This window comes from Terriglobales bacterium, assembly GCA_035561515.1.
Classification (GTDB): domain Bacteria; phylum Acidobacteriota; class Terriglobia; order Terriglobales; family Acidobacteriaceae; genus DATMXP01.
This window is the reverse complement of sequence record DATMXP010000043.1, coordinates 1-115343: the sequence shown is the minus strand read 5'-3', so window position 1 is coordinate 115343 and position 115343 is coordinate 1. Positions and strand designations below refer to the sequence as shown.

General features: G+C 57.0%; 108 protein-coding genes (1 of these 108 running past the window's edge). 60 read left to right on the top strand and 48 right to left on the bottom strand.

What is annotated here, in order from left to right:
* Both VN577_19415 and VN577_19410 read right to left on the bottom strand, forming a co-directional pair.
* A protein-coding gene (locus VN577_19415) for a DinB family protein (GenBank protein HWR17007.1) crosses the window boundary here: on the bottom strand, positions 1-352 show its 5' portion. The gene continues 155 nt to the left of window position 1, outside the view; 352 of the gene's 507 nt are visible here — the first part of the coding sequence; it begins with the start codon at positions 350-352; its stop codon lies off the left edge, out of view.
* Positions 333-878, bottom strand: coding sequence for a hypothetical protein (locus VN577_19410; GenBank protein HWR17006.1), 546 nt, complete (start codon positions 876-878; stop codon positions 333-335). The genes VN577_19415 and VN577_19410 overlap by 20 nt, the downstream gene beginning before the upstream one ends.
* A 77-nt stretch (positions 879-955) precedes the next feature.
* On the opposite strand from VN577_19410, the gene VN577_19405 reads away from it, so the two are divergent.
* On the top strand, positions 956-1849 hold the full coding sequence (locus VN577_19405; protein HWR17005.1) for an AraC family transcriptional regulator: 894 nt from the start codon (positions 956-958) through the stop codon (positions 1847-1849).
* 45 nt (positions 1850-1894) lie between these two features.
* On the opposite strand, the gene trxB is transcribed toward VN577_19405, so the two are convergent.
* Both trxB and VN577_19395 read right to left on the bottom strand, forming a co-directional pair.
* Complete coding sequence (gene trxB / locus VN577_19400) at positions 1895-2827, bottom strand: thioredoxin-disulfide reductase (protein ID HWR17004.1); 933 nt, start codon at positions 2825-2827, stop codon at positions 1895-1897.
* A 52-nt stretch (positions 2828-2879) separates the two neighbouring features.
* A complete protein-coding gene (locus VN577_19395) occupies positions 2880-3554 on the bottom strand; it encodes a hypothetical protein (GenBank protein ID HWR17003.1) in 675 nt (224 codons plus the stop codon).
* A gap of 39 nt (positions 3555-3593) precedes the next feature.
* Here VN577_19395 and VN577_19390 point away from each other — a divergent pair, with 39 nt between their 5' ends.
* From VN577_19390 to VN577_19365, 6 genes are all read left to right on the top strand, one after another.
* Positions 3594-3794, top strand: a complete 201-nt coding sequence (locus VN577_19390; protein HWR17002.1) for a hypothetical protein — start codon at positions 3594-3596, stop codon at positions 3792-3794.
* Between the two features lie 124 nt (positions 3795-3918).
* The gene (locus VN577_19385) at positions 3919-6075 is read left to right on the top strand and encodes a SpoIIE family protein phosphatase (GenBank protein ID HWR17001.1); all 2157 of its coding nucleotides are present in this window, start codon (positions 3919-3921) and stop codon (positions 6073-6075) included.
* 63 nt (positions 6076-6138) lie between these two features.
* Positions 6139-7113 carry an RluA family pseudouridine synthase gene (locus VN577_19380; GenBank protein ID HWR17000.1) on the top strand — a complete coding sequence of 325 codons (975 nt, stop codon included), beginning with the start codon at positions 6139-6141 and terminating at the stop codon, positions 7111-7113.
* Positions 7114-7192: 79 nt separating this feature from the next.
* The gene (locus VN577_19375; GenBank protein ID HWR16999.1) at positions 7193-8326 is read left to right on the top strand and encodes a VWA domain-containing protein; all 1134 of its coding nucleotides are present in this window, start codon (positions 7193-7195) and stop codon (positions 8324-8326) included.
* Positions 8327-8434: 108 nt separating this feature from the next.
* On the top strand, positions 8435-9571 hold the full coding sequence (locus tag VN577_19370; GenBank protein ID HWR16998.1) for a GNAT family N-acetyltransferase: 1137 nt from the start codon (positions 8435-8437) through the stop codon (positions 9569-9571).
* Between the two features lie 124 nt (positions 9572-9695).
* On the top strand, positions 9696-10754 hold the full coding sequence (locus VN577_19365; GenBank protein HWR16997.1) for a DegT/DnrJ/EryC1/StrS family aminotransferase: 1059 nt from the start codon (positions 9696-9698) through the stop codon (positions 10752-10754).
* Between the two features lie 94 nt (positions 10755-10848).
* Here VN577_19365 and VN577_19360 read toward each other — a convergent pair whose 3' ends face one another.
* The 7 genes from VN577_19360 to VN577_19330 all read right to left on the bottom strand — a co-directional run bounded on the left by VN577_19360 (position 10849) and on the right by VN577_19330 (position 20771).
* Entirely contained in the window at positions 10849-13653 is a 2805-nt protein-coding gene (locus tag VN577_19360) for a chitobiase/beta-hexosaminidase C-terminal domain-containing protein (GenBank protein HWR16996.1), read from the bottom strand.
* Complete coding sequence (locus tag VN577_19355) at positions 13601-15244, bottom strand: kelch repeat-containing protein (GenBank protein HWR16995.1); 1644 nt, start codon at positions 15242-15244, stop codon at positions 13601-13603. The genes VN577_19360 and VN577_19355 overlap by 53 nt, the downstream gene beginning before the upstream one ends.
* A gap of 393 nt (positions 15245-15637) precedes the next feature.
* Entirely contained in the window at positions 15638-17512 is a 1875-nt protein-coding gene (glmS, locus tag VN577_19350) for a glutamine--fructose-6-phosphate transaminase (isomerizing) (protein ID HWR16994.1), read from the bottom strand.
* Positions 17513-17572: 60 nt separating this feature from the next.
* Positions 17573-17815: a phosphoribosylformylglycinamidine synthase subunit PurS gene (gene purS, locus VN577_19345; protein ID HWR16993.1), complete on the bottom strand. Its 243-nt coding sequence runs from the start codon at positions 17813-17815 to the stop codon at positions 17573-17575.
* 67 nt (positions 17816-17882) lie between these two features.
* A complete protein-coding gene (locus VN577_19340; protein HWR16992.1) occupies positions 17883-18662 on the bottom strand; it encodes a LytTR family DNA-binding domain-containing protein in 780 nt (259 codons plus the stop codon).
* Positions 18663-18809: 147 nt separating this feature from the next.
* Entirely contained in the window at positions 18810-19226 is a 417-nt protein-coding gene (locus VN577_19335) for a hypothetical protein (GenBank protein ID HWR16991.1), read from the bottom strand.
* A gap of 405 nt (positions 19227-19631) precedes the next feature.
* Positions 19632-20771, bottom strand: a complete 1140-nt coding sequence (locus VN577_19330; protein HWR16990.1) for a TIGR04053 family radical SAM/SPASM domain-containing protein — start codon at positions 20769-20771, stop codon at positions 19632-19634.
* Between the two features lie 222 nt (positions 20772-20993).
* Here VN577_19330 and VN577_19325 point away from each other — a divergent pair, with 222 nt between their 5' ends.
* Positions 20994-21371 (top strand): hypothetical protein, encoded by a 378-nt coding sequence (locus VN577_19325; GenBank protein ID HWR16989.1) that lies wholly within the window; start codon positions 20994-20996, stop codon positions 21369-21371.
* A gap of 39 nt (positions 21372-21410) precedes the next feature.
* Positions 21411-21938, top strand: a complete 528-nt coding sequence (locus VN577_19320; protein ID HWR16988.1) for a ferritin family protein — start codon at positions 21411-21413, stop codon at positions 21936-21938.
* 61 nt (positions 21939-21999) lie between these two features.
* Here VN577_19320 and VN577_19315 read toward each other — a convergent pair whose 3' ends face one another.
* From VN577_19315 to VN577_19300, 4 genes are all read right to left on the bottom strand, one after another.
* The gene (locus tag VN577_19315) at positions 22000-22773 is read right to left on the bottom strand and encodes a response regulator transcription factor (GenBank protein ID HWR16987.1); all 774 of its coding nucleotides are present in this window, start codon (positions 22771-22773) and stop codon (positions 22000-22002) included.
* 13 nt (positions 22774-22786) lie between these two features.
* Positions 22787-23080, bottom strand: a complete 294-nt coding sequence (locus tag VN577_19310; protein HWR16986.1) for a PilZ domain-containing protein — start codon at positions 23078-23080, stop codon at positions 22787-22789.
* A 125-nt stretch (positions 23081-23205) separates the two neighbouring features.
* Positions 23206-24591, bottom strand: coding sequence for a TldD/PmbA family protein (locus tag VN577_19305; GenBank protein HWR16985.1), 1386 nt, complete (start codon positions 24589-24591; stop codon positions 23206-23208).
* Positions 24591-26075 (bottom strand): TldD/PmbA family protein, encoded by a 1485-nt coding sequence (locus VN577_19300; protein ID HWR16984.1) that lies wholly within the window; start codon positions 26073-26075, stop codon positions 24591-24593. Before VN577_19300 ends, VN577_19305 begins: the two co-directional genes overlap by 1 nt.
* Positions 26076-26159: 84 nt before the next feature.
* Here VN577_19300 and VN577_19295 point away from each other — a divergent pair, with 84 nt between their 5' ends.
* Together VN577_19295 and VN577_19290 are read left to right on the top strand one after the other, a co-directional pair.
* The gene (locus VN577_19295; protein HWR16983.1) at positions 26160-27377 is read left to right on the top strand and encodes an ABC transporter permease; all 1218 of its coding nucleotides are present in this window, start codon (positions 26160-26162) and stop codon (positions 27375-27377) included.
* Positions 27378-27398: 21 nt separating this feature from the next.
* Positions 27399-27758 carry a hypothetical protein gene (locus VN577_19290; GenBank protein HWR16982.1) on the top strand — a complete coding sequence of 120 codons (360 nt, stop codon included), beginning with the start codon at positions 27399-27401 and terminating at the stop codon, positions 27756-27758.
* A gap of 35 nt (positions 27759-27793) precedes the next feature.
* Here VN577_19290 and VN577_19285 read toward each other — a convergent pair whose 3' ends face one another.
* The 11 genes from VN577_19285 to VN577_19235 form a co-directional block, all read right to left on the bottom strand.
* Positions 27794-28651, bottom strand: coding sequence for a hypothetical protein (locus VN577_19285; protein HWR16981.1), 858 nt, complete (start codon positions 28649-28651; stop codon positions 27794-27796).
* Positions 28648-29199, bottom strand: coding sequence for a PadR family transcriptional regulator (locus tag VN577_19280; protein HWR16980.1), 552 nt, complete (start codon positions 29197-29199; stop codon positions 28648-28650). Before VN577_19280 ends, VN577_19285 begins: the two co-directional genes overlap by 4 nt.
* A 94-nt stretch (positions 29200-29293) precedes the next feature.
* The gene (locus VN577_19275; protein ID HWR16979.1) at positions 29294-29806 is read right to left on the bottom strand and encodes a hypothetical protein; all 513 of its coding nucleotides are present in this window, start codon (positions 29804-29806) and stop codon (positions 29294-29296) included.
* On the bottom strand, positions 29799-30122 hold the full coding sequence (locus VN577_19270) for a hypothetical protein (GenBank protein ID HWR16978.1): 324 nt from the start codon (positions 30120-30122) through the stop codon (positions 29799-29801). Before VN577_19270 ends, VN577_19275 begins: the two co-directional genes overlap by 8 nt.
* A gap of 226 nt (positions 30123-30348) precedes the next feature.
* On the bottom strand, positions 30349-31089 hold the full coding sequence (locus tag VN577_19265) for a Clp protease N-terminal domain-containing protein (protein HWR16977.1): 741 nt from the start codon (positions 31087-31089) through the stop codon (positions 30349-30351).
* 53 nt (positions 31090-31142) lie between these two features.
* Complete coding sequence (locus VN577_19260; protein HWR16976.1) at positions 31143-31511, bottom strand: hypothetical protein; 369 nt, start codon at positions 31509-31511, stop codon at positions 31143-31145.
* A 79-nt stretch (positions 31512-31590) separates the two neighbouring features.
* Positions 31591-32127, bottom strand: a complete 537-nt coding sequence (locus tag VN577_19255) for a metalloprotease family protein (protein HWR16975.1) — start codon at positions 32125-32127, stop codon at positions 31591-31593.
* Entirely contained in the window at positions 32127-33179 is a 1053-nt protein-coding gene (locus tag VN577_19250) for a hypothetical protein (protein ID HWR16974.1), read from the bottom strand. The genes VN577_19255 and VN577_19250 overlap by 1 nt, the downstream gene beginning before the upstream one ends.
* A gap of 131 nt (positions 33180-33310) precedes the next feature.
* Positions 33311-34621: an adenosylhomocysteinase gene (gene ahcY, locus VN577_19245; GenBank protein HWR16973.1), complete on the bottom strand. Its 1311-nt coding sequence runs from the start codon at positions 34619-34621 to the stop codon at positions 33311-33313.
* 71 nt (positions 34622-34692) lie between these two features.
* Positions 34693-35868 carry a methionine adenosyltransferase gene (metK, locus tag VN577_19240; GenBank protein ID HWR16972.1) on the bottom strand — a complete coding sequence of 392 codons (1176 nt, stop codon included), beginning with the start codon at positions 35866-35868 and terminating at the stop codon, positions 34693-34695.
* 196 nt (positions 35869-36064) lie between these two features.
* Positions 36065-36988, bottom strand: a complete 924-nt coding sequence (locus VN577_19235; protein ID HWR16971.1) for a RodZ domain-containing protein — start codon at positions 36986-36988, stop codon at positions 36065-36067.
* Positions 36989-37281: 293 nt separating this feature from the next.
* Here VN577_19235 and VN577_19230 point away from each other — a divergent pair, with 293 nt between their 5' ends.
* The 3 genes from VN577_19230 (at position 37282) to VN577_19220 (ending at position 40491) form a co-directional block, all read left to right on the top strand.
* On the top strand, positions 37282-38334 hold the full coding sequence (locus VN577_19230) for a sensor domain-containing diguanylate cyclase (protein HWR16970.1): 1053 nt from the start codon (positions 37282-37284) through the stop codon (positions 38332-38334).
* A 170-nt stretch (positions 38335-38504) separates the two neighbouring features.
* Positions 38505-39887 (top strand): radical SAM protein, encoded by a 1383-nt coding sequence (locus tag VN577_19225; GenBank protein HWR16969.1) that lies wholly within the window; start codon positions 38505-38507, stop codon positions 39885-39887.
* A 94-nt stretch (positions 39888-39981) separates the two neighbouring features.
* Complete coding sequence (locus tag VN577_19220) at positions 39982-40491, top strand: class IV adenylate cyclase (protein HWR16968.1); 510 nt, start codon at positions 39982-39984, stop codon at positions 40489-40491.
* On the opposite strand, the gene VN577_19215 is transcribed toward VN577_19220, so the two are convergent.
* The 4 genes from VN577_19215 to VN577_19200 all read right to left on the bottom strand — a co-directional run bounded on the left by VN577_19215 (position 40492) and on the right by VN577_19200 (position 44589).
* The gene (locus tag VN577_19215; GenBank protein ID HWR16967.1) at positions 40492-41475 is read right to left on the bottom strand and encodes a hypothetical protein; all 984 of its coding nucleotides are present in this window, start codon (positions 41473-41475) and stop codon (positions 40492-40494) included.
* Positions 41476-41609: 134 nt separating this feature from the next.
* Positions 41610-43688 (bottom strand): M13 family metallopeptidase, encoded by a 2079-nt coding sequence (locus VN577_19210; GenBank protein HWR16966.1) that lies wholly within the window; start codon positions 43686-43688, stop codon positions 41610-41612.
* A gap of 85 nt (positions 43689-43773) precedes the next feature.
* Entirely contained in the window at positions 43774-44163 is a 390-nt protein-coding gene (locus VN577_19205) for a hypothetical protein (GenBank protein HWR16965.1), read from the bottom strand.
* Positions 44164-44589, bottom strand: a complete 426-nt coding sequence (locus tag VN577_19200) for a hypothetical protein (GenBank protein ID HWR16964.1) — start codon at positions 44587-44589, stop codon at positions 44164-44166.
* A gap of 232 nt (positions 44590-44821) precedes the next feature.
* Here VN577_19200 and VN577_19195 point away from each other — a divergent pair, with 232 nt between their 5' ends.
* From VN577_19195 to kdsA, 5 genes are all read left to right on the top strand, one after another.
* A complete protein-coding gene (locus VN577_19195) occupies positions 44822-46501 on the top strand; it encodes a CTP synthase (protein HWR16963.1) in 1680 nt (559 codons plus the stop codon).
* Positions 46502-46773: 272 nt separating this feature from the next.
* Positions 46774-48522 carry a PQQ-binding-like beta-propeller repeat protein gene (locus tag VN577_19190; GenBank protein ID HWR16962.1) on the top strand — a complete coding sequence of 583 codons (1749 nt, stop codon included), beginning with the start codon at positions 46774-46776 and terminating at the stop codon, positions 48520-48522.
* A 155-nt stretch (positions 48523-48677) separates the two neighbouring features.
* Positions 48678-49103 (top strand): OsmC family protein, encoded by a 426-nt coding sequence (locus tag VN577_19185; GenBank protein ID HWR16961.1) that lies wholly within the window; start codon positions 48678-48680, stop codon positions 49101-49103.
* 22 nt (positions 49104-49125) lie between these two features.
* Positions 49126-49617 (top strand): DUF1493 family protein, encoded by a 492-nt coding sequence (locus VN577_19180; protein HWR16960.1) that lies wholly within the window; start codon positions 49126-49128, stop codon positions 49615-49617.
* Between the two features lie 126 nt (positions 49618-49743).
* Positions 49744-50577, top strand: a complete 834-nt coding sequence (kdsA, locus tag VN577_19175) for a 3-deoxy-8-phosphooctulonate synthase (protein ID HWR16959.1) — start codon at positions 49744-49746, stop codon at positions 50575-50577.
* 568 nt (positions 50578-51145) lie between these two features.
* Here the strand turns inward: kdsA and VN577_19170 are convergent.
* Complete coding sequence (locus VN577_19170; GenBank protein HWR16958.1) at positions 51146-51502, bottom strand: VOC family protein; 357 nt, start codon at positions 51500-51502, stop codon at positions 51146-51148.
* Positions 51503-51685: 183 nt separating this feature from the next.
* Here VN577_19170 and VN577_19165 point away from each other — a divergent pair, with 183 nt between their 5' ends.
* The 14 genes from VN577_19165 to VN577_19100 all read left to right on the top strand — a co-directional run bounded on the left by VN577_19165 (position 51686) and on the right by VN577_19100 (position 70257).
* On the top strand, positions 51686-52693 hold the full coding sequence (locus VN577_19165) for a VWA domain-containing protein (protein ID HWR16957.1): 1008 nt from the start codon (positions 51686-51688) through the stop codon (positions 52691-52693).
* A 70-nt stretch (positions 52694-52763) separates the two neighbouring features.
* The gene (locus tag VN577_19160) at positions 52764-53753 is read left to right on the top strand and encodes a KpsF/GutQ family sugar-phosphate isomerase (GenBank protein ID HWR16956.1); all 990 of its coding nucleotides are present in this window, start codon (positions 52764-52766) and stop codon (positions 53751-53753) included.
* Between the two features lie 59 nt (positions 53754-53812).
* Positions 53813-54040, top strand: coding sequence for a hypothetical protein (locus VN577_19155; protein ID HWR16955.1), 228 nt, complete (start codon positions 53813-53815; stop codon positions 54038-54040).
* Between the two features lie 54 nt (positions 54041-54094).
* Positions 54095-55852, top strand: coding sequence for a proline--tRNA ligase (locus VN577_19150; GenBank protein ID HWR16954.1), 1758 nt, complete (start codon positions 54095-54097; stop codon positions 55850-55852).
* A 38-nt stretch (positions 55853-55890) separates the two neighbouring features.
* Positions 55891-56235, top strand: a complete 345-nt coding sequence (locus VN577_19145; GenBank protein ID HWR16953.1) for a DUF4845 domain-containing protein — start codon at positions 55891-55893, stop codon at positions 56233-56235.
* Between the two features lie 461 nt (positions 56236-56696).
* Positions 56697-59300, top strand: a complete 2604-nt coding sequence (locus VN577_19140; GenBank protein ID HWR16952.1) for a PBP1A family penicillin-binding protein — start codon at positions 56697-56699, stop codon at positions 59298-59300.
* A gap of 181 nt (positions 59301-59481) precedes the next feature.
* Positions 59482-60306, top strand: a complete 825-nt coding sequence (locus VN577_19135) for a tetratricopeptide repeat protein (GenBank protein ID HWR16951.1) — start codon at positions 59482-59484, stop codon at positions 60304-60306.
* Between the two features lie 397 nt (positions 60307-60703).
* On the top strand, positions 60704-61357 hold the full coding sequence (locus VN577_19130) for a TetR/AcrR family transcriptional regulator (GenBank protein HWR16950.1): 654 nt from the start codon (positions 60704-60706) through the stop codon (positions 61355-61357).
* A complete protein-coding gene (locus tag VN577_19125; GenBank protein ID HWR16949.1) occupies positions 61354-64668 on the top strand; it encodes a TonB-dependent receptor in 3315 nt (1104 codons plus the stop codon). Before VN577_19130 ends, VN577_19125 begins: the two co-directional genes overlap by 4 nt.
* A gap of 67 nt (positions 64669-64735) precedes the next feature.
* Complete coding sequence (locus tag VN577_19120; protein ID HWR16948.1) at positions 64736-65518, top strand: beta-ketoacyl-ACP reductase; 783 nt, start codon at positions 64736-64738, stop codon at positions 65516-65518.
* Between the two features lie 41 nt (positions 65519-65559).
* Entirely contained in the window at positions 65560-66558 is a 999-nt protein-coding gene (locus VN577_19115; protein HWR16947.1) for a ketoacyl-ACP synthase III, read from the top strand.
* A 9-nt stretch (positions 66559-66567) separates the two neighbouring features.
* Positions 66568-67506, top strand: a complete 939-nt coding sequence (locus VN577_19110) for an alpha/beta hydrolase (protein HWR16946.1) — start codon at positions 66568-66570, stop codon at positions 67504-67506.
* Positions 67503-69041, top strand: a complete 1539-nt coding sequence (locus VN577_19105; protein ID HWR16945.1) for a long-chain fatty acid--CoA ligase — start codon at positions 67503-67505, stop codon at positions 69039-69041. Before VN577_19110 ends, VN577_19105 begins: the two co-directional genes overlap by 4 nt.
* Positions 69042-69054: 13 nt before the next feature.
* The gene (locus VN577_19100) at positions 69055-70257 is read left to right on the top strand and encodes a thiolase family protein (protein ID HWR16944.1); all 1203 of its coding nucleotides are present in this window, start codon (positions 69055-69057) and stop codon (positions 70255-70257) included.
* 58 nt (positions 70258-70315) lie between these two features.
* Here the strand turns inward: VN577_19100 and VN577_19095 are convergent, their stop codons facing one another.
* Positions 70316-70864 (bottom strand): cytochrome P460 family protein, encoded by a 549-nt coding sequence (locus VN577_19095; GenBank protein HWR16943.1) that lies wholly within the window; start codon positions 70862-70864, stop codon positions 70316-70318.
* Positions 70865-71131: 267 nt separating this feature from the next.
* Here VN577_19095 and VN577_19090 point away from each other — a divergent pair, with 267 nt between their 5' ends.
* The 3 genes from VN577_19090 (at position 71132) to VN577_19080 (ending at position 75217) form a co-directional block, all read left to right on the top strand.
* Positions 71132-72313 (top strand): histidine kinase, encoded by a 1182-nt coding sequence (locus VN577_19090; GenBank protein HWR16942.1) that lies wholly within the window; start codon positions 71132-71134, stop codon positions 72311-72313.
* Entirely contained in the window at positions 72313-73116 is an 804-nt protein-coding gene (locus VN577_19085; GenBank protein ID HWR16941.1) for a LytTR family DNA-binding domain-containing protein, read from the top strand. Before VN577_19090 ends, VN577_19085 begins: the two co-directional genes overlap by 1 nt.
* 850 nt (positions 73117-73966) lie before the next feature.
* Complete coding sequence (locus tag VN577_19080) at positions 73967-75217, top strand: PLP-dependent aminotransferase family protein (GenBank protein HWR16940.1); 1251 nt, start codon at positions 73967-73969, stop codon at positions 75215-75217.
* Between the two features lie 40 nt (positions 75218-75257).
* Here the strand turns inward: VN577_19080 and VN577_19075 are convergent, their stop codons facing one another.
* The gene (locus VN577_19075) at positions 75258-76097 is read right to left on the bottom strand and encodes a DUF1003 domain-containing protein (GenBank protein HWR16939.1); all 840 of its coding nucleotides are present in this window, start codon (positions 76095-76097) and stop codon (positions 75258-75260) included.
* 224 nt (positions 76098-76321) lie between these two features.
* On the opposite strand from VN577_19075, the gene dnaK reads away from it, so the two are divergent.
* The 5 genes from dnaK (at position 76322) to VN577_19050 (ending at position 81132) form a co-directional block, all read left to right on the top strand.
* Positions 76322-78256: a molecular chaperone DnaK gene (dnaK, locus tag VN577_19070; GenBank protein HWR16938.1), complete on the top strand. Its 1935-nt coding sequence runs from the start codon at positions 76322-76324 to the stop codon at positions 78254-78256.
* A gap of 202 nt (positions 78257-78458) precedes the next feature.
* Positions 78459-79685: a J domain-containing protein gene (locus tag VN577_19065; GenBank protein ID HWR16937.1), complete on the top strand. Its 1227-nt coding sequence runs from the start codon at positions 78459-78461 to the stop codon at positions 79683-79685.
* Positions 79686-79759: 74 nt separating this feature from the next.
* On the top strand, positions 79760-80266 hold the full coding sequence (locus VN577_19060; GenBank protein ID HWR16936.1) for a GNAT family N-acetyltransferase: 507 nt from the start codon (positions 79760-79762) through the stop codon (positions 80264-80266).
* A gap of 12 nt (positions 80267-80278) precedes the next feature.
* On the top strand, positions 80279-80719 hold the full coding sequence (locus tag VN577_19055) for a hypothetical protein (protein ID HWR16935.1): 441 nt from the start codon (positions 80279-80281) through the stop codon (positions 80717-80719).
* An 11-nt stretch (positions 80720-80730) separates the two neighbouring features.
* Entirely contained in the window at positions 80731-81132 is a 402-nt protein-coding gene (locus VN577_19050) for a helix-turn-helix transcriptional regulator (GenBank protein HWR16934.1), read from the top strand.
* Positions 81133-81135: 3 nt separating this feature from the next.
* Here VN577_19050 and VN577_19045 read toward each other — a convergent pair whose 3' ends face one another.
* Both VN577_19045 and VN577_19040 read right to left on the bottom strand, forming a co-directional pair.
* Positions 81136-81675, bottom strand: coding sequence for a hypothetical protein (locus VN577_19045; GenBank protein HWR16933.1), 540 nt, complete (start codon positions 81673-81675; stop codon positions 81136-81138).
* 13 nt (positions 81676-81688) lie between these two features.
* Positions 81689-82198, bottom strand: coding sequence for a hypothetical protein (locus tag VN577_19040; protein ID HWR16932.1), 510 nt, complete (start codon positions 82196-82198; stop codon positions 81689-81691).
* Between the two features lie 150 nt (positions 82199-82348).
* On the opposite strand from VN577_19040, the gene VN577_19035 reads away from it, so the two are divergent.
* The gene (locus VN577_19035; GenBank protein HWR16931.1) at positions 82349-83110 is read left to right on the top strand and encodes a VOC family protein; all 762 of its coding nucleotides are present in this window, start codon (positions 82349-82351) and stop codon (positions 83108-83110) included.
* Positions 83111-83165: 55 nt separating this feature from the next.
* On the opposite strand, the gene clpB is transcribed toward VN577_19035, so the two are convergent.
* The 3 genes from clpB to VN577_19020 form a co-directional block, all read right to left on the bottom strand.
* Positions 83166-85823: an ATP-dependent chaperone ClpB gene (gene clpB / locus VN577_19030; GenBank protein HWR16930.1), complete on the bottom strand. Its 2658-nt coding sequence runs from the start codon at positions 85821-85823 to the stop codon at positions 83166-83168.
* A 90-nt stretch (positions 85824-85913) separates the two neighbouring features.
* Positions 85914-86402: an Hsp20/alpha crystallin family protein gene (locus tag VN577_19025; protein HWR16929.1), complete on the bottom strand. Its 489-nt coding sequence runs from the start codon at positions 86400-86402 to the stop codon at positions 85914-85916.
* A gap of 217 nt (positions 86403-86619) precedes the next feature.
* On the bottom strand, positions 86620-87099 hold the full coding sequence (locus VN577_19020; GenBank protein HWR16928.1) for a PilZ domain-containing protein: 480 nt from the start codon (positions 87097-87099) through the stop codon (positions 86620-86622).
* 333 nt (positions 87100-87432) lie between these two features.
* On the opposite strand from VN577_19020, the gene VN577_19015 reads away from it, so the two are divergent.
* On the top strand, positions 87433-88623 hold the full coding sequence (locus tag VN577_19015; protein ID HWR16927.1) for a D-alanine--D-alanine ligase: 1191 nt from the start codon (positions 87433-87435) through the stop codon (positions 88621-88623).
* Positions 88624-88690: 67 nt separating this feature from the next.
* On the opposite strand, the gene rpmB is transcribed toward VN577_19015, so the two are convergent.
* Complete coding sequence (gene rpmB / locus VN577_19010; protein ID HWR16926.1) at positions 88691-88885, bottom strand: 50S ribosomal protein L28; 195 nt, start codon at positions 88883-88885, stop codon at positions 88691-88693.
* A 108-nt stretch (positions 88886-88993) separates the two neighbouring features.
* On the opposite strand from rpmB, the gene VN577_19005 reads away from it, so the two are divergent.
* The 3 genes from VN577_19005 (at position 88994) to VN577_18995 (ending at position 92737) form a co-directional block, all read left to right on the top strand.
* The gene (locus VN577_19005; GenBank protein ID HWR16925.1) at positions 88994-89422 is read left to right on the top strand and encodes a DUF971 domain-containing protein; all 429 of its coding nucleotides are present in this window, start codon (positions 88994-88996) and stop codon (positions 89420-89422) included.
* 95 nt (positions 89423-89517) lie between these two features.
* The gene (locus VN577_19000; protein HWR16924.1) at positions 89518-92067 is read left to right on the top strand and encodes a UvrD-helicase domain-containing protein; all 2550 of its coding nucleotides are present in this window, start codon (positions 89518-89520) and stop codon (positions 92065-92067) included.
* 40 nt (positions 92068-92107) lie between these two features.
* Positions 92108-92737 (top strand): VTT domain-containing protein, encoded by a 630-nt coding sequence (locus VN577_18995; protein ID HWR16923.1) that lies wholly within the window; start codon positions 92108-92110, stop codon positions 92735-92737.
* On the opposite strand, the gene VN577_18990 is transcribed toward VN577_18995, so the two are convergent.
* The 5 genes from VN577_18990 to VN577_18970 form a co-directional block, all read right to left on the bottom strand.
* On the bottom strand, positions 92734-94284 hold the full coding sequence (locus VN577_18990) for a GGDEF domain-containing protein (protein HWR16922.1): 1551 nt from the start codon (positions 94282-94284) through the stop codon (positions 92734-92736). The genes VN577_18995 and VN577_18990 overlap by 4 nt on opposite strands.
* A 191-nt stretch (positions 94285-94475) precedes the next feature.
* A complete protein-coding gene (fabD, locus tag VN577_18985) occupies positions 94476-95426 on the bottom strand; it encodes an ACP S-malonyltransferase (GenBank protein ID HWR16921.1) in 951 nt (316 codons plus the stop codon).
* Positions 95419-96492 (bottom strand): phosphate acyltransferase PlsX, encoded by a 1074-nt coding sequence (gene plsX, locus VN577_18980; protein ID HWR16920.1) that lies wholly within the window; start codon positions 96490-96492, stop codon positions 95419-95421. The genes fabD and plsX overlap by 8 nt, the downstream gene beginning before the upstream one ends.
* A 133-nt stretch (positions 96493-96625) precedes the next feature.
* Positions 96626-96811, bottom strand: a complete 186-nt coding sequence (gene rpmF / locus VN577_18975) for a 50S ribosomal protein L32 (GenBank protein HWR16919.1) — start codon at positions 96809-96811, stop codon at positions 96626-96628.
* A 38-nt stretch (positions 96812-96849) separates the two neighbouring features.
* The gene (locus VN577_18970) at positions 96850-97410 is read right to left on the bottom strand and encodes a DUF177 domain-containing protein (GenBank protein HWR16918.1); all 561 of its coding nucleotides are present in this window, start codon (positions 97408-97410) and stop codon (positions 96850-96852) included.
* Positions 97411-97591: 181 nt separating this feature from the next.
* Here VN577_18970 and VN577_18965 point away from each other — a divergent pair, with 181 nt between their 5' ends.
* Complete coding sequence (locus tag VN577_18965; protein HWR16917.1) at positions 97592-97960, top strand: hypothetical protein; 369 nt, start codon at positions 97592-97594, stop codon at positions 97958-97960.
* Between the two features lie 61 nt (positions 97961-98021).
* On the opposite strand, the gene VN577_18960 is transcribed toward VN577_18965, so the two are convergent.
* Positions 98022-98252, bottom strand: a complete 231-nt coding sequence (locus tag VN577_18960; protein ID HWR16916.1) for a hypothetical protein — start codon at positions 98250-98252, stop codon at positions 98022-98024.
* Positions 98253-98403: 151 nt separating this feature from the next.
* Between VN577_18960 and VN577_18955 the strand changes: the two genes are divergently transcribed.
* The 8 genes from VN577_18955 to VN577_18920 all read left to right on the top strand — a co-directional run bounded on the left by VN577_18955 (position 98404) and on the right by VN577_18920 (position 106885).
* A complete protein-coding gene (locus VN577_18955) occupies positions 98404-99321 on the top strand; it encodes a universal stress protein (protein ID HWR16915.1) in 918 nt (305 codons plus the stop codon).
* Positions 99322-99619: 298 nt separating this feature from the next.
* On the top strand, positions 99620-101284 hold the full coding sequence (gene sucB, locus VN577_18950) for a 2-oxoglutarate dehydrogenase, E2 component, dihydrolipoamide succinyltransferase (protein ID HWR16914.1): 1665 nt from the start codon (positions 99620-99622) through the stop codon (positions 101282-101284).
* Between the two features lie 49 nt (positions 101285-101333).
* Positions 101334-101825 (top strand): adenylyltransferase/cytidyltransferase family protein, encoded by a 492-nt coding sequence (locus VN577_18945; GenBank protein ID HWR16913.1) that lies wholly within the window; start codon positions 101334-101336, stop codon positions 101823-101825.
* Entirely contained in the window at positions 101822-102889 is a 1068-nt protein-coding gene (locus tag VN577_18940) for a glycosyltransferase family 9 protein (GenBank protein HWR16912.1), read from the top strand. Before VN577_18945 ends, VN577_18940 begins: the two co-directional genes overlap by 4 nt.
* Complete coding sequence (locus VN577_18935; protein ID HWR16911.1) at positions 102886-103428, top strand: isoprenylcysteine carboxylmethyltransferase family protein; 543 nt, start codon at positions 102886-102888, stop codon at positions 103426-103428. The genes VN577_18940 and VN577_18935 overlap by 4 nt, the downstream gene beginning before the upstream one ends.
* A 15-nt stretch (positions 103429-103443) precedes the next feature.
* A complete protein-coding gene (locus VN577_18930; GenBank protein HWR16910.1) occupies positions 103444-104244 on the top strand; it encodes a DUF3108 domain-containing protein in 801 nt (266 codons plus the stop codon).
* Positions 104245-104383: 139 nt separating this feature from the next.
* The gene (locus VN577_18925; GenBank protein ID HWR16909.1) at positions 104384-105628 is read left to right on the top strand and encodes an ABC transporter permease; all 1245 of its coding nucleotides are present in this window, start codon (positions 104384-104386) and stop codon (positions 105626-105628) included.
* Positions 105629-105631: 3 nt separating this feature from the next.
* Positions 105632-106885, top strand: coding sequence for an ABC transporter permease (locus VN577_18920; protein HWR16908.1), 1254 nt, complete (start codon positions 105632-105634; stop codon positions 106883-106885).
* 11 nt (positions 106886-106896) lie between these two features.
* Here the strand turns inward: VN577_18920 and VN577_18915 are convergent, their stop codons facing one another.
* Both VN577_18915 and VN577_18910 read right to left on the bottom strand, forming a co-directional pair.
* A complete protein-coding gene (locus tag VN577_18915; protein ID HWR16907.1) occupies positions 106897-107145 on the bottom strand; it encodes a hypothetical protein in 249 nt (82 codons plus the stop codon).
* Positions 107146-107675: 530 nt separating this feature from the next.
* Complete coding sequence (locus VN577_18910) at positions 107676-108188, bottom strand: response regulator (GenBank protein HWR16906.1); 513 nt, start codon at positions 108186-108188, stop codon at positions 107676-107678.
* Between the two features lie 167 nt (positions 108189-108355).
* Between VN577_18910 and VN577_18905 the strand changes: the two genes are divergently transcribed.
* Positions 108356-108640 carry a hypothetical protein gene (locus tag VN577_18905; protein HWR16905.1) on the top strand — a complete coding sequence of 95 codons (285 nt, stop codon included), beginning with the start codon at positions 108356-108358 and terminating at the stop codon, positions 108638-108640.
* 55 nt (positions 108641-108695) lie between these two features.
* On the opposite strand, the gene ygiD is transcribed toward VN577_18905, so the two are convergent.
* The gene (gene ygiD / locus VN577_18900; GenBank protein HWR16904.1) at positions 108696-109478 is read right to left on the bottom strand and encodes a 4,5-DOPA dioxygenase extradiol; all 783 of its coding nucleotides are present in this window, start codon (positions 109476-109478) and stop codon (positions 108696-108698) included.
* A gap of 175 nt (positions 109479-109653) precedes the next feature.
* On the opposite strand from ygiD, the gene VN577_18895 reads away from it, so the two are divergent.
* The 4 genes from VN577_18895 to VN577_18880 are packed head-to-tail and all read left to right on the top strand — an operon-like array spanning position 109654 to position 114820.
* Positions 109654-110883, top strand: coding sequence for a M20 family metallopeptidase (locus VN577_18895; GenBank protein ID HWR16903.1), 1230 nt, complete (start codon positions 109654-109656; stop codon positions 110881-110883).
* On the top strand, positions 110880-111539 hold the full coding sequence (locus VN577_18890; protein HWR16902.1) for a trimeric intracellular cation channel family protein: 660 nt from the start codon (positions 110880-110882) through the stop codon (positions 111537-111539). Before VN577_18895 ends, VN577_18890 begins: the two co-directional genes overlap by 4 nt.
* A gap of 60 nt (positions 111540-111599) precedes the next feature.
* The gene (locus tag VN577_18885) at positions 111600-113315 is read left to right on the top strand and encodes a cation:proton antiporter (protein HWR16901.1); all 1716 of its coding nucleotides are present in this window, start codon (positions 111600-111602) and stop codon (positions 113313-113315) included.
* Between the two features lie 2 nt (positions 113316-113317).
* Positions 113318-114820, top strand: coding sequence for a phospholipase D-like domain-containing protein (locus VN577_18880; GenBank protein HWR16900.1), 1503 nt, complete (start codon positions 113318-113320; stop codon positions 114818-114820).
* Positions 114821-115343 lie beyond the last annotated feature (523 nt).

Here is a 115343-nt window from a genome sequence, read left to right as displayed (position 1 = left end):
GGATCGCCTGGAAATCCTGCTTGAAGGAGATGACGCTGCGGTCCCAGTCCTTCGCGGATTTCGGCTGTTGGCTCGTGGGCCAGTAACCCGAGGGGAACTCGGGCTGGACATGATTTGGATTGTTAATCCCGTCGAGGACATCGCGCTGCGCAATTCGAAGATGTTCGAGCACCTCCCAGGGCGAATGTGAAGCGCCCTGCGGACGTGTGCCACGCTGTTCTTCCGGAAAGTCCTTTACGGCGGAGTTGAAGTCGGCGTGCGCTCCGTCGCCATTCAAGATGTACTGAAGGTGGGTACGAATCATCGAAGTGCTCGTTGCGGAGTTCTTTTCTTTAGCGGATGCGGTGGGCATGGAATTTTCCTTGTAGCAGCCAGGTGTGGCCGTCAGGTTGGAGGGTTTCGCCCGTCCAACGGAATGAGTTTTGTGTGATTTCGGTGAAGTTCCAGCGAATCGGCGTGCCGTCGGGAAGTGCACCGATCTGGACGATATCGTTGCCAATGCGACGCCCGGTGAGTTCGTTGCGCTGTCCAGTTACGGGATTGATCCACGTTACATGCCAGGCACGAAGCTTCGGGTCGTACACGCGCATGGTAGTGCCGTATGCGTAAATGTTTGGGTTCGGCATGGAACCGCGATGCTCCGGACGAGGAATGATCCAGACGTCCTGGATGGCACGTCCTTCGAGCACCCACCCGAAGTGCGCCTCAGCTTTCAGGTTTAGCTCGGAAATGTCCTGCCAGTACACACGAATGTCGAGTTCCCAACTGCCGACGAGGAAGCCGTAAATATCGTCGGATTCGGGTATTTCAGGCGAGCGTCCGGCGGACGCCAGCGCCGAAGGGAAGGCCGCCAGTTCGGCGGCGGCGATTGTGTTCATCGTTTGACCTCCGGGGTCATCCAAAAGAGAATGAGTGTCCTCGAGGTCGTTTATAGGCCGAGGCACGGGGGCGGTTCTTGGCAAAAATTGCGGTCGAATTGGAGCAGGCGGTCACGGCACGGATCAACGCCGGGGGGCCGGGTTCCACCCGTTCACGCCTGCTCGGCGGGGGTATCGGCTGGCAGGTAGGCGATGTGCTATGCACATCGGGGCCGCACGACCGTCGCTTCGAGGAACGTCACCAGCAGGTGTCGATTGCGATGGTAGTGGCAGGGACGTTCCAGTACCGCGCTGAAACCGGACTACGTGTCCGGCACGAGGTCATGACTCCCGGATCCCTGATGCTCGGTAGCTATGGCCGCCGCTTCGATTGCGGTCACGACCATGCCATAGGTGACCGCTGCATCGCGTTCTGGTACGAGCCGGAATACTTCGAGCGCATCGCCTCGGACGCGGGAGTGAAGCATGCCAAACCAATCTTCCCGGACGTCCGCATCCCCGTAGTTCGCGAACTCTCACCACTCGTGGCGCAGGCCTGCGGTGGCGTCGTGGGCGTTGAAACACCCTGGGACGAGATCAGTGTCAGATTGGCAGCGCTTGCCGTCCAGTTGGTTCATGGACTGCCATCACGACTGATCGACTCTACTCCTAGTTCCCAAAAATCGGTCACCAGCGTACTCAGGGCGATCGAGCGTGATCCACAGGCGGAATGGTCGCTTGAGGCGATGGCGGGCGCGGCGCGCTTAAGCCCATATCACTTTTTGAGGACCTTCGAGACTGTAGCGGGTGTGACGCCGCATCAATACGTATTGCGGACACGCTTACGCGAGGCCGCGACGAGGATCGTGACCGAGGATCGCAAAATTGTGGACGTGGCGTTGGAGTGCGGGTTCGGCGATGTGTCGAACTTTAATCGTGCATTTAGAACAGAGTTCGGCTGTAGCCCACGGCATTATCGAACTGCAAAGTAAATAAGCGCGGGCATATACCCGCGCTCTTCACTTCTAAGAAGCCGATTAGTGACCTCTGGCTTCCAAATACTTTTCCACTTCCAGAGCAGCCATACAGCCTGAACCGGCGGCCGTAATCGCTTGGCGATACCGGCGGTCCTGTACATCGCCGCAAGCGAACACGCCCGGAATGTTGGTGAAGACGTTGTCACGCGTCTTCAGGTATCCCTCGTCGTCCATGTCGAGTTGCCCGACGAACGGTTTGGTATTGGGAATGTGGCCAATGCCGAGGAACATGGCGCTAGTCGGATGATCGAAGACGGTGCCGGTCTTCAGATTACGAAGCTTCAGGCCGGTGACTTCCTTCTTTTCGACGTCGAAGACTTCCTCCACGATGGTATCGGTCATCATTTCGATGTTCGGATGTGCGCGAGCACGGTCGAGCATGATCTTGGAAGCACGGAACTGATCGCGACGGTGGATCAGGGTGACGCTTGAAGCAAAGCGAGTGAGGAACAGCGCTTCTTCCATGGCGGAGTCGCCACCGCCGATGACCGTGATCGGCTTCCCGGAGAAGAAAAAGCCGTCGCACGTAGCGCACGAAGACACTCCATGTCCGATGAGCGCCTGCTCGCTGGGTAGTCCCAGCCAGCGAGCTGAAGCACCAGAGGCGATGATCAGAGTTTCCGTGCGGACCATGTCCTTGCCGACCGTGAGTTCGATCGGCGATTTCTTAAGATCGGCGGCGGTCACAACACCATGCACCAGTTCGGCACCGAAGCGCTCCGCCTGGATGCGCATGTTGTCAGTGAGTTGAGGTCCCTGGATGCCTTCTGGGAATCCGGGGAAGTTCTCAACCAGGGTGGTGAGAGAGAGCTGCCCACCGGGTTCGTGCCCAGCGAGGACGAGCGGTTTCAGGTTTGCACGAGCCGTATAGATAGCGGCGGTCCATCCGGCGCAGCCGGATCCGATGATGACTGTCTTGCGAATATTTTCCATTGTTCTCTGTCAGTATTGATACAGCTTGTATATAAAGGATTCAGTCGCGAATCTACTTCTTCTTCGGTGCGGCTGTGGATTTCGCAGCCGGTGATGCCGGGCCCAGCATCGATAACTCACGTGGAACCAAGGTCTTAACCCCGAGCGCAGTGCGATAGCGGCCAAGCACTTCCGAGGCGCTGCGGAACAAAGGCTCGTAGGCCGTCTGGTCGGCGGCGGGGCAGCGGGCCAGAACCACGGAAGATTTGCCGAATCGCTCCAGTTTTATCCGTTGGACAGGCGTGTTGGTCGCAAGCACCGACTTCGCGTCTTGCGCACCGGATACCGTGGTCTCGAGTTGCACTTGGATAACGTCCTTCGCTTCGCGAGAGCGAAACACAAGCGTTTCGATCACGTTCTTTTCGTCCACGCTCATGGAGTACTGAGCTGCAACGACCGGCACCGATGCCGGGAATTCCTTACGAATCCGAACCCAGTTGGCTGCGGGAGCCTGTTCCATGGTGGAGTGCCCGCGCGAAATTTCGAAGTCAGGCGTGAACTTCGGGGCAGGAACTTTCGCCAGGGCACTGCGGATCTCGGCCTGATCTTCAGCGGAGGGCGTGCAGACGTTCAGGTAATTGACCCGAACCTCAGGCTGCTCCTTCTTGGTTTCCTGCGCCATGGCGCCAGACAGCATTCCGAGGGTGACGAACAGAATCCGGAGCGAAGGGTTAAGGCGTAGTAGCACCGGGAGATTTTACACGCATACACAGGTAAAATGCCCGCCATGGCAAATCTGGTCCTGGTATACGGAATGAGGCTTCTCCCCGCCGAGGAAATCGAAGAGGTGGGCGAAGCGATTGTCAAACTGAAGAATGGTCGCGAGGCCCGCGTTACGATGCACGTTTTGGAAGGAAGCAAGCGCTCGATAGAGTCTCAGTTGCAGACCAGTGTTGAGGCTTTCTTTGATTTGTATCCGGAGATATGAGGAACCGCAACAAAGTCCGGTTCGTAATAAACAGTAAGGAAGCCATGTGCACTCCGGTCGAGCGGGGTGCATCTTTGCGGCCAATCCGCTGTTTCTCACGTCTATAATCATCGGGACTTCCTGCATGCGATCACGCTGGCGACAACTACGCAGGTTTCTACACAAGCATGGGCTGGAGCCCACCAGCCTGCTGGCGCGGATCGCACTGTACCTGCTCGGTATTGTCCTGTTCCTGATCCTGTTCCAGTGGATCGCCGTGAAGTTGCGCGGCCCGGGATCCGGATCCGTAGATGGCTGGATTACCGTACTGGGGTATACGTCGTTCTTCCTATGGTTGTACGTAGGGATGCGATGGTTCCGCACTCGCCTGATGTGGGCCGTGAGAAACCGGCTGATTGTGACCTACGTCTTCATTGGGGTCATACCGGTCGCCCTGCTCATCGGCATGGGGTTGCTGATCACCTATCTGTTTGTGGGTCAGTTCGCCACATACGTGGCTACTTCGGACCTGCAAACGGAAATTCGCAGGATTGATGCGGTCAACCAGCGGCTAGCATCCGAGATCGCGACCTCGCTGCGTAAGGGAAAGCCGATTACGCCCGACATCCTGCAAAACGCCAGTGCGCGCGAAGAGGCCTTTCCCAATCGGATGGTCACTGCCTGGTACAAGGACAATGTCTACGTTCTGGCATCGGCACTCGAACGGCCGTCGCGACAAAAACCGGTGCCAGTACCGATTCCCAAGTCGATCGACAAAGGAATCTCTTCGCTCTCGTTGGACGAATCAGGGCTCTCACTGCGGTCGGCGCGCCAACTCGATGTCGGAGGCGAGAACTTGACCGTAATTTCGAGTGTTCCGCTCGATACCGAACTGATGGCGAAGGTGGCTGAGCGAATCGGCGTGATCTCGCTGGAGCCTTTCAGCCGAACCCAGGCGAATGGGCAGGGAACTCCTCGCCAGGGCCTGCGTATCTCCTCCGGCTCAAATGAGATTCTCGATTTGGATCAGCAGGCAGGTAACCGGTCGCGGGCGATTCAGAGCGCGGCTCCGCTCACACCGCCGAAAAACCGCTTCGATCGCGAAGTGACATTTCTTTCCACCGTGTCGGCCCTGGAGTGGGACAGCGCGAATCAAGCCACCGTTCTGATGGTCGTGCGGACACGGCCCTCTTTGATGTACGAACGCCTATTCCGTACCGTGGGACAGTTCGTGAATGCCGTGCTTTACGTGCTGGCGGCCGTGGCGATCTTCTTCGGGATTATCGAGTTGATTGCGCTGATTATCGGAGTAAGGCTGACGCGGACGATCACGGCATCGGTTTACAAACTCTACCGCGCCACCCAGCACGTGAACCGCGGTGACTTTTCACATCGCATCCACGTGACGACGAATGACCAGTTGGCCTCGCTGGAGACTTCGTTCAACAGCATGACTGAGAACATTCGGCGTCTGCTGATTGAGCAGAAAGAGAAGCAAAGGCTGGAGAACGAGTTATCCATCGCGCAGGAAGTCCAGGCGCAACTGTTCCCGAAGGGCGTCTTCGACGTCGAATCGCTGGAACTGTACGGGTTCTGTGAGCCTGCACGAAGCGTGAGTGGCGACTACTACGACTTCGTACCCCTTGGTCCGGATCACCTCGCACTGGCCGTAGGTGATATCAGCGGAAAGGGAATTTCGGCTGCACTGCTCATGGCGACAATCCATTCCGCGGTTCGAGCCTACAGTCTGGAACGGGTTCCGATGATGGCGACTGCTGGAGTGGGGCACGGCGGGTCGTATTCACTTTCGCGAATAGAGCAGGAAGGTGCAGCCGAAATTTCGCCTTCGCTGCTTTGCACCATGTTGAACCGGCAGGTCTACCGGAGTACTCCCTTGGAGAAGTACGCGACGATTTTCCTGGGGATTTATGACGGTAAATCGCAGAAGCTCACCTACTGCAATGCCGGACACCTTCCCCCATTGATTCTCTCGGAAGACGGTTCACTCCGCAGACTCGACCAAGGTGGCAGCGTGATTGGACTTCTCGAAGGACTTACATTCGAAGAAGCCGAAGTGACGCTACGTCCGGGAGAGATATTCATTGCATACAGTGACGGTCTCAGCGAGCCCGAGAACGAGTTCGGCGAATTTGGGGAAGAGAGACTGATTCAGCTGGTGCGGGAAAACCAGCACCTGCCCCTACAGCGTATATCCGACCTTGTGGTGGCCGCTGTGAAGGACTGGATAGGCGGTGTGGAGCAACCGGACGACATCACTCTGGTGCTGGCGCGCCTGCGCTAGTTCCGCTGGAATTGCCTTAACAACTACCTCCATGCTTGAGCTTCTGCTGTAATGGACTGTCCCATGTCCATCGAGCCACTGGAATTACACGCGACCTCGGAAGATGCCGGAAAGCGACTGGACCAGTTCCTGGTGGCCAAGATCCCCGACATCAGCCGGGCCCGGGCGCAGCAACTCATTGAGCAAAAGAAGGTGCTCGTAAACGACAAAGCGTCAAAGGCGGCTTCGAAACTTCATGGCGGGGAAATCATCTTGGTAACCGGGCCTGCGCAGGTGGAACCGCTGCGGGCTGTGGCGGAGAACATTCCGCTCGATATCGTGTTTGAAGATAAGGATGTGGCGGTCGTCAACAAGCCGGCAGGCATGATGGTCCATGCTGGAGCGGGGGCCACCGAAGACGATCGCAATCGAGGAACTCTCGTCAACGCGTTGCTCCACAGGTTCGGTGGGCTGTCTGAGGTCGGTGGAGAACTGCGACCAGGCATCGTGCACCGACTGGACCGCAACACGAGTGGACTTATTGTGATCGCGAAGAATGATGCTGCCCATCGCAAACTGGCAGCCCAGTTCTCCAGTCGTGAAGTGAGCAAGGTGTACGTCGCGTTGGCCCATGGGTTTTTTAAGCAGAAGAAGGGAACCGTGAACGCGCCAATTTCACGGGACTTTGTCCGGCGGACACGGATGACGGTGAAGGGATCGGGCGGACGAACCGCGGTTTCTCACTACACGGTCATGAGAGAGATCGACTCTCGTTTCGGCAAGTTTTCCCTGGTGGAGGTCAAGATCGAGACCGGCAGGACGCACCAGATCCGGGTCCATCTTTCATCGCTGGGCCATCCGATCGTAGGCGACACGCTCTATGGAGCGCCCGAGGAGATCAGGGGGCCAAAAGGGATTGAGCCACTATGCCTGAAGCGACAGTTTCTACACGCGGCGAAGCTGGAATTTCGGCAGCCGAGGACCGGCAAGGTCATGAGGTTTGAAGCTGAGTTGCCGGGCGAACTAACCGAATTTCTGACGAAAATCGAGGCAGAATGACGGTTTTGGCGCGAGGCATATTGGCCCGTGCAGCGTTCCTGAACGACTATAATGTTTAGGCGTAAGGTCGAGGGTTATTTTGAGAATCAGTTTTGCAATCATTTTCGTCTTCATGCTGACTTCGGTTTCGGCGGTCGCGCAGTCCTCGTCTGATTTGCCGTCCGCACCTTCTGCCGTTGTCCAGCAGCAACAACAGAAGCAGGCCCCACCTCCGCCACCAGTTGCTCCGAAGGAATCACCGCAACCTGCGGCAGCACAGCCAGCTCAGGCTCAGCCGGCACCCGCGCAGGCAGACCCGAAATCAGCGTCAGCCAGCTCCAGCGTACCGGGCGGTGCGACCGCCAACGACAACGATGCTCCCGACAATGAGCCACTTACCACGTTTGTGGTCGGAGTCAACGAAGTCAACGTTGTGTTTACGGTTACCGACAAGCGCGGCCGGTTTGTTAAGGACCTGAAGCAAAACGATTTCCGCGTCCTGGACGACAGCAGGCCTCCTGAGGCGATCCGCAGGTTCGGCAGCGAAACCAACCTGCCACTCCGGGTCGGACTGCTGGTGGACGCCAGTAACTCCATCCGCGACAGGTTCCGCTTCGAGCAGGATGCGGCCATCGAGTTTCTCAACCAGATTGTTCGCGCAAAGTCAGATAAGGCTTTTGTCATCGGTTTCGACACGACCGCGGAAGTCACGCAGGATTTCACGGACAGCACCGAAAAGCTATCGAGAGGGGTTCGCCTGCTGCGTCCGGGTGGTGGTACCGCCTTGTATGACGCTATTTACTTCGCCTGTCGCGACAAACTTATGAAGGAGAAGGACACGGTAGCCACACGCAAAGCGATCATCCTTCTCACCGACGGCGAGGACAATCAGAGTCGCGTCACCCGTGAAGAGGCCATCGAGATGGCCCAGCGTGCGGAAGTGGTGATTTACCCGATCAGCACCAATATCAGCGGCATGAAGCTGAAAGGCGACAAGGTGCTGGAGCGCATGGCAGATGCGACCGGCGGCCGCGCATTCTTCCCCTTCAAGATCGAAGATGTCGCCAACGCATTCTCCGAGATTCAGGACGAACTACGCAGCCAGTACCTGCTGTCCTATAAACCTGCTGATTTCAAGTCCGACGGACGCTATCGTTCCATTGATATCGTGGCTCAAAACCAAAAGAACCTTAAGGTCCGTGCGCGAAAAGGGTATTACGCACCGAGGCAGTAGTTCGAATGTAACTGGCATCGCCTGTATCATCCGCTTAAGATGAACTCCGGGGAGCGGCGGAAGCGCCGCTTCTGAGTTCCCCTGTCTATTCAGCCTTAAAAAGTATCGATGAGTTCTGTCATTCCATCATCTCCGGCAAAGACGTCGCTGCACACGCGTGCGGCGGCTGTTCGTGTATACGAAGATTTTCGTCAGATCCCGGGCCAAATCTTTGAAAGCTCAGATCCGGACAGCCTGTTTTGTACCCGGCCGTGGCTGGAGGTTCTGACCGCAAACGGACTGGACCCCAAGGAAAAGGTTCGTCTCTATGCCGTTCAGGACGACACCGGTGCGCCTCTCTGCCTCTTTCCATGCAGATTCGAAGACCGCGAACTGTCTCCGTTGGCGAACTACTATTCGTCGTTTTATTCGCCCGTTCTCGCTGATGGCGCAGACGCGGGAGATGTGTTGCCACGTTTTGTGCAGTTCATCCGGCAGGAGAGGCCGGCGTGGGACACGGTCAACCTGCGCCCGATGGACCCCGAGTCCGAGGAATACAACACACTGGACGCTGCTTTCCGAAGTGCAGGTTTTGTCACTCAGAGATACTTTCTTTACGGCAACCTATATCTGGAAGTCGCGGGGCGATCCTACGCGGATTATCTCAAAGGTTTGTCGAGTGTGATCACCAACAACCTGAAGCGCGCGAACAAACAGTTGCTCCAGACTGGCCGTGCCCGCGTCGAGGTGATCCGATCAGGTCCGGAAGTCGGTCCGGCCGTCGAGGCCTACGAGAAGGTTTATCAGAACAGTTGGAAGAAGGATGAAGCCCGGCCTGAGTTCATTCGTGAACTGGTGCATATGTGCGCGAAACAAGGGTGGCTGCGACTGGGAGTCGTGTATCTCGACGGAGAACCCGCCGCTGCCCAGATTTGGATCACGCGTTCTGGCACTTCATCCATTTATAAAGTTGCGTATGACGAGCGCTTCGCAAAGCTGTCGCTCGGAACGGTGCTGACAGCGCACCTTATGCAGATCGCACTCGACGAAGACCGTGTCAGTTGCGTTGATTTCCTGTCGGGCGATGACGAGTACAAGAAGCGCTGGATGTCGCATCGTCGTGAGCGTTGGGGACTACTCGCAATGAACACGCGTACGCCGAAGGGACTCATGGCCGTTGCCCGTAACGTTGGCGGCGGCTGGGTTAAGTCGATGCTGGGTAATTTGAAACAGAAGAAGCAGGCCGAACCACAGAAGCCCGTCTGAATTTAGAGACAATTCCGTGAACGGACGCCCACTATTTCGGATTCCCCCAAGCCCACGAGCTTCATTCTCGAGCCTGAAGTTTGCTGACCAGCGTCCGAAAAGAATCAAATCTGCGAACACATTTTTGTCTGGCCGTTACGGAATTTGCCAGGGCCTGCGCGCATTCGGCGTGGGGGCCGGACAGCGTGTGCTCATCCCCAGCTACATATGCCGAGTGGCAGTCGAGGCAATCGAAGCAGCAGGTGCCGCTGTTGACTTCTATGTGGTGGATGAGCAACTGCGCCCGGACTACGATGACCTGGTCACACGCATAACTCCTGACACCCGTGCGATTCTGGTGGTCCATTACTTCGGCTTTGTGCAGCTGATGGACACGTTTCGCGAGATTTGCTCGCATCACAAACTGCTGTTGATCGAAGACGCCGCACACGTCTTTCCCGGACCTTGGACCAACGCCGGAACCGTCGGGGATTTCACAGTTTTCAGTTGGCGCAAGTTTCTGCCGGTAATGGACGGATCTGACCTGCTGTTTCTGGATACTAGAAAAACAACCTCGCGAAAGGTCCCGATGGGCCTATCAGCACGAAGTGCCAAGTATGTTGTCGATAACCTTGGTGCTCCCGATGGTCTGTTCGCAAGGGCGACTGCAGGCGCGGTTCGCTTACTTCGCGGATCGAGGCGGCCCAATTCTTCGGACCAGGAAACGGGGAAGTCCTCGACTGCTATGGAGAGCAGCAGCGTAGAGTTCACCGCAAGCCTCGCTGAACTTCCAGCTACCGGTGCTTCGAATTTCATCCGGGCCCACACGGACTCCAACTTCCTGTACGAATCAAGGCGACGGAATTACGCAGCATTGGCGCGTGAACTCCACCTCAGGCAATGCGCAACGCGACCCCTCTTTCCTCAGTTTCCTTCCGACGTGTGTCCGCTGCAATGTCCTGTGTGGAACGACAGTCCTCTGTTTCACCGAACATTACGGCAGCACGGAATTCCGGCATCCGCATGGGAGGATGTGATTCCCCCGAATGTCGATCTGGAGAAGTTTCCTGCGGCTAAGAAGCTCTACAATCACCTGTTCTTCCTGCCGATACACCAGGGCCTCGACGTTGAACAGGTAACTTCAATGGCAGAGTTGATTTCGAACGTTGAGCAGTCCGTTCCTGCGCGATTGCCAATCGGATAACGTCTCCACGCGGCTTCGACCTTCGTCAGGGACACGCGTAAAAAACATCAGGCCGGAGGATTTCCGGCCTGATTTCTATTCTTACAACCCCGGCTTACTTGATCGTAATGGTTGCCGAAGTAGGCCAGCTATTGCCGTAGCCGCCTCCGGTTGCAATCGCCTTGATAGTTGTGGTGCTCGAAACCGTAAACGGTCCCGTATACAAGGTCGAAGCCTTCGTTGGGGTGGTGCCATTGGTCGTGTAATAGATCGATGTCCCCGGTGTCGTTGACGTAATCGTCGCCGTTTGCGGCGAGGTGAAAACGCCCATGGAAGGCTTGATCACCGGGGCCACAGCGTTGATGGTGACGGTTGCGGTGGTAGGCCAGCTGTTACCGTAGCCACCTCCCGCAGCAATCGCCTTGACCGTTGTCGTGCTCGAAACCGTGAACGGTCCTGTGTACAGCGTTGAGGCTTCCGTTGGGGTGGTACCGTTGGTTGTGTAGTAAATCGAAGCGCCTGGCGAACTTGAGGTGATCGTTACGGTTTGCGGCGAGGTAAAGACTCCCACCGAAGGCGTGATCACCGGTGCGACAGCGTTGATGGTGACGGTTGCGGTGGTAGGCCAGCTGTTGCCGTAGCCTCCTCCGCTGGCGATCGCCTTGATGGTTGTGGTGCTCGAAACTGTAAACGGTGCTGTGTACAGTGTCGATGCTTCGGTTGGAGTGGTGCCGTTGATCGTGTAGTAGATCGATGTGCCCGGTGTGCTTGAGATGATGGTCACCGTTTGCGGCGAGTTGAAGGCTCCCACCGAAGGGGTGATCACCGGGGCGACTGCATCGATATTGACGGTCGCGGTTGCCGGCCAACTATTGTTGTAACCGCTCGCCGTGGCGATCGCCTTGATCGTTGTGGTGCTCGAAACCGTAAACGACCCTGTGTACAGTGTCGAGGCTTCGGTCGGGGTTGTGCCGTTCGTTGTGTAGTAAATCAAGGCTCCCGTTGTACTTGAAGTTATCGTCACCGTCTGCGGCGAGGTAAAAACGCCCACCGAAGGCGTGATCACGGGAGTCGGCAAAGTGGTCTTTGTCGGCTGCTTTTCCAGCACATTCAAGGTGCCATTCTCGAGCGTGAGGTTATAGTTCGCCAGCCGTCCTGTGCCACCATCGCTTACCGTCGCGGTGATTGGATATGTGCCGACCGGACTACTTGCAGTGGCGGTCGTACTGTACAAGGCGGTGATTGGATCGTTGTTCTTCACCCCAGAGATTGTGCCGGCTAAAACAGGATTGGGTTCGCCTTCCGGCCGCGTATAGCTGTGGGGAGTAACGATGAGTGTTGTGGGCATCACGGTCAACTGACCTTGGGCGTAGGTGAACGTATAGTTCGCCGCGCCTGCTCCAGCGCACGTAATGGCGTACGGCGGGTTCGACCCCGACGTAATCGGACTTGCAAGAGTCGCACTGGTAGAGCACATGGCTGTAGCCGTAAGCACCGCCACTGTTTCTCCGTTCACGAAGCCCGTGTACTGCGGAACGAATGCAGGTTCAGGATCTCCGTATACCCGCGATGCGGAGGGCACGGTTACAACGATGGTCGCCGGCTCGACTACGATCTGTGTGGTGGCGTCTTTTGATGCGTAGTTCACTTGATCTGTGGGAGTGAACGTGACCGAAAGCGTCTGTGTTCCCGCTCCGAGGATCGTTCCAGGCGCCGGTGTGTACAGGAAAGTTCCGGGCTGAGTGGACGAAGCATTCAATTGAGCCGCGCCGAGCGAAATTCCATAAGTAATATTCGCAGGTGTCGCCCACGTGACAGACGGAATTGCCTTTTCGATGATCAGCGTTCCGGTTGCACTGCCCGTATAGTTCGGGTTATCGATCGATGCGAAAACCGAGTAGCTCCCCGCGTGAATCGGTTGGGTGGTGCTCCCGTCGTACGTCAGTGTTACCGACAATCCTGCTGGAGACGTCGTTGCCGTAACGGCTTTCGGTGTTCCGTCATATGTCTGGGTGAGGTTCGACAGCGTGATCGTGGCAGTGACTGACGTAATCGTTAGCGCTGCGGCCGCGGATGTTGCAGCGTTGTTGTTGGCATCGCCGGCATAGTCCGCTGTCACGGAGTACGACCCAACTTCCGTTGGGGCTGTCGCAGTCGGACCATACACGGTCGAACCGGTACCGACGTAGGTTAGCGTCACAGGAGTCAGGTTGACTCCGCCCATGCCGATCGCCGATCCCGCTCCCGGCTTCGGACTGCCATCGTAAGTGAATGTTCCACCCGTTGCGGTTACCGTTGGAGTGAACTTCAAAACATTCAGCTGCACTTGAGCGGTGGCAATCGAATAGTTCAGCGAATCTGTGGGCGTGAAGCTTGCCGAAAGAGTTTGTGTTCCTGCGTTCAGAACACTTCCCGCGGCCGGGCTGTAAACAAACATGCCGGGAAGATTCGCTGTCGCGTTCAACTGTGCCGCGCCGAGTGGGGTGCCGTAGACGATGTCCGCCGGTGTAGCCCAGAGGATCGTCGGGACTGCTTGATTCACGACCTGTGTCAGTGCCGTCGAGGTACTGACTGCATGCGAAGCATCTCCCTCATAACGAGCGACGATCGTGTGATTGCCGGCTGTCAGCGTGGAAATAGACAGCGCAGCCGTTCCCGCATTCAGTGTTCCGGTGCCAAGCGTGACAGCTCCATCCAGGAATGTGACTGTTCCGGTGGGAGTTGCGCTGCCACCCGAAACCGTTGCGGTCAGGGTTACGGTTTGGCCGTATTGCGATGGATTCGGCGCAGCCGACAGCGTTGTGGTGGTCACACTGGGAGCCGCATTCACCACCTGCGTGTATGGAAGGGAAGTGCTGATGTTGAACTTACATTGGCCGCCCACCTTGGTATAGGCAGCAAGTAATGGAATGAGGGCCAATGGACAGCAACGTAACCGAGTAAGAGGCAGTACCAACGCCGTCGACCGTAACAGGCGAACCCAGAGCAGTGGCAGAGTCCCTGAACTGAATCGCACCGCAGGTCACTGGAGTGCTCGTGTTCGCTACCACCACTGAAGCTGTGAGTGTCACCTGCTGTCCGAAGGTGGACGGGTTTGGCGTCGCCACAACCGTTGTTGTGGTGTTTTCGTTGGCATCGGTGAATGCTGTCTGCGCTTGTGATTGTGTGCCGATAGCGGTCAAAACAAAGGCTGCGCCCGAGGCGTCAGCGGGAACCACGAAATCAGAGTTCTGGATCTCCCCGAGGGCGTTGGCCTGCGCGGTCATATAAACAGGCGCATACTTCGTGCTGGCTAACTGAAGCTCGACCTGCTCCAGAGAAACCCACCCGGCGCCCGAAATCGTAACCCGGTCGCCTGGGTAATAGTCGGCGTGGTTGGTCTTCACGGTCGCAAATGCGTACAGCTCTGTCGAGCCTTGATCCGCCCCGCCGATCAGGATGGCGCGGCCCGGAGCGAAGTCGAGATTCACCGCGCAAGCGCTCACTCGCGGAGCAAGCATCGGCGCTGCGATGGCGAACTTTCCCGTCCAGGGAGTAAAGACTTCGACTGACGAAGTCGGAGAACCACTGGATAACCCGCCTGCCAATATAACCAGATTGCTGTCCTTCAGCACGAGAATCGAGTGATGGGAGCGCGGAACAGCCATGGAACTGGAAAGCAACTGAACCGACCCGAAGCTGAAGTCAACGATTTCCGCGGTCCTGAGTTCCTTATGATCGGTAGTCTCGCCGCCCGCAACCAGTACGGTGCCATCCAGGAGCGTCGCGGCGCCTGCGAAGGAACGCGGGACCCCAAGCACCGGACCATCCGAGAGCGAATGCAATTCGGGATCGAACACCACGGTCGAAGCAAGTGCTTCTCCGCGTTCATTCGCCCCGCCGATCAGCGCAATGCGTCCATCTTTCAGCGTGACGGCCGAATGATGCTCGCGCGGACTCACCATCGATCCGGCGAAAGAGAATTCCTCTGTGGTGATGCTGAATATTTCGATGCTGGAGAGCGGGTAAGTTCCGTTATTGCCACCCGCGATTAGCACACTCCCGTCGGGGAGATTCGAGGCTGTGTGGCCCGACCGAGGATCGTTCAGGACCGCAGTAAGGAGGGTCCACGAGTTTCGCATCGGGTCATAGATCTCGGCGGTGTTCGTTACCACTCCCCCGGACGTTGTTCCGCCGCTCACCAGTACGTAGCCGGTCGAGAGCCACACGGCCGCATGTCCTGTACGTGCCACGTGCATGGGGGCGGTAGGGGTAAGCGTCCCATCCGTGTTCAGTATTTCCACTTGCGCCAACGGATTTCCATCTCTGTCGACACCACCGGCAACCAAAACACTGCCGTCATACATTACGGTCGCGGTTGCGCCTGCCCGCACACTCGTTGTTGAAGGACCTAACGTCCACGTACCGGAATCCTGCTGCGGCAACGACGCATGAACGTGACCAGGAATTACGGCAAATAGGGGAAGGAAAAGCAGCACTGCGACTGCAGAAAGCAATCTTTTTGGGACCACAGTAGCCTCGGAGTTGTTTAACTCCCGCGCGGGGAACGCAGGAGAAAAAATTCGTACGTACGACAACCGATTTCCGTCCATTTCGACAGACCGGCATCGCCACGCAACTTGCAGCGGGGCGCGAACTGCTAATTGGGAGATGACTAACTGTAAGGCTAAAGACCTAGATTGGTCGTGACGCTGCTCACGACGCAACGTTCATGGGACCCAGAAACGACAACACCGCTGATCATTTCGCAAGGAGAGAATTCAGTTGAGTGGAATGATTGGAATCGCCGGACCGACAGTTGATGCCGCAGGAGAGTCGCCGGAGATTCTAATCGGCGAGGTCTCCGAAAAGGAAACGGCGCCACCCATTGGAGCAGCGCCGTCGCTTTCCATAACATCGTCGGCCTATTCAACTGTCACCGATTTCGCCAAATTTCGCGGCTGGTCCACGTCGCAACCGCGCCGCACAGCGATGTGATACGCCAGCAACTGTAGCGGCACGATCTCAAGAATCGGTAACAGCAGTTCCGGAGCCGCCGGCACATACAGGACGTGGTCCGCAGCTTCCTTGATGTCCTCGTCGCCTTCGGTCGCCACCGCGATCACCACGCCCGATCGTGCTTTTACTTCTTTCAGGTTCGACAGTGTCTTGTCATAGCGGAGGACGGAACCCTCGTCGTTCTCATCTTTGGTCGCGATGATTACGACAGGAAGGTCTTCGTCGATCAGGGCATTCGGGCCGTGCTTCATTTCGCCGGCGGGATAGCCTTCCGCGTGGATGTACGAGATTTCCTTAAGCTTCAATGCGCCTTCGAGCGCGATCGGATAATGAATGCCGCGGCCAAGGAACAGGAAGTCCGTTACGCGGTGGTACTCCTTCGCCAGGTCTTCCGTGTCTTCTTCGCGAGCCAGCAGCGATTCCAGTTTCCCCGGCATGCGCTGCAATTCGGAGATCAGCTTCTTGGCTTGTTCTGGAGTAATCTCGCCCCGTACTTCAGCCAGGTGAAGCGCGAACAGAAACAGCGCGGTCAATTGTGCTGTGAATGCTTTGGTGGAAGCTACACCGATTTCCGGTCCGGCGTGGGTGTAGATGGTCCCATTCGCCTCACGGGTGACCATCGATCCCACAACATTACAGATTCCCAGCGTCTTCGAGCCTTTGGCGCGCGCTTCACGCAACGCCGCGATCGTGTCCGCCGTTTCGCCCGATTGCGTGATCAGCATGGTGATCGCGTCCTTCGCAACGATCGGGTCGCGATAACGCCACTCGCTGGCATAATCCACTTCCACCGGAACTCGTGCCAGCCGCTCGATCATGAATTTCCCGGCCTGCCCAGCGTGCCAACTGGTTCCGCATGCGGCGATATTGACCTTGCGGGCTGCCTTGAACTCCGCTTCGGTGATGTCCATCTCGTCAAGGAACACCTTGCCTGAATCGAGAGACACACGCCCAAGCGTAGTGTCGCGCACGGCGCGTGGCTGCTCGAAGATTTCCTTGAGCATGAAATGCTTGAAGCCGCCTTTTTCAGCCATGATCGGATCCCAGGTCACGTGCTGGACCTGGCGCTCGATGGCATTGCCGTCAAAGTCGGTGAGCTTGACGCCCTGCTGAGTGATAACGGCAAGGTCGCCGTCAGCTAGGAAGAACAGGTCGCGTGTGTGGTACAGGATCGCCGGAACATCGGAGGCAACGAAGTACTCGTCTTTGCCCAACCCGATCACTGCTGGCGGGCCGTTGCGGGCGGCCACGATCTTGTTTGGTTCGTCCACGGAGATCGCGGCAATCGCATACACGCCTGTCATCTGCTTAATGGCGCAGCGCATCGCCTCTTCCAGATGACGCGGACCGTTTCCATTCGCGCCTTTCATATACCGCTCAAGCAGGTGCGCAATGATCTCCGTGTCTGTCTCGGTAGAGAACTTGTGGCCTTCGTCGAGCAACTGCTTCTTGAGTTGCAGATAGTTCTCAATGATGCCGTTGTGAACGACGACGATCTTGCCCGTGCAGTCCCGGTGAGGGTGGGCGTTTTCTTCGGTCGGACGGCCGTGGGTGGCCCAGCGTGTATGGCCGATGCCGTAAGTCCCGTCGAGGGGTTTTAACCGGATGGCCTCTTCCAGGTTCCGCAGCTTGCCTTCGGCGCGTCGAATCTGGAGGCCTTCTCCGTTACCGGCAACGGCGATTCCCGCCGAGTCGTAGCCGCGGTACTCCAACCGCCGCAGTCCATCAATGATGACCGGAACTACCCGCTTGTTGCCGACGTAACCAACAATCCCGCACATATCCGCGAATCCTCCAGCTTGCGCCCTTGCCGCAAGCCCCCGACACCTTTGGCCTCAGCCCTAGCCTTCCAGCGAATAGCGGTATTCCTCAATAACAGGGTTCGTCAGCACTTCACTGGCGATTTTTTCTACCTGCGCTTGCGCCTGTTGGCGATCATCGCTGGCGATTTCCAGTTCAAAGTACTTGCCTTGGCGCACGTCTGAAACGGAACCATACCCCAGTTTCTTTAAAGCGCCTTGAATAGTTTTTCCCTGCGGATCGAGCACGCTCTTCTTAAGCGTTACATACACGAATGCCTTCATGGCTTGTCGCGATTATACCTTTCTAAGTTATTGATGGCCTTAGGGTAGAACCTTACTTTCGTAATGGCTAGAGCCTGAACAACTCACGCAGACGCTTGGTCTGCGCACGGCTCACGGGAATTTCAGTTTGCTTCTTGTCGTCCATGCGAAGCATGTACGAACTCTTGAACCACGGTACAACTTCGCGAATGCGATTGATATTTACCAGGTACGAACGGTGTGCGCGCCAGAAGAGGTTCGGATCCAGGCTGGCGAGCAACTCTTCGAGTGTTCTGCAGTTTGACTGGCCTTCCAGGCTGGAAGTAACCACCGAGATGATTCCGTCCTCGATGGACGTGTAACAGATCTCGCGCTGGTCCACCAGGAACAAACGCCCTGCCGACTTGATCAGAACCTTCTGCGGGTGCGCCTTGCTCTGCTGTTTGTCCTCGAGCATCTTTACCAGCGCATCAATCTTGTCGCCGGTCTGGGTGCCGGTTTCAGACTTCTTCCTCACCCGCTGCAGTGCCTCGCCAACTCGCTTTTTGTCGAAGGGCTTGAGCAGGTAGTCAACCGCGTTCACTTCGAATGCTTTCACGGCGTACTGGTCAAATGCTGTCGCGAACACTACCTGCGGGACTCGAATCTTCTTGTCGAGCAGTTTCTTGATGACGCCGAAGCCATCCAAGCCGGGCATCTGCACATCGAGGAACACGATGTCGGGGCTGTGCTCCTTGATCAGGTTCACTGCTTCGAGTCCGTTGCGGCCTTGTGCGACTACATCCACGTCGCCGGCGGACTTCAGCAAATAAAGCAACTCGTCTCTGGCTAATTGCTCGTCGTCCACAATGACAGCAGATAGGGACATCCCCGCTCCAGCAACTGCAATTGGTAATAAGAGAGTATATCGAGGCACGATTTGTGAGCGCAAACGTGGAGGGTATGCCCAATGGATGCAAATAGAGGTAGGACTGGGGCTGCTTGAGTCCGGTGCAGCCCCGAAAATCAACTCTGGTTACTTGCCGACCGCGGTGCTCTTTTCCATCCAGGTCCAGACCGGCTCCCCAGCCTTGTCCCGGAGAACGAGGGTGTTGTTTCCATTCACGACTTCACGAGCGAGGATGATGGCCTTTTCACCTTTGATCTTCGATCCGGTGATGTCCACCTTGTCTCCCTTTGTGAATTCGGCGGACATGTCATCAATAAAAGCCTTCGGTGCGAGATAGACCTCGAAGACTTCTGTCCCGTCCTTGACAACGAAGTAGATGCGTTGCTGCCCGTTGTCCGCTGTGATCGTTTTCACCTCTTCGATCACCGTCGAGAGCTTAACTTCCGCCGTCTTGTCGTACTTGGGAATCTTTTGCGCAAATAGCAACCCGGCAAGCGCAACCACCGACACAGCCAGAAACAAGCCGCGAATGTACTTTGACATAATGACTCCCCTGGAGCGGCACACGCTGCACACTCCAATTCTTACGGTACTGCTACTGCCTACAAGTTGAAGTGAAAGTCGTCACAGGACCGAGTGAGCAGAGGCACCCTCCTGGTTCTCCCCGCCAGGCTTAGCTTTCAGAGTTCGTTCGCGCATCGTAGAGGTATCAATTAGAGCGAGGAGAGCCACATGTCCAAACAGCCGCACCATAACCGCGGAGCGGAGTCCATGGGTGGAGCTAACTCCGGCCGTAGAACCGGCGCGGAGCCGAGGCTCCAGAACGGGGCAGGTTTTAGCAAAAAAGCCCGGGTGGGTAGAAAGCAGAGCCCGACCAAACCCCAGAAGAAAGCTGCCTGATTGCCTAAGGAAGCACTAGGCTCCCGTGATCGCCGGGAGCCCACCTTTCTAGTCTCCTGCCATCGCGGCTGCCTTCTCCGGCTTCTGGGCTCGCTTAGGCTCGTAGACGCAGCACGGCTCTTCTGCGAAGGCATTGCCTGTCAGCGCGTAGGCACGGGCACGAGATCCACCACAGATATCCCGAAACTCGCAGCGTCCGCATTTTCCCTCAAGCTTGTCGGCATCCCGTAGGTCCTTGAAAAGAGGAGAGTTCCGATATATTTCGCCGAGTGACTGCTTCCGAATGTTGCCTCCGGAAATCGGCAGAAATCCGCTTGGATACACTTCGCCGCGGTGGGACACGAACACGAACCCTTTGCCATCGTTGATCCCCTTTGGCGCCCTCCCGATTCCGTCGGGAGTGCTGACCCCGAGGAAGGGAATCAGTTTCTTCCCCGAACCGGGCTTTCGGTCTTCAATCCGCTTTTGCAGCAGGAACCGCCGGTAATGCTGCGCCTCAGTGCTCTTGATATCGAACGAAACGCGCTGGGCGGTTTCATAAAGCTTTTCGAAAACCTGCTCGAACTCCTCGGCTGAAATAAGGTCGATCGAGGAACCGCGCCCGGTCGGGACAAGGAAGAACACGCTCCAGAGCACGATGTCGAGTTTCTCCATGAGCGCGATCATGTTGTCGATGTCGTGGAGATTGTGGCGGGTGATAGTGGTATTGATCTGCACCGGGAGGTCGATCTCGCGGGCCCAACGCACCGCGTTCAGCGTGCATTCATAGGACCCATCGACCTTCCGAAATTTGTCGTGCAGCTCGGGTACGGAGCCATCCAGCGAAATCGCCAGTCTTGCCAGGCCGGCGTCTTTCAACTTCAAGATCGCTTCTTTGGTGAGGAGTGGTGTTGCGCTTGGTGTCAGGGACGCCCGTACGCCCTTTTCTCGGCAGTAGCTGACCAGTTCGAAGATATCTGGCCGTTTCAGTGGATCGCCACCCGTCATGACGAATACCGGAGCCTGCAGTTCGGCGATATCGTCGATCAATTTCTTGGCCCGCTTCGTGCTCAGTTCGAGCAAGTCTCGCAGCGGCTGAGCGCACGCGCGGCAATGAACGCACGCCAGATCACATGCCTGGGTGGTCTCCCAGATCACGATAAAGGGCCGCTGGTCGAAGTCGGGTACGTTTTTGGGTTTTTCCATCATTGTCCTCACCACGCAATTAGGTTCTCAGCGAAAAGCCGCTATAGCTGCGACTTATGTCACAAAGGCGCATCTTCTCTGGCCATCCCCGTGGAATCAGTAGATCAGGCGCTTCAGCGGCCCTCGCCGGACCCGCGACACCCGGCTGCGTGACCTAAATCACAGCCCCGATGTTTACGATTTTCAGACAATCCCGGTGGGGATTATCCCAGTCCGGAGGGCCAGATGGTCAGCAAGCAGGAATTATTGGAGAAGCTGAAAGTTGAGCTCGGGTCACTCGAGTACGGCCGGAACCGCCGTTCGGTCCACATGCCATGGGAGGAAATTTCCTTCTTTCAGGACTCGGTTACGTGCCTTAACCAGGGCCTGGATGGCCGTCCACACCCGTGTACCGACTGCATGCTGATGTCGTTCGTGCCCGAGACCGCCAGGAAAGAGAAGAATCCCTGCCACTTTATTCCGCTCGACCCGCAGGGAACTACCATCGATCGACTCGACAGAGGTTACAATCGGAACAGTGTTGAGGAAGCAGTAGCCATATGGCTGCGGGCCAAGATAGCCGAACTTGAGCAGGAATTGGCACACACTCCGGCGGCCCGTTAGAAGATGGGATCACTCAAATTTCTGGACCCTGTAGATAGCATGAAGCGGGACTTCGCATCTTTGTCCGCCCAGGAGGCGCTCCACGTCGCCATATTCATCGAGGAGCGCAATGCGGAGATCTATACCCAGTTCGGCGAGTTGTTCGTCGAGTTTCGCGATCCCGAATCGCTCCAGATTGCCCAGGTCTTTCACGACATGGCCGACGAGGAACGCCATCACGGAACCATGTTGCAGGAGCGGTACTTCGAGCGTTACGGTACGCAGCACTGCGTCATTACCGAAGAGGACATCCGCGAGTTGATCGAGGTTCCGAAACTCGAAAGCGGGCAATTGTTCGCGATCGTGCGTTCCAACACGACCGTTTCGCCGAAATATAAGGCGTTCGAAATTGCACTCGCCGCCGAAGAGGGCGCGCAAAAGTTTTATTCCCGGCTGATTCCTGAAACTCACGACACCGCACTGAAACAGATTTACACCGAACTCGCGGACTTCGAAGACGGACACTCACGCTGGCTGCGTACGAAAATCGCCAACGCGCGTCGGGCGGCAGATACGGAAGAAGCCTGAGATCCGTTAGAAACAGAAAAGCGGCCATTTCGGCCGCTTTTTTTGTTCAGTACGAACTTTGTTAATTTGGCAGCACGCTGATGCTCGGCGAATTGAGGTCCGGCTCGTCGGGCTTGCCGGCCGGCGGTGCCGCGTTCTCCAGCAGCCTGTGATGCACGCAGTACAGCGCTAATTCGAGGCGGTCGGAGACGCCAAGCTTGTCGTAAACACGACGGAGATAGTTCTTAACCACCTGTTCGGTGGTGCCTACCTCAGCGGCGATGTCTTTGTTCTTCATGCCCTGCGCCACGCAAGACACAATCAACATCTCCTTGTCGGTCAGGCGATTCTTTGGCCGCGGCGAAGTAAGCATGGTCGCCTGGTTCTTATAGGCTTCGATCACCCAGCTCACGCCCTGATTGTCGAGCCACATTTCGCCTTCATGGACCCGGCGAACGCAGCGGATCAGCAGATCTGGAGATATCGAGCGATTAATGATGCCGCGAACGCCCCGACGCAGGTAATCGACGGTGGTCATTTCATCCACGTCGCCGGTAATGACGATGACCCTGATGCCGGGTGCTTTCTTCAGGACTTCGGAAACGGCCTCCGCCGGATTCGGCGTCAGGCGCGATTCAAAAAGCAATACGTCTGCGGGAAACTTTGAGACCGCCGCGAGCGTCTGGCCGAGGTTCTCGGCCTGCGCCACCATACGGACGTCATCTTCGAGGGCGAGAACCTTCCGCACACCGACGCGAAATATTGCCTGCGTGTCGGCCACAATCAAGCGGATAAAAGGTTTACCTTCCGCCTGCGACACGGCTCCGTTGCCGTTCACTGGCTCCTTGGGCGACATAGACCCTTTCTCTCTAGGCTCGTTCGAATCGATACTCGTCAATCACAGCGGCTACCGACTTGCGCCCTTCTTCGGGCGAACACCGGACTACACGACCTTCCCCACTGACCAGAACGTCCGCCGGAGCGCCGATCACGTCTGCAGGGATAGAAATCGTGAACTCGATGTTGGAGCCAATGGTCATGTCTGAATCGATGTTGAACAGAACGCCGCCTGCGGACATGTCTTGCGTTTCGGCCATCACTTCCGCCGCCCCAGCACGAATGGCGATCGGGAGTCTCACTGGGAACCGCACTGCACTCCGCATTTCCGTAATGTTTCCGTTTTCTAGCACGAGGGCTCTAGATTAGGGCTATTCCCCTTGTTCTCAAAGTTACGAAAGTTCGCGAGCGGTGGTACCGGTGTTAGTTCCGGAAGTATGCCCAAATTGGGCTAGAACTTGGTGACTTCGGTGAAATTGAAGTCCCGGACTTTCATCGCCGGAACCACCATGTCGAACGATTCCTCCCCGCTCGACCGCACCGATTCGCTCATAGCCTCCACGTTATTGAGCATGTGGATCATGCTTTCGTTGAAGCGGAAATTCAGCAATCCCTGGCGTACCTGGCCGTTTTCTATAAGGAAAGTGCCGTCCCTCGTCATCCCGGTGAGTAGCTTTTCGTAGGGCTCAACTTCTCGGATGTACCAGAGTCTCGTAACGAGGATGCCGCGCTCGGTCGATGCGATCATCTGGTCGACCGTCTTGCTCTGGCCCGCCGGACCGGTGATCACGATGTTCGTCGGCATCTCCCCGATTTCGTTCGGAAGAGGGAAGCCGTGCCCGGTAGCTTCCACGGGACCGACTTTGTCCCTGAACTCAGAATCCTTCAACTTGGCTGCAGTACCCCGGGAGAACACCAATCTTTCGACAGTCCCGTTTTCCACCAGCGGCACGCGTTTTCGCGGAACACCTTCGCCGTCAAATGGCGCGCCAGTCTGGAGCGGATGGTAAACGTCGTCGATGATCGTAATGTTTTCGCCGAAGATGCGCTTGCCAATACGGTTATTCAGGAATGAGCGCTCGTCGAGGATGGCCTGTCCACCCCAATCCCAGAACATGAAGCCGACCAGGTCAAGAACAGCCGCCGGCTCCAAAATGACTGTGTACTTGCCGGGAGGCAGTTCCTTCGGATGCGCCGACTCCTTCGCCTTCTTTGCCGCCGTTTCCGCAAGTCGCCTCGGATCGAGATCGCGCGCATCAGGATACGTCGCTTTCTGCCAACCCGACGAATCTGTGCCGATCATCGTGATCGACGCGTCGGCCTGAGTCTGCGTGTGATAAGCGCTAACGCCGCGTGAGTTGAAAAGCGCTTCCACGCTTTCAGACGTGGCGAAGATTCCGGCAGAGTTCAGGTCATGCTGCTTCGCGACGCCGACCATCTTGCCGACTGCCTCGGCGCGTTCGCGAGGTCCGATACTGGACGTTTCGAAGAAGGCACGTCCGACGGGAGAAATCGGCGCAGCAAACTCCGAAGGCGCGGGCATCGGTAACAGGTCGGGATCTTTGTCCTGCACCCGCGCCAACGCCGTGGCCGACTCCACCACCCGCCGAATCGAGTCTTCGTCGAACTTGTTGGTTGTTGCACGAGCGGTGCGTCCATCGAGATTCACGCGAACACTCAGGACGTAATTCTCTTCGCTCACATTTTGCGTGATCTCGTTATTCGCAAAACGCGTAAGCGAACTCTTTCCCCCATTGACGATGAGTTCAACCTCATCGGCGGAAGAGTGCTTCTGAACCTTGTCGAAAATGTCGGAGGCTTTGTCCCTGCTGAGCATTATTCAGCCCCCTTGTATGCGGTGCCGACTTTTACGTTACGAAACCTCGCTGGCGCCGCTCCATGTCCAGTTCCCATCACTTGTTGCGGCTGTCCTTTTCCGCAGTTCGGAGTGCCCCACAATGTCCATTGATCCCGCGAGCAAATTGCTTCCATGGAATTCCAGAAGTCCGTGGTGATTCCCGAATACGAAGGGTTCTTCAACATCCGAGTAAGTTTGCCGCCCTTGATCTCCCACCCGATTTCAGTGCCGAACTGGAAGTTGTAACGCTTGTCGTCAATCGACCAGGACCGGTTCGTCTTGAAGAAGATTCCGTGATCGGTTGAGGCGATCAGCTCATCCAGTGTCAGCGGTTTTTCACCCGGCAGGATGCTGATGTTTGTCATCCGAATCATCGGCACACGATTCCAACTCTCCGCGCGCATCGTCCCGCCCGAGCGTTTCAAGCCGATCATGTGCGCCGTGTCGCGCGAGCTCAGATATCCCGTGAACAGACCGTTCGAAATGATCGGCGTGCATTGTGCAGGTACGCCCTCGTCGTCATACTTGAACGTCCCCAGGCCCGGCCCGTGGCTTTCGGTCGCGTCGGCGACCACGTTCACGATGTCGCTGCCGTATTTCAGGCTGTGCAGCTTGTCCAGCGTGAGGAACGATGTGCCGGCGAAGTTCGCCTCCATCCCGAGCACTCGGTCAAGTTCAATCGGATGTCCCACGGACTCGTGAATCTGTAGTCCCAATTGCGAAGAATCAAGAATGATGTCGAACCGCCCCTCGGGACACTGATCGGCCTTGTGCAGCGCGACAGCTTCTTCACCAATTCTTCGGGCATTCTCCAACAGCTTCAGTTGTTCGACGAGTTCGTAGCCTTTGTCTTGCCACTGTCCGCCGAACGAATTCGGATACGACCGTTTTTGGATTTCGGTGCCCTCAAACGAGTACGCGGCGTATCCTGCGCCGGTCGTGTACTTGAGTTGGTGAATATCCGATCCGTCCGAGTTGTAGAACCACTGCTCGTAACGGCGGAAGTTCAGGTTCGTCTCGGCAAGCGTCACGCCCTGCACCGAACGAAGTTCCGCATCGATCTTCATCAGCAAATCTAGATTCTGCTCAATGGAAATGCTGAACGGGTCAATCTGGCAGGGACTCGACCAGTCATCCTGATACGCCTTCTCCGGCGCTAACCGGACTCCATCTTTCTTGACTTGTGCCGACGCGCGCGCGATCTCCAGCGCCTGGGCAGCGGCCGTTTCCACACCCGCCCGCGTCAGATCCTCTGTTGCGGCGAAGCCCCATGCGCCATCCGCAAGCACCCGGATTCCCAATCCCAGAGACTCCGAGTCGGAGGCCGACGCTATTTTCCCGTTCTTCGTTGCGAGCGCCCGATGCCGCTCGTCAACCACTCTCGCTTCAGCGTACTCGGCTCCACGAGCCGAGCAGATGTCCAGAACCCAGGAGCCAATCTCTTTCATATGACAGGCAAGCATGATAACTCCTCGGGACTATTTTCGGAGCTGCACTCCCACGCGCGACCTGAGCTCCGAAAGCGGGTTCATATAAGTGGGCTTTTTATGGAACTCCGCGCCATCATTCAGGTCGCTCTACGGGCACTGGCGCGCAACAAAATGCGTTCGGTGCTCACCATGCTCGGCATCGTGATCGGTGTTGCCGCTGTCATTGCCATGGTCGCCATCGGCCAGGGAGCACAACAACAGGTACAGGCCCAGATCTCCTCGATGGGATCGAACGTGCTATTCGTAAGCGCCGGAAGCGTGAATCGTGGTGGCATACGCATGGGCGGAGGCGCTACCAAAACACTCGTCGACTCAGACGTCCAGGCCATCATCCGCGAGTGTACTGCCTGTGCCGCCGCGGCCCCCGGTTCCGCTTCTTCACAGCAGGTCGTTTACGGCGGCCAGAACTGGAGCACCCGCATCAATGGCACCACGCCCGATTTCTTCCAGGTCAGGGACTGGCCTTTCGCGGAAGGAGGCTCCTTCACCCAGGATGACGTTCGTATGTCGGCGAATGTCGCGGTGATCGGTGAGACAGTTCGGCAGAACCTCTTCGGCGCAGTCGACCCCATCGGCCAAACCATCCGCATCGGTACGTTGCCGTTCCAGGTTGTCGGCGTTCTCATTCCCAAGGGACAGTCCGGCATGGGTGCCGATCAGGACGATGCGGTCTACGTTCCCATATCGACCCTGCAGAAGAAGATCACCGGACAGGATTGGCTTGGCTACGTGATGGTCTCTGCCAAGTCGCAGGAAGCAAGCTACGCGGCACAGCAGCAGATTACTGCGCTCTTGCGGGATCGTCATCGCATCCAGCCGGGACAGGACGACGACTTCTTCGTTCGCAACCTGGCCGATGTGGCTGAACTTGCGAATCAGTCCTCCGAGGTATTGACCCTGTTGCTGGCCTCCATTGCGAGTGTTTCATTGCTGGTCGGCGGCATCGGCATCATGAACATCATGCTCGTCTCCGTAACCGAGCGTACTCGCGAGATTGGGATCCGCATCGCCATCGGTGCAACCGAAGAAGATGTTCAGCGCCAATTCCTGACAGAATCCATGGTGATGAGCCTCATGGGCGGCATCATCGGGGTCACACTCGGGATCACCACTTCTGTCGTCATCAGCAGCGTCCTGAAATGGCCGGTCCTCGTGTCGCCACTCTCGATTGTTGTGGCGGTTGCTTTCTCAATTGCCGTGGGCGTCTTCTTCGGATACTACCCGGCGAGAAAAGCTTCGCGACTCGACCCTATTGAAGCACTGCGTTACGAGTAGTAACTCGCGTACTATTTGCGTGTGCCGGCCCAGCACAAACTTTCGACCAAAGTGGTGAACCTGAAAGAGGGCATGCCCTTCGTTCGCGAAGCCCTTTCCCACATGGAACTGGAACTCCGTCGCGCAAGCAAAGAGGGCGTGCAATTACTGAAGTTCGTACACGGATACGGCTCCACCGGCAAAGGCGGTGAAATACGCATCGCCGTCCAGAAGGCGCTGATGAAGCGTCTTCATCAGCATGAACTCAAAGCGGTCATATTCGGTGAGAACTGGCGTATATCCGACGAAGCCACGTGGGAGCTGTGCAAGAACTGGCCGGAGTTGAAGAAAGATTGCGATATCGGGCGCGATAACCGTGGCATCACGGTGGTCGTGCTCTGACGTGATCGTCAGGAATCACGTCAGAGCACCCCGGTTTACGCTGCCGTTGATTTCGCTACTTCGAGCACTTCTGCTTTCTTTGCCCGGAAGAAGAGAAGGCCGAGCACGGCCGCGTAGGCGAACGAGTCCGCTGTTATCTCTATGCTGTGCAGAACGCGCAGCAGCATGGGAAGAAATCCTGCCTGCATAAGCGGGAATATCCCAACCATCACCGCGTGTGCCAAACCCATTGCCATGATGAACTTACCGCGAGACTTGGTCCAAAGCAGTACTGCTGGGAAGGATGCGGCCAGGAAAAAGAGGCTGCGAACCAATTGCGTCTTGATGATTACGTCTACTGGCGGAATTTTCAGTCCGGCCACCCCGGCCATGTAGTGAGGTGCAACGAACGGACCTACGCACATTCCGAAGAGAAAGTAGATCACCGGGAAAGACATCCACGCTAACACCAGGCGCCAACTCCACCCGCCAATCCCGAAATGCGCAAAGGTGGGCTCTTCGGTGCGGCCTTTGCCGTAGGAAATCACTGCCGCAGTAATCAATGCAGGCAAAATGAAGAATGCGGAGACCAGCAGGTTGCCGTCCGGAAGCAGGTCGCTGAATATGGTGAGCTCAATGATCGTGTTCAAACCGAGCGTTACAAACATCAAGGCCGCGATCGCAAGGCAGCGCTGAACCCATGTCCCGCGGAGCCCCTGTACGAGCGGAATCAGGCCGACGATAAGAACCGGAGTGCACAACATCATCAGCAGGAATTGTGTTTCCGGTGACCGGGTTTCGCCCGGAATTGGGCGCAGCATCGGCAGATGCAGCGCCGTCATCAATGCGCCACTTACGACCATGCTTATGCCGTAAGCGATAACGCCTAGCAGGATCTTTCCGACGGTTTTCATGGCTGATCTCCTTCGAGTTGTTTGCGGACGCGCCGCACCCACGCGAGGTTTGCTTCGAAACCTTCGACCCCAAACTGAAAGGCGAGCGTGCCGGTGTTGATGCTTTTGTTCATCCCCGAATCGTGCGAGTAGCTGCGCAGGTCGCGGAGATAAGAGTCGAGTTCGCGGTCGAATTCTCCGAGGAACCGCAAGGTGGCCCGCCGCGGTACGTTGCCGTCGAGGAAAGCGAATCTGAGAATCAGGTCATTGAGGCGCCAGACGATGTCATCGCGCGTGACCGGCTTCTGCAGCCAATACACCAACGCTTTCTTTCCCGTGGCAGTCACACGGTACACCTGCCGCTTGCGATTGCTGTCCTTCTCGGCGGTGGCCACAATCCACTGCTTGGCTTCCATTCGGCGAAGCGCCGGGTAAATCGAACCTGGACTGTCGCTATATGCGCGAAGGGGAGTCGATGAGAAGGTCTTGCGCAGGTCATATCCCGACTGCGGATGCATTCGCACCAAGCCGAGCAGCGCAAATTCCAGCGATGTGGGAACGGAACTCATAGTACGGCACGTACTATAGTACGCACCGTACTATCGTCCAAGAAAAATATCCAAAGAAATTGTCACGAATTCCCAAAACGGGAAGGGGGCTAGTTCATGCTGCTTTTCTGGAGACTTTCCATGCCCGCAGTGATTTGTTGTGAGTGGCGACAATGCGCTCTTGCCGTCGTCCGTGAATGGACGTGAGCCACTCCTCGGCATTTTCCGCCAGCGACTGCATCAGCTTCTTGTTTCCACTTAGCATCGTGTAGGTGAGCCGAACCAACTTGTCCGTGTCTTCCGTCAGTGGAAGTTGACCATTTTCGAGTTTCGAAAAGTGCTCTGGCGTTTTGTTGATCAGGGCTGCAAAATCAGCGGCTTTCTTTCCCACTTCTTTTCGTAGGAATCGAATCTCCTCGCCTGAAAGCAATCCTTCCTTCTTGACTAAGGATTCCGCTATGGCAAACATCAGGCGCTTGATGGCCGGAATTTCGGCACTCTGGCGGTGACACTCGGCGCAATTGCGGTACGTTACGCCGACCAGATAAACGTTGGGAAGCCCCGCCGTTGTCAGATGAAAAGGCCGCGTAGATGTGGACGTGAACTCCTTGCAACTATGGTCATTCATGGAATCTCGTTATGACCTCGAATCTCCTGCTCCGTGGATCCACCGCAACAATGATGGTCAAATTCTCCCCATCGATATCCCGGGTTCTAATCCGGTACTTCCACTGCCACTCAACCGGATTGAATTCATCGGGCGTGCATGACCGCCAATCAGTTTCCAATCCATAAAGAACATCCTGGATCCCAATCATCCGCTCGGCGTGATCGAACTTTGCATGACTCGTCTCGCGGTATACGCCTTTCTCCAGTGCGTCGCGCACAATTTCCCGTACTTCCTTCGCCGAGAGCGGCTTGGGTCGGGTGAATGAACTTGTCATTATATTAAGTCGCTTCTTGGGTAAGAATCAACCGCGAATGAGTGTCGCCTCAGTCTGGGGAAGCGAGTTCCTGGTGGTCCACTCACAGGTTCGAATCGGAGTATACCCGCTGGAAGTCTGCATCCAGCAGCCGTTTTCGTCTGCTGTGCAAAAACGAATTCCGTTTTGGAATTGTTCCCAAAACGGAATAAACGTCACAGAGCTTCGACGGAGCCACATCTTGCGTCTACGTGCTGTCCGTAATCGCACCAGGATGGCCTGCGATCTGCAACACTCGCACTGTCACCGAGGACAATCGGTGTGCAGATGCCGGTGCATTCGCCGGGTCTCGATGAAAGTGATACACCACCTCTACCACCCGGAACTTCCGCGGACGATTACGGTAATCATCCAGGCTGACGAATTCTCCTTCGCGCGGAATCCGGTCCAGCGCGTTCAGTCCCGTAATGCCGACTCGCTCGCCCGAGTTCGCTTCCACGAAGATGACGCATCCTTCGGCCTGATGGCGAACATAATTGCCACCCTGCTGCCCCGGCATGACGGCGCTCGCCGACGTCATCATTAACTGGCGCGTCTTGCCGAGTTCGGCGCCGTACTTTGTGCAGAGTTTTCCGCCCAACGAATCGCTTTCGCGCAGCAGGCCGAGGAACAAGTGCTCCGTCCCGACATGCGTATGGCCCAACGACTCCGCCTCCTCGGCGGCATACGCCAGCATTCGTTTTGCCGGCATGGCCAAGGGGATATCCTGCGAGCTATTGATCTCCCTGACCGGCACCGAAGCCAGGATCTCATTGCGCAGTTCGCCCAATGTGTTGAGGGCAGGCAGGAAGCGCAGCAGGTGATGGCTCTCGCGGATCAAGCCAAGCAACAGGTGCTCGGTTTCAATCTCCTGCGCACCGAGTTCCGCGGCTTCGTAGCGGGCGACGAAAATGGTCCGGCGTGCCCTTTCTGTATATCGCTCGAACATGATGAAGGGCTGAGGATAGCACGAACATCGTGTTCAGGTAGTGACGCGCAACCTCAAGCCCGAAGTCGACTGGCGTACAGCGACGCCACCGTGCCCGCCCCGAGCGGCGCGAAGGCCAGAGCAATCATGATGAATTCAAACGGGAAGAGATTGTGCGTGGTCGGGTCCTTCATCCAGTCCATGGCAATGATCACCATGTTCCCGGCGAACATTGCGCCAACGACACAGGCGCATATCAGGCCACGCCTCTCAGTATTGCCAAGGTTCAGAAGAAAGCCCGCGACTGCAAACACTACGACCAGCGTCCAGAATCCTGGAACCCGGCTTTCTCGTACCGAATAGGGCAGGTACGGGTGAAAGATAAAGAAGTGAAGCACCACGCCCGTGATCAGGCCCGCGACACACCTGTTCTTCAAGGTCATATCGACGCCATCCTCCGTGGCTCATTTTCCGCCGAAGAAGGCTGTTTTCGGGAGATGACTTCTGGGGTGCTCCTCTCGGCTACGCCAATGCCTTGAAGATTGCCAGCGGTCCCAAAATTCCAACCGCCAGCCCATACCCCAGGTCCGCCCACACTACGCGCAGGAAGTTCAACGGATAAAGGACAACCACAATCGGATAGCTCAGGATGGCAAGCAGATTCCCCTTCTTCGCATACTGCGGAGCCAGTTTCCAGATGTGCTTCAAATCCACGGTCGACGGAAACGCGTGCATTCCGATCGAGATGCCAAGCCAGTAGAAGAAATAACCGAGATAGTCGTCGATCTTCAGTTCCCAGATTGGAAGGAACGCCGCAAGGCAGAAGACAAGGCAAAGCAGCGTGTTCACGAAAAACGGTCCCATGCTGACCAGGAATGTCTTCTTGAAGTCATCTGTCTGCTCGTGGATCACATACCCGGCCGGATTCGAGAGCTGGAAGAATTTCACGTCGAAGACGGCCAGTCCGGTCATACGGCAGAAGAGCAGGTGTGCAGCCTCGTGAATGATGACCCCCGGGAACGTGGCGAGTGCAATCAGGAATCCGGGAATGATGACCATTACTTGCCCTCCTGCTTCTGGTTCGGCCGGTACTTGCGGTTGTACTCCTCGCGCGAGATGATTTCTCGCGAATCCAAACGGTGCATGATTCGCTCGTAATATTCCTGGTATTCAGTCGTCTGTGTGTCATCGGTGGCCAGATCGCGGGCTTTTGCCAGCATCTGCTCGGCGTCGGTTCGGAATTGCGGCTCCCCGGTGACCGCGTATTTGCATGCAAGCGCGCTGGCTACCTGTGCGGTGGACATCGAGTCCGGCTTCGTGCGGTACGACTCCTGCGCCAGCGAAAGGAACTTGTCGTAATCCTTGTGATCGAAGGCGAGCCCTACCTCGAAAACTTTCTTTTGCTCGCGTGGGACCTGCCATTCCGGATAATCCTTAATAGCCTTGTCCAGAAGCTGCATGGCTTCTTCTTCGTTATGTTCTTCGATGTACTTCTTCTGCGCCGATTCCACCTCTTCAAATGCGGTCATGAAGCGATCAAAGAGCGGTTTCACCTCATCGAACAATTCAGAATTGTCGAATTGTCCGTCGTGATGTTTTTTTGCGGCGGCCCATGCCTGCTCTGGCTGCCCTGCCAGTAGATAGCTCTTGGCAAGCAGCAGGACGCACTTCTCGCACTCCGGAGCGGCCTCAGCCACCGGCGTCAATAACCGAATCGCCTCGGGATAGTTCCTGGCCTTCAGTTGGCTTTCGCCCCGGTACAGATTCTTGCCAAGCCGGAAGTACTTCGCGCCATTCGCGAGTGCCACCACCAGCAGTACCAGCGCAAGCGCGAGACCTGCCTTCAGCCAATTCGGGAAGGGATAGTTGTAGACCTTTTCCCGGCAGGTCGGACAAAAAGGCAACCCGCCGACCTTCGGCAATTCGCTGCTGCCCCAATCCGTCGAACAATTGGCGCAAATAGTCGGGTCGATGATGGAGTGGATCTCACCCTGTTTTGCCGCCTCTGCCGCATTGCTGGCACATGTCGGACAATAGATCTTTCCGGCAAACTCGTTCATTTGTCCGATCGGCTGTTCGGTGGCACACGTTGCACATGTTGCTCTGCGCATGGTTGCGCATTATCGCCGAAGTTCGAGGGAAATCCAGTGATTACTAAGGTCATTGCCGGAACTGGAACGATCGAATACAAAAAGCAATGCGGCAGACTTGGGATCTGCCGCCTCTGAACTACCGATTCGTTCTATGTGCCTTCCGACCACCCTGCCAGGTACTCTTCCTGTTCCGGCGTCAGACGATCGATCTTGATTCCCATCGACTCGAGCTTCAACTTCGCAACGCGCTTGTCGAGCTCGTCTGGAACCTTGAACACCTTCTTTTCGAGGCTCTTGTGGTTCTTCACAAGGTAATCGACCGAAAGCGCTTGGTCGGCAAAGCTCATGTCCATCACCGACGGCGGATGTCCTTCCGCGCTCGCCAGGTTGATCAGACGGCCTTCACCCAGAAGGTTGATCTTGCGGCCGTCCTTCATCGAGAACTCTTCGACGAAGTTACGAGTGGTCCGCTTCGAAGACGACATCTTCTCCAGTGCCGGAATATCGATTTCGACGTTGAAGTGGCCGGAGTTCGAAATGATCGCGCCATTCTTCATCACTTCGAAGTGGTCCTTCGCCAGCACGTTCTTGTTGCCGGTCACGGTGCAGAAGACGTCGCCGAGTTTCGCGGCTTCGTGCATCGACATCACACGATAGCCATCCATCACGGCTTCCAGCGCCTTCGTCGGATCGATTTCGGTCACAATCACTTCCGCGCCAAGTCCGCGAGCGCGGGCAGCAAGACCGCGTCCGCACCAGCCGTAGCCGGCAACCACGAACTTCGAACCCGCAAGCAGGAAGTTCGTCGCGCGCACGATACCGTCAATCGTGGATTGACCGGTGCCGTAGCGGTTATCGAACATGTGCTTGGTGTCGGCATCGTTCACGGCGATGATGGGATACTTCAGCACGCCTTCCTTGGCCATCGCGCGCAGGCGGATGACGCCGGTCGTCGTCTCTTCCGTACCGGCAATAATGCCGTCCACGACGTCGGTGCGCTTCGTGAGCGCGATCGACACGAGATCTGCGCCGTCGTCCATCGTGATGTGCGGCTTGTGGTCCAGCGCCGACATGATGTGCTGGTAATAAGTTTCGTTATCCTCGCCTTTAATCGCGAACACCGGGATGTTGTAGTCGCGCACGAGGCAAGCGGCCACGTCGTCCTGGGTCGACAGCGGGTTCGACGCGCACAGCGCCACATCGGCGCCGCCGTCGCGCAGCGTGATCATCAGGTTCGCTGTCTCAGCGGTTACGTGCAGGCAAGCCGCGATGCGGATACCCTTCAGCGGCTGATTCTTGATGAACTCTTTGCGGATGATCTGCAGAACGTTCATCGACTGGTTTGCCCAATCGATTCTCTTCTTGCCAAGATCCGCCATTGCGAAGTCTTTTACGTCGCAAGGAACGGTGGTTGTTGCGGAAGTCGCCATACTCTCCTGTTTCGCCTTCGATGTTGCCATTGAAATCGTGTCTTTCATGAAAACCCGGCACCGAAGTGCCGGGCCTTGGATTCTTGCTCGCTACCGAGCGTTTATTTTTTTGCTGCTACGACTTCGAGTCCGGCAGCAGAACGCAGGGCAGCAGCCTTGTCGGTCGCTTCCCAGGTGAAGTCCTTGTCGTCGCGTCCGAAATGTCCGTACGCAGCTGTCTTGCGGTAGATCGGACGGCGCAGGTTCAGTGTCTCCATGATGCCCTTTGGGGTCATCTTGAAGTTCTTGAACACCAACTCGGCAATCTTCTCGTCGGAAACTTTGCCGGTGCCGAACGTATCCACCAGCACGCTGACCGGATCCGCGACGCCGATGGCATACGCCAACTGCACTTCGCAGCGGTCCGCAAGTCCGGCAGCCACAACGTTCTTCGCGATGTAGCGCGCCATGTAAGCGGCCGAGCGGTCAACCTTGGTCGGATCCTTGCCCGAGAATGCGCCACCGCCGTGACGGCCCATGCCACCGTAGGTATCCACGATGATCTTGCGGCCGGTCAATCCGGTGTCGCCCATCGGTCCGCCGATTACGAAGCGGCCCGTCGGGTTGATGTGGTACTTGGTGTCCGCATCCAGCAGGTTCGACGGAATCACAGCCTGGATCACGTGCTTCAGGATGTCGGCACGAAGCTCTTCGTTCGTCACCGTCTCGGCGTGTTGCGTCGAGACCACGACGGCATCCACGCGGATCGGCTTGTGGTTATCGTCGTATTCAACTGTGACTTGGGATTTGCCATCAGGCCGAAGGTAGGGAAGCATGCCGTTCTTGCGAACCTGGCTCAACTTCAAGCAGAGTTTGTGGGCCAGTGCAATCGGGGTCGGCATCAGTTCGGGCGTTTCGTTCGTCGCGTAACCGAACATCATGCCCTGATCTCCGGCGCCGCCTGTGTCCACACCCATCGCGATGTCGCCCGACTGCTTGTTGATGGACGAAATCACCGCGCAAGTATTCGAATCGAAGCCGAACAGAGCGTTGTCGTAGCCGATGGAACCCACCACGCCCCGTACCAGCGACTGGAAGTCCACATAAGCTTTGGTCGTTATTTCGCCGGCGATAAATACCGTGCCAGTACAGGTCAGCGTTTCGCAGGCAACACGGCTGTAGGGGTCCTGCTCCAGGCAGGCGTCGAGGATTGCGTCAGAAACCTGATCGGCAATCTTGTCCGGGTGACCCTCGGTCACCGACTCGGACGTAAACAAATAGCGTTTCTTGGATGGCAACTGAACTTCCTCCTGCAAAACTTTGGACGCTACTGAGGGGGGATGAAGCGTAGGCCACAAAGATTAAATAGGGCGTACAACAAATTAACAAGAAATCACGGTTTCAGCAATGTTTCCCTTGGTTTACGGGCGAAAATACCGTAAGGAATCGTGCCAATTTACGCAGCGAAGCGCTGCCGTGGGTACCTGAATGGCGTTATTCGTACCCGGATGGGGTGAACGTTATTTTGCGTACATCCTGGCCCTTGCCAAGGTTCTCCACCGGTTTGCCGTTATAACTCACTTCCACCCCGCCCGCCTTGCCCAGCACCATCTCGATTTTGTCTTTCCCCTTGAAGGCCTTCTCGGTTCCAGCCGAGAGCGTGCCGCTCACCAGCAGCTTGCCGTCAACTTTCACCGAGATCCACGATTCGGAGTTGACCTTCATAGTCACTTCAAACGGCGGTCCGCTCGGGGTCGCTGCCGGGTTCGGTGTCTTCAGCGTCGCTTGTTGCGCTTCCGTAACGGGTTTCTGTTCTGGTGTTACAGGGGTGGTCTGCGGGGCCGCCGTCGTGCCCTCCGCTGGTGCAGTTCCCTCGGGAGGAGCTCCTTCGGAAGGCACCCCTTGAGCCTGCGCGGCCTGCGCCGCCGCGGCAGCGTCGGCGCGCTGTCGCTGCTGCACCTGCTGCTGGGCTGCGATCTCTGCCTGTCTGTGCTGTTCTCGCTCGACTTTTTTCTTCTGGTAGACGTTGTACCCGCCGTACGCCAGTACTGCGACCAGCACAATCGCGGCAATGGTGCCCCACTGCGACTTCGGCTCAATGGAAATCTCTTGCCCCTCACTGTCCTTTTTTACGGGTGGCTTCGAGAATTCCACCTTCAACTTCTCTTCGCGAGCCGCTTCGGTCTCGTGCGAGGCCGCCTCGTACTCCGCAACGATGTGCTCCTCGTCGATGCCGAGGAACTTCGCGTAGGCCCGTACAAATCCTTTGTTGAAGATGCCGCCGGGAAGTTGGTTGAACTTTTCGTCTTCGAGGGCTTTCAGGTTCCTTGAGGATATCTTTGTGGCGGCAGCGATTTCCTCTAATCCGATGCCTCGCATCTCTCGTTCACGACGAAGGCGATCGCCAAATGTTCCCACCGCCGACTCCCTGGACCTTTAGCAAGTAAAATGGAAGAAATCCGCCGTCATGATAGGTATCCGGACGAACGGGTGTCAAACAAAAACCAGTGTAAGTACCGAATCGCCAAAGAGTTGGAGCGTTTTACTCAAACGCTCAGGCCGGTCTTTACCTTATGCTGGATGCGTGGAGGTACCGGGGTGTCATCTAAACGAAAGTTACTACCCGGTATCGAAGTGAGTTATTGCTGAAGAACGAGCAGCGAAAATATAATTCGCCGCACGGCACCCCAGCAGAGGGGAAATCCGCTTTCATGACCCAGGGCGCAGGCATCGATCGGGCTCGCCAGTTACACGAGTTGAACATCTTCCACGATGTCGCGAAGGCGCTGACGTCATCGCTGAACCTCGACTCCATCCTTCAGACCATCATGGAGAAGGTCGCGGAGTATTTTCGTCCGGATACCTGGTCGCTGCTGATGGTCGACGAACCCAAGGACGAACTCTACTTCGCCATCGCTGTCGGCGATGCTGCTGAAGCTCTGAAAACCGTTCGCCTCAAAATGGGCGAGGGAATTGCCGGATGGGTTGCTCGCCACGGGGAGCCGCTCATCGTCCCCGATGTCTACAACGATCCTCGCTTTGCCAAGCGCATTGACGAGATGACCAAGTGGAAGACCCGTTCCATCGTCTGCATGCCGCTCAAGTCGCGTCAGCGCGTACTCGGCGTCATTCAGCTCATCAACGTCGGTCTGAGCGAGTTCGACGAAAATGAAATCTTCTTCCTCAACGCATTGTGCGACTACGCTGCCATTGCCATCGAGAACGCACGTGCGGTGGAAAAGATTCAGGAACTCACCATCACCGACGATTGCACCGGCCTCTACAATGCCCGGCACCTCTACAAGACTTTAGAGGCAGAGGTTTACCGCTCCGCACGTTTCGGCTACGAGTTCACTGTTCTGTTCATCGATCTCGATCGCTTCAAGCAGGTCAATGACACCCATGGCCATCTGGTCGGAAGCAAGTTGCTCGCCGAGGTCGGATACGCCATCAAAGCTCATCTCCGCCTGATTGACTATGCTTTCCGTTATGGCGGCGACGAGTTCGTCATTCTGCTTCCACAGACCGGCAAGGAATCAGCGACCGTTGTCGCCCGTCGTCTGCTCGACTTCTTCCGCACCACCGAGTTCCTGAAGGACGAGAATCTCAATCTGAACATCCGCGCCAGCTTCGGTCTCGCCAGTTATCCCGAAGACGCCAAGAGCGCGCACGAGATCATTCGTCAGGCCGACGAGATGATGTACGTGGTTAAGAATTCCACTCGCGATAACATCGGCATCGCCCAGCAGGGTTTGCTGAAGTAGCCTGAACTCAGCCGTTTGCATCAGGATCTGTGCAGTTTTTCATGTTCCTGCTCATCCCTTCTTGATTCGATTCCTTGCTCTCTCAGCCGTTTTCGAGCGTTATACTGTTCCAAAAAGGCGGCGCCCTGCCGCGGAGGGTAACTGAAGGGTTTTGCTGGAAAGGAGGACTCATGGCATCACCCGCCAAGTTCAGAATCGATGTGGCGATTCACGACCTTCTCATGAACACTGCACCGCAGCCGCCGAAACCTGCGGTGGTCACAGGTGAGGCTTTACCGGAGCCAGTGTTTCCTCAGTATCCGGAAAAGTTAAATGATCCCGGACCCGAAGTTCCCCCCGAGCGGCGACCATGGGGACTGAAGAAAATTCGCCGTACCGCTCGCGGTTGGCTGATGCCTTACATCAAGTCTCGCGTCCTTCCAGGCGATTTCCATCCCATTACGTCGTACCTCTTCGTTGATTACAAGTGCAACCTCGATTGCTGGTATTGCTGGGCGTTCGACAACAAGGTCAAAGGCATGACTGAAGACGTGGCCAAGCGCTCCATCGACTGGCTTCACGCCAATGGTTGTCGCGTGCTCGCGCTGATGGGCGGCGAACCCCTTCTGCGCCCGCAGGTCGCTCACAAGATTGTTTACTACGCTGCAAAAAAAGGCTTCTGGATCTACATAGGAACGAACGGCCGGTTGCTGCGTCCCGAAGTTTGCGATCGACTCGCTGACGCTGGCGTTTCGGTCTTCAACTTCGCTCTCGATGCGTGGGATCTCAAGCCCGGACTGCCCAAGGCGCTCGTCCCGGCACAGAAGAACCTGGAGTACGTGTTGCGCAAGCAGTATGTCTACGACTACATGGTGTTCTTTAACATCAACATCTGTAGGAACAATCACGAAGACGTACGCATGATCACCGAGTATGCGCGCGAACATCGCGTCGCTACCGATTACCACATCAACGAAACGCCCATGCTTGAGCAGGATGAGCACTTCAAGCACATGAACGACAATCCTACCTACATCCGCCCGGAGGACTGGCGAGCCGTCGATGAACTGGTGGACTGGATCATCGAGAAGAACAAAGCTGGCTACCAGATGGTCAACTCGATCCAGCGTCTTCAGGAGATGAAAGCGTTCATCCGCATGGCGGCCCCGCAGGACGTTAAGAAGTACGGTTGGTACGGCGATGGAACCGCCTCAAACGGCGACGTCAGTGACCTGCTCGGCACCATGCATGGTATCGAGCACAACTCCGACGGTGAGCTTCAGTTCAAGGAATGGAACTGTCGCGGCGGCCAGAACAACGTCATCATCCGCACCGACGGTACGGTTGGGCCTTGTTTCCCGATGTATCCCGCCACGTACGACTGGGGCAACATCGACGAGCCAAAGTTCGACGCCGTCCAGATGCGCGATATGAAGAAGACGTGCCAGCGCCACTGCTTCTCCACGCTGAATCACAATCTCGCCTACTGCTACAACGACCAGCGGGTAATTAAGTGGTTATGGCAGCAGGCGAAGAACGGATTCCAGGGCGGAGCCCGCAGCTTCGAAGACTAAGTTATTTTGATTCCCGCAGGGCGGACGCTTGTCCGCCTTATTTGTTTGCTCCTCTGTAATCGACAATCGTAAATCGGAAATCGACAATAGAGTCATGCAGCACTCAATCATCGAGTTCAAAGCTCGCTCTGCCGATCACCAGCAGATTCGCGAAATCCTTAAGAACAAAAATGCCCGCTACGTCGGCACCGATCACCAGGTCGACACCTACTTCTTCGTGCCCACCGGCCGCCTCAAACTCCGTGAGGGAAACATCGAGAACTCGCTCATCTTCTACTCGCGCCCTGACCAGGCCGGACCAAAGCTGTCTGACGTCACCATGTCCGCGGTTCCGCCTGGGTCTGATTTGCGTGCAGTTCTCTCGAAGGCGCTGGGCGTCCTCGTCACCGTCGACAAACACCGCGAGATCTACTTCGTCGATAACGTGAAGATTCACCTCGACCGGGTGGAAGGACTCGGTACATTCATCGAGGTCGAAGCGATCGGAACCGAGGAGGACCTACCCCGGTTGAAGGGACAGTGTGACTCATTCCGGAAGGAATTCGGCGTGAGCGACTCGCAACTTATGCAGGGTTCTTACAGCGATATGCTTCTCGAACGCTGATTACTTCGTACGCTTTTCGAGTTTGGGCGGTTCGACAGGCCCTTCTGGCTTCGGAGCCTCAGGCTTCCATGCGGAAGCATTCTCCGGAGCCGAAGGGTTTACCCCGATGTCCCACACATAGAGGTTCATCTCCTTCTCCCCGAGCATTTCCACCACCGCATATTCGCCCGGAACAAGGTCTTGCTCCGGCACAATCTTCACCCAGCCGCCACCCATGAGTTCGCCCCTCGTGGGCACGAACGTCTGCTGCTGGCTCATCTTGCCCGTCATGGTGATTTTCAAATTGCCGACGATTCGCGAATCTTTCTTCTCTTCCATCTTCACGAATCGATAGCGTTGCTCCGCCTTCGGCGGAATCAGCAACGCGTCATCGGTACGGTCAACATTGCCCGCGGTCGGTTGCTTGTCCTTGTCGGGCTCGGGCGCATCCTCCACGTTGAAGAACACCGTTGGACGCGGCACATGCACCTGCACCTTCGCGTGCGGTCCCGGCACCTGGATCTTCTGCTTGTTGCTCGCAAACGGATTAATCGTCGCCCGGATGATGTTGCCCTTCATGTCCTTGTTGATCTCGCTCACGTTCTGGTGCAGTTCGATCAACTGCGGCACATCACGGTAGTAGTCCAACACGAAGACGCCGCCCGTAATTGGCAGACGCAGGTTCGGGGCGACCTCCGGCGTTTTCGCGTCTTCAAGTGCCTTCTCTTCCTCCAACTCCTTTTGTATCTGCTCGGAAGAGTGCGCCACGTCCTTCTTCAGGTCCTCTTCGTATTTCTTCGTGGCATCCCAGTCCACCAGGATTTTCGGGACGTCCTCCCACTCAAAGCGCTCAGCCGAAAAATAACGCACCCGGTCACCTTGGATCTCGTATTTCGTGATCACCTGGTACGAGCCATCTTTCAGGATCAAGCGCTTATTCGCCTCGGCAAAGAGCCACGAGGCAGAGAAGAGCAGCAGCACGACGATGAGTCCGCGGCGGAACATGGCCATATTCTATTACCGGATTTCCACTCCCAAGTGAGAACCCCGTCACATCCTCTGGGTTGCGGGTTACGTACGGACAAGCCCAAAACGAAAGGCGCGAACTCACGCCCGCGCCTCCGCCCAGAATTACTGAACTACCACACCCTGCACCGGTTTTCCTTCACCATCGGCTGTCCGGCCTTGCAGCCAAACGCGCTTTGGAACTCCGGCATATTCACCACCAGTCCGTTAACCCGGTACTTACCCGGCGAGTGCGGATCCGTCATGGCGCTCACCCGCTTGTTCTCCGGACGATCGTTCTCGCACGCCCACTGCGCGTAACCGACAAAGAACCGCTGTTCCGGCGTCAGTCCCTCGATAGGCATCAGCTTCTGATTCTTCGTCTGATCCTTCCACGCCATCCACGCCAGGATCAGCCCACCCAGATCGGCAACATCCTCTCCGAGCGTCAGCTTCGAGTTGATCTTGATGTCGTCCACCACCACGTACTCTGCGTACTGATCGGCGACGCACTGCGCCCGCTTGTTGAATTCGTCGCTGTCTTCTTTCGTCCACCAGTCTTTCAGGTTGCCCTTCGCGTCGAACTGCCGTCCCTGGTCGTCGAAGCCGTGCGTCAACTCATGTCCGATCGTCCCGCCCGTATCACCGTAGTTCGGGGCGTCATCCATCTTCGGGTCATACAACGGAGGCTGCAGCACGCCCGCCGGAAAGTTAATATCGTTCATCTGCGGATCGTAGTACGCGTTCACCGTCGGCGGAGACATGCTCCACTCACCGCGGTCCAGCGGCTTGCCGATCTTGTTCAATTGCCGCTTCGCTTCGAACTGCGTTGCGCGCTCCACGTTGCCCAGAAAGTCCGTCGGCGAAATCTTCACCGAGCTGTAATCCCGCCACTTGTCCGGATACCCGATCTTGTTCACCGTCGAGTGCAGCTTCTCCAGCGCCTTCTTCTTCGTCTCCGGACCCATCCACGCCAGCGTGTTGATGTCCTCTTCCATTGCCTGCTCGATCTGGCGAGTCATCGTCAACGCCTTCTGCTTCAGTTCCGGACTGAACGCACGCGCCACGAACTCCTGTCCAAGCGCTTCGCCCAACTGTCCATCCACCAGCGACACGCACCGCTTCCACCGCGGACGCAGTTGCGGAATTCCGCGCAGCGTCTTGCTGTAGAAGTTGAAGTTCTCCATCACGAAGTCGTTCGACAGATACGGTGCCGTCGCCCGCGCCGTCTGCCAACGCAGGTAGTTCTTGATCTCCGGCAACGGACGCGTCTTAAGTTGATTCTCAACTTCCTTATAGAACGCAGGCTGCGTCACGTTGAACGTGTTCTGCGGAGCCAGTCCAACGCCCTTCGTGTACACCGCCCAGTCGAAGCTCGGCGTCAGCTCCTGCAAGCCCTTGAAATCCATTTTGTGGAACAACTTGTAAGGATCGCGCCGCTCCACTCGCGTCAACGACGCCTTCGCCAGCGCCGTCTCCAGTTCCATGATCTTCGCCGCTTCTGCCTTCGCCGCATCCGGCTTGTCGCCGATCAGCTCCAGCATCCTCTGCACATGGGCCAGGTACTTCGCGCGGATATCCTTCGACCGCTCATCATCTTTCAAGTAGTAGTCGCGGTCCGGAAGGCCAAGTCCGCCGGCTTCGGCAAACGCAATCACCGACTCGGAATTCTCAAAATCCTGGTTCGATCCGAAATTGAACAGCAACCCGCCCGTCTCCAACGACAGGTGCAGGTTCGCCAGCAGCGCCGGCAGGTCCTTCACCGACTTCACCGCATCGATCTGCTTCAAATAACGCTGCAACGGCTTCGCGCCCAGCTTGTTCACCGCCCCTTCATCCATGCACGCGGCAAAGTGATCGCCGATCAACTGTTGCGTCGCGTTGCGTCCGGTCTTCTGCTTCGCCAGTTGGTCGAGAATGCCCCACAGGAACCGCTGATTTTCCTGGTAAAGCTTGCCGTACACACTCCAGCGCGCCTGGTCCGCCGGAATCGGGTTGTTCTTCATCCATCCGCCACAGGAATACTGGTAGAAGTCCACGCAGGGATCGGCCGACTTGTCCATCGAGTCCGTGTACAAGCTCGGCGTGTAAGGGAACGTCGTGATCGGCTTGTCTTCCGCCGCAGCGGGCGCCGCAGCAGATGCAGCAGGCGTGGCCGTCTGGGCGGCAAGGCTGAGGGAAAGCGCAAGTACAACGAAGAGCAGCTTTTTCATGTATGTCTCCGGTACGAAGCGCCAAGTGTAGTAGGAACCGTGCAGGGAGGCAAAGGCTCGGGGACGAGCTACGACTGCCCAACACTCAACGTTTCGGCGAGTATTTATTCACTAACCACCAGAGCAGAACCGCTACGAAAGCAAACGCAATACGGCCTATCCACATCTGCCCCGAAAAACTGTCGGTTCCCAGAACGATAAGGACCAGCAGGACGACAAGGACCAGGGAGCTGATTACGAGGTGAATTCTGTCGCGGTACGACTTGCCCATGCGCGACAGCATCAGCGCAAGGAACGCTGTACCACCAACCAAAAATAACAGCCCGATTAGCGAAACCTTGCTGAACTGAAAGCTGAAGGAAAGTTCGTCGCCAAAGATCACGACCGCAATTGTCATGAACGACACCAGGACGACGAAGGAAAGAACCATCAGCAACGGCGCTCGGCTTCCGTTTTCTGCTCTGATTTTTGCCACTCAGCTAATCCCAGTATCCATATCCCCCATCTTCTTCCGCCGAATCCCAACCCCGACCGCCCAGATCAACGAAGCGACATAGAGCAGTCCCAGCGAAAGCGCCAGGCAGCCCAGCGTTCGCCTCCCGATCTGCAACTCGGGGCCGAGCCAGTTCATCGCCAGCACACCCACAATGCACAGCGCTCCCACCGGAAGGGAGAAGAACAGAATGGGCGGAGTCACATGCGGACGCCGCCAGATCGACGGCAGCGCCAACTGGCACAGAAGGATGGAAATCAGGTACACCGCAAGCGCCACAACATTGGTCATCCACGAGCCGTACGCTCGCACAATCGACGGGGCAATCAGCTGACCGAGGATCACGCAGCCCGCTCCCGCTATCATCCAGATCAGCGAATATTCCTTCCGGAAACTCGCTTCCGACATATGCGGTACTCGCAATTGCGGCGACATAGATAGGCAAGAAGGGTAACCTGTCGCGCCGCAAATTGAAAACCGACAATATGAGCCCTTCCTCTCCACTATCCCCTATCCACCATCCACGGTTTAGGGCATAATTGGTTGTGCACCCCTATTGGTTCTTTCCTGTGACCATTGCAGCCACGGGAAACGAGTCTCGGTACACAACTCCTGAAAATCCAATACGTTTGAGGCGAGGATGGCGGCGAAATACATCTTTGTGACCGGCGGTGTGGTCTCTTCCCTGGGTAAGGGCCTGGCAGCGGCATCCATCGGATGCCTGCTCGAAAGCCGTGGGATCAAGGTCAACATGCAGAAGTTTGACCCCTACCTGAATGTTGATCCCGGAACCATGTCCCCGTTCCAGCACGGCGAAGTCTTCGTCACCGACGACGGCGCCGAAACCGACCTCGACCTCGGACACTACGAGCGCTTCACCCACGCCAAGCTCACCCGCGACAACAACTGGACCACCGGCCGCATTTACGAGCAGATCATCGCCAAGGAGCGCCGCGGCGACTATCTCGGCAAAACCGTGCAGGTCATCCCGCACGTTACCAACGAGATCAAGGCCGCCATGAAGAAGGTCGGCCAGGACGTCGATGTCGTCCTCGTCGAGATCGGCGGAACTGTCGGCGATATCGAGTCGCTGCCCTTCATCGAAGCCATCCGCCAGATGCGCCAGGAACTCGGTCGCGAGAACACCTGCTTCGTCCATGTCACGCTCGTTCCCTGGATCGCCGCCGCCAGCGAGCTCAAGACCAAGCCCACCCAGCACTCGGTGAAAGAGCTGCTCAGCGTCGGTATTCAGCCCGATATCCTGCTCTGCCGCACCGACCGCTTTCTCTCCAAGGACATCAAGTCCAAAATCGCCCTCTTCTGCAATGTGGAGGAAGAGGCCGTCATCACCGCCAAGGACGTCGGCTCCATCTACGAATGTCCGCTCATGTTCGCCAACGAAGGCGTGGACACCCTCGTCCTCAAGTACCTGCACATCGACGCCCGCGATCGCAACACCAGCAAGTGGGAAGACCTTGTTCATCGCGTCTATAACCCGAAGGACGAAGTCTCCATCGCCATCGTCGGCAAGTACGTCGAGTACGAGGATTCTTACAAGTCGCTGAAGGAAGCGCTCGTTCACGGCGCGCTCGCCCATAACCTCAAACTGAACGTGCACTGGGTCGAAGCCGAAGGCCTCGAAACCAAGGACAAGGAAGACCGCAGCTACGAATCACAACTCGAAGGCTACGACGGCGTTCTCGTTCCCGGCGGCTTCGGCAAGCGCGGTATCGCCGGCATGTTGAACGGAATCCGTTACGCCCGCGAGCGCAAGGTTCCGTATTTCGGCATTTGTCTCGGCATGCAGACCGCCTGCATTGAGTTCGCGCGGAATGTCGTCGGACTCGACGAAGCGAACTCCAGCGAGTTCGATCCCGCCACCCCGCACCGCGTCATCTATAAGCTGCGCGAACTGCGCGGCGTCGAGGAACTCGGCGGCACCATGCGTCTGGGCGCATGGACCTGCAAGATCGAACCCGACTCTTTTGCGCACAAGGCTTACGGCCAACTGGAAGTCAGCGAGCGTCACCGCCATCGCTACGAGTTCAACCGCGAATACGAAGAGCAATTGACCGCCGCTGGCCTCAAGATCACCGGCTCCACCGAAGATGGAACTTACGTCGAGATCGTGGAACTCCACGATCATCCGTACTTCCTCGGATGCCAGTTCCATCCGGAGTTCAAGTCAAAGCCACTCGAGCCACACCCGCTGTTCACGGCATTCATCAAGGCCAGCTACGAGAACCGCCAGAAGCGGCTTTCGACGAAGAAGAACGAAGAAGTGGAAATGTTCATGCGGCCGGAGCGAGTGAAGGCGTAAGCTTCTGTTTTGAAAGGGCGCAGCTTTAGCTGCGCCGAATTAGCGTGCACTATATTTTTCATTCCTCGGGGACTTTAATCCCCGAGGAACTGTTGTTATTGCAGTTGGTACCACTACCATGCCCGCCACCACCGTCCAGATCCGCAACGTCCGCGGTACATCGCTTGCCATCGGTGCCGCCGGCAATCGTACCGTTACCATCGACCCGCCACACTGCTGCGTTATGGTTAACTAACCTGGAAGTTGCCCTCCAATCGGCGTAGAGTGCTCGCATGAAACGTCTTGCGGCTATTTTGGCGTTCCTGACGATATTCTGCAGGTGTTTCCAAGCGCAGACAGACGCCGCCTCGCCTGCTATGCTGCCGCAGCTTCATACGGCTCTCGCATCCTCGCGCGATCCTCACGATCTCGTTCTTGATATCAGCAGAATCGGAGACCCCACGTCGGTTCCATTCTTAATTGAGGCGCTGGCGAAACAGGGTGACGTGCCGCGCGAGGGACCGTACGGCTCCGTTTGCACTCGTGTTCACGTGTTGGACGGCTTGCGGTCAATTACGAATCATGACGCTGGGCGTAACGCCGACGATTGGCGGTCCTGGTACGAAAAGAATAAGGACAAAACACAAGCACAATGGATCAAAGATGGGTTTGTCGAACACGGCTTTCCCGTCTCCGATCCTCCGGACGATGCATTCGTCGCTATGTTGATCCGTGCTTCGGATCCCAAGGACCAATTGGGGTACCTGCGAACGAACGCCCTGCGCCTCCTGCAGACAGTGCCTTCGGAAACTGTTGTGCGATTGGCGAAGGCGTTATGCATATCACCTGAACATGGCACCAAACGGGCGACAATCGCAGCTCTTGAAGTAGTTCAGAGTAATGCTCATCTGCAGGTCCTTCGCGACCTAACAAAAGACAATGACGTCGAGATTGCTGAGAACGCGCTCAGGACATTGAACGAGGCCCTTCGCAAGACCCTGCCGACGGTAGCTGCGGAGACGATCTGGGATGCTCGACTAGCTAAAGCGGGAGTTCACGTTCTACACGTTCTTGACGATCACACCGTTGTCGTCGGAATCGGATATGGAACTGTCGATAAGGCTCGAGTATCCAGCTTCGATCTCGTCACACGCAAGATCATCTGGACATACCCAACGAAAAAGGGTGTAAGGTCAAACGCAGTTCGGGTAAGAGACCGCCTGTACTTCGTATCCGATGATCGTGTACTTCATTGCATTTCAGTTAGAGGCAAGCCGATCTGGGCGAAGCCATTGACTTCGAATTCTGATTTCGAAGGAACTGGCCCGACGATCGTTGCGGCGTCGGGCCAGTTGTTCATTCCGGATAGCAACGCAGTATACGTCGCAACGCCGACAGGCCAGGTAGCGACGTATCAACTGGGCGAACAAGTATCCAGGGGCATGGTGCAGGGACGGCAAAGGGTGTTTTCGGCCATTCACAAAGGCCCTCTGCTGGTTTTCGACGAACCTGGCAAGCCACCAACTCGCGTGGATACCGGTCTGAAAGCGGCTGTGCTTTCCGCGTTCGGCGACACAGTTTGTATCGTGAGTTTTGGTCCCAAATACCAACTGCAATGTCTCCAACAGGAAACCCTACGCGAGTTGTGGCGAACAGATCTGCCAAACGAGCTTGGCGGGTATCATCAAATAGAACAAGATGGTAAAAACGTGTACGTTCTGGCGCAGGGCCGCGCTCTCGCGTTCGACCTCGCGACCGGCCATCGGTTGTGGGCCACCGATGAGTTCACGAGCTTTGGATTTTTCAAGACTTTCGGTTCTTTGGCGCTAACTCGCAATGGGCATTTCAACCTTGAGTGGCGCGACCCGTCTTCGGGCGAAGTTAAAGCGGTATGGGGAAAACGAAGCAGCAGATTTGCGTCGAACGTTACCCTGGTTGGCAAGAATATTCTCGCCGAGATCCGCGATAGCGGCACTGGAGGTGATGGCTTGCGGCTGTTGAGAATTCCAGACCCACTCAGAAATGACATCAACCATCACTGAATCTCTGTTTGAAGCCTGGAAACTAAACGATGCCAGGTCAATTCCTAACCCCTAACTTCTATCCCCCTTTTTACGAATTTTAAAGTCTGCAACGTCACCATCGGCGGAACCGAGCTCTTCCTCATCGAGTGCCTGAAAGCGTAAGCTAGCTCCTCATGCCCGCCACCACCGTCCAGATCCGCAACGTGCGCGGTACATCGCTTGCCATCGGTGCCGCCGGCAATCGTACCGTTACCATCGACCGTGCCATCTCCGCCGGAGGCATGGGACTCGGCTTCAACGGCGGCGAACTGCTGCTGCTCGCGCTCGGCGCCTGCTTCAGCAACGACGTCTTTCGCGAGGCCGCCAAGCTCGGCATCACCGTTCATGACGTCCACGTCGAGGTCTCGGCCGATTGGGGCGGCGAACCCGTAATCGCGCAAAACATAAATATGTCCGTGGAAGTCGAAGCCGACGCGGAAGACGAAGTCATCCGCAACCTCATCGAGCACACCAACCGGGTAGCGGAAATTCCGAATACGCTACGCCTCAGTGCCCCGGTGAAGTTACACTTGGCGACGAAGCGAGCGCAGAAGGAATGAGTATTTCCGGAGCGAAAGGGTCATGACTGCTGAAGCTTCTGAATTGAATGATCAGATTCTGGAGTTCGTAAGCCGCAGGCTCGGAATAAAGCGTTCAACGATCAAGATTGATTCGGAATTAAATAACGATCTTGGCATGGACGGTGATGATGCCGTCGATTTTTTTGACGCGTTCACGAAGCGGTTTACCGTCGATCTCGATGAACTAAGTATTCATTGGGATGAGCATTTCGTTGCGGAGGGCGGCGGCTCGGGTCTTGGATTTATGATCTTGGCCGGTGCGGCCGCCATCGTTTCTGGCTTACTACATGCGGCATTTCCGGCAATACCGGGATGGATATTTTGTGGCGCTATCTCGTTGCTCTCGGTTGTTGGTTATTTCTATTTCGCAGGGCGAAATAGCACCAAAGCCTCGGGAATCACTGTTCAGGACCTGGTAGACGCAGCAAAAGCACATCGTTGGATTAAGCCTTACAATAGCGATCCACGGATAATCAGCGGATATGAGCTTTAGCTTCAAAGTCGACAATGTCTCCATGAAATATTCGCGCTCCCGAACAGGTAACGCATCGGACATGGCAGATTGTATGAAGCCAGGTCGTTTCCCAACCCCTAACCGCTATCCCCTATCCCCTTCTTTATGAACTTCAAAGTCGGCAACGTCACCATCGGCGGTCCCAAGCTCTTCCTCATCGCTGGCCCCTGCGTCATCGAGTCTGAGGAGCATGCCCTCAAGATGGCCGAGTGCATCTCCGGTGTCGCGAAAGCGCTGAAGGTGCCGTACATCTTTAAGGCTTCATACGACAAAGCGAACCGCACTTCGATCAAGAGTTTTCGCGGACCGGGCATCGGCAAGGGCCTGAAGATCCTCGAGAAGGTTCGCGATACCGTCGGCGTGCCCGTGCTCACCGATGTCCATGAAGCCGTGGACGTGCAGCGCGTCGCCGAGGTCGTTGACGTCCTCCAGATCCCCGCATTCCTTTGCCGCCAAACGGACCTGCTAGTTGCGGCAGCCAAAACCGAGCGGGCCATCAACATCAAGAAGGGCCAGTTCGTTTCGCCCTGGGACATGCGCCATGCCGTAACCAAGGTCCGCGAGTCCGGCAACGACCAGGTGTTCCTCACCGAGCGCGGCTCATCGTTCGGCTACAACAACCTCGTCGTGGACATGCGCTCGCTGGCCATCATGCGCGACTTCGCGCCCGTCGTCTTCGACGCCACCCACTCCGTCCAACTGCCCTCGGCCAGTACCAACGGCGAGGCCGTCTCCGGCGGTCAGCCCGAGTTCATCCCCGTGCTCTCGCGCGCAGCGGTCGCCGCCGGTGTGGATGGCATCTTCATGGAAGTCCACGACAACCCTCCAAAGGCGAAAAGCGACGGCGCGAACGCCTTGGAACTTACCCACTTGCACGAGACGCTCACTCAGTTGCTGGCGGTGCATAAAGCCGTCAGCTCCAAATCCGCGGAAAAGTGATGTCAAGGGGGTCACGACGCCCGATTCCCCGCATGTCGCTGAAAACATTGGAAAAATAAATTTCAAAACCGTGGCATGATGCCCCCGCCCAAATTGCTATCCTGAAAATGTAGGTAGTTTTTGTTGGTTTTTGTCATTCTGAGTTCTGAGGCAAAGCCGAAGAACCCCTGTGGGTTTTTGGGGGTTTGTCATTCTGAGGCGAAGCCGAAGAACCTCTGTACTTGGGGTGTTGTCATTCTGACCCTGACGCTGAAACGAAGTGAAGCGGAAGGAGAAGAATCCCTATAGCTACCACCGGTTTTTCAGGAGGAGAGCTTTTGCCGACGACCAACGACTAATGACTGACAACTTGCTCTTTTGACGAACTGAGGAACTTGTAAGCCCTTTGTTTTCATATATGCGCCGTGTAACTCCCTTGTTTTCATATACAGTTTCTTCATATAAGAAAACAAAGGACTTATAAGTCCTTTGGAATCATATATGTAGCGCTCGACGACCGCGTAACTGCTTTGTTTTCTTATATGAAGCCAAAACAGGGGGGGAGGGGGGCACCTTCCACAGCTAGAAGTCACACCTCATCGGAAGGCCACCCGATGCGTACCAGGGCTTCGTCAGGATCCGACAGTGCGAACTCATACATGCCCCACGGTTTGTGTTCCGGTTTGTGAAGCAGTAGGCCGTCGAGCGAGGCAGCCAGAGCGTCGATGTTCTTTGTATACAGATAGAGTCCGAAGGGGTTGCGCCCGGAAACGAGCCATCCCTCAGGCGCTTGGGTGAGATGAAGGTGGCCGCCGTTGCCATCGGCGAGAATGCGATAGGAAGGGTAGTTGGATGCTCTTCTGAACCCCAGCTTCCCGTAAAAGGCTTCACTGGCATCGAGATTCGTGCAGGGAAGGATCGCCGTGAGTCGCGTCGTAGTTTCCATGGCGACGCATTGTAACCTGCAATTTAATTAGCGCCAGGCGTTTCTTGCGCCTCAGACGTAGTGTTAAGCACTGGACTAAGGTCGCGCGTACGAGCCAGATACCGGAGTTTCGCCTTATTCCCTCCGGACGGCTATCGGCGGTAGCATCGGCGGCAATTCTCCCGCGACTGAGGAGGGGCTCCGATGAGTCGCCGGCCTTGTTCACCGTTGCCGCTGCTGTTACTCCTGCCATTTCTGACCACGCTCGGGCTGTCGCAATCAAGCGACGACGTCCATATCACCCCGGCCATCCGAAAGGAAAAGCCGAACGCGGCAGACGGTGTCGGTATGCACCTGAGTTCACTGCGCGTGGACGTGAACTTGGTGACCGTCCCGGTTGTCGTCACTGACCTGCACGGCAGCCCGGTACTCGACCTTCGCAAAAAAGATTTCCAACTCGTCGAGAACCAGACCGAACAGCACATTGACTACTTCTACTCGGAAGACGCGCCGCTCTCTGTTGGCTTGATACTCGATCTCAGCAGCAGCATGGGCGACAAACTCGATCGCGTACGCGAAGCCGTCGACGAATTCTTCAATAATGCCGATCCGCGCGACGACTACTTCGTAATCACCTTCGCGGACAAAGCCAAGGTCTTTGCCGATACCACTCAATCGACCGCCACAATCCAGGCGAGGCTTGCGCAGATGAAAGCCAAAGGCAACACCGCGCTCGCGGACGCCATTCATCTAGGGCTCGACAAGCTGAAGTCCGCGGCTTACGCGCGCAAGGCGCTGGTCATCGTCTCCGATGGCGCCGACAATCGCAGTCGCCACAGTTTGGGAAGCGTCAAGCGCCGCGCGAAAGAAGCGGATGCGCAAATCTATGCCATCAACGTCTGCGACAACCCTGCGATCCTGATCACCAAGAAGCTTGAGGAACGGTTTGGACGACGCTGGCTGACGCAGGTGAGTGAAATTACCGGAGGTCGCACGATCTCGGTCGACAACGCCGATGCAATGCCCGACGCTGCGGCGCGCATCAGCCGCGAACTGCGCAACCAATATGTGCTCGGCTATCGTCCGGCCGACATAACTCAGGACGGCAAATGGAGGAAGATCAGGGTTCGCGTCACGCGTCCACCGAATCCGTTGCCGTTCCAGGTCTATTACCGCACTGGCTACATGGCCCGCAAAGACGAGCGTCAGTAGGAACCGCTGGTTTCGGTTGGGAATCGCCGTGTCGCAGTGCTAGCCTCATTTGTTACCATCCTCTTTCCCTATGAATCGCCTGGGCGAAAACGTGGTCCGAATCGAGGCTGAGGCCCTTCGTCGGCTTGCCGACCGGATTGCGGGTCCCATGGCGAACGCCTTCCGCGACGCCGTCGACTTGCTTTCCTGCTGCGCCGGAAGAGTTGTTGTTACCGGTATGGGAAAAAGCGGCCTCGTTGCACGCAAGATCGCCGCGACACTGAGTTCCACCGGAACCCCGTCGTTGTTCCTGCATCCAGCCGAGGCTCTGCACGGCGATCTGGGCATGATCACGCGCGGCGATGTGGTGATTGCGCTCTCCGCCAGCGGCGATACCGAAGAGTTGCTCACGCTGCTGCCGACCATCAAGCGCCTGGAAGTGAAGCTGATCTCGCTCACAGGCGACCCGCTATTCAGTGGAAATGGAAGGAAGGTTTCGCCGTTGGCGCAGGCAGCCGATATCGCGCTGGACTGCTCCATCGATAAGGAAGCGTGCTCGCTCGGATTGGCTCCGACAGCTTCGACCACGACCATGCTGGCACTCGGCGATGCGCTGGCAGTCGCCCTGGCCGACAAGAAAGGCTTCAAGGAAGAGGATTTCGCCGACCTGCATCCCGGCGGGAAACTGGGCAAGAAACTGGCCCGAGTGAATTCGTTGATGCACACAGGCGACGCTATTCCGCGAGTCACGCCGGACAGCAAGATGCCCGTCGTGATCTACGAGATGTCGCGCAAAGGGCTTGGCATGACCACGGTGATCGAGTCGGAGAAATTGGCGGGCATCATCAGCGATGGTGATTTGCGTAGGCTGCTGGAGCGTCGCGGCAAGGAAGTGATGGACCTGACCGCGGCGGAGTGCATGACGAAGTCGCCGAAGACAATCGGTCCTGATGAGTTCGCGACGGCCGCGCTCAACGTAATGGAGCAGAAAAAAATAACGTCTCTGGTCGTGGTGGACGACGAGCGCCGGGTGCAGGGCATTATCCATCTACACGATCTGTGGGGAACCGAGCTCGTTTAGCTTGCAGTTGGTGTGCGCTGCGGAGTTATCCTATATGCATACCTTGGTGAGGAACTTATATGTATCACTATGATCCGCAGACGGCGTTGGAAGAATTGAAAGAAGAAGCGATGCTCCCGAACCCGGTGCATGTCCGTGACATGCTGCTGCGTGCGAAGCTGAGACCGGATGAGTCTCTGGATTTGAACCGTCTGTTCGTGGATTACCAGGCCCAGTATGGCGAGCTGCAACGCGCAGCGAAGGCAATCCTGGATTTTCTGGCGAAGCATCAGGCGGCGGTGAAGTAGAGGAAACGCAGTATCCGTTACAATGAACAATTCCGAACCTGAAGGAATTGTTCCATGTATCGTTGGTCACAATTATTCATACCTACGTTGCGGGAAGCGCCCGCTGACGCCGAAGTTGCCAGCCATAAGTTCCTGGTCCGCGCCGGATACATCCGGCAACTTTCCGCGGGCATTTACAGCTATCTGTTCCTTGCGAACCGGTCGCTGAAAAAGATCACCGCGATCGTCCGCGAAGAAATGGACAAGATCGGGCAGGAGTTCGATCTGCCTGTCCTCCATCCGCGTGAAATCTGGGAAGCCAGCGGTCGATGGAAGCTTATGGGCGACAACATGTTTCGCCTGAAGGACCGCAAAGGCGCCGATCTATGTCTCGGCATGACGGAAGAAGAAGTCATGACGGAGATCGCGCGCAAGGAACTGCGCAGCTACAAACAGTTGCCGCAGACGTGGTATCAGATCGAGTTGAAATTCCGCGATGAGCCTCGTCCTCGTGCCGGCCTGATGCGCGTGCGGCAGTTCATCATGATGGACTCGTACTCCTTCGACATCGACGCCGCCGGACTCGATGTCAGCTACAAGAAGCACTATGACGCCTACTGCCGGATTTTTGACCGCTGCAGCCTGAAGTATGTGGTCGTCGAGGCCCACTCAGGTTCGATGGGCGGGTCACAATCCCACGAGTTCATGGTTTACTCCGATGCCGGCGAAGACTTCGTCGTGAGTTGCCCAAGCTGTCACTATGCTGCGAATCTGGAGAAGGCGACTTCGCGTCTGGAGGACGTCCCCGACTACGAAGCCACGGCGGACAAGCCCGAACTGGTACACACACCCGGCATGAAGACCATCGAAGAGGTCGCGAATTATCTGAAGGTCTCGCCGAAAAACAAAATGAAAACGCTGGCCTTTATGGCAGTGCGAACCACCAGCGACGGCAAGACAGAAGAAGTGCCGGTGATCGCGTTCATACGTGGCGATCATCAACTGAACGAAGCGAAGTTAGCCTCGACTGTGCCGAATGCTGAGTTCCGTCCGATGCACGCCGAAGAGATCTCAGCGGTCTTTAATTCGCCTGCCGGTTTCCTCGGACCTGTCGGACTCGACGGCGCGCACTACAAAGGGATCAAGGCCCACGTCTTTGTCGATCGCGCGCTACTTGGCCGCAAGAACCTGATTGCCGGAGCCAATAAAGAGGATTACCACCTCCGCAACGTTACCCCCGGCCGCGATTTCAAGGTTGAAGAGAATCAGTGGGTCGACCTGCGCAGTGTGGAAGCCGGTGAAAGCTGTCCGAACTGCGGAAAGCCACTCGTGGTAGCGAAGGCCGTCGAGATCGGGCACATTTTCAAACTCGGCTATAAGTACTCGGAATCGATGGGCGCAACGGTGCTCGACAAGGACGGCAAGGAAGTGATGCCGATCATGGGTTGCTATGGAATCGGCATCGAGCGCATTCTCACGGCAGCGATCGAGCAGAGCAATGATGAAAACGGGTTCTGGTTGAATCCGGCAATTGCGCCATTCAACGTTGTGGTCATCCCGATCAGCGTCCGTGACGCGGAGCAGATGAAGAAAGCGGAGGAGATTGCCGAGGAGTTGAAGAAGGCGGGCTTCGACGTGATCATCGACGACCGGGATGAGCGTCCGGGAGTGAAATTCAAGGACGCTGACCTGGTGGGAATTCCTTTCCGGGTGAATGTTGGTAAGAAGGTTACGGAAGGGAAAGTTGAGGTGAAGGTCCGCTCGACAGGCGAAACACAGGATGTTAACATCGCCGAAATTTCAGAGTACCTGCGTAAGTTGAAAGGCGAGTGAACGGAGAGCCCTGCCGAAGGGACTCTGTGAGTGCAGTTATGAAAACGATCAAGGCCCTGATAGCTCTGGCTGTGGTGGTATCGGCGTTTTATGTCGGCGTCAAGGTCGTGCCGGTGTACTTCAACTACTACCAGTTCCAGGATGCCATCGAAGAAGAAGCGCGCATTCAGAGCTACACGGGAAAGACCGAAAGCGACATGCGCGAAACGGTCTGGAAGAAGGCGCAGCAACTCGAGTTGCCGCTGACTTCGCCGGAGCAGATCAAGGTCGAACGTCAGGGAACGGCAGTTACGATCTCGACGGAGTACACGGTGCACATCGACATCCCGGTACACCCGTTCGACTTGACGTTCGCGCCGACCACCAAGAACAAGCAGATCTAACTGAGAAGCAGAATCAACCAGGAGCTCTTGGGAGCTCCTGGTTTCATTTTGGCTGTTCCTTAATCACTCGGAACAATCCGAACTTGTGAGGGTTACGACCTAAAGGCTCACGGGGAGGAAGTGCTCTTGAACAGCAAGGTTCACCCCTTGCCATTCAGGGTTGCAGAACTGCACCAACCGGCATCCAATGCAGCAAGGCAATTTACCAGTTGGTAAACGGAGCGGGCGCCTGGCGAGTGTGTCAAAAGTTGAGCACTTTTGTGCCGAGAACGTGTAAGAAAGACCACGCCGGGAACTGCCCGGGTGGCAAAAGGTGCTTTAAAATAAGGGGTAGCTGCTCTGGTACCGTAGTTGCACCGTCTCAAGCCGGGAAGGGGAGGTTGTGCGTGGAAGAGGCGATCACCCCTGACGAAATCAAAAATGTAACTCGTTGAAAGACGGCGGTTTCTCTGCCCTAAAAAGTGGCCATCAAAGTAAAAATCCCGCAGCCGAAGAAGAAGGGAAGCCAGTCTTCCCGTATTGGACTCTCCCACCCCTTTGTAAAAGCCGGCATCGCGGTATTCCTGCTGGTATCGCTGATGATGTTTGCGGTGTTCGCGTACTACTACGTGAAGTATGACCGCATCGTAGAGGCACGGATCCGAGGTCCGATCTTCAGTACCTCGGCGAAGATCTATGCGCGTGCCCCTATTGTTGAGACCGGCGACAAGTATTCCAAGGAAGAGATCATCTCGAACTTGCGGCGCGCCGGGTATTCCGAGACAGACAGTAAGGTCGGCACATACAGATCATTGCCTGGCGGGGTTGAGATCAAGCCCGGCCCGCTCTCGTATCACAATGCAGATGGGGCTGAGATTCACATCAGCGGAGGCAAGGTAGATCGCATCACCGGATCGAATTCCGGTGCGACACTGGCCGCCTACGAACTGGAACCGCCACTGCTGACGTCTCTGGACTCAGAAGAGCGCGCCAAGCGCCAAGTGGTGAAGTACAACGACATCCCCAAGGTGATGGTGAATGCGGTTACCTCAATCGAGGACCGCAAATTTTTCGAGCACAGCGGCATCAACTACGTCCGGCTTATTGGCGCGGCATGGGTGGATCTGAGGTCCGGCGGCAAGGCGCAGGGTGCTTCAACCATCACGATGCAGATCTCGCGCGGGTTCTTCCTGTCTCCGCAGAAGACGCTGAAACGCAAACTGACGGAGATGCTGATTGCGATCGAACTGGAGCAGAAGCTCACGAAGGAACAGATCTTCGAGCTTTATGCGAACCAGGTTGATATGGGCCAGCGCGGGTCGTTCACGATCCACGGATTCGCCGAAGCTGCACGCGCCTACTTCAATAAGGATCTGCAGAGCATCTCTCTACCCGAGGCGGCACTGCTGGCCGGACTGGTGCAGCGCCCGAGTTACCTAAATCCTTACCGCCATCCGGAGCGCGCACTCGATCGCCGCAACCTGGTGCTGGAAGCGATGGTCGATAACGGCGTCTTGAGCCGTGACGAGGCCGATAAGGCAAAGGCGACCCCGCTGAAATTAGCTCCTCCCAACGTGGAAGCGAGCGATGCTCCATATTTTGTTGACCTCGTGAAAGACACGCTCGCGACGCAGTATGGGGAGCGAGAACTGAACGATCAGGGAGTGAGGATCTACACCACGCTGGATCCAGATCTTCAGAGAGCCGCGGCAGAAGCAGTGCAAATTGGTATCCGCAAGGTGGATGAGCAGATTACGAAGCTGCGTACCCGGAAGGTAAGAGTCGGGAAGGGCAAGTCCGCCAAGACGGAAACGGTGATCAAGCCTGGACCGGACCCGCAGGTCGCACTTGTGGCCCTCGATCCGCAAACGGGAGAGGTGTTGGCCCTCGTGGGCGGGCGGAACTACGGTATCAGCCAGTTGAATCATGCGGTGGCAAAACGCCCGACGGGATCAATCTTCAAGCCCTTTGTATATGCGGCCGCAGTCAACACGGCGTTGACCGGCAGCGCGACAGTGTTTACGCCGGCCAGCGTGGTCGACGATTCGCCGACAACATTTACCTACGAAGACAAGACTTACGAGCCGCGCAACTACAAAGAGGAGTACCACGGAGAGGTCGCCGCCGAATATGCGCTTGCGCATTCGCTGAACAATGCGACGGTGAAGCTTGCCGAAATGGTCGGCTACGACAACGTGGCGACGCTGGCGAAGGCCGCGGGAATCAGTTCGGTGCGCGCAACGCCCGCGATGGCGCTCGGCGCCTACGACGCTACGCCGATCGATATGGCTGGAGCGTACACGGTGTTCGCAAATAGCGGTGTAAGAGTCTCGCCGACGCTCCTGAAGGCCGTTCATAGTCCGCAGGGTGATGTTCTGCTGCGGACATCCGTAGAGAAAACGCCGGTGCTGGATCCAAGAGTCGCCTACGTGCTGACGACGATGATGGCAGGCGTCATCAACACAGGAACAGGATTCCCGGTCCGGCAGATGGGTTTCAACGCTCCAGCGGCAGGGAAGACCGGTACCTCGCGCGACGGATGGTTCGCGGGATATACCAGCAACCTCATCTGCATCGTGTGGGTTGGCTTCGACGACTATAGCGATTTGCGGTTATCCGGTGCGAGCACTGCGGCGCCGATCTGGGCAGAATTTATGAAGCGCGCCCAACAATTACCGCAGTTCCGCAACATGACTGATTTCCACCAACCCGATGGCGTGATTGACATGCGGATCGATAAGGTGACAAACCGGATCTCGACGCCGGCATGTCCGGAAGCGTATTCGGTGGCGTTCATCGCAGGCACCGAGCCGAGAGAAACCTGCGAGCAGACGGACAAGAATGTCTTCCAGAAGATCTTCGGATTCGTGACGGGCGGATCGCAACCTGCGCAGCCAAGTTTGCAGCAACAGCAGGTTCAGACGCCACAAGGATCGCACTCGATTACCTATTCCCAGGGCCAACAGCCGCCCGTAACCCAGAACACTCAGGCGACACCGCCGAAGAAAGAGGAGAAGAAAGGCTTTTTCGGCAAGATTATCGGAGTCTTCAAGGGGGATGGGGAAGATAACCAAAAGAAAGACTGACGGATATGGATCCAAACAGCCCGGCTGCGGCCGGGTTTTTTATTGGCCGGCCAGAGTAGCGGAATTTGGGCTGGGATAGTCATAATGGGAATTGGGACGGAAACTTTGCTTTTTTAACCCCAGTGAACTCTGAATGGTGTCAATATTCTTCATGCACGATCCGGACAACCGGAGGTCAACCATGTTGAGAAGACAGGATTGGACGCGACTACTGATTGCGGCGTTCTTATTCGTGTTTGTGGTTCCTATGTGTGCCCTGGCCCAGGACGCACAGGATGTGCAGGTAACGCCGCCGCCGAGCCGGCGGATCGAGCCGCCTCCTGCCAACGCGAATCCAGCGGACCTGGAAGAACGCGGAGACCAGTTGCGCAGCGAGAAAGCTTACCTGGACGCGATCGACTACTACGAAGCTGCGTTGAAGAAACTCCCAAAGGGAAACGCCAAGGCTGTTGTGTACAACAAGGTGGGGATGGCTCAACTGATGATGGGCCGGGTGGATGACGCGAAGAAGAACTACGAAAAAGCCGTCAAGATGGATAAAACCTTCCCCTATGCCGTGAACAACCTGGCGTATACCCACTACACGAAGAAGAAATACGGCAAGGCGATCAAGCTGTACAAGAAAGCGATTGAATTGAATCCCAACGTTGCTTCCTTCCACAGCAACCTTGGTGCGGCGTACTTTGCAAAGAAAGAGATCGAGAAAGCCGTACCGGAATACCAGATCGCACTTTCGCTTGATCCGGATGTGCTGGAGCGCCGGTCGGCAACTGGGCAGTTGACGCACATTGCGTCGCCGGAAGACCGTGCGCGGTACTCCTACGTGCTGGCGAAGATGTATGCACAGAATGGGATGTTCGACCGGTCGCTGCTTTATCTGAGACGGGCCATTGAAGAAGGCTATAAAGAAGTGGATAACGCTTACAAGGACACGGAGTTTACAGAACTGAGAAAAGATCCACGGTTCACGGCCTTGATGGAGCAAAAGCCGAGCGCGATCGAATAAAAAATCTTGAGAGTAGTCCGCAACTTTTGCCGGGGCGCCACGTCTATACCTACAGCCTCCTGAAAGCGACAGTGAGTAAGGGGAAACGGTGACCCCGGAGTTCTTTCCTCAACGCCCCAAGCGGACTCCGGGGCTTTTTTCTTTATAAAATCCTTACAACTTGCTGCCCCAGTAAACCGCGCTACGCGCAGAGGACGTGCCAGCGTCCGCTTTGAAGCTGATTCAAAGTTCCGAAACCAAGGATGACTGGGATTCCAAACCATAAGAAAACCGAATACGTTGCATAACTTTGCCCTTGACATGCCGCCGAGTTGTGGGCGATCTTAGGTCTCCAAAAAAAAACGATTGTTCGTTTTTATTTGTATAACTGTCGAACTAAAAGGAATCTGAGTCGCACATGCCGAAGCTTCAAGATCAGGCCGTTGAACGGAACCAGATTCATATCGAGAACGCGGCGCTGAAAGTCTTCACGCGCCAGGGGTTTCACGGCACGACGGTTCGCGATATTGCGCGTGAAGCGAAGGTGTCCCTGGGGAATATCTACAACTACTACAAGACAAAAGAGGCGCTGTATATCAGCCTGGTCCGGCGTTACGGCAATGAAATGGCTGAAATACAGCAGAAGACCTTAAAGCCATACCTTGGCCGCTTTGACGAGGATGGGTTGCGGGCGCTCTCGAAGGCGGTGCGAGAAATCGTATATCGCCACCCCGACTACTGGCGGTTGATGTACATCGACGTGACCGAGTTCGGCAACCGGCACTTCGCCCACAGCTTTCGGCAGCTTTCGAAGAATTTGGAAGAACTAGCAGGCGGTTACCCAGACGAGGCAAAACACGTCCGACCCGGGGTCGCGCGGCCCACGGCGTATGCGGCGGTCTACCTCCAGTTTTTCACGTATTTCCTGGTGGAGAAACTCTTCGGCGGCAAGCAGCACTTGGGCCTTCCAGAAGAGGAAACCATCGAGCAGTTGATAGGGATTATCAAGTTCGGTGTTGACGCACCCCACCCACAATCGAACGGGGGCTCAAGCCAAAGGAGACGGAAATGAACCACAAATTCTTAGCAGGATTGATTTGCCTCGCCATCCTGCTGGTGAGCGCATTGGGATTTGCGCAAACCGCCACCTCCGGCCAGGTTATTGGCACGGTGAAGGACCCGACAGGTGCTGTGGTGGCCGGGGCGAAGGTGACGCTCACCAGTGCGACAGGCGAAAAGCGCGAAATGACCAGTGATGCATCGGGCGACTTCCGCTTCCCCATCGTTCCACCCGGATCGTACTCGCTTTCGGTGGAAGCACAGGGATTCAAGCCGATGAGCGCCGATGGCGTGATCGTTCGCGTTACGGAGACCACGGAGTTAACCGCTAACCTGCGACTCGCGGGTGCGGCCGAGTCGGTGAACATAACGGCAGAGGCGCCGCTGGTGCAGACTTCATCGCCGACCGCGGGGCGCGTGATCCAGGAAGATCAGATCAAGCAACTGCCACTGCCGACCCGCAACTTCCAACAATTGCTCGCGCTTTCGCCAGGTGCAGTGGCGGGCCTCGCCAATAACACGGAGATGGGCCGTGGCGACGCACTGATTTCTGTCGGTGGCCAGCGCACGACGTCTAACAACGTGCTGGTAGACGGGACGGAAGTAAACAGCGCCGGTACCAACGGCACCGGCAATATCTCGGTGCCCTCGCCGGACTCGGTGCAGGAATTCATTGTCCAGACGTCGATGTTTGACGCAACCACCGGCCGTAACGCGGGCGGAAATATTGCTGTGGTCACGAAGTCGGGGACCAACACGTATCACGGCAGCGCGTTCGAGTTCTTCCGCAACGAAGCTCTGAACGCGAACGATTACTTCCTGAAACGGGCGGGACGGGCGCGTCCGGTGCTGAAGCGCAATCAGTTCGGTGGGACCTTCGGCGGCGCCATCGTGAAGGACAAGACCTTCTTCTTCGTGTCGTACCAGGGAACCCGCGAGCGGAATGGCGCTTCTCTGAGCAATAGTTTAACCACCGTGAACCTTCCCGGTGGCCTCACCGATGACCGCAGCCATGCAACTCTGGCGGGGCTGGCGACCAACTGGGGCGCTACCACACTAGATCCCGTGGCGGAGAAGCTGTTGCAGGCCAAACTACCCAACGGGAAGTACGCGATTCCGAGCGGTAACGGCGTTGCTGGAACGTTTGTCACGACTCCGATCAGCTCGATCTCGCGGTTCCGTGAAGACCAGTTCAGTGCCAACATTGACCAGCAGATCACAGCTACGAACCGGCTCAGCGGAAAATTCTTCTTCTCGGATACGCCGCAGTTCCAGTCGCTATTCACTTTTGCCGGCGCCAACCTGTTCCAGTTGCCCGGCTACGGCGGATCGATCGATTTCCACAATCGCGTGTTCACACTTTCTGACACGCACATCTTCAACCCGAACCTGATCAACGAAGCCCGGGTGGGGTACAGCCGTATCAACGGACCTTCGGAACCGGAGGAGCCCTTCACCGCGGCACAGTTCGGGATCACGAATCCGCTGTGCGCCGGCAACTCGAACTTCTGCGGAATGCCGACCATTGGCGTATCGAACATGTTCACGGTCGGATCCACCTCCCTGGCGGACCAACGTTCCACGGTGGAAACCTTCCAGTACTCCGACATGCTGAGTTGGACGCACGGCAAGCACTTCGTTCGGTTCGGCGGCGACATGCGTCACTATCGCGTAAACTTCTTCTTCAACTTCTATTCGCGCGGACAGTTGACGTTCTCGAACTTTGCCAGCTTCCTACAAGGGTCGGGAAGTCCGAACGGAACTCTTGCGCCGGTCGTAGGCGTTCTCGGCGCAGGCCTTCGCGATCGTCACTATCGTTCCACCGACTTCAACTTCTACGTGCAGGATGACTTCCGGGTATCGGACTCTCTGACCTTGAACATGGGTATGCGATTCGGTCGCAATGGCGGCATCAGCGATACCGACGGGCGACTAAGCAACTTTGATCCGGCTGAGTTTGCCGCGCTGTCGCACGCTTGCACCTCACTAAATCCCTGCCCGTCCGGCAACGGATTCCACCTATTGAGTGCGGGGGAAACCTTGAATCCGGATGACTGGACCGTGGCGCCGCGATTTGGCTTCTCCTACAAGCCGACGACAGCAGGCCTGGTGTTTCGTGGTGGAGCTGGCGTGTACTTCGACCGCTTCTCGACCCGGTTGGCTAACGTGCAAGTCTTCAACTACCCAACGGATGTTGTGAGCGTAACCGTGAATCCCCCGTTCGCGAATCCGTTCCCGAACTTGGCCAATCTTCAGTTCCCGCTGGCAGCATCGGTGCCGTCGCCAGTGACGTACACGGCCTTCAATATCCCGCTTCCGATATCCGGAATCTACGTGGATAAAAACTTCCGTACCCCGTACGTGTACCAGTACAACTTCGGCATGCAGTGGGAAGTGAAGAAGAACTGGTTGCTGGACGTCGGCTATGTTGGCACTTCCGGTCGCAAACTTATCAACGTCGTTACATTGAATCAGGGCGCTACCGGGACGGCTCCTTACAACACGGCGAGCGGCGCGTTCGGATTTTTGCTATCGCCCGCGTTCTCCCAAAATAAGCTGTTGACGTCGGGCTTCCAGATGGCGCAGTCAAGCGCGACCTCCAGTTACAACTCGCTGCAGACCAGCCTCACGAAGCGGTTCAGCAGCGGCTTGCAGTTCCTGGCGTCGTACACGTATTCGAAATCGATCGACTACAACTCCGGCCAGGTGGTGGCGGGCAATGAACTGAACGCCCTCCCGGGCGACCAACAGAACATGCTGTCCCAACGTGGTGTTTCAGACTTCGACCGCACGCACCGGATGGTCCTTAGTGCAATGTACGAGTTCCCCAAGTTCTACAAGGGTGACACGACAATCGCGAAGCGGCTGTTCAACGACTGGCAGCTCAGCACGATCATGACGCTGCAGAGTGGCTCGCCGCTAACGGTGATTTGCACGTCCGGCACCGCAACCGTGAACCGGGCAGACCTCTCTGGGCAAGGCTGGTTCGTTCCCGGCGCGGTGGATTCCCACCTCGACTCGTACTTCAACCCCGCAGCATTCAACAACACCTGCGCGAACGTTGCGCCGTACGGCACTTCGCCGCGCAACTTTATCCGTGGACCGGGGCAGAAGAACTTCGATATCGGCTTAGTGAAAGGGATTCCGCTCACGGAAAAACAGAAGATGGAGTTCCGTGCGGAGTTCTTCAACGCGTTCAACATGGTGAACTTCGCGAATCCGATCAGCACTTACACATCGGGTACGAAGGGCGCTCTGGGCCGAATCATCTCGACCTCGACCGGGCCGCGCGTCATCCAGTTTGCGTTGAAATACAGCTTCTAATTCACCATTCCAATCCAGTGCCGGACGCTTCCGAAAGGAAGCGCCCGGCGGCTGGCGAGTTCCTCTCATGCGCGAAACAGGACTGAAAAATAAGGTTGTGCTCGTAACCGGCGCTTCTGCCGGAATTGGGCGCGCTACCGCATTGCGGTTCGCCGAAGAAGGCGCATGCGTAGCGGCCTGGGACGTGAACGACAGCGGTTCAGACGCACTCATACAGGAAATCAGGAAAGCAGGCGGTCAGGGAGTCTTTCGCAAAGTCAACGTCACCGACGCGACCTCCGTGCAGGACGCGGTGAAGGAGATCGTCCAGTCATGGGGACGTCTCGATGTCCTGGTCAACAACGCCGGAATTACCCGTGACGCCCAATTGATCAAGTGGAAAGACGGCGCACAGACCGGAATGATGGAGGATGCCGCATTCGATGCTGTGGTCAGCGTGAACCTGAAGGGCGTCTTCAACTGCACGCGCGCGGTCGTTCCCCAAATGATCAAGCAGGGTGGCGGCGTCATCCTGAACGCATCTTCGGTGGTTGGTCTTTACGGCAATTTCGGGCAGACCAATTACGTAGCGACGAAGGCGGGTGTCATTGGTATGACGCGCACCTGGGCGCGTGAACTCGGCAGATACCAGATTCGCGTAAACGCCGTGTGCCCGGGGTTCATTGGGACGGAGATGGTCCGTGCCATGCCCGAGAAGGTCATTGAGAACATGAAATCGCACACACCGCTGGGAAGACTCGGCGAACCCGCCGATATCGCCGAGACCTATGCCTGGTTGGCGTCGGATCGTGCCAGCTTCGTACACGGGGCGGTAATTTCCGTCGATGGCGGCATCGTCCTCGGAACGTAAATTCAGCCCGGGCATTACAGTCCCGGCAGCAAGGATGAGTTATGACACGCTACGGAACAATTGTGTCCACGGCGCGCTATGTGCCCGAGATCGAAATCACCAACGATGAAATGCGTAAGCGTCTCGCGCACGTTCCTGATTTCGTGGACAAGATGGAAGCCGGCACCGGTATCAAAACCCGCTTCTATGCCCCGGAGAACTGGAGTACCTCGGACGTTGCGCTGCCGGCCGCAAAGCTTGCTCTCGAACGAGCAGGCCGGCGTCCCGAGGATGTGGACCTGATTCTGCTCGGGACGGATTCGCCCGACTACATCACCCCGGCAACCTCTGTCGTTCTACAGCACAAACTTGGCGCGAAGAACGCCGGCACATTCGACATCGGTTGTGCGTGCGCCTCTTTCCCGACGGCATTGGCGACAGCGGCGGGTCACATCGCGACCAACCCCACCATTAAGACGGTGCTGGTTCTTGGCGTGTACCTGATGCACAAACTGGCCGACCCCAAAGACCCGATGTCGTTCTTCTACGGCGACGGCGCGGGTGCGGCTGTGGTCGAGCCGGCATCGGAGCCGGGTTTTGTCACGTCGGCGTTTCAGGCGGATGGTTCGTACGCCCCATTCTGGGGGATCTTTTCGGGTGGTACAGCCGAGCCTGCGAACGAAGACGCGCTGAAAAACGGCCGGACTAAGGTGAAGATGACGAACCGCTATCCACCGGAGATTAATGATCAGGGGTGGCCAAAGCTCGCCCGCAAACTGGCGGCTAACGGCGGGTTTGGGCTGAACGACGTCGATATGTACATCTTCACGCAGGTGCGGAAAGCGACGATCGAGCTGGTCATGAAGGACCTGGGACTCCCGATGGAGAAGACGCACACCATCATGGAAGAGTACGGATATACCGGTTCGGCATGCGTGGGTATGGCGCTCGATGACGCGATCGAAAAACGCAAGATACGTCCGGGGGATCTTGTTGCGATGATCGGATCGGGTGTGGGTTACAACCAGGCCGGGGTTGCATTCCGTATGCCGCGAGATTAGGTCGCATCGATGCAGAGACTCATCTTGCTCATAGCGGGAATACTCGTTCTCGGTATCGTTGCCGTTATCGGGTTTTCATGGATGCGTCCGCTGACCGTTGCAGCGTGGATGAACCGGCGCGCACTCACGAAGGCCGGATTCGTTAAGACCCAAATCGACAGTGCAGCAGGGAAGCAGAGAATGTTCGTCGGCGGCAAAGGGCCGACCATCATCCTGCTGCATGGTGCAGGCGATCAGGCGGGCGCGTGGGCGAAGGTGGCACCGGCACTGACTTCGAACTATCGCGTTCTGGCACCGGACCTTGCCGGGCACCAGGAGAGCGAACCGAAGTCGGGGCCGCTCAGTGTTGGAGTACTGCTGCAGGGCCTCGAAGGCGTTGTGGACGGCGAGTCCGGTAAGGTGACGATCGTCGGAAACTCCCTTGGTGCGTGGGTCGCGATGTTATATGCCCACAAGCATCCGGAGAAGGTGGAGCGCATCGTGCTCGTAAACGGTGGCGCCATTGTTGGTGACCGGCCGGACCTTACGCTAACTCCCAAGAACCGAGACGAGGCGCGCAAGCTTCTGTCTGAGATCATGGATCCCGGCAGTGCCAGGATTCCCGATTACGTCGTCGACGACATTGTGCGCCAGGCGCAGACCGGGCCGCTGATGCGCCTTTCAGAGACGGCGTCGGAAATGCCGAAGTACCTGCTGGAAGGCCGGCTGGGAGAGATCAAGACTCCGGTGAGCCTGGTGTGGGGCGAATCCGACAAAATGATGTCGGTGGCCTACGCGAAACGAATGCAGCAGCAGTTGCCGATAGCGTCGTTAATGCTGATCCCGCGATGCGGTCATGCACCGCAGATGGAATGCCCACGGGCACTTACAGAGGCGCTAACGAAAGTGTTGGCATCGCCAGTGACACCGACCCAGCCAGAGAGCACCACAACCGGAGAGGCGAAATGATTGCCGGCGACCTGCTTGGTGAACGCGCGCGGCTGACTCCCGACAAGGTAGCGCTGATCGTCGCCGCAACCGGCGAGAGGTTTACGTACGCGCAACTCGACGATCGTGCAGTTCGTTGCGCGAGAGTGTGGTCGCAGCTCTCGATCCAGAAGGGCGATCGCGTCGGCATCCTTGCCCATAACCGCCTTGAATTCGTAGACGCCTTTTTCGCAGCGGGCAAGCTTGGCGCCATCCTCGTGCCCCTGAGCACCAGACTGACGGCGCACGAATTGGCGTACATCGTGCGCGATAGCGGGATGGTCGCGTTGATGTACGACGGCGATTTTGCCGAGACGGTAGGCAAGTTGCGCGACAGCGTGGATGTTCGGAACTGGATCGCCCTTGATGCCGCGCAAAGTCCCCCCGACGTTCCATACCCCGATGAACTTACCCGGGCAAAAGCGGAGGGCTTCGTTGCTACGCGCTGCGAGCCTGAATCCGTCTACTGCCTGCTCTACACCAGCGGTACCACGGGGAAGCCCAAGGGCGTCATGATTCCGCATCGCATGATCGTGTGGAACGCCTACAACACGGTCATGAGCTGGCAACTGCGGGACACCGACATTAGCCCGATCTTCACGCCGATGTATCACGCGGGCGGATTGAACGTGTTCCTGACGCCGCTGTTCGCCGTGGGCGGCAGCATCATCATCCACAAGGGTTTTGACGCGACCGAGGTCTGGAGAACGCTCGCGGAAGAGAAGTGCACCGTGGTGATGGGTGTGCCGACAATTTACAAGCTGCTGATGGAAGCGCCGGAGTTTACCACTACAAAGCTGCCGAACTTGCGGTGGCTCATCAGCGGCGGCGCACCCTTGCCGCACTACATCATCGAAAACTACTCGGCACGGGGCATCACCTTTAAGCAGGGTTATGGACTCACGGAAGCAGGCGTAAACTGCTTCGCGATGACCCCAGAGGATTCAGTCCGCAAGCTCGGTTCCATCGGCAGGCCGATGTTGTTCTGCGAAGCGCGCCTGGTGGATCCCGAGGGGCAAGACGTTACGGCCAACGACGTTGGGGAACTTTGGCTGCGTGGACCGCACGTCTGCAAGGGATATTGGAACCAACCGGAAGCTACCGCATCAACGATAGATAGTGAGGGATGGCTGCATACGGGCGACCTGGCGCGCAAAGACGAGGAAGGGTTCTTCTACATTGCGGGTCGATCGAAGGATATGTTCATCAGTGGCGGAGTGAACGTGTATCCCGCAGAGATTGAAGCGGAGTTGCTGACGCACCCTGACGTGAAAGACGCGGCGGTAATTGGAGTTCCGCACGCAAAGTGGGGTGAAGTTGGCGTGGCGTTCGTCGTCGCCGGTAAAGAAGGGCTGAAGCCGGAAGAGTTGGTTACATATTTGTCGGAACGGCTGTCGAAGTACAAGATTCCTAGAGAGTTTGTATTCACGAACGAACTACCCAGGAGCGCATACGGGAAAGTTGTGAAACCTCAGTTGCAAGAAGAATGGAAGACTCGGCGTGCAAGCGCCGGATGACAGGAGTTCGCAAATGAAAAAGGTCTATATCGCTGCTTATAACCAATCGAAATTCGGCAAGCTCATGGACATGACGACACCGCAGATCGTTAGCAACGCCGTGAACGCCGCCTGCCGCCAGATCAACATTGAACCCGCTGCCATCGACGTAGGCTCGATCGGCGCCGCGTGTAACTTTTCGCTGAACCACCAGGGTTTGCTCTCCGGGCTCATGGCAATGGTTCCCGGCCTCGAAGCCAAGCCGATGGAAGCCGTTGAGAACGCGTGCGCATCCGGCGGACAGGCCGTCCTCAGCGTAATTCAGAAGTTGTTGCTCGGCCTGGGCGACACCGGTATCGCGGTCGGCTACGAGAAGATGCGCGACAAGGAAGGCAAGATGGACGGCAAACTCATCGGCGAGGTCCTCGGATATTTCTCGTATCCCGACGAGCGCGAGGGAAAGACGTTCGTGTTCCCGCACCTGTTTGCCGAAGTGATGCAGGAATATATGCAAACGTACGGGGTCAGCGAGGAAGACCTGGCAAGAATCGCCGTGCAGGAATACGCGAATGCCAAGTACAACCCTTGCGCTCAGATGAGTAAGGTGCAGATCACGCTCGAGCAGGCGATGAAAATCGAAGGGATCAATCGCTACGTCGTGGAAGGGCTGCCGCTGAAAACCTACGACTGCTCCCAGATCACCGACGGGTATGCTGCCCTGATCCTGGCGACGGAAGATGGGTTGAAGAAACTCGGTGTGCCGAAGTCGGACTGCGTTGAGATTGCCGGTTTTGCCCAGGCGACCGATCCACTGAGGAAAGTTGGCCGCGAAGTCCTGAAAGCACGCGGTGCACACACGGCAATGCGGAAAGCATACGAGATGGCCGGCGCGCTGCCGCAGGACGTCAATGTCGCCGAGGTGCATGACTGCTTCAGCGTCATGGGTGCGATTGGCGCTGAGGTCATCGGGAAGGCTCCGCTGGGCAAAGGCGCTCAGTACTGGAAGGAAGGGAAGGCGAATCCGGATGGCGAATGCGCTATTAACACCTCTGGCGGATTGATCGCCAAGGGACATCCAATCGGCGCAACGGGAATCGCCATGATCGGATGGGCCGCGTTGCAGCTACAGGGCAAGGTCGCGCCGGAGCTTCAGGTGAAGAACCCGAAATACGCGGCAACCTTCAACATCGGTGGGCCGATCTGCGCGTCCGTGTGTACTGTTCTGAAGCACGCATAAACAAGAAATCCTCACCTGCCGGGGGATGACAGGTGAGGATTCTTCCTGAGACAAACCGTTAGAACAACGTGGGTGACACTGTCGAAGGCTTGGCGTTAATTACCGCGCGAAGCGTCGGAACCGCCATGGCCAGCATGAAATCTGTCGGATGCTCGCAATCTTCGCAATTGCCGGTCACCAACGGCGCAGCGGTACGCTGGGCAGTGATGCGGTCGTAAATAATCCCGTAATAGCTCCACGGTTCCGCGAGGTTCGAATCGTCCTTTACGGCGGCTTCCAGTGCCATCAGGGCGCACGTGTGTTTTGCCGCTTTGGGATTGCGCATCTCCAGAACGATAACGGTACGGTTCGGCCACTGTCCGGTCTTGTTGAAGTGCTCGAACGCCGTTGGTTCCACGAACACTTTGCTCGCAACGTGCTTGTGGGTATGCTTCGGGATCCCTGGAGCGGAGGGCGAAAGCACCACCCAACTGTGATAATTGGCCGGAAGCAGCAGTTCATTGCTGCCGCTCAGCCGCGCGGAACTTGAGAAGCTCGGAGCCTTTTCGCTGGCCAAGGCAGTGCCGGCGACGAAAACACACAACAGCAACACGGAAACGAGTTTCATACTTCCACTCCGCAACGATCGTGAAACCGAGACTTGGGCCTACGTGGGGTTCTTACCCTAACCCCAGTATTGATTACGCTCAGTTTCGGGCGGAAGTTCACGCTGGGCAATCAGGTTGGGATGAGATGCCAAGTCTTCGGGATAGACGTACTTGGGTTTCCGCCAAGTTCGACGGGAACCCTTGTTTGGACGGAAAATAGGAGTAATGTTTCTGGGCTCAGGCAAGGCATTATTCGTTCACGTGCAGTGCGGACTGGAGGGTCCCAGATGCGCATAACACCGGATCGCATGACTCCCACTCTGAAATGGGGCCTCATTGTTCTATTCTGGCTGGGGTGGTCGGCGACCTGTACAACTTTTGCTTATTCTTGGCGCCTTGCTATAGGAAGGCCTACCACCTGGATCCACCTCGCGCCGCTGTACTTTGTGGCCTACTCCTTCTGGGGACCGCTGTTTACGCCATTCACGATCTGGATGGCGAAGCGATTCACCATCGAAAAAACAAAGTGGTTTCGTTCGGTGATGATGCACGTAATTGCGGCGCCTGCCGTCCTTGTGGTGCACGGCATTATCATCACGGCCTTTGACCCGTGGATCTGGCCCGAACTTGCGCGAAAGCAGACCTACCTTCAGTCGTTGCGCCGGAACTTTCTCGCCAGCGGCAGCGACGACCTGTTCATCTATTCGAGCATTGTCATCCTTGTGCACGGATGGCTCTATTACCAGCGTTACCGCGACCGCGAGCTTCAAGCGACGCTGTTGGAGGCCCAACTGGCGAAGGCCCAGCTCCAGGCGCTGAAAGTGCAGTTGCACCCGCATTTCCTATTCAACACGCTGAACAGCGTTAGCGAGCTCATGCATCAGGACGTTAGCGTCGCGGAGCGGGTTATCACCCGATTGAGCGATCTGCTGCGCATCACGCTGGAGAACATCGGCACTCAGGAAGTTACGCTGCGTGATGAACTTGAATTCGTGAAGGGCTACCTGGAAATTGAGCAAACTCGTTTTCAGGATCGCTTGAAAGTGTCGCTCGACATCGCTCCGGAAACTCTCGATGCCCGGGTGCCCAACCTGCTGCTACAGCCGATTGTGGAAAACGCCATCCGGCACGGGATCTCGAGGAGAGCCGAGAACGGTCTGATTCAGATCAGGACAGAGAAGAAAGGTGACCAGGTTCTGGTTACGGTCGATGACAACGGTCCGGGCTTAAAAACAAGCGGACGTTCGGTGGCTTCCAATTTTGGAATTGGGCTCAGCACCACCCGTGCGCGCCTCGACTTCCTGTATGGGCGAAATTACGCACTGGAACTGAACAATCGGCCCGAGGGTGGGCTACAGGCCCGTATTGTCATCCCGTATCACTCGTCCGTTCTGCTTCAGCCGCAGGTCGAAAAAGGTTCGCTAACGGTTCATCCCGACGTGCGTCCAATGCTCGAAGGGGTACGTTGATGATCCGAGCTGTTGTCGCTGATGATGAGCCGTTAGCAAGAAACCGTATTCGGCGCCTGCTATCGGGCGAAAAAGATGTGGAGATCGTGGCTGAGTGCCGGAATGGCAAAGAAGTAGTGGAAGCCCTCGATCACTTCCAGCCTGACCTGCTGTTCCTGGATGTGGAAATGCCCGAACTGGATGGGTTCGGTGTACTGGAGCAGGTCGGCGTCGAGAGTATGCCTGTCGTGATCTTCGTGACCGCCTATGACCAGTATGCGGTCCAGGCCTTTGAAACCCACGCACTGGATTACCTGCTAAAGCCCTTTGACCAGGAACGCTTCCTGAAGGCGCTGCAAAGGGCGCGAGCCCAGATTGAACGCTCCCGCAGCGGCGATATCACCGCCCGGTTACTGGCAATGATGCACGACGTTCGGCCGCAACCAGCGCCTCCGTCTGACAGGCTGGTTATCAAGACCGGGGGCAGGGTGGTGTTCCTGAAATCGGAAGAGATCGACTGGGTGGAGGCGGCCGCGAATTACGTCCGCATTCATACCGGCCATGATGAGTATCTTATGCGTGAAACCATGAACGCTTTCGAGGCGAAACTCGACCGCCGGCGCTTCATGCGCATTCATCGCTCGATCATCGTCAACTTGGAGAAAATAAAAGAGCTACAGCCTTGTAATAACGGCGAGTATATCGTCGTTCTGCGGACAGGAAAGGAGCTTTCCTTGAGCCGCAGTTTCCGGGACCGGATTCAGGACTATCTCCGGCGGAGTCCAACGTTCCTCCGGGGTTCGTCCATGCAAAGCACGGCCTAAACGCCCTCCAAAACAAGAGTTTTTGCCCCGAACCGCAAGGTTCGGGGCTTGCTATTGGGTTACTGTATTAACTCATCTTCGCCACGTCGCGCTTGTTAATACCAATCCGCTCCCAGTAAAACCAGCACTCGTCTGGGCCGGACATTTTACCGAGCGTGACATAACACTTGGCAGGAGGTTCGTTAATACCGCGTTCCCATCTGGACACCGCCATAGCGGAAACGCCCAGGCGGTTAGCGAACTCTGTTTGGCTGAGGTTTAGACGTGCCCGGAGCTTTTCGATCCGGGTCGCCCAGGTTGGTTTAGCGAGTTTAACTGCAGCGCGCACGTTTCGTCCTTGACAGTTGTAACTTGTGAGTTATAGCTTAGTTTCCCAGTACGAAAATTCTCGTAACAGGGTGAGTCACCGTTGGTGACAGCGAATAATAACAAACAATCGAGTTTCAAGCGATATCAACTGTATCGAGGTTTGTACAGTCGCGTCGCACGTAAATTAGGTGTTGATCGTTCGTACGTAAGTCGTGTAGCACGCGGCGAACGAAAATCAACGGAAATTGAAGCTGCTCTCCAGGCCGAACTGAAGCGTATCGAGCGCCTCTAACCCCCGTTTTACCTCCATCCAGTGGCGTTCCATGCGCCATTGGATGGTTTCGTGTTACGTGCAAACCTCTTGGTACAGTGAACCTGTCCTAACGACAATGGCTGCGGAAGCGAAGTGTCCTTGCCGCGCTTCACGGTAGAAGCAGCCAACTCTTTGTTCTTGCTTAACGAGAGTGTAACCCTACTTCGGTAATCTACGTCACTGCAATTTTGCGCCATTTTTAAGTAGTTTTTGTGCGGAGGCCCTTTTATGGGAACGCCGTGGTCGCATCGTTACGCGCAACGAACCCGCACGATTAAGAGCTCCGCGATTCGCGAACTTTTGAAGCTCACTCAAAGACCGGAAGTGATTTCTTTCGCCGGCGGATTGCCTGCCCCGGAAGTCTTTCCTTTGGAACGTTTTCAGGAGGCATGCAGGAAGGTGCTGGCCGAGCAGGGCCCGGCCGCTTTGCAGTACAGTACAACGGAGGGCTATCTGCCCTTGCGCCAGGCCATCGCTGCCAACCTCCAGCGGTACGGAATCCTCGCTACCCCCGACAACGTTATGCTTACCAGCGGATCGCAACAGGCACTAGACCTGATCGCGAAACTGCTCATTAACCGGGGGGACAGGCTGCTGGTGGAGGCCCCCACATACCTCGGCGCTCTACAGGCCTTCAATGTATTTGGCGCGGAGTACGTAAGCGTACCGACCGATCATGACGGTCTTCGTACAGATCTTCTCGAAGAAGCGCTGCGTTCGGGCCCGAAATTCATGTATATCCTGCCGAATTTCCAGAACCCGAGCGGGGTTACGCTCTCTCTCGAGCGGCGGCAGCAGCTGGTTTTCCTGGCCAATAAATACGGCATTCCGATCATCGAAGACGACCCGTACGGTCAACTGCGTTATGAAGGCGAACATCTGCCGCCGCTGGTGGTTCTGGACAGGGAGAACCTCCGCCGTGATAACGGTTACTCTCTTGGTAACGTTATCTACTTGAGTACCTTCTCTAAGACTCTGGCGCCGGGAATCCGGTTGGGCTGGATTGTGGCTCCCACCGAAGTTATAGCGAAGCTGGTACAGTTGAAACAGGGGGCCGATCTCCACACCAGCACGTTCAACCAGATGATCGTGTACGAAGTCGCACGCGATGGCTTCCTTGACGCCCACGTAAAGACCATCCGGCAGGTTTACGGCGAGCGTCGCGGCATCATGATTGACGCTATGCGGGAGTATTTCCCGCCACAGGTAAAGTGGACCGAGCCCGCTGGCGGACTGTTCCTTTGGGTAACGATGCCCGAAAACACTGATTGCAATCAACTGCTCAAGGTCGCCATTGACCAGAACGTGGCGTTCGTTCCGGGCGACTGCTTCTATCCCGAAGAAGGGAAGGGAGCGAACAACATGCGTCTGAACTTCTCCAACGCAAAGCCGGAACAGATCCGTGAAGGAATCCGGAGGCTCTCCGTGGCCATCCGCGCCCAGATCGGTGCGCCGGAAATGGTTGCGGTTTCGGTCTGATTTGCGATCTTTTCTGAGGCCGGGAATTGATCCCGGCCTTTTATTTTGTCTGTGTTCTTGCTCGAAGCAGGTCTTCCAGGTCTCCAAGCCGGTCGCTCAAGAAATTGAGCTTGCTGGCGAGACCCTGAATCTCCTTGTGCGCCCGGCGATTCACGTCGAAGTCCAATTCGCTACGCAGCCTGTCTTTCTTGTCCTGGCGATTCTGGCTCATCATGATGACCGGCGCCTGCACAGCGGCCAGCATTGATAGAAACAGGTTAAGCAGGATGAACGGATAAGGATCCCAGGCGGCGTCCCTTAATTTCACGTTCAGGGTGGCGTAACTGATCAGGGACGCGGCAAAGATCAGGATGAACGTCCACGAGCCGCCGAATGAGGCTACGGTATCCGCAATCTTCTCACCCAAGGTCTCCTCTTCTTCAATGATCTCGTTCGGATTGCGATTGGCGCGGATTTGAACGAGTTTCTGCGCGTGATGGAACTGGCGCCCGAGGACGGTCATCATGTCGAGTCCCGCGTGGGGCTTTCGCTCGATCAGGACCGTTATGTCGTGCCGGTCTACCTCTATGCACTCGGTTTCCACGTCGGCGACCGCTTCCGTTTGGTGCGGCGTATGGTCGAGCATAGAGGCGAAGCCGAAGAATTCGCCGGGAGCTGGCTGATCTACCAGCACTTCCTGATTGTCCTCGTCCACCGTGGTTACGCGTACCGCACCGGATATCAGCACATAGGCTCGACCGCCCGGGTCGCCGATCTTCCACACGCGCTGTCGTGGTTCGAATCGCCTGAACTCTACCTGCCCGGCAAGTACGGCAGTTTCCTCGTCGTCCAGCAGGGCGAATAAGGGAACTTTCTTCAGATCTTCAAGCCGACAAGGCATACGAACTCTCCTCCCAATCCCGACATCATCAATACAGGCATAAAAAGACGGCTGCAAGTCCTTAAAAACAGACGAAGAACTGCAACCGGAAGGCATCCGAGGACATCTAAAACTTGACAGTAAGACACTCAAGTTCTATATTGCTGGTGTTATTAAGGTCAGAGTACCTGTAAGTCGCGCATTTATGAGCACTTATAAGCAGTTCCCAGAAGGAGGCCATTCCAATGGCAAAGATTATCGGTATTGACCTCGGCACCACCAACTCGGTGGTGGCCGTCATGGAAGGCGGCGAGCCGAAGGTCATCGCGAACGAAGAAGGCGGTCGCACCACCCCTTCTGTCGTTGCATTTACACAGTCGGGTGAGCGACTGGTGGGTCAGGTCGCGAAGCGTCAGGCCATCACCAATCCCGGCAACACGGTGTACTCGATCAAGCGGTTCATGGGACGCCGCTACGACGAAGTAAACGAAGAAATGAAGATGGTCCCCTACACGGTGGAGCGTGAAGGCGACCACGTCGCCATCATGGCGCAGGGAAAGAAGCACACGCCACCGCAGATTTCGGCCATGATCTTGCAGAAGTTGAAGAAGGCGGCCGAAGACTTCCTCGGTGAAAGCATCTCCGACGCGGTTATCACGGTCCCGGCCTACTTCAACGACGCACAGCGCCAGGCTACGAAAGACGCCGGCCAGATCGCCGGTCTGAACGTGAAGCGCATCATCAACGAGCCCACGGCCGCTGCGCTTGCATACGGGCTCGACAAGAAGAAGGACGAAACCATCGCTGTGTACGACTTCGGTGGCGGCACCTTCGATATCTCGATTCTTGAAGTTGGCGAAGGCGTCATTGAGGTGAAATCCACCAACGGTGATACGCACCTCGGCGGCGACAACCTTGACCAGCGCATCGTCGATTGGCTTATCGACGAGTTCAAGAAAGACGAAGGCCTCGACCTCCGCGCCAAGGGCAACGAAATGGCCCTTCAGCGCCTGCGTGACGCCGCAGAGCGCGCGAAGATCGAGCTTTCTACCACGATGGAGACCGAGATCAATCTGCCGTTTATCACGGCAGATGCGACCGGTCCGAAGCACCTCGTTAAGAAGCTCACCCGCGCGAAGCTGGAAGAGATGGTTCGCGACATCATTGAGCGTTCGACTGCTCCATGCCGTCAGGCGATGAAGGATGCAGGCGTTACAGCCGACAAGATCGACGAAGTAGTGCTTGTCGGTGGCCAGACGCGTATGCCTGCGATTCAGAAGCTGGTGAAAGATCTCTTCGGGAAGGAACCCCACAAGGGAGTGAACCCCGACGAAGTCGTCGCAATCGGCGCGGCAATTCAGGGCGGTGTGCTCGGCGGCGAAGTGAAAGACCTGCTGCTGCTCGACGTGACCCCGCTGACGCTGTCGATCGAAACGCTGGGCGGTGTTTCGACGCCGATGATCCCGCGCAACACCACGATCCCGACTCGCAAGAGTGAGATCTTCTCGACCGCGGCAGACAGTCAGACCTCGGTTGAGGTTCACGTGCTGCAGGGCGAGCGTCCGATGGCGGGGCAGAACCGCACGCTCGGCAAGTTCCATCTGACGGGCATTATGCCGGCGCCGCGTGGCGTGCCGCAGATCGAAGTCACGTTCGACATCGACGCGAACGGCATCCTGAACGTCACCGCGAAAGACCAGGCAACCGGCAAGGACCAGAAGATCACCATCACTTCCTCGTCGGGCTTATCGAAGGAAGAAGTGGAGCGCATGGCGAAGGAAGCCGATGCCCACTCCGCCGAGGACAAAGCCGCGCGCGAGGCGATCGAGTCGAAGAACCAGCTCGACGGTATGGTCTACAACATCGAAAAGATGTTCCGCGAGCATGGCGACAAGATCTCCGGCGATGAGCGCCAGCAGGTCGAAAACGCCCTCGCGGATGCCAAGAAGGCGCTCGAGTCGAATGACAAGGGGCAGATGGATTCCGCGCGGGAACGTCTGACCCAGGCTTCGCACAAGCTGGCCGAGCAGATGTATAAGGCGACAGCTCAGCAGGCGCAACCGGGTGGTCCGCAGGCTGGACCGACTCCGGGCACCGACGGAGCAGGCCCAGGCCAGCAGCAGAAGAAAGACGAAGGCGTGATCGACGCCGAATACGTGGACGTTGAAGACAAGAAGTAAGTAGTGCCAGCGTCTCGCTCGCGCTGTTTTGAACGCGCCACGGATGTCACGGACACGGATTCACTCCGTTACTTTCCGTGTTCGTCCGTGGCTCTCTCATTTTTGTGGATGAGAATTGGCGATACAGTTCGTGTGGTTCGCATTCTTCTTGAGATCGTTGATGCGAAGGACTAAATACTAACTACCAAGTACTAATTACTGAATGCCCGCAACCACCAAAAAGGACTACTACAACACCCTCGGGGTGAAGAAGTCGGCCTCCGCCGAAGACATTCGGAAGGCGTTCCGCAAACTTGCCCGCAAATATCACCCCGACGTCAACCCGGGCGATAAAGCAGCAGAAGAAAAGTTCAAGCAAATATCGGAAGCGAACGACGTCCTTTCCGACCCGAAGAAGCGCAAGCTCTACGACCAGCTCGGGTACTACTCCGACCAGATCGATCCTGCCGCGGCAGAGGCCTACGCGCGCGCGCAACAGGGCGGATACGGCCCCACTCCTGGCGGCGGTCCTCAAGGACAAGGCGTCCCGTTCGACTTCAGCGGGTTCGATTTTTCTGACATCTTCAGTGGTGGCGCTGGTGCCCAGCAACAGACCGGTCGCGCCGGCGGCGGTTTCCGCGACATCTTCTCCGGCATCTTCGGTGGAGGTCAGCGCGGCGGATTCGGCATGGAACAGGAAGGCCCCGAGCCCGGCACCGACCTTGAGTACCAGGTCAACGTCGGATTCTGGCAGGCGATCCGCGGCGACGAGCTTCGCCTGAACATTACACGGTTGGCCAGTTGCGGCAATTGTCATGGCAAGGGCTACCTGGAAGCACCCGGTGTTTGTCCGGAGTGCGGAGGATCAGGCCACATACAGCAGCAGAGCGGACGCATGAAGTTCAACACCGTTTGTCCGCGTTGTGGTGGAAGTGGCAAATCGCGCACGCTGTGTTCCGTCTGCGGTGGTCAGGGGGTGGTCAATCGCAGCGAGCCGATTACAGTCCGAATCAAGGCGGGCACCCGCGACGGCCAGCGCATTCGTCTGGCGGGTCGCGGAAATGCCGGCCCGCGCGGCGGAGCTCCCGGCGATCTCTACATCATCATTCGGACGGGTTCACATCCGGTGTTCCGGCGCGAGGGCGATGACATCTACCTGACCGTTCCCGTGTCGCCGACCGAAGCTGCGCTGGGCGCGAAGGTGGAAGTCCCGACGATCGACGGCCGCGCACTGCTGCGCATTCCTCCCGGAACCCAGTCCGGGCAGAAACTGCGTCTGCGGGAGAAAGGTGTCCCGTCGGCAACGAAGGAAGGCCATCGCGGAGACGAGATCGTGGAGGTGAAGATCACCGTTCCGCATGTGCACGATGAGCGGTCGAAGGAGATATTGCGCGAACTGGCGAAGTTGAACCCGGAAGATCCGCGGGCGGAGTTGTGGAAGGAAATCTAGTATTTAGTCGTTAGTAGTTAGTACTTAGTGGTGCGGGTCTAACGTGAAGGCTAGCGACCAAATACTAAGAACTAATGACCTGTGTGCTTGAGACCGAACGGCTGAGACTCCGCTACCTGCGATCTGATGATCTCGACTCGATGCACGCATATCTGGGCGACGCGAAGACGATGTTGCACTATCCGGCGCCGTTTTCGCGGGAGTTTGTGGAGGAATGGATTGCGAAAAATGCCGACCGGTACGCGGAGTATGGATATGGCCTCTTCGGCGTGGAGTTGAAGTCAACGGGTGAGTTCATCGGTGACTGCGGCATGGTCTGGCAGGACCTGGAAACCGGGCCGGAATTGGAAGTCGGGTACCACTTCCATCGTTCGCACTGGAACCGTGGGTATGCAACCGAAGCTGCGAAAGCGTGCCTCGATTGGGCCCTGGCGAATGCCGGAGTGGATCATGTGATTTCGCTCATCCGTCCGGAAAACGTTGCGTCTGCGCGTGTGGCGGAGAAAAATGGGTTGCGCAAAACGCGGCAGATCATGTGGAAAGGGTTGTTGCATGATGTGTGGAGTATCTCCGCAAGGTGAGGACTGAGAAGTATGACCTCTGTCGAGGAACAGCGTATTGTCAGTTTTAGGCCGCGCTACATTTCGTGGGCCTGGAACGGTCTAGCCGTATTCGGATTGCTTGCGCTGGTGTACTTAGGCGGAAATTTCTTGGTTGACCGCTTTACTAGAGGTTTCTGCGATATCACAGTCGATCACACCACCACCAATGCCGACTCGACCGCGAAGGCAACTCTGTTTAGAACCGAATGTGGAGCGGCAGCTGCGGACCGCGTCCACGTTGTATTGAGCAATGCGAAAGTGGACGGAGTTAAGGACGGATTTGAGGTGCTGACACTGGTAAACGCATCAGGCCCCATCGAAGCAAACTGGATCGGTCCTCGAACTCTGGGTGTGACGTATGCTGCAGGCGAAATTGAGTACCAAGTGCTGAAAACTCGTGGAGTGACCATTCAGCTTGATCGCAAGAGATAGGACCCTGTTGCATGGCTAAACGTAAATCCAAAGGCGCTTACATGATCTCCTCCGTCGCGGAGATGTACGAAATTCATCCGCAGACCCTTCGGCTCTACGAACGTGAGGGCTTGCTGAAGCCATCCCGTACGGAAGGGAACACCCGCCTTTACACTGACGAAGATCTCGAGCGTCTGGAGTTCATCCTCACCCTCGCCCGTGACCTCGGCGTGAACATTTCCGGTATCGCCATCATCCTGCAAATGCGGGAACGCATGGACCAGATGCAAAAGGAAATGAAGGAATTCATGCGGAGCCTGCAACAGGAAATGATGGCGCGCATTCACCAGCCAAACCCAGCTCAGGGCGCCATCATCCCGATTCGCCGTGTCAGTGTTCCACCCACCCCGCCGAACAACAAGGACCGAAAATAGCTGCTATACCGTCTGAGCTTCCGATTCAGCCGCAGCAGGTCTCACAAATTCCATTAGCCGCCACCACACGAATTTCCAGAGCAGAAAATAGGAGATCCCGCTTACCACGTTGTGCCCCATGTTCCACGAAAGTCCGCGTGCCACCAGTACATCCGAGAGGCTGAGACGCACGATGTTGACCGCGAAGAGCACCAATGTGAATCCGGCAAGGAAGAGAAGGTTGGAACGAAGCGTGGCTCGCTGGTTCCAGGTAAGAGGTATAGACGCGCACCACGCGTCGGCGAACGTACACGCGATCACGTAGTGGTAGAAACCGCCCTGCCACATCACTGTTGTTTCGGAGACGCGTTGCAGCGTTACTCCAAGGAGCGCGTCCAAACGGAGGTTCAGCTCCATAGTTAATTGACGGAGCCAATGCCATTCGAAGCTATAGCACACTCCGACCGCAAGCGCCGCGAGCACAAAGCGCGCAACAATGAGTGTGGCCCGGCGGTCACGCCATCGACCGCCGAGCCATGCAGGGTTTACCGTTGTTGAAGACATCAGCGAGAGAGTGTTACTTCCGGTAGCGACGGATCAAGCTGGTACCGAGTCCGAGAGCTGCCATGGTAGCCAGGGCGATTTCTCCCCCGCCCTTATCGCTGCCTTGTTGATCCGTTCCCTGACCTGCTGGAGCCGTATTGCCTGAAGACGTGCTCGCGCTAGTTCCGGTGGTGCTTCCGCTGTCAGGGCTGCCGCCCACGTTACCGCTCGTGCCGCTCTGGTCAGCCTGCGAGCCCGTTGTACCTGAGGTCCCGCTCTGGCCGGCCGCGGAGCCGCTCATCCCGCCCGTGCCCGACTGAGAGTCCGTTTGTGCGCCTGAGGAAGTCGAGCCACCGGTACCCGTAGACGAAGTTCCAGTGCTCTGGCTCCCGGTCTGGTCGCTACCCGTAGTAGCGCCTGTCGAAGACCCAGAGCCCGTGCCTGTGCCACCTGACCCTGAACCGCCACCCGAACCTCCACCCTGCGCCATCAGAAACATGCTGACGCCAAGGCAGAGAGCTAACACTAACAAAATCTTGCGCATCCTTAGTTCTCCTCCATCATGTTATTCATGATGCTTGTGACGAGAGTCAGATGGCTTGCCCGTGTGCGGTGATGTCCCTCTCGCGAACGTTTGGCGGATTTTGTCGTAAAGTACTCGATAGTGAATTCCTGATCAGGAGGATCGTCTCCGATGTGTGCTGCTCGCCCCGGATTTCGTACACTTACTCCCTACATCATCAACTCTGACCCGCCCGCAATGTCGGAATTCCTCCAGAAAGCCTTCGAAGCACGCGAGACCTATCGGGGAATCGGCAGCGGGGGCGGATATCACCTGGAAGTCAGCGTTGGTGACTCGATGCTGATGATCGGCGGTGGGCGCGAGTGGAAAGGGGAGCCGCGCCCAACCGCACTCCATATGTATGTGCCAAACGTAGACCTCGCATATGAGCGTGCTGTTGCAGCCGGAGCAACGGAAGTGATGCCTCCGACGGACCAGGAGTACGGAGACCGCGACTCAGCGCTAAAAGATGCTTGGGGGAACGAGTGGTACCTCGCTACCTATAAGGGAGGAAATTACATCCGTCCCGGCCTGGGAACCATCACGCCATATTTGCACATCACTGGTGCCGAGGAGTTCATCCGTTTTCTACAGAGAGCATTCGACGCCGATCCTTATGAAGTGGAAGTCGTTCCTGAAGAAGGGAATCGCATCATCCATGCTAAAGTCCGCCTCACCGACTCCGTCATTGAAGTTAGCGAAGCGCACGGTCCGTGGCAGCATTTACCTGCCGCCTTTCTTCTGTATGTGGACAATGCCGACGCCTGGTACCGGCGTGCTGTAGCCGGAGAAGCCGTCTCGCTTTCTGAACCGGCCGATCTGCCCTTCGGCAGAAGCGGAACCGTTCGCGACGGTTGGGGTAACCAGTACTACATCACCACCCATAAGGACTGATCTGCTCAAAGAAAGAGCCCAGCCGAATAGGCTGGGCTCGCATGAACGGTAAGTGTCACGCCGGTTGTTTTTCACCCACGCGGTGGCTGACATTGAACTCGATCTGCTTCGTCGATAGATTCGCATCGACGATCACATGATCGCCATGTAGCACTTCTCCATCGAGGATCTTCATCGCCAGCGGATCCTGGATCAGCCGTTGGATTGCCCGCTTCAGCGGACGTGCGCCAAACGCCACGTCGTAGCCTTCCGCGAATACCAGTTCCTTCGCCTTTTCCGTAAGCTCGATCGATATCTTCCGATCCGCTAACAACCGGCGCAGGTCTTCGAGGCGCAGCTCAACGATGTGCATCAACTGCTTCCGCTCCAGCGGATTGAAGATGATGATGTCGTCCACGCGGTTAAGGAACTCCGGTTTGAAGTGTGCGTGTACAGCGTCCATCACCTGCTTGCGCGTTTCTTCAAGCCTGCGCTCCGCATCTTTCTCGGAGGTCCAGGTCCCGCTTAGCTCGGCCTCGGCCTTCATGTACTGCGAACCAAGGTTCGAGGTCATGATGATGACCGTGTTCTTGAAGTCCACCGTGCGGCCCTTGCCATCGGTCAAACGGCCGTCGTCGAGGATCTGCAGCAGCACGTTGAATACATCCGGATGCGCCTTCTCGATCTCGTCGAGCAATACCACCGCATACGGACGCCGCCTCACGGCTTCCGTCAACTGACCACCTTCTTCATATCCCACATATCCCGGAGGCGCGCCGATCAACCGCGACACGGCATGCTTCTCCATATACTCCGACATGTCGATGCGCACCATGTTGTGCTCGTCATCGAATAGAAATTCCGCAAGCGCGCGTGCGGTCTCAGTCTTTCCAACACCCGTCGGGCCGAGAAAGATGAATGACCCAATCGGACGCTTGGGATCGCTCAATCCCGCACGCGAACGACGAACCGCGTTCGCCACGCGCGACAATGCTTCGTCCTGACCAACCACCCGCAGTCTCAGACGGTCTTCCATCTCGACGAGTTTCTTCACTTCACCCTCGAGCATCTTCGACACCGGAATGCCGGTCCACTTCGACACGATGCGGGCGATATCCTCTTCGTCCACCTCTTCTTTCAACATGCGCGAACCCGACGCGCTCCCGTCCATGTGCGCGTTCAATTTGTCGAGTTCCTGCTGAAGTTGCGGCAATTCACCGTACTGGATCTGCGAAGCGCGGTTGTAGTCGCCCTTGCGTGTGGCCGTCTCCTGCTCCAGCTTCAACTGCTCGATTCTCTCCTTCAACTCGCGAACACGATTGATCGAGCCCTTCTCCTGCTCCCATCGCGCACGCAACGCGCTGATCTGCTCATTCAACTCGGCAAGTTGTTTTTCAACTTCAGCCAGTCGCTCCTTCGAGTTGACGTCGTTTTCGCGCGTCAAAGCCTGGCGCTCGATTTCGAGCGAAGTCCGACGCCGCTCAAGCTGGTCTACTTCCGTCGGTACGGAGCCAATTTGCATGCTCAGCGCTGCCGCGGCCTCATCGACCAGGTCGATGGCTTTGTCCGGCAGGAAGCGGTCGGAGATGTAACGGTGCGACAGCGTCGCCGCCGAAACGATCGCTGAGTCCTTGATGCGCACACCGTGGTGAACTTCGTATCGCTCCTTCAACCCGCGAAGAATTGCGATCGTGTCCTCCACGTTCGGCTCGCCAACGAACACGATCTGGAATCGACGTTCGAGCGCGGCGTCCTTCTCGATGTACTTGCGATATTCGTTCAGCGTGGTCGCGCCGATGGCACGCAGTTCGCCACGAGCCAGCGGCGGCTTCAGCATGTTGCTGGCGTCGATTGCACCTTCCGCAGCGCCGGCACCAACCAGCGTGTGAAGTTCGTCGATGAACAGGATGATCTGTCCCTGTGACTCCTCAATTTCCTTCAGCACGGCCTTCAGCCGCTCTTCGAACTCGCCGCGATACTTCGCACCCGCCAGCATCGATCCAAGATCCAACGCGACGAGGCGCTTGTTGCGAAGGACTTCTGGCACGTCTCCGGCAACAATGCGTTGCGCGAGCCCTTCGACGATCGCCGTCTTGCCGACGCCGGGTTCGCCGATGAGCACCGGATTGTTCTTCGTCCGTCGCGCTAGCACTTGCACCACACGGCGCACTTCTTCATCACGCCCGATCACCGGATCGAGTTTTCCGCGGCGCGCCAGGTCAGTCAGGTCGCGAGCATATCGCTCAAGCGCCTGGAACTTCGCCTCCGGATTCTGGTCGGTGACCCGCTGGTTGCCGCGAACCGTCGTCAGCGCCTTTAGGATCGCGTCGTAAGTCGCGCCCGCGCCATTCAGAATCTGCTGTAGTTCGCCCTTCTGCTTTGCTGCCGCAAGCAACAGATGTTCGGTGGAGACGTACTCGTCCTTGAAGTTGTCGGCTTCCTTGAAAGCCTGATCGAACATCTGCGAGGCCGCATTCGACAATTGTGGCTGCGCCGCCGCCCCCGACACCTTCGGCAATCGCTCAATGATCCCGTTCACCTGCGCCAAAAGCTGCTGCGGTCCGGCGCCAACTTTCTCCAGCACCGGAACGACGATCCCTTCGCGATCTTCCAGCAAGGCGGCCAGCACATGCGCCGGCTGCAAATCAGGGTTCCCATTCTCGGAAGCGAGTGTGATCGCCCTCTGGATTGCTTCCTGCGTTTTTACTGTTGTTTTGTCCCAACGTATTGCCATTCAGTTTTCTCTCAATAACTCGGTATCAATGCGTGAAAAGAACAAGGGGAGCAGCCCTCGCCGCTCCCCACCGTTTCCCAGAGACAGCACTTAGGCCGCCTGGCCCTTGGACTCGATGGTCTTCTGTCCGCCTCCGACATTTACCTTGATCTGCTTCGGCTTTGCTTCTGCACGCTTGGCCAGCGTGATCTTCAGTACGCCATTGTCGTAATCGGCCGAAACCTGTTCAGTGTTCACCGTGTTCGGCAGGCTGAAGCTGCGCTGGAATGATCCATAGCGCCGTTCTACGCGATGGAAGTTCTCTTCCTTCACTTCCTTTTCGAACTTGCGTTCGCCGCGAACAGTAATCGTGTTGTTTTCGATCCGGATGTCGAGGTCCTTTTGTTCCACGCCCGGGACTTCCATCTTCAGCACGATGTTCTGCTCAGTCTCATAGATGTCCACCGGGGGAACAAAAGAAGCTGTGGAAATACCCTCTTCACGTCCACCCACGCCAGTTTCCTGGAACAAGCGGTTTACGCGGTCCTGTAGCTGGGCCAGCTCACGGAAGGGATCCCAACGAGTGATCATCGAAGACATGGTTCTAAATCCTCCTGAATCTTCTTAATTAAGTTTTCGCCTAACCACTCGGGTTAGATGCATATCTAAATACATAAGAAGCATAAAATATGAGTGTATTATTGTCAAGTACAGGGGTTGAGTTTCCCATGCCTCATTAACATGATGAAAACAAATTGCTTAGAATAGGAAAAGCCCCGGAGTATCCGGGGCTTTGGAAGCTTGAAATGCTCAGAAATTAGACGTGCGCTTCGGCCATTCTCGGCTGCCGCCGCTCGTGGAGGTATTCGCAGGTCAGAATCTCGATGGCGATCCCGTTCGGGTGCTTCGCATCCTTGCCGCCGCTACGCCGGATGATCTCGACCCGGCAGAAGACCTTGGCCTCACTCTGGCCCGCGATTTCCTGCGGCATCGTGAAGATGACTTCCAATTCGGTGGCCGTCGGCATCGGAGAGTCAGTCACGAAGTACACGCCAGACTGGCTGACGTTGCGGATTGTGCCCTCCGTCCAGGCTTCTTCCACTGAACTGCGGTAGAGGATCGGGGTCTCAATGTGGATTCGGCGGGCGCGAGGCTTCCATCCTGCAGCACGGTTCATCGAGCCACGGTTCTGCACCGCGGTCCCGCGAACCTTGTCAGTCCGTCGCATTGTGTTCCAGTCATAGCCGTATTCTGCGCCGCACCGCAGACACACCTGGTAGTAGTCTCCGGAAGACATTTTCCGGGGCCACGAAAACTCGTGAGCACACGCAAAAATCGGAAGCACGTCAGATAACGTTCGGCCCATACATGCACATGATGCGGAACTCTGCCCTAAGGTGGATAGAGTACCTTGGTGCTAGAGGTACATCGACTTCCGTGCGGCCGCCCCATCCAACCGCATAAACCGAGCAGCAACTAGCAATTAGCAGGACTGAACGGTGGAATCCGACAGTTACTCTGGTCACCGATGAGCTTTTCAGCAGACCATGCCAACTTGCGCCCGCCCCACCACTTGTCACCTTGGCGTTCACTATTCATGGCACTGATTCCACTTGTAGTATGAGAAACGATGGCCAACAAAATCCGCGTAGGTGTTCTTTTCGGAGGCCGTAGCGGCGAGCATGAAGTCTCGCTGCTTTCGGCCGCCTCGGTCCTGAAATACATCGACAAGAAGAAATACGAAGTCGTTCCCATTGGAATTACCAAGGAAGGCCGATGGCTTACGGCCGCGCATGCCGAGCGGCTTCTGCGTGGAGAACACAAGGAAGAAAAGCATCTTCGTGCGGGCGACCCGCAAGCAACCTCAGCGGCTGCTGTGCTCGCGAAAGGTGAGGGTGTCCTCGTACCGCCCCAGCCTTCATCCGACAGTTCCTCGCTGATTCCGCTCGAGAGCGAACATTCCGGTCATCACGCCCTTAGTCCGATTTCCGTGGATGTTATTTTCCCGGTGCTTCACGGTACCTTCGGGGAAGACGGTACCATCCAGGGCCTGCTCGAACTCGCCGATATCGCCTACGTGGGTGCGGGCGTGCTCGGCTCGTCGGCCGGTATGGACAAGGACGTCATGAAGAAGCTCTTCAAATCCGCCGGGCTGCCGATCGTGAAACACGTCACCGTACTTCGCGGCGACTGGGAGAAAGACCCGGCGAAGGCCCGGAAGATAGTTGAGAAAGAGTTGAAGTATCCGGTCTTCGTGAAACCCGCAAATCTTGGCAGCTCCGTCGGAATATCGAAGGTTCACGACCGCAGCGAACTCGATGGCGCCATCTACGAAGCGGCCAAGTACGATCGCAAGATCGTCATCGAGCAGGGAGTCGGAGGAGGCAAGCACGGCAAGGCACGTGAGATTGAATGTGCGGTGCTCGGCAACGACGAGCCTATTGCCTCTGTGGCCGGCGAGATCGTGCCCTCCGCTGAGTTCTACGATTACAACGCCAAGTACATCGACGAGGGATCGAAATTGATGATCCCGGCAAAGATCTCGAAGAAGAAGCAGAAGGAAGTGCAGCAGATGGCCATCGGTGCCTTCAAGGCCGTGGACTGCTCCGGCCTAGGGCGGGTCGATTTTCTGCTCGACCCCAAAACCGAAAAGCTCTACCTGAACGAGATCAACACCATGCCGGGGTTTACGTCCATCAGCATGTATCCGAAGCTGTGGGACGCCACCGGCGTAAGTTATCCGGAGCTAATCGACCGGCTCATTCAGTTGGGCCTGGAACGCTTCGCCGAGAAGAAGAGGAACAAGTACACGAAGGAGTGATTGATTCCCAGCAAACACAGATAAGCCTCCCGGTTGGGAGGCTTTCTTTTGAACAAGACCTGCGATCTTACGCCTTTACGACTTTGCCGCTACGCATACACGACGCGCAAACACGCATCTTACGGCTGTTGGTCGAACCCGCCACTTTGGCGCGGACCGGGCGCAAATTGATGTTCCAGCGCCGCTTGGTCACATTGTGGGCGTGGCTGACGTTGTTACCGCTGCGCGGCTTCTTGCCGCAAACCTGACATACCTGTGCCATGACTTCCTCAGAAAACGTTAGAACTTATCGTGCAACTCATTGATTTTAGCGGAATAGCGTGATTTCGGCAACCCGAGCTGTAGCGTTCGCTCATGCGATACTAACTACATGCCGGTCAAAGTACCACAGATTGCCGGGGCGACGGACCCGAAAGCCGTCAACATCCACCTGACCACCGGGGAAGGCGTGGACATCACGTGGAAGGACGGCCATCAGAGCCATTATTCGTTCAAGTACCTGCGCGACGCTTGTCCCTGCGCCATGTGCGACCAGGAGCGCGTGAAATCCGACCGTGAGCCCGGAGACCCCGAAAAGCCGAAGCCGGGTGCGCTGCCCATGTTCAAGCCGGCTCCGAAGCCTGTAAAAGCCAGCGCTGTAGGGAAGTACGCGATTCAGTTCACCTGGAACGATGGCCACGAGCACGGCATTTTTTCATGGGATTTTCTGAGGGCCTTCTGTCCTTGCGACGAATGCGCCGAGAAGCGTCGCGCCGCCAAGAAGCCCGGCGAAGGTGTAACGCGAACTACGCCACATTAACCGCCAAGGACACCAGTCACACTGAGGAAAATCTCTCAAATTCCTTCGTGATACTTCGTGTCCTTTGTGGTTCGATAAGAAGTTAGGATTACGTTTTGGATTTTCTTCACGGACTCAACCCCCAGCAACACGAAGCGGTTATCACCACCGAGGGCCCGCTCCTCATCCTCGCCGGCGCCGGCAGCGGCAAAACGCGTGTCATTACCTACCGCATTGCCTACATGCTCCAGGAGCGTGGCGTTTCGCCCGATCACGTTCTCGCCGTCACCTTCACCAACAAGGCTGCGCAGGAAATGGGCGAGCGTGTCGAGAAAATTGTCGGCGGATTCTCCGTCTCAAAACCTACGGTCTCCACGTTCCACTCGTTTTGCGTACGCCTTCTGCGGCGGGATATCGAAGCCCTCAGAATCGGAAACAGCGGCTACACCAAAGACTTCGCCATCTACGACGAAACCGACCAGCAACAGGTGGTGAAGGCCGCCATCCGTCGGCTCGGCCTTGACGACAAGCAACTTACGCCGCGCAACGTTCTCGGACGTATCTCGTGGGCGAAGAACCACATGCTCGACCCGCAGGAAGTCTATCTCCAGTCTGGCGACCCGAAGACCGAGCAGATCGCGCACGTATACGAAATTTATCGGCAGGAGCTGCGCAAGGCCAACGCGCTCGATTTTGACGACCTACTGCTCGAAGCCGTTCGTTTGCTCAAGTCGGTGGAGAAAGTTCGGCATACCTATCAGCGCCGGTTCCAGTACGTTCTGGTTGACGAGTATCAGGACACCAACCGCCCGCAATACGAGCTGATGAAAGCGCTGGCGGGTGAGCACCACAATATCTGTGCCGTCGGCGACGAAGACCAGTCCATCTACTCGTGGCGCGGCGCCGACATCCGCAACATTCTCGAATTCGAAAAAGACTTTCCCGAAGCGAAGATCATCCGCCTCGAGCAGAACTACCGCTCCACGCAGGCAATTCTGGAAGGTGCCTCTGCCGTCGTTGCGAACAACGTAAAGCGCAAGGGCAAGAACCTGTGGACTGCCCGCGAAGGCGGCTCGAAGATCGGCTACTACGAAGCCCCAGACGGCGAAAATGAAGCGCTGTTCGTCGCCGATTACCTCAATCGCTATCTGGATAACCAGCGTCGCGAAGGCAATCCCGACGCAAGAGTTGCCGTCCTGTATCGTACCAACGCGCAGTCGCGTCTGTTTGAAGAAGCGATGCGCCGCTACGGCTTGCAGTATCACGTGGTCGGCGGATTTTCGTTCTACGAACGTGCGGAAATCAAGGACATGATCGCGTACCTCAAGCTTGTCCAGAATCCGGACGACTCAATTGCGTTCATGCGCGTGGTGAACACGCCCGCCCGAGGTATCGGCAAAAGCACCACAGAAACTCTCGACCGAATCGCGCTTGAGACGGGCGCTTCGCTTTGGAAAGCGATGAACCAGGCAATCGAAGGCATGCTCCTGCCTCCCCGTGCCTGTGCTGCGCTGAAAAATTTTCGCGACATTATCCAAGGGGGCCGTTCCATTCTCGACGGCAGCTTCCAGAAATGGCTAGGCGACGGGGAGGACGAAAGCAAGTCTGAGGTCGAAGATCGTTTCGAACCCGAAGCACCCACGGTCGAAGAGGGCGAGAATATCTCCTTCGACTTCGGCGCAAATGCGCAAGACGATACCGACTTCTCGTTCGGTGCGAACGCCGAATCCGAAACGCCGGCCGCCACCGAACCCGAAGACGAGCAACCGCGCGGCAGTGTGGCCGAATTGCTTAAGTTCCTGCTCGACCGTACCGGCTACATCAAGGCACTCGAAGAGGAAGACTCCCCCGAATCATTCGCACGCATCGAGAACCTTCGAGAATTGGTGAATGCCGCCATGGATTCGAAAGACCGCGGTGAAACCATACAGGAGTTCCTCGATCACGCTGCGCTCGTAAGCGACGCCGACCAATATGACGCGAAGGCGCAGGTCACGCTTATGACGCTGCACTCCGCCAAGGGACTCGAATTCCCGCTCGTCTTCCTCGTCGGCTTGGAAGAAGGGCTGTTTCCGCATTCGCGAACATTTCTAAATCCTGACGAAGTCGAAGAGGAGCGCCGTCTCGCCTACGTCGGCATGACCCGCGCCATGGATACCCTCGTCGTAAGTTGGGCGCGTTATCGTCGCCGTTACGGCACCGATATGCCCGAGGCCAGCATTCCCTCGCGTTTCCTCGAAGAAATTCCACCGCAGTTGATCGAAGATATCGGAACTCCCGGTCGCACCCGAACCCGTGCTCCGCGCCAGAGCGATTACGAGCAGGACCGGCATTACGATTACGAGAACGAAGATCAGCGTCCGCAGTACGGCCGCGTAAAAGAGCAGAAGAAGAGCTACACGGGAACCACCTACAACTCCATCGACAACATCGCCGAGTTCTTTGCCTCGCGAGGCAAGAAGTTCAGTGCGCCGAAAATCAAAATGGAAGAGCCCGCCGGCAAACGCGGCTTCCGTCCCGGACAGCGTGTAAAGCATCCCAAGTACGGGGAGGGTACGGTGTATCAGCGTGAAGGCGACGGCGAAGATGCGAAGATCACGGTTCAGTTCCCGCGCTTCGGATTGAAGAAGTTGGTTGAAAAGTACGCCCAACTCGAGAAGGCCTAGTTTCAAGTTCCTGAAAAGCAGCTTCATTTAGAATTAAAAATTGCACTCGATAAAATCATTCCTCGCTCATTACTCAGGTTGGCTCAAGGGAGTTCTTCTCCCGCTCGGCCCGTGGGGTGTTTTCATCATCGCGGCGCTCGATTCCGCCGCCGTAGGTCTGCCGCTTGACCCTGTCGTTGCCAGCTTCGTTTACCTGAAGCCGCATCTTGCCTGGCTATACGTCTTTATGGCCTCGGCTGGATCCGCCCTCGGCAGCATGTTTCTTTACGCCATCGGCTACAAGGGCGGGGAAGTGCTGCTCGAAAAGCGAATGCCCAAGGCCAAGTTCCAGAAGATCAAGAAATCCTTTGAAGATCACGAGTTTCTTGCGCTGATGTTTCCGGCCATGTTGCCGCCTCCGACGCCGTACAAACTCATCGTGCTTTCGGCCGCTGCATTTGAGATGGACTGGCACAAGTTCCTGCTGGCTATCTTCCTCGGGCGTCTTGCCCGGTTCACCATTCTGTCAGTGCTGGTGATCGCCTTCGGCGAGCAGATCATCGGCATCACATCGAATCTGCTGAAGCGGCACCTGCCCGAAACACTGGGAGTTTTAGCAGTCCTGATCCTGGCTGGATTGGTGATCTGGAAGTTGCGGCAGCGTCGCGTGAATGGTTCCGAACTGGCCTAAGCCACGTGGACGTCTTCGTCCACAACTTGCACCGTGTCCCGGCTCATGGATTTGCCGTTGTATAGTGCCACGTCCGCTCGGCGCAGGATCTCTTCTGCCGTGTCACCCGGCCGCGACAGTGCAACTCCGATTGTTGCTGTCAGTCGTATCTGGTAGTTCGACCACGTGATCGGTGTCGCCGAGAGGTGTTCGCGGATGCGTTCGGCAATTTCCATCGCCGTTACGTACTCGGTTTCGGGAACTACTACCAGGAACTCTTCTCCGCCGTAACGGCCCACGAAGTCGTGCGACCGGACACACTGCTGCATGCGCTCGCATGAGGTGATGATCGCAACGTCGCCGGCGTGGTGTCCGTATTTGTCGTTGATGTCCTTGAAGTGATCCAGGTCGATAAGCAATACCGCCACCCGGGCTCCCGACCGGATGGACCGCGCCAATTCACGATCGAGCGCTTCGGTTATGGCACACCGATTCATCGCGCCCGTCATGCTGTCGTGCGTGGCCTGGTGCTCCAGTGCTTCCCGTGCCACGGACAGCTTTTCGTTCGAATGCCGCACTTCCATGAGCGAATGATGCAGGCGATCGCTCAGCACGCGTTGCAACAGGTACAGCAAACCTGCCAGTGTCACAATCGCGATCAGTGAAACTCCGATTCGAAAGTCCCGAACAATCTCGGTTTCGTCACCGAATTCCAGTGCGTAGGCCGCCATCAAAGGAACCGAAAGCAGTGCCACATACGCCAGTCGCGTGAGCCATTCCGCCGTGAACGATTCCCGCGATTCCTCTTCTGATTCATCCACTTGGTTGGGTGTCCTCGCGCTCGTCGCGGACCAGCAGATGCAAATTACCGAGAACACCAGCGGCAGGTCGAAGTAGCTGCCCGTGTAATAACGGCGCTCGTCGATTGCGGTGTTAATCATCAACGCGCTGAACAGGTAGCCCATCGAACCGAGCAGCAGCCGGAAATATAGTGTTCTCCATGCGCCTATGGATCGCCACGCCAGCACGCACAGCGCAACCATGAACGCCAGGTCTTCAATCGAGTAGAGAATATTGAAGTCGGCGCCGTAGCGGGCGAAATTCGGCGCCACGTACTGCCACGGAATCACCACGTAGGAGTACAGGTACATCCACCAGATCGCCAGCATTCCCAGCGAATAGGGAATAACGGGCGCCATCTTTTTCGGCTTGTGAGGCTGCGTCGCCAGCGCCGCCATCATCGGGATCAGGTGCAGGAACAGCACGATGTCCTGGATCGAAGGATCCACGACTTCAATTCGTGCCACCAGTTCGTAGTAGGTCCAAATCGCCTGTGACAGGAACCAGAACCCGACACCCACGGTCATCAGCGCCCAGAAGGAGCGCACTCGTCCGCGGGATGAGAACGCCGGGATCGCGAATGCCACCGTTACCAATCCTGCGAGGATCAGTTGTGCGATGTCGCCGAAAGCAGTCAAAGCGAACGAAGGCTTTAACACCAGAGTGACTGCGGCATAGAGAAGCCCAATGCCACAGGCGACCGGCGTGAGCCACCGGGATGGCTTCATCCCAGCTTCACTCGTCAATGTGCTTTCACCCACCATCTGCGTCGCACCCATGTGCGGTTACGCAATGGTACGATGAACCTCCGGAAATCTTGCGTCACGAAGGTCACGACGGCTTACGTTGGTAATTATGTCGTGGAGGCAAACAAAAACCGCCCGGGCGGGCGGTTGATAAACCCTTTTTACACCATAGGTTACGACGTTTTCGTGGCAATGAAAGTTGCCGCCGTTTTTTGCAGCGAGGCCTCGTCTTCCACATTGAAACAAGTCTTCGAACGATCGATCTGACGCATCAATCCGCACAGCACTTTTCCTGGGCCAATCTCCACGAACGTGCTCACGCCTTTTTCGATCAGCAGCCGCATCGAGCGATCCCATTGAACGGCGCCGGTCACCTGCCGGATTAGCCCATCCCGAGCCTCATCCGGCGACTGGATCAGCCTCGCGTCCACATTCGTAACGAGCGGTACTTCCATCGGATTGAAGGTCAGCGCATTCAGGTCGGCTGCCAGGCGGTCCTGCGCCGGTTGCATCAGGGCGCAATGGAAGGGTGCACTCACGGGAAGCATCACCGCGCGCTTCGCGCCTTTTGCTTTGCACATTTCCGCGGCACGTTCGACGGCTGCCTTATTGCCCGAGATCACTACCTGGTCCGGCGAGTTGATGTTCGCCGGTTCGCAAACTTCACCTTGTGCTGCCTCGGCGCAGACTTCCTGGATGGTCTCCAGCGGAAGTGCCAGGATGGCTGCCATCGCTCCCACTCCGAACGGTACCGCTTCCTGCATGTACTTGCCGCGATTGCGTACAGTCTTCACCGCATCCTGAAACGAAAGCGTTCCCGCCGCCACGTGTGCCGAATATTCGCCCAGGCTATGGCCGGCAACATACTGCGGCTCGATGCCCATGCTCTCCAGTACCCGGAACGCCGCCACGGACACTGTCAGGATCGCTGGCTGCGTCACCTCGGTCATCTTCAGCTTGTCTTCGGGACCTTCGAAGCAAAGCTGGGATAGCTTGTATCCCAATGCCGCGTCGGCTTCGTCAAACGTCTCCTGCGCCACCGGGTAGAGGGAAGCCAATTCCTTACCCATCGTGACAGCCTGTGAACCTTGTCCGGGGAAGAGAAATGCGATCGGGTTAGTCATCGTGTCGTCCGTGATCATGCCCGGCGGCCAGTCCTTGCGCGTGATGATGCATGCCCGTGCCGCGGGTGGAGGCAATTTCCTGCTCAATCTTGTGGTTGATTTTGCGTTCGGCAAATTCGGCGGCCACTCGGATGGCGTTCTTGATAGCGTTCGCGTTCGAAGATCCGTGCCCGATAATGCATACACCCTTCACGCCAAGCAAGGGAGCACCGCCGTACTCCGAATAATCCAGCCGCTTCTTGAAATCGGCAAAAGCCTTGCGCGACAGCAGGAATCCAAACTGACTCGAAATCGTGGATTTCAACGATTCCTTCAGCAGATATCGGACTGTCTCCACCAGGCCTTCGGAAATCTTCAGCGCCACGTTCCCGACGAAACCGTCGCAGATGATCACGTCCACGTGCCCGTTGTAAAGATCGCGGCCTTCCACGTTGCCGATGAAGTTGATCGGCAGCGGCTTGATCAATTTGTAGGATTCGCGAGTGAGTTCGTTGCCCTTGGTTTCTTCTTCGCCGATGGAGAGCAGGCCAACCCTCGGCCGATGTGTCCCGAGGATGTTCCGCGAGTAGATCTCGCCCATGATGGCGAACTGCACGAGGTTCTGTGGTTTCGAATCCACGTTTGCGCCCACGTCCAGCAGGATTGCCGCAGTGCCTTTCGATGTCGGAAAGACGGCTGCCAGGCCCGGACGATCCACACCCGGCAGTGCGCCCAGGATCATCTTTGCCGTTGCCATCGCGGCGCCGGTGTTTCCGGCGGTCGCAAACCCGGCGGCCCGCCCGTCGCGGACCAGGCGCAAACCAACGTGCATCGATGACTTCTTCTTCGACCGTACAGACTGCGCGGCCTTCTCGTCCATGCCGATGACTTCTTCCGCATGAACGATCTCGATGTTTGTGAGGTACTGCGCGGAGGGATGGTTCCGCATTTCGGCCCGGATTACGTCTTCCTGGCCGACCAGCAGCACATGCACGTTATAACTGCGCGCAGCCAGAATGGCGCCTTCGACTTCAGGCTTCGGAGCGCGATCCGAACCCATAGCGTCCACGGCTATCACGGTGTTCATTTTTCGGTTGGTGGACCTCGGTCCCGCCCCGCTCTTGCATCATCCTTGCGAGGCTGGGACTAGTATCGAAACTCGCCGATCGGCGTTCGCAGATGAGAACCTGCTGCGTTCTGCGCGGACAGACCGCGGCAGACTACTTGGCCTTTTCGACTTCCACGATCTCGCGGCCCTTGTAATACCCGCACTTCGGGCAAACACGATGGGGCAGCTTCTTCTCGTGACAGTTGGGGCACTCGGCGGCCGAGCGCGTGGTCAGGTGATCGTGGGCGCGGCGGGTTGCGGTGCGCCTCTTGGAATGTCGCCGTTTCGGATTTGCCATGACTGCTTGAACCTCTTCCTGATCTTCTTTTACTTCTCTTACTTCTGTAGCTTGTCCTTCAAACCTTTCAGTGCTTCCCACCGGGGATCGCTCGCGCTCTGCGCGCATTCGCATTGCCCGGTGTTCAGGTTGCGCCCGCAATGCGCGCACAAACCTTTGCACTCTTCCTTGCAGACCGTCTTGATCGGGACCGCCAGCAGCAACTGCTCCCGCACCACGTCTTCCAGTGCGAGTCCGTCGCCCTCGTAATAGCTTATGGCGGCGTCCTTATCCTGTAATTCCACTTCCTTGCCGCCGCCTACGTCCGATCCTTGCGGCCGGTACAGCAGTTCGAACTCGCGGTGGACCGGGAGCTTCACCGGTTCAAGGCAGCGTGCACACAGTACTTCCAATTCCGTCGCCAGCTTCCCGGCTACTCGGATATCGTCCAGCGTGCCTTTATGTCCTGTATGCTCTTCCACCAGGGTGGCTCGGCCGCTGGTCTTTACCGCTTGGACCGCACGTACATCTACCCCGAGATCGAACCCTTCCGGCGGAAACTCCTGCTCAAAATCGAGGACATTCTGCCTCTTTCGCAGGTCATGAACATTGATCAACATCCCGGTCCCCTCTCAGCCAGTAGAACGCGGGAAAAAAGACACACTTCCACGACAGCGTCCTGAAGCAAGGTGCAAACATCAAGAATAATGGTGCTGAGGCGCGAGTGTCAAACGTTGATCATGCGGGACTTAACCGCTGCAACGCCCCAACCTGCTCCTCGAATTTCGCGTCTTAAAATTCATGGACTTCCGATTCGCCATCTCTGCGGGAGCCAATTTCTTCGTCATCGCTGGCCTGGTTCTGTACGGTTACGTACTGTTCGCCGAGTACCACGAGCGGGGAAAGTGGGCCAAGAACATCACCGGGTTACTGGCCGGACTGGGAATGCTCATCCTTGCTCTCGCCCTGCTGCTTACGCCCAGCAATGCTGCCATCATTGCCCATATGGCGGAAACCAAGGCCTCCGTCGCGCTGGTCTGGATCAGCAGCGCCCTCCTTCTGGCCGCTATCGCCGCTTTCGGGATCATCACGTACCTCAAGCCGATCCGCTTGTGGCACGAGCGCAAGATCGGACGCGATCTGAGCAGGGGCCTTCCCAAAATCCCATAGAGAGGGGACCTCGACGCGTGCTCGAGATCCCTAGTTCTGGACAACAAATAGCTGAACGACTCTACGCGGCTTTTCTTCCGCCCTGCTGCATTACTCGCCCGAGATGCTGCCGCAACTTCTCGATCGCTTTCGCGTCCTGGTCGCGGATTTGCTGAAACACCTGCCGCAACTCGTTGTCGCCCTGAGCATCCTGAAGGTACTGGTCGTAAGCCTCCAACCCCTTCGATTTCTCGTGAATGATCGTAATCAGGTCGTAACTGAGGTCGTCGAGTGGAAAGTTCTGTCGCGCCATATTCCTCCTTTTAGATTTTTTCTCTTAAGAAGGCGTCAATCCGCGTCAGGATGGCCATCCGGGCACAATTGCGGGTGATAGATGTCACTGCATCCAGGGCAGAACCGGAGTTACAGGTAGATTAGTAAGACGGTTTTCCGGGAGGTGTCCGATGGCAACGGTACACCCGGTTCACGATCTTGAAGTTTCCACCCTGGCATTACGCCATATCCTTGTAACAACCGACTTTTCAGAAACCTCGCACAAGGCGATGGAGCAGGCCGCTGCCATTGCAAGACTTCATGGCTCTGACCTTGCTGTACTGCACATCATTCCTCCGGAACCAATCCTCCACTCTGCACTGGAACCCGCAACTTGGGAGCATCACGATTTGCTCGCCCGCGCAAAACAGGAGATGCAATCGTTCGAGCGCTCCCCGGCCTTTGCGGGTATCAAACTCGACCTGCATGTGGAAACGGGTCCACTCGAGATGACGTTGCTCGATCTCATCCGGCAATGTGACATTTCGATGGTTGTTGTTGCAACTCATGGCCGTTCCGGAATTCGCAAGCTAATCCTCGGATCTGTTGCCGAGGAGATCTTCCGCATTGCGCCCTGCCCGGTGCTCACCATCGGGCCAGACGTCCCCCCAAATCTCTTAACCCACGGACGATTTCAGTCGGTGCTGTTCGCTACCGACTTCTCCGAGGGGTCACGGCACGCGCTTCCGTACGCGTCCGGCTTCGCCCAGGAAAGCCAGGCGCGCCTCACCCTGTTGCACGTGCTGGAAGAAGGGTCTGTTTCAGCCGCTTACCTGCATGAGCATCTTCTAGCCAACGCTCGCAAGCAGTTGGAGGAAATGCTCCCGGCAGCGGCGAACTTAACCTCATCCCCTGACGTGGAGGTCGTCAGGGGCTATCCGGTCGAGGAGATCTTGCGCGCTGCGCACAAGCATCAAGCCGACCTGATCGTGCTGGGTGTGCACAAGTCCAGCGGACTTGGCGCACGAGCCTCAGCTCATTTGCCGTGGACCATCGCGCAAAGCGTGGTGAGTCACGCCAATTGCCCTGTACTTACCGTACGGGGGTAGCGAGCTTGCCGTCGGCGGTTAGCGCCTGGCGTATGTGATATCGCCGAAACCGCGACGATTCCCAGACCAGCCCTCTAGGGCGTCATGCCATAGGCGGCCGCCGGCGGCAACATGCTCCGCAGTTCAACCTTGCGGGTGTGGTTGCATGCTTTTGCGCGCACAGGAGGGCGCATGAGACCGAGGCAACTGCACCCGCAGCCTGTTTGTGACATCCCCGCCTGCAACACCCCCCGTGCCTCACGTATAATTTCTGTTTGCCTCCAGTAGCATCTTCCAACTAGCACATATAGAGGACGAAATGGCGACTGACGTGATCATGCCCCAGATGGGCGAGTCAATTTTTGAGGGCACCATTACCAAGTGGCTGAAAAAGCCCGGCGAGCAGGTTCAGCGTGACGAACCCTTGTTCGAAATCTCGACTGATAAGGTTGACGCAGAAATCCCCGCGCCCGCCAGTGGTGTGCTGAAAGAGATTAAGGTCCAGGAAGGCACCACCGTTCAGGTGAACACTGTTGTCGGCGTCATCGATTCCACGAACGGCGCCTCGGCCACTCCTTCGGCTCAGCCATCCACAGCCGCCACGGCCCCCGTGATCGGCAGCCCGGAACTGAATCCGTCGCCGATGCCCGCAGGCGGACCGCAAAACGCTGCGCCACCGGCACCCACCGCCTCCGGCCCAGCCACTGACGTCATCATGCCTCAGATGGGCGAATCCATCTTCGAAGGCACCATCACCAAGTGGTTGAAGAACGTCGGCGACAAAGTCCAGCGTGACGAGCCGCTCTTCGAAATCTCCACCGACAAGGTGGATGCCGAGATTCCCGCGCCCGCCAGCGGTGTGCTCACCGAGATCAAGGCGCAAGCTGGATCGACCGTTCAGGTGAACTCCGTCGTCGGTGTCATTGGAGGCACCGGCGCTCCTGCTGCTGCACCCGCGCCTGCAGCGCAACCTGCCGCACCGGCGAAAGCCGCTGCGCCTGCTGCTCCGGCCCCGGCTGCGCCTGTTCACGAAGAGGAAGAAGTCACCGTCGACGGCCAGAAGATCCGTTCTTCGCCGCTTGTTCGCAAGATGGCCAAGGAGCACGGCATCAACCTCGCCCAGGTGAAGGGAACCGGTCTCGGCGGACGCATCACGAAGGAAGACATCACCGCCTACATCGAAAACCGTGGCAAGGCCCCTGCTGCTCCAGTTCCAGTTGCAGCAGCGCCCATGGCTGCGAAGCCTGCGGCACCTGCTCCCGCTCCTGCGGCTCCGCTTCCGGGCGAAGTCGTTCCCATGACCGCGATGCGCAAGATCATCGCGCAACGCATGGTCGAATCCAAGCACACCAGCGCGCACGTCCACACCATCTACGAAATCGACATGACCCGTGTCATGAACCTGCGCGAGAAGATCAAGAAGCAGTTCGAGCAGAAGAACGGCGTCAAGCTCACGCCGACCACCTTCTTCGCTCGCGCGGCCGTCAAGGGCATCCGCGATTTCCCGATCATCAACTCTTCGGTCGAAGGCGATAACATCCGCTACCACCGCAACATCAACATCGGCATCGCAGTCGCGCTCGACTGGGGACTCATCGTCCCCGTAATCAAGAACGCTGAAGAGAAGAACATCGTCGGACTCCAGCGCTCCATCACCGACCTCGGCGATCGTGCGCGCTCCAAGAAGCTGAAGCCAGATGATGTCGCAGGCGGAACGTTCACCATCACCAACCCCGGCCAGTTCGGCCAGATGTTCGGCTTACCGATCATCAGCCAGCCGCAGGTTGCAATCATGGGTATCGGCTCGATCAAGAAAATGCCGGTCGTCCTCACCGACGAAAACGGCACCGACTCGATCGCCATCCGCCAGATATGTCACGTGTCGCTCGGTTACGACCACCGCATCATCGACGGTGCCGTTGCCGACCAATTCCTGCGCTCCGTGGCGAAGTTCCTCGAGAACTGGAACGAGGAACTGCTGTAGTTCACGTGCGAGGCGGACACTCCTGCCCGCCCTCGCACATGCGAATTGCATGAGCCAGACAAAAGTACTTTCGCGCGAGGATCTCCGTCGCCGCGTCGCCCAATGGCGCCAGTCCGGCGACCAGGTCATCATGGCTAACGGATGCTTCGACGTCCTCCACGTCGGCCACATTCGCTATCTGCAAGCCGCGAAAGCCCTCGGCGGAAAACTCATCGTCGCTGTCAACGCCGATGACAGCGTCCGCCAACTCAAGGGCGACGGCCGTCCCGTCATGCCCGAATCCGAGCGCGCCGAAATCCTTGCCGCACTCGAGCCCGTGGACGCCGTTGTCATCTTCCCCGAACTTGACGTCCGCGCCCTGCTCAACGACATTCGTCCCGACGTTCAGGCCAAAGGCACCGACTACACCGCCGACTCCGTCCCCGAGCGCGACGTCGTCACCTCTTACGGCGGACGCGTCGCCATCGTCGGCGACCCGAAAGATCACTCGGCAACGGAAATCATCCAGCAAATAGGTAAAGGGGCAGCGAAGAAGAATTGAACGACTCTTCTGTTGTCGCCACCCCGAAGAAGATCTTGATCGTCCGCCTCGGCGCGATGGGCGACATCCTTCACGCAATCCCGGCAGCAATCATGCTCAAATGCAGTTTCCCTGATGCCGAAATTGGCTGGGTCATGGAAAAGCGATGGGCAGACCTGCTTGCCCCCATACCGTTCATTACCCGCCGTCACCTAGTCGATACACGCAGCTGGCGCAAACATCCGCTCGACAAAAGACACGAGGTGTTAACGGCTCTGCGCGAGATCCGTGCGTCGAAGTACAACATCGTCGTCGACTTTCAGGGCGCGATCAAGTCGGCAGCCTTTGCTCTGCTGAGCGGAGCGCCTCGGCGTTACGGATTCAACGATCCGTGGGAGAAACCGGCGTCGCTGGCCTATACCAATACTGTAATCACACGCGCCACCCATGTAGTCCAACAGAATAGCCAACTCGCGGAGAAGATAGTGGAACAACACGGCGGTATCATCAATAACGAGTATTACTGCCCTGTATACGATCCGCTGCCAGAATTCGAGAGTTGGGCTGAGAACAAGATTGCAGAGTTGAGGCTTCGACCACGTTTCGCCCTCCTCAACCCCGGCGCCGGATGGGGAGCTAAACAGTGGCCTGCCGAACGCTACGCCGAAGTCACGCGCGAACTCGGCAATCAGGGAATCCGCAGCCTGATCAACTACGGCCCGGGTGAAGAAGAACTCGCACGCATCGTCGAAAGCCAATCAGACGGACACGCTATCGCCGCCACGTTCACCATCTCGCAACTGATCGCTGTCACCCGCCGCGCTTCGCTGTTCATTGGCGGTGACACAGGCCCTCTGCACTTGGCCGACTTCTTCCACGATGTGCCAATCGTTGCGATTTTTGGGCCGACGGATCCTGCACGGACGGGACCACAAAGCAAGAAGAGCATCGTTCTTCGTGACCCCTCCAGCATCACTTCGCACAAGCGAGTCAAAAACGCCGAAGCTGGACTCCTCAACATCACCGCCGCCGAAGTCCTCCACGCTGCCCGCGAACTCCTCGCAACCAAAGGAGTGAACGCATGACATGGTCCCGCATCGCGCGACGCATTCGCGTCCCTCTCGGATTCCTTCTCGCCATCGCCTATATCTGGCTCGCGCGCCCCACGTGGTTGTCGCTGGCGATCGGTGCCGGCATCGCGCTTGCCGGAGTCGCGCTCCGCGCTGCCGCCTCCGCACACGTGAAGAAGAATGCCGAGCTCACCAACACCGGACCTTACGCCTACACCCGTAATCCGCTTTATCTCGGATCCATCATCATCGCCGCTGGATTCGCCGTCGCGGCCCTCAGCCCCTGGATCGTCCTTCTTCTCGCCGTAATGTTTATCGCCATCTACGTTCCCGTCATTCGCTCGGAAGAAGCCTTCCTTCGCGGCATGTTCCCGAACTTCAACGAATACTGCTCTCGAGTTCCGCGCCTCATCCCACGTTTCTCACGTGCGTACGAAGGTTCCGGCACTTTTTCACGGGAGCTTTATCTTAAGCATCGCGAGTACAATGCGTTAGCGGGCACCATTGCCATGCTGGCCGCGCTCGTCATTAAGAAGTTGTGGTTTCATTCTTAATTATCCGGAGCGGATTTGCCTTTCCTGCATCTCGGTAAGATCGGTCTCTTATTTGTCTTAGTTCTGGTGGCATCTGCGCAGCAGCCCGCGCCGAAGTCCGCCGACACCATCGGCCCCATATCTCACATCCTTTCGCCAGCGCCCAACTTCACTCTTCCCGAAGAGACTTACGTTTTCGGTGCCGAGTGGCGCATCTGGGACGCAGGCACCGTCACCCTCGGACTCTCTCGCGAAGGCACGCAGCAGCGCGTTACCGGCAGCGCCGAATCCAAGGGCGTTGTTTCGTTGCTGTACCCGGTTCACGACAGCTTCCAGTCTCTATACGACCCGAAGACCTTCTGTTCCATCGGCGTGCGCAAACATACCGAAGAAGGCTTCCGCAAGCGAGACACCCTCATCAGCTTCAATTACACGCGCCGAAAGGCCGTCCTCGACGAAACGAATCTCAAGAACAACGAGAGCAAGCACGTCGAAAACGATATCCCCGGATGCGTTACCGACGTTCTCTCCGGGTTCATGTATCTCCGCAGCCTGCCGCTCATCCCCGGCACCACCTATACATTTCCCATCAACGATGGCGGCAAAACCGTCGACGTTGTCACCAGGGTGGAAGCGAAAGAACAGATCAAAGTCCCGGCCGGAACCTTTCAGACAATTCGCGTCTCGCCCGAAGGTGGCGGAGCCTTCAAGCTGAAGGGCAAAATCTGGATCTGGTACACCGACGACGCCCGCCGCATTCCCGTGCAAATGCGCGGCAAGATGTTCTGGGGCACACTGACGTTGAAGCTCCAACGCATCGAGCAGCCCAAGAAGTAAGCTGAGCGCGGGAACCCATCCTAAGTACCCCAGGCGTTACAGATCGTCGGAAGCCCGCGGCATTCCCATTTTGGACCTCTCCTCGCCAAACATCACTGCAATCGGGAACCTTCTTTGATAAACCTCCGTAGCAGTGCTTATGTGGCGCTTCGCCGACAGCTTCGGGCAGGTTTTTCGCGCGATCTGGATGCACAAGCTTCGCTCCTTCCTCACCATGTTTGGCATTGCCTGGGGCGTGGGATCGTTGCTGCTGCTGGTTGGACTGGGTGAGGGCTTTCGCGCCGGCACCAACAAGAACCTCGCCGGCTTTGGCGAAGATTTCATGCAGATTTTTAACGGACGCGTTCCGTCGGTCGGTGGCAGCCAACTCTCTTCTCGTCAGTACTACCTGAACTACCAGGACTATCTCGACATCCGCGGCTCTCAGTACGTGCGCAACGCTGCTCCGGTTATCTACCGTGGCGATCTTCGTCTCGTCAGCGATTACGGCAACAGCAACGGGTACGTCGATGGCTCGGAGCCGCAGTTTTACGACATCCGCTACCAACCGATCGCCCAGGGACGCTGGCTCACCTGGGAGGATGAGCGGGAGCGCCGAAACGTCTGTGTCATCGGTCAGGAATTTGTACGCCTGCTGTTTCCGGGCCGCCCGGTTCTCGGCAGCACCGTGCTCATCAATGGGGTGCCGTTCCAGGTGATTGGCACAATTCAGAAGATCGGGCACGGAAACAACAACGACCAGAACATGCGACTGATCATGCCCTATAGCACCATGGCAATGTATTTCCCCATGCAGGGGGAGGGGAACGCGAACTCGGTGAAGTACGTCGTGTTCCAGCCCATCACGCGTCAGCAGCACGCCCACGCAAAGGAAGCTGTTCGTAAGATCGTTGCCCGCAACCACCACTTCGATCCCGCCACCCCGGATGCCTTTGACGACTGGGACTCCATCGCCACCGCCGAGATGGTCGGCAAGATCTCCGACGCCATGAATATGTTCCTTGGCGCCGTAGGGTTGGTGACTCTCGCCCTCGGTGCCATGGGCGTCGTCAATATCATGTTGGTATCGGTCACCGAACGCACCCGCGAGATCGGCCTGCGCAAGGCCTTGGGCGCCACTCGTCGCAGCATTCTCTTCCAGTTCTTCCTCGAAGGACTCATGCTCACTGCCATCAGCGGGGGTATAGGCGTCTTAGCTGCCTATGGCGCAACCAAGTTGTGCGAGCTTGCGCCTCCCATCGACGGATTCGAACTTCCTCACATCTACGCTACCAGTGCTGCGCTTGCCATCATCAGCCTGGCCACCGCCGGCATCGTCGCCGGACTCTACCCCGCGCGCCGTGCAGCTTTGCTCACGCCGGTGGAAGCGCTTCGTCAGGAGTAGCCGATGGCCAAACCCAGAGACGTTCTCGTCCAGGCGTACGGCGCACTTAGGCAGAACCGTCAACGTAGCGCCATCACCATTCTCGGCATGGCTTGGGGCATTGCTACGGTCGTGCTCTTGCTTGCCTACGGAACCGGGTTCTCAACCGCAATCGTTAATATCTTCCGGTCGTACGCGAGTATGCAGGCGATGGGAATTGCTGGTGGCCGTACGTCTCAGCAGGCAGGTGGCAATAAGGCTGGCACGAGTGTCCGCCTCACCCACGATGACATCGATCGTCTTCTGGTGAATGTTCCGCAGATCACCCGCATAACCCCGCAATCCTTCTATCAAGCACCCGTCAGCTATGAAGGCCGATCCTATACCTGGGGCATTCTGGCGGGGAATCCCGCAATCCAGGAGATCCAGAATCTGCAAATCAGCCTCGGTCGCTTCTACAACGCCGAAGATATGCAGATGCGTTCCCGCGTTTGTGTACTCGGATCGGAATCCAGGGAAAAGTTGTTCTCCGGCCGCTTTCCGCTTGGAGAACGGGTTCGCATCAACGGCATACCGTACGAAGTCATCGGTGTGCTGAAGCCACGGCCGCAACAGGGCACCGACAACAGCATCAATCGCGCCGTGTACATTCCGTTCCCGACCATGAGCGATTTCCGTGATACGCATTACATCGACATGATCTGGCTCGACTTCTTCGGCTCCGACTACGGATCAGTCGAGAGGTCCATTCGCAACACGCTCGCGACGCAGTACAACTTCCGGCCTGATGACAAACGTGCTCTCTTTGTTTTCAGCCTCATGGAACAGCTCTCGCAATTTGGTCTCATCACCATGGCTCTCCAGGTCCTGCTGGCGCTCATCGGCACGCTCACGCTGGGAATCGGTGGCGTCGGACTCATGAATATCATGCTGGTAAGCGTCACCCAACGCACGCGCGAGATCGGAGTGGAGAAAGCCATTGGTGCTCGCCGCACGGATATCCTCGTGCAATTCCTGTCGGAAGCCTTGGCCATTACCTTCTTGGGCGGCCTCTTGGGCATCCTGCTGGCTTACATCATTTCGTTCGCCGTGGGGAACCTCACGTTCTACAGCGCTCTCGCCCAACACGGAGAGGCCGGTGACATCAGGCTCATCATCTCCCCGTCAAGCGTGATCGTTTCCACGGTCATTCTGGCTTTCGTAGGATTGGTAAGCGGCATGATTCCAGCGTTTCGCGCGTCCCGTCTCGACCCGATTGAGGCGTTGCGGTACGAGTAGGACAGCGGCGCTTACATCACGTATTTTGCTGATTTGCCGAACCGAAATATCCGGACCTGCTGCCGCATGGTTTCGCATTGTTCGCGAATCTGGGCGCAGATTTGTGCTTTCTTCGCGAATTCCATTCGGAGGCTCGATGTCAGAGCGCGAAGTTCGGCATTCAAGGTGCGCGCGACAGTAACGTTCTTAGCCGCAACTGCCCGCTGAAATCGGCACACTGCGATGGGATCTCGGCCAATGGGGCGTGCGAGGGTCGGCATCGCAAAAGGCTAACCGACAATCGGTCAGCGCATCGCGCCAACTCATGCCTAAACGCACTTGTGGCGCTTATTTTTCAGGTATTAAGGAAATCGAAGTTCAACCCCCAGCCGAGCTCTGCCTCAAAACGTTCTCAGTTGCAGCCGTTGCTCGTTTTTGCAAGGCGCTGCACGGCATTTGCAAACTGGGTTGCATGTTCACGATTCTGGGCAAGAGCAGCTTCCATCTTCTTGATCAGCCAGTGCAAACGTCGCAGTTCGTCAGCTATCTGTTTGCGTTGCTCTGTTGGTCTGATTGCCGGGCCGTCGCACAGCTCTTGTGGCGAAGCGGCTTCGATTCGGCACCGTTTGTCTCCTTTCACCCACTCGTCAAGGTCCGCAATGTACGCGACTACAATGTGCCGTTCTCGTCCAGGGCGCCGGACGGGAAGTCCCATCTCGAGTTCCCATCTTTGTACGGTTCGCACGCCTTTTCCCATGTATGCCGCTATTTCTTTCCAGGAGCTGAGTACATGATCATGCATATATTTCACTTAAGCTTTCGCTGTCTTTTGTTGGGTAGTGGGTGAAAGAAGTTGCTGACACGCCAGTTGGAGGAGGGCCGCCATTGGGGCTGGCTTTGTCAGCAGGGGGAAGTTGAATCCTCGCTCTCGATTCTCCACAAGCAATTCGCAGTCGTCGGATAGCCCTGAAAATAGAAGGATTCTGCAACTGGGGAACGATTCATGCATGCGGATCGACAATTCCAATCCGTCCATTCCTGGCATGCTGATGTCCGTAATCATCAGGTCGGGCGGTGCTAGGCTCGCCAACTGCAGCGCCGATTCGCCGTCGTAGGCGATCACGACCGCATACCCTATTTCACGTAAGGCCGTTGCGACTGTTTCCGCAGCGACCTCGTCGTCATCCACCACCAGCACGAATGGACAGGCCCCGTGTCGAAAGCGCCACTTTGCCACGACCTCGTCGATAGCGACCGTTTGTACTTTGCTCTCGTACATAATCCACCGCATTACCACGCCAGACACTACCACCGCGCAGCTCATACGGGGTGAATCTTTTGCACATTTATAGAGCACCTTTTCTCGACGGTTTAACGCGACGACAGCGGCGCTTTTTGGCGTACTGATTCGACAGGATTAGGCTTGATTTCAGAGATATTCAGAGTACGGTAAGGATACGGGCCGATACTACTTATACGCTCGCCTACGTTATGAACGCGCGGAAGCCAGACAGCGTAAAGTTTGAGACCATTTCGCAGAGCGACCTGCCCAGTGGACGCAAGGGACGCCATCATGCGCTTCTCGCAAAAGTCCTCTCTGAATTGGATCAACTCAAGCAAGGCCGCGCCATCAAGATCCCGCTGAGCGATTTCCCCGGTTCAGTAGCGGATCTCCGTTCGGCGATCCATCGAGCAACCAGGAAGACCAACATTGAGATCGCTACCTCAAGTGATGGCGATTACTTCTACCTCTGGAAACCGATCGCCGCTGAGTAAGCCCGCCTAGTGCTGCCGTATGCTCCAGCGTCTATGTACGCAGTGCCGCTGCTGCTCAACTCAATTGCACCGCCAACATTGAGATCGACCCACCATCCACACCCTCGACTGGGAAGGAAACAGACTCAGAACTAGCGCGCGTTCCGACCACATACAACAGCGGCAGATAGTGGTCAGGGGTAGGTGCGGCGAGCAGTGCCTCGCGGCCCAGCCTCTTCTCGTAATCGATGAGCGGCTTGTGCTCTCCCGCGAGTATCACTTCACGGACTCTTCTTTCGAACGATACCGTCCAGTCATAAGGCTCTTGCGGGCGTCTCCCCCACGCGTACGTATGGAGGTTGTGAACAACATTTCCGCTGCCCGCGATGAGAATGCCTTCTTCACGCAAGGGTGCCAGGCGTTCACCAATCTCGTAATGGAAAGAAGCCGGTTGTCTCTCGTCGATGCTGAGCTGCACGACCGGTACATCGGCTCTTGGATATACATGGCGCAATACCGACCAGGCGCCGTGATCAAGTCCCCATCGGTCATCAAGCCGGACCGGCAGCGGAGCGAGCAGTTGCTGTACACGACGCGCAACATCAGGCTCTCCCGGCGCGGAGTACTGCACCTCATAGAGCTCACGCGGAAAGCCTCCGAAATCGTGGATGGTCCGCGGGGCTGTGCTTACCGTCACGGCGGCATCTTCCACGTACCAGTGCGCCGAGATGCAAAGAATCGCTTTCGGACGTGGCACACGTGCCCCGATCGCTGCCCACTGCTCCGTGTACGTGTTGTGCAGCAGGGCGTTCATGGGATTTCCGTGTCCGAAGAAAATCGCCGGCATTCGCATATTCATTAGATACTCCTCTTGCCCCGATGCATTCCACTCCTCATTCCTGCCCCGCGCCGAACAGCGAAACGCGTAAAGTTCGCATCAGTACACACCTGAGCCAGCTCTGGCCTCGGCGTATATAATCTGCTCCGCGTAGCGGAACCGTGCTCCTTGCCATAGCAAGCCTAAGGACGCCTCCATGAATGTTAAGCCGCTGCTTCCGGATCTCGAATCCTTCTATAAAGATGTTCACGCCCACCCTGAGTTATCCATGCAGGAGAGTCGTACTGCGGGACTCGCAGCAGATCGTTTGCGCGCTGCCGGATTCGAAGTCACAACCGGCATCGGCAAAACCGGTGTAGTCGGTCTCTTGCGAAATGGCGAAGGGCCGACCGTCATGCTTCGTGCAGATATGGATGCCCTGCCCGTGGAAGAAGCTACCGGCTTGCCCTATGCAAGCGACGTTACCGCGGTCGGCGAAGACGGAAGATCAGTAAAGGTGATGCACGCTTGCGGACATGACATGCATGTTACCTGGCTCGTGGGTGCTTCCACGCTGTTGGCTCAGAGCCGCCAGCAATGGCATGGAACGCTGATGGCCGTCTTCCAGCCGGCGGAAGAGATCGGAACCGGATCCCGCGCCATGATCGACGACGTCATGTTCAGCCGCTTCCCCAAGCCCGACGTCATCCTCGGACAGCATGTCATGGTCGGTCCCGCCGGCAATATAGGCTGGAGATCAGGCGTTATTACCTCGGCGGGAGACAGTCTGCAGGTGCGGTTATTCGGCCGAGGAGCCCACGGTTCCATGCCCGAAGCCAGTATCGACCCTGTGGTGATGGCCGCAGCGACCGTTCTTCGTTTGCAGACCATCGTTTCGCGCGAGGTCGCCGCAACCGAGTCGGCGGTCATCACCGTGGGAGCATTGCAGGCTGGCACCAAGGAGAACGTCATCCCCGACGAGGCGCTCATCAAACTCAACGTGCGGACATTCAACGAAGGCGTTCGTACGCGAGTGCTCAACGCCATTGAACGAATCGTCAACGCGGAAGCCGCAGCCTCGGGAGCAGTGAAGAAGCCGGAGATCACACCCCTGGATCGATACCCACTGGTCAAAAACGACCCCGAAACGACCAACCGCGTGGTAACTGCATTTCGCGGGCATTTTGGTCCAGATCGCCTCCGCGAAGTCAGGCCCAGTACGGCCAGTGAAGATTTCGGCTTATTCGGATCCGAATGGAAGGTGCCTTCCGTCTTCTGGTTCGTCGGAGGAACCGACCCGGATACCTACAACAAAGCAAAGCAGGCGGGTCGACTCACCGATCTTCCCACGAATCACAACCCGCGTTTTGCCCCGGTCATTCATCCGACTCTGCAAACTGGAGTGGAAACAATGGTTGTCGCCGCACAGGCCTGGCTGTCACCATGATGATCATGCAACCGACAGAGGAAGTGGTTGTCAGCTTGCTGTTGCGGATCTTTGACCTCTCCGGAACTTTCGTCTTTGCCATAAGCGGCGCTGTCGCTGGCGCCAGGCATAGGCTCGATTTATTCGGCGTTCTTGTCCTGTCGTTTGTAGCCGGCTCGGTCGGCGGCATAACCCGAGATCTCATCATTGGTGCCATTCCGCCGGCGTCCATTAGTGACTGGAAATACGTCGCAGTCTCTGCCTTGGCCGGGTTCGTCATCTTCTTCTGGTACGACAAGCTGGGCCGGTTCCGAAATGCTGTGCTCATCTTTGACGCCGCTGGACTGGCTCTGTTCGCCGTATCCGGAGCAGGCAAGACGCTCGCCTACGGCTTGGGTCCCGGTCCGGCAGCGCTGTTGGGAATGGTCACCGGAATCGGCGGTGGAGTGGTACGCGATGTATTGGTCTCAGAGGTCCCCGCCGTCTTCAGAACCGACGTCTACGCTCTAGCCGCGCTGGCTGGAGCCACCCTGTTTGTCGGCGGAGTGTACCTGCACCTGCCCTCGACATTGGTGGCCATTGTGAGTGCCATCGTCTGCTTTGCGATCCGCATGATCGCCATTCACCGCAAATGGCAGGTTCCAGTCGCGAAATCGCTCGATCCTCCGCACAACTAACCAGCCACACTATTTAATATATTGTTCGCAGCGATTCTCGGTGACACCTGGAGCCCAGCGATGCATGAACTCGGCGTACTCTTGACTTTCACCGGCGGTCTGGTCGGGGCACTGGTGTTCGGCTTTCTCGCCCTGAGACTCAAACTCTCTCCCATCATTGGCTATTTGCTGGCCGGCATTGCGGTCGGGCCGTTCACTCCCGGATTCGTTGCCAACCATGCCATCGCGGAGCAGTTCGCAGAAATCGGCGTCATCCTGCTGCTATTCGGAATCGGACTGCGCTTCAATTTGAACGAACTATTCGCCGTATGGCGAGTCGCGATTCCCGGCGCCCTTGTGCAGAGCACGATTTCCACGGTTGGGCTGGCGCTATTACTGCGGGTCTTCGGATGGGACTGGACTCCCGGTTTGATTCTGGGCGGCGCCATATCGGTCGCGAGTACCGTCGTCATGGCCCACGTACTCGGCGAGCATCACGACCTGCACGCACTCATAGGTCACATCGCAATCGGTTGGACCGTCGTCGAGGATCTTCTCACGGTAGCAGCGCTGCTGCTGTTGCCCATCTTCTTTTCTCCCCAGAGCGTAGCGCAGAGCGCCTCTTCTGCACTTGGGTGGGCAGGACTGAAAGTTGTTCTGCTCGTTGCCGTCATCGTGATTCTTGGCAAATGGGTAATCCCGCGCATTTTGGAACTGATCGAGAAGACCCGCTCACGTGAACTCTTCACGCTGGCTGTGCTTGTGCTTGCGCTTGGCATAGCGGTTGGTTCAGCTCAGATTTTCGGCGTGTCCATGGCGCTCGGAGCCTTCCTCGCGGGACTCGCCGTCGGACGTTCCGACTTTGCCGCGCGCGCCGCCAGCGACGCGATTCCAATGCGCGATGCCTTCGCGGTGCTCTTCTTCGTTTCCGTTGGCATGTTGTTCGATCCGCGAAGCCTCTTCCAGGCCCCACTGGTGATTGCGGCAGTTTTGCTTGCGGTGGTTCTCGTCAAACCTCTTGCCGCCCTCACCACCGTTCGCCTCCTCGGCGTGCCGCTGCCAACGGCCATTCCCGTCGGCGCAGCGTTCAGTCAGGTCGGTGAGTTCAGCTTCATCTTGGGGTCGGTTGCCCGTCAGCTTGGATTGATCAACGATGTCGGCTGGAACGCGCTCGTGGCTTCCTCCGTCATCTCAATCGCCGCCAACCCTTATATCTACCACTACGCCCGTGCCTACTCGTCTTCGTTTGAGAAGCAAGCCCCAGTTTCTGCGTCTGATCGTGTGGCACAGACCGCAAGCGACTGCATCCTTGTTGGCTTTGGCCCGGTAGGACGAATTGTCCATCAACTCTTGACCGACCGCGGCAACTCGGTCACCGTGATCGAGTTGAATCTCGAAACCGTTCGCAAGATGAAGGCCGATGGCATCAAGGCTCTGTATGGCGACGTGCTGCGGCCGGGGACACTCGAGGAAGCTGGTATCGCAAGCGCCGGTAGTTTCATCCTGAGTACCGACGTAGAAGACGCAGCCGAGATCGTCAGGCAAGTGCGGCTGGTGAATCCCAAGGTGCATATACTCGTTCGCTGCACGCATCTGCGCGACACGGCAGCGCTCAAAGCCGCCGGCGCGGATGTCGTGGCTTCGGGCGAAGCCGAAGTCGGGGTAGCGCTCGCCGAAGCGGTTACGCGTGCCGACAATGCGGACTTCCGCTTTATCGCAGAGCAGAGGGAGACCGTTCGACGCCGGCTTTACGGCACCGATTCGCTCGCCACTGCACACCCGGATTTGAATGGTTAGCAATGGCTTTCAGAGACCTGTCACGGAAGGATGTCCTCGGACGGCAGTGGCACTCCGTTGCCCGCATGAGAACCAAGCCGGACGAGTGGCAGGTCCGCCAGTCTCTCCGGCAGGTCGCCGATCACGCCTTCTCACGAGCCTCTGGAGCCCAGTTGATCGACGGCAACAGCGTTCGGTTGCTCAGGGACGCACGGGAAAATTACCCGGCCTGGCTTGACGCCATCGCGCGCGCTCGCAGGCATATTCATTTCGAAAGCTACATCATTCATGAAGACAGCACTGGCCGCATGTTCGCCGATGCCCTGATTGCCAAGGCGAAAGAAGGCGTCAAAGTCCGGCTGATCTATGACTGGCTCGGCGGCCTCGGAAAGACTTCTCGAAAATTCTGGAACTCCCTTCGGAATGGTGGAATCGAGGTCCGTTGTTATAACTCGCCGCGTTTCGATTCGCCATTCGGTTGGCTCTCGCGGGACCACCGGAAAAGCATCGTCGTCGACGGCGAAGTAGGTTTTGTCACCGGCCTCTGCGTTGGACGCATGTGGGCTGGCGATCCGGCCAAAAATCTTGAACCCTGGCGAGACACAGGGATCGAAGTTCGCGGACCGGCCGTTCAGGAAATCGAGCGTGCGTTTGCGCAGGTCTGGTCCATGACGGGCGATCCGTTTCCAGACCTGGAAATCAGCCAGCCAGTCACTGGTATACAGGCCGGCGATGTCAGTCTCCGGGTTGTCGCAACGATACCGGCGACGGCTGGAATTTTCCGTTTTGACCAGTTGGTGGCAGCGTTAGCACGAGAACGCCTCTGGCTGACCGATGCTTATTACGCGGGTACCGCCGCCTATGTGCAGGGTCTGCGAGCTGCCGCCAAAGACGGGGTGGATGTCCGGCTGCTTGTGCCGAACGGAACGGATATCCCGGTGCTCCGGCCGTTGTCGCGTGCTGGGTACCGAACGCTGCTGGATGCAGGCGTGCGTGTCTTTGAGTGGAATGGGACTATGTTGCACGCAAAAACGGCGGTCGCCGACGGCCATTGGGCCCGCGTCGGTTCCACCAACCTGAACATGGCGAGTTGGCTCGGCAACTGCGAACTCGACGTCGTCGTGGAAGATGATGGGTTCGCCCGCGAGATGGAACAGATGTACCTCCACGACTTGGCGAATGCGACAGAGTTGGTGTTGGACAAAAAACAAAGGGTGCGGGCGCCCGGAGAACCAAGCCATCCTCGGCCTGCAATGGCAGGCGGCTCAGGAAGCGCGGGCCGCGCCGCCGCTGGAGCCGTTCGCTTGGGCAACACCATTGGCGCTGCCTTCACCAATCGCCGAGTGCTGGAATCAGTCGAGGCCCGCGTCACCGCTTGGTCGGGAATAATTCTTGTGGCATTGGCCGTCGTGTTTCTATTTTTCCCTCGTGCCTTGGCGTATGCGTTCGCCGTCGTCGCGATTTGGATCGGCTTGTCCCTTCTTGTCCGCGCATACAAGCTGCACCGGGAAAAAACGCTGAGATGAACGCCTCCATTTGACACCGGGCTAGCGTTCTATGCCGAAAAGACCGGACTGCCACCAGCGTTCAGACCGATTTCTTTCCTGTTGAAGTCTCTGTGCTTCTGTGTCTCTGTGGTGGATTTCTATCTTCCCATTTCGGCACAACCCGCTCCAATTAGTGTCAAGGGGGTCGCGACGCCCATTTCCCCGCATAGTCTTGAAAACATTCGCAAAATAAATTTCAAAACCGTGGCATGATGCCCCCACCCAAATTGCTATTCTGAAAATGTAGGTAGTGAAATCGTGTGTAGGGCGAACACTCCTGTCCGCCGCAGTTGCGTCGGTCTGTGACGAGGACGCCCGACCAGTCTTCGCTTTCGGGGACTAAGAGCTAAAAGCCAGTTGAGGAGAACACAACATCTTGTGCCCGCAGCTAAGTTCTTTGTTATCAAATCTGTAGCCTAACTGGCTGTAGAATCATCAACTTATAAGTGCTTTGTTTTCATAGTCCGTCTTGCAAGTCGTTTGTTTTCTAACTGGGGAGGGG

What these genes read in the sequence shown, in the direction of transcription:
- ygiD (HWR16904.1), bottom strand. Translation starts at nt 109,478, where the DNA reads ATGAATATGCGAATGCCGGCGATTTTCTTCGGACACGGAAATCCCATG.
- VN577_19020 (HWR16928.1), bottom strand. Translation starts at nt 87,099, where the DNA reads ATGTCTTCCGGAGACTACTACCAGGTGTGTCTGCGGTGCGGCGCAGAA.
- VN577_19060 (HWR16936.1), top strand. Translation starts at nt 79,760, where the DNA reads ATGACCTGTGTGCTTGAGACCGAACGGCTGAGACTCCGCTACCTGCGA.
- VN577_18960 (HWR16916.1), bottom strand. Translation starts at nt 98,252, where the DNA reads ATGGCGCGACAGAACTTTCCACTCGACGACCTCAGTTACGACCTGATT.
- VN577_18895 (HWR16903.1), top strand. Translation starts at nt 109,654, where the DNA reads ATGAATGTTAAGCCGCTGCTTCCGGATCTCGAATCCTTCTATAAAGAT.
- VN577_18905 (HWR16905.1), top strand. Translation starts at nt 108,356, where the DNA reads ATGAACGCGCGGAAGCCAGACAGCGTAAAGTTTGAGACCATTTCGCAG.
- VN577_19185 (HWR16961.1), top strand. Translation starts at nt 48,678, where the DNA reads ATGCCCGCCACCACCGTCCAGATCCGCAACGTGCGCGGTACATCGCTT.
- VN577_19050 (HWR16934.1), top strand. Translation starts at nt 80,731, where the DNA reads ATGGCTAAACGTAAATCCAAAGGCGCTTACATGATCTCCTCCGTCGCG.
- VN577_19225 (HWR16969.1), top strand. Translation starts at nt 38,505, where the DNA reads ATGGCATCACCCGCCAAGTTCAGAATCGATGTGGCGATTCACGACCTT.
- VN577_19170 (HWR16958.1), bottom strand. Translation starts at nt 51,502, where the DNA reads ATGGAAACTACGACGCGACTCACGGCGATCCTTCCCTGCACGAATCTC.
- VN577_19320 (HWR16988.1), top strand. Translation starts at nt 21,411, where the DNA reads ATGAAGCGGGACTTCGCATCTTTGTCCGCCCAGGAGGCGCTCCACGTC.
- VN577_19255 (HWR16975.1), bottom strand. Translation starts at nt 32,127, where the DNA reads ATGGTCATCATTCCCGGATTCCTGATTGCACTCGCCACGTTCCCGGGG.
- VN577_19305 (HWR16985.1), bottom strand. Translation starts at nt 24,591, where the DNA reads ATGCTCAGCAGGGACAAAGCCTCCGACATTTTCGACAAGGTTCAGAAG.
- clpB (HWR16930.1), bottom strand. Translation starts at nt 85,823, where the DNA reads ATGGCAATACGTTGGGACAAAACAACAGTAAAAACGCAGGAAGCAATC.
- VN577_19145 (HWR16953.1), top strand. Translation starts at nt 55,891, where the DNA reads ATGAAAACGATCAAGGCCCTGATAGCTCTGGCTGTGGTGGTATCGGCG.
- VN577_19390 (HWR17002.1), top strand. Translation starts at nt 3,594, where the DNA reads ATGGCAAATCTGGTCCTGGTATACGGAATGAGGCTTCTCCCCGCCGAG.
- VN577_18880 (HWR16900.1), top strand. Translation starts at nt 113,318, where the DNA reads ATGGCTTTCAGAGACCTGTCACGGAAGGATGTCCTCGGACGGCAGTGG.
- sucB (HWR16914.1), top strand. Translation starts at nt 99,620, where the DNA reads ATGGCGACTGACGTGATCATGCCCCAGATGGGCGAGTCAATTTTTGAG.
- VN577_19105 (HWR16945.1), top strand. Translation starts at nt 67,503, where the DNA reads ATGATTGCCGGCGACCTGCTTGGTGAACGCGCGCGGCTGACTCCCGAC.
- rpmB (HWR16926.1), bottom strand. Translation starts at nt 88,885, where the DNA reads ATGGCACAGGTATGTCAGGTTTGCGGCAAGAAGCCGCGCAGCGGTAAC.
- VN577_19180 (HWR16960.1), top strand. Translation starts at nt 49,126, where the DNA reads ATGACTGCTGAAGCTTCTGAATTGAATGATCAGATTCTGGAGTTCGTA.
- VN577_19115 (HWR16947.1), top strand. Translation starts at nt 65,560, where the DNA reads ATGACACGCTACGGAACAATTGTGTCCACGGCGCGCTATGTGCCCGAG.
- VN577_19315 (HWR16987.1), bottom strand. Translation starts at nt 22,773, where the DNA reads ATGTCGCCCAAGGAGCCAGTGAACGGCAACGGAGCCGTGTCGCAGGCG.
- VN577_19100 (HWR16944.1), top strand. Translation starts at nt 69,055, where the DNA reads ATGAAAAAGGTCTATATCGCTGCTTATAACCAATCGAAATTCGGCAAG.
- VN577_18965 (HWR16917.1), top strand. Translation starts at nt 97,592, where the DNA reads ATGGACTTCCGATTCGCCATCTCTGCGGGAGCCAATTTCTTCGTCATC.
- VN577_19045 (HWR16933.1), bottom strand. Translation starts at nt 81,675, where the DNA reads ATGTCTTCAACAACGGTAAACCCTGCATGGCTCGGCGGTCGATGGCGT.
- VN577_18920 (HWR16908.1), top strand. Translation starts at nt 105,632, where the DNA reads ATGGCCAAACCCAGAGACGTTCTCGTCCAGGCGTACGGCGCACTTAGG.
- VN577_19300 (HWR16984.1), bottom strand. Translation starts at nt 26,075, where the DNA reads ATGCTTGCCTGTCATATGAAAGAGATTGGCTCCTGGGTTCTGGACATC.
- VN577_19275 (HWR16979.1), bottom strand. Translation starts at nt 29,806, where the DNA reads ATGAATGACCATAGTTGCAAGGAGTTCACGTCCACATCTACGCGGCCT.
- VN577_19120 (HWR16948.1), top strand. Translation starts at nt 64,736, where the DNA reads ATGCGCGAAACAGGACTGAAAAATAAGGTTGTGCTCGTAACCGGCGCT.
- purS (HWR16993.1), bottom strand. Translation starts at nt 17,815, where the DNA reads ATGAAGGCATTCGTGTATGTAACGCTTAAGAAGAGCGTGCTCGATCCG.
- VN577_19330 (HWR16990.1), bottom strand. Translation starts at nt 20,771, where the DNA reads ATGATGGAAAAACCCAAAAACGTACCCGACTTCGACCAGCGGCCCTTT.
- VN577_19215 (HWR16967.1), bottom strand. Translation starts at nt 41,475, where the DNA reads ATGTTCCGCCGCGGACTCATCGTCGTGCTGCTGCTCTTCTCTGCCTCG.
- VN577_19230 (HWR16970.1), top strand. Translation starts at nt 37,282, where the DNA reads ATGACCCAGGGCGCAGGCATCGATCGGGCTCGCCAGTTACACGAGTTG.
- trxB (HWR17004.1), bottom strand. Translation starts at nt 2,827, where the DNA reads ATGGAAAATATTCGCAAGACAGTCATCATCGGATCCGGCTGCGCCGGA.
- VN577_19200 (HWR16964.1), bottom strand. Translation starts at nt 44,589, where the DNA reads ATGTCGGAAGCGAGTTTCCGGAAGGAATATTCGCTGATCTGGATGATA.
- VN577_19380 (HWR17000.1), top strand. Translation starts at nt 6,139, where the DNA reads ATGTCCATCGAGCCACTGGAATTACACGCGACCTCGGAAGATGCCGGA.
- VN577_19135 (HWR16951.1), top strand. Translation starts at nt 59,482, where the DNA reads ATGTTGAGAAGACAGGATTGGACGCGACTACTGATTGCGGCGTTCTTA.
- VN577_19055 (HWR16935.1), top strand. Translation starts at nt 80,279, where the DNA reads ATGACCTCTGTCGAGGAACAGCGTATTGTCAGTTTTAGGCCGCGCTAC.
- VN577_19035 (HWR16931.1), top strand. Translation starts at nt 82,349, where the DNA reads ATGTGTGCTGCTCGCCCCGGATTTCGTACACTTACTCCCTACATCATC.
- plsX (HWR16920.1), bottom strand. Translation starts at nt 96,492, where the DNA reads ATGAACACCGTGATAGCCGTGGACGCTATGGGTTCGGATCGCGCTCCG.
- VN577_19155 (HWR16955.1), top strand. Translation starts at nt 53,813, where the DNA reads ATGTATCACTATGATCCGCAGACGGCGTTGGAAGAATTGAAAGAAGAA.
- VN577_19385 (HWR17001.1), top strand. Translation starts at nt 3,919, where the DNA reads ATGCGATCACGCTGGCGACAACTACGCAGGTTTCTACACAAGCATGGG.
- VN577_19165 (HWR16957.1), top strand. Translation starts at nt 51,686, where the DNA reads ATGAGTCGCCGGCCTTGTTCACCGTTGCCGCTGCTGTTACTCCTGCCA.
- VN577_19195 (HWR16963.1), top strand. Translation starts at nt 44,822, where the DNA reads ATGGCGGCGAAATACATCTTTGTGACCGGCGGTGTGGTCTCTTCCCTG.
- VN577_19260 (HWR16976.1), bottom strand. Translation starts at nt 31,511, where the DNA reads ATGACCTTGAAGAACAGGTGTGTCGCGGGCCTGATCACGGGCGTGGTG.
- fabD (HWR16921.1), bottom strand. Translation starts at nt 95,426, where the DNA reads ATGACTAACCCGATCGCATTTCTCTTCCCCGGACAAGGTTCACAGGCT.
- VN577_19065 (HWR16937.1), top strand. Translation starts at nt 78,459, where the DNA reads ATGCCCGCAACCACCAAAAAGGACTACTACAACACCCTCGGGGTGAAG.
- rpmF (HWR16919.1), bottom strand. Translation starts at nt 96,811, where the DNA reads ATGGCAAATCCGAAACGGCGACATTCCAAGAGGCGCACCGCAACCCGC.
- VN577_19040 (HWR16932.1), bottom strand. Translation starts at nt 82,198, where the DNA reads ATGCGCAAGATTTTGTTAGTGTTAGCTCTCTGCCTTGGCGTCAGCATG.
- VN577_18935 (HWR16911.1), top strand. Translation starts at nt 102,886, where the DNA reads ATGACATGGTCCCGCATCGCGCGACGCATTCGCGTCCCTCTCGGATTC.
- VN577_19110 (HWR16946.1), top strand. Translation starts at nt 66,568, where the DNA reads ATGCAGAGACTCATCTTGCTCATAGCGGGAATACTCGTTCTCGGTATC.
- VN577_18910 (HWR16906.1), bottom strand. Translation starts at nt 108,188, where the DNA reads ATGAGCTGCGCGGTGGTAGTGTCTGGCGTGGTAATGCGGTGGATTATG.
- ahcY (HWR16973.1), bottom strand. Translation starts at nt 34,621, where the DNA reads ATGGCAACATCGAAGGCGAAACAGGAGAGTATGGCGACTTCCGCAACA.
- VN577_18990 (HWR16922.1), bottom strand. Translation starts at nt 94,284, where the DNA reads ATGAAGCCATCCCGGTGGCTCACGCCGGTCGCCTGTGGCATTGGGCTT.
- VN577_19340 (HWR16992.1), bottom strand. Translation starts at nt 18,662, where the DNA reads ATGTCCCTATCTGCTGTCATTGTGGACGACGAGCAATTAGCCAGAGAC.
- kdsA (HWR16959.1), top strand. Translation starts at nt 49,744, where the DNA reads ATGAACTTCAAAGTCGGCAACGTCACCATCGGCGGTCCCAAGCTCTTC.
- VN577_19075 (HWR16939.1), bottom strand. Translation starts at nt 76,097, where the DNA reads ATGCCTTGTCGGCTTGAAGATCTGAAGAAAGTTCCCTTATTCGCCCTG.
- VN577_18945 (HWR16913.1), top strand. Translation starts at nt 101,334, where the DNA reads ATGAGCCAGACAAAAGTACTTTCGCGCGAGGATCTCCGTCGCCGCGTC.
- VN577_19005 (HWR16925.1), top strand. Translation starts at nt 88,994, where the DNA reads ATGCCGGTCAAAGTACCACAGATTGCCGGGGCGACGGACCCGAAAGCC.
- VN577_19270 (HWR16978.1), bottom strand. Translation starts at nt 30,122, where the DNA reads ATGACAAGTTCATTCACCCGACCCAAGCCGCTCTCGGCGAAGGAAGTA.
- VN577_19250 (HWR16974.1), bottom strand. Translation starts at nt 33,179, where the DNA reads ATGCGCAGAGCAACATGTGCAACGTGTGCCACCGAACAGCCGATCGGA.
- VN577_19130 (HWR16950.1), top strand. Translation starts at nt 60,704, where the DNA reads ATGCCGAAGCTTCAAGATCAGGCCGTTGAACGGAACCAGATTCATATC.
- VN577_19370 (HWR16998.1), top strand. Translation starts at nt 8,435, where the DNA reads ATGAGTTCTGTCATTCCATCATCTCCGGCAAAGACGTCGCTGCACACG.
- VN577_19325 (HWR16989.1), top strand. Translation starts at nt 20,994, where the DNA reads ATGGTCAGCAAGCAGGAATTATTGGAGAAGCTGAAAGTTGAGCTCGGG.
- VN577_18885 (HWR16901.1), top strand. Translation starts at nt 111,600, where the DNA reads ATGCATGAACTCGGCGTACTCTTGACTTTCACCGGCGGTCTGGTCGGG.
- VN577_19080 (HWR16940.1), top strand. Translation starts at nt 73,967, where the DNA reads ATGGGAACGCCGTGGTCGCATCGTTACGCGCAACGAACCCGCACGATT.
- VN577_19210 (HWR16966.1), bottom strand. Translation starts at nt 43,688, where the DNA reads ATGAAAAAGCTGCTCTTCGTTGTACTTGCGCTTTCCCTCAGCCTTGCC.
- VN577_19265 (HWR16977.1), bottom strand. Translation starts at nt 31,089, where the DNA reads ATGTTCGAGCGATATACAGAAAGGGCACGCCGGACCATTTTCGTCGCC.
- VN577_19220 (HWR16968.1), top strand. Translation starts at nt 39,982, where the DNA reads ATGCAGCACTCAATCATCGAGTTCAAAGCTCGCTCTGCCGATCACCAG.
- VN577_18925 (HWR16909.1), top strand. Translation starts at nt 104,384, where the DNA reads ATGTGGCGCTTCGCCGACAGCTTCGGGCAGGTTTTTCGCGCGATCTGG.
- VN577_19410 (HWR17006.1), bottom strand. Translation starts at nt 878, where the DNA reads ATGAACACAATCGCCGCCGCCGAACTGGCGGCCTTCCCTTCGGCGCTG.
- VN577_19025 (HWR16929.1), bottom strand. Translation starts at nt 86,402, where the DNA reads ATGTCTTCGATGATCACTCGTTGGGATCCCTTCCGTGAGCTGGCCCAG.
- VN577_19310 (HWR16986.1), bottom strand. Translation starts at nt 23,080, where the DNA reads ATGCGGAGTGCAGTGCGGTTCCCAGTGAGACTCCCGATCGCCATTCGT.
- dnaK (HWR16938.1), top strand. Translation starts at nt 76,322, where the DNA reads ATGGCAAAGATTATCGGTATTGACCTCGGCACCACCAACTCGGTGGTG.
- VN577_19150 (HWR16954.1), top strand. Translation starts at nt 54,095, where the DNA reads ATGTATCGTTGGTCACAATTATTCATACCTACGTTGCGGGAAGCGCCC.
- VN577_18970 (HWR16918.1), bottom strand. Translation starts at nt 97,410, where the DNA reads ATGTTGATCAATGTTCATGACCTGCGAAAGAGGCAGAATGTCCTCGAT.
- glmS (HWR16994.1), bottom strand. Translation starts at nt 17,512, where the DNA reads ATGTGCGGGATTGTTGGTTACGTCGGCAACAAGCGGGTAGTTCCGGTC.
- VN577_19190 (HWR16962.1), top strand. Translation starts at nt 46,774, where the DNA reads ATGAAACGTCTTGCGGCTATTTTGGCGTTCCTGACGATATTCTGCAGG.
- VN577_19295 (HWR16983.1), top strand. Translation starts at nt 26,160, where the DNA reads ATGGAACTCCGCGCCATCATTCAGGTCGCTCTACGGGCACTGGCGCGC.
- VN577_19160 (HWR16956.1), top strand. Translation starts at nt 52,764, where the DNA reads ATGAATCGCCTGGGCGAAAACGTGGTCCGAATCGAGGCTGAGGCCCTT.
- VN577_18955 (HWR16915.1), top strand. Translation starts at nt 98,404, where the DNA reads ATGGCAACGGTACACCCGGTTCACGATCTTGAAGTTTCCACCCTGGCA.
- VN577_18915 (HWR16907.1), bottom strand. Translation starts at nt 107,145, where the DNA reads ATGCCGACCCTCGCACGCCCCATTGGCCGAGATCCCATCGCAGTGTGC.
- VN577_19095 (HWR16943.1), bottom strand. Translation starts at nt 70,864, where the DNA reads ATGAAACTCGTTTCCGTGTTGCTGTTGTGTGTTTTCGTCGCCGGCACT.
- VN577_19015 (HWR16927.1), top strand. Translation starts at nt 87,433, where the DNA reads ATGGCCAACAAAATCCGCGTAGGTGTTCTTTTCGGAGGCCGTAGCGGC.
- VN577_19125 (HWR16949.1), top strand. Translation starts at nt 61,354, where the DNA reads ATGAACCACAAATTCTTAGCAGGATTGATTTGCCTCGCCATCCTGCTG.
- VN577_19090 (HWR16942.1), top strand. Translation starts at nt 71,132, where the DNA reads ATGCGCATAACACCGGATCGCATGACTCCCACTCTGAAATGGGGCCTC.
- VN577_18890 (HWR16902.1), top strand. Translation starts at nt 110,880, where the DNA reads ATGATGATCATGCAACCGACAGAGGAAGTGGTTGTCAGCTTGCTGTTG.
- VN577_19335 (HWR16991.1), bottom strand. Translation starts at nt 19,226, where the DNA reads ATGTCAAAGTACATTCGCGGCTTGTTTCTGGCTGTGTCGGTGGTTGCG.
- VN577_19280 (HWR16980.1), bottom strand. Translation starts at nt 29,199, where the DNA reads ATGAGTTCCGTTCCCACATCGCTGGAATTTGCGCTGCTCGGCTTGGTG.
- VN577_19285 (HWR16981.1), bottom strand. Translation starts at nt 28,651, where the DNA reads ATGAAAACCGTCGGAAAGATCCTGCTAGGCGTTATCGCTTACGGCATA.
- VN577_19085 (HWR16941.1), top strand. Translation starts at nt 72,313, where the DNA reads ATGATCCGAGCTGTTGTCGCTGATGATGAGCCGTTAGCAAGAAACCGT.